This window comes from Pseudomonas sp. NPDC087185, from assembly GCF_044744955.1.
Classification (GTDB): domain Bacteria; phylum Pseudomonadota; class Gammaproteobacteria; order Pseudomonadales; family Pseudomonadaceae; genus Aquipseudomonas.
In genome coordinates, this window is the sequence record NZ_JBIUZK010000005.1 from 83002 (window position 1) to 193840 (window position 110839).

General features: G+C 63.6%; 109 protein-coding genes (2 of these 109 running past the window's edge). 69 read left to right on the forward strand and 40 right to left on the reverse strand.

The window, feature by feature from the left end; all coding sequences use genetic code 11:
* Nucleotides 1–1168, reverse strand: partial view of a glutamine synthetase family protein gene (locus ACIPIJ_RS17995; protein WP_401079116.1) — the 5' portion only. The gene continues 209 nt to the left of window position 1, outside the view; the window shows 1168 of its 1377 coding nt (coding positions 1–1168); its start codon is at nt 1166–1168; its stop codon lies off the left edge, out of view.
* Nucleotides 1169–1440: 272 nt separating this feature from the next.
* Nucleotides 1441–1701, reverse strand: coding sequence for a hypothetical protein (locus ACIPIJ_RS18000; RefSeq protein ID WP_401079117.1), 261 nt, complete (start codon nt 1699–1701; stop codon nt 1441–1443).
* A gap of 41 nt (nt 1702–1742) precedes the next feature.
* Here ACIPIJ_RS18000 and ACIPIJ_RS18005 point away from each other — a divergent pair, with 41 nt between their 5' ends.
* The 25 genes from ACIPIJ_RS18005 (at nt 1743) to ACIPIJ_RS18125 (ending at nt 27920) form a co-directional block, all read left to right on the forward strand.
* A complete protein-coding gene (locus tag ACIPIJ_RS18005) occupies nt 1743–3101 on the forward strand; it encodes a glutamine synthetase family protein (RefSeq protein ID WP_401079119.1) in 1359 nt (452 codons plus the stop codon).
* A 49-nt stretch (nt 3102–3150) separates the two neighbouring features.
* Nucleotides 3151–4512 (forward strand): aspartate aminotransferase family protein, encoded by a 1362-nt coding sequence (locus tag ACIPIJ_RS18010; protein WP_401079121.1) that lies wholly within the window; start codon nt 3151–3153, stop codon nt 4510–4512.
* Between the two features lie 169 nt (nt 4513–4681).
* On the forward strand, nt 4682–5779 hold the full coding sequence (locus ACIPIJ_RS18015) for a polyamine ABC transporter substrate-binding protein (protein ID WP_401079122.1): 1098 nt from the start codon (nt 4682–4684) through the stop codon (nt 5777–5779).
* A 160-nt stretch (nt 5780–5939) separates the two neighbouring features.
* Nucleotides 5940–7034, forward strand: coding sequence for a polyamine ABC transporter substrate-binding protein (locus ACIPIJ_RS18020; protein WP_401079124.1), 1095 nt, complete (start codon nt 5940–5942; stop codon nt 7032–7034).
* A gap of 60 nt (nt 7035–7094) precedes the next feature.
* Nucleotides 7095–8237 (forward strand): polyamine ABC transporter ATP-binding protein, encoded by a 1143-nt coding sequence (gene potA, locus ACIPIJ_RS18025; protein ID WP_401079126.1) that lies wholly within the window; start codon nt 7095–7097, stop codon nt 8235–8237.
* Entirely contained in the window at nt 8234–9154 is a 921-nt protein-coding gene (locus tag ACIPIJ_RS18030; protein ID WP_401079128.1) for an ABC transporter permease subunit, read from the forward strand. The genes potA and ACIPIJ_RS18030 overlap by 4 nt, the downstream gene beginning before the upstream one ends.
* Nucleotides 9151–10044 carry an ABC transporter permease subunit gene (locus ACIPIJ_RS18035; protein ID WP_401079130.1) on the forward strand — a complete coding sequence of 298 codons (894 nt, stop codon included), beginning with the start codon at nt 9151–9153 and terminating at the stop codon, nt 10042–10044. The genes ACIPIJ_RS18030 and ACIPIJ_RS18035 overlap by 4 nt, the downstream gene beginning before the upstream one ends.
* Before the next feature lie 204 nt (nt 10045–10248).
* A complete protein-coding gene (locus tag ACIPIJ_RS18040; RefSeq protein WP_401079132.1) occupies nt 10249–11337 on the forward strand; it encodes an efflux RND transporter periplasmic adaptor subunit in 1089 nt (362 codons plus the stop codon).
* On the forward strand, nt 11334–12401 hold the full coding sequence (locus ACIPIJ_RS18045; RefSeq protein WP_401079134.1) for an efflux RND transporter periplasmic adaptor subunit: 1068 nt from the start codon (nt 11334–11336) through the stop codon (nt 12399–12401). Before ACIPIJ_RS18040 ends, ACIPIJ_RS18045 begins: the two co-directional genes overlap by 4 nt.
* Nucleotides 12398–15463, forward strand: a complete 3066-nt coding sequence (locus ACIPIJ_RS18050) for an efflux RND transporter permease subunit (RefSeq protein ID WP_401079136.1) — start codon at nt 12398–12400, stop codon at nt 15461–15463. The genes ACIPIJ_RS18045 and ACIPIJ_RS18050 overlap by 4 nt, the downstream gene beginning before the upstream one ends.
* Nucleotides 15464–15623: 160 nt before the next feature.
* Nucleotides 15624–15806 (forward strand): sulfur starvation response protein OscA, encoded by a 183-nt coding sequence (gene oscA / locus ACIPIJ_RS18055; RefSeq protein WP_003248957.1) that lies wholly within the window; start codon nt 15624–15626, stop codon nt 15804–15806.
* Between the two features lie 48 nt (nt 15807–15854).
* Entirely contained in the window at nt 15855–16862 is a 1008-nt protein-coding gene (locus ACIPIJ_RS18060; protein WP_401079137.1) for a sulfate ABC transporter substrate-binding protein, read from the forward strand.
* Between the two features lie 101 nt (nt 16863–16963).
* On the forward strand, nt 16964–17782 hold the full coding sequence (gene cysT / locus ACIPIJ_RS18065) for a sulfate ABC transporter permease subunit CysT (protein ID WP_012274724.1): 819 nt from the start codon (nt 16964–16966) through the stop codon (nt 17780–17782).
* Between the two features lie 13 nt (nt 17783–17795).
* Complete coding sequence (cysW, locus tag ACIPIJ_RS18070; protein WP_401079139.1) at nt 17796–18668, forward strand: sulfate ABC transporter permease subunit CysW; 873 nt, start codon at nt 17796–17798, stop codon at nt 18666–18668.
* A gap of 3 nt (nt 18669–18671) precedes the next feature.
* Complete coding sequence (locus ACIPIJ_RS18075; RefSeq protein WP_008093195.1) at nt 18672–19661, forward strand: sulfate/molybdate ABC transporter ATP-binding protein; 990 nt, start codon at nt 18672–18674, stop codon at nt 19659–19661.
* A gap of 299 nt (nt 19662–19960) precedes the next feature.
* Nucleotides 19961–20755, forward strand: a complete 795-nt coding sequence (locus tag ACIPIJ_RS18080; protein WP_401079141.1) for an energy transducer TonB — start codon at nt 19961–19963, stop codon at nt 20753–20755.
* Nucleotides 20756–20798: 43 nt separating this feature from the next.
* Nucleotides 20799–21518: a MotA/TolQ/ExbB proton channel family protein gene (locus ACIPIJ_RS18085; RefSeq protein ID WP_401079143.1), complete on the forward strand. Its 720-nt coding sequence runs from the start codon at nt 20799–20801 to the stop codon at nt 21516–21518.
* A 1-nt stretch (nt 21519) separates the two neighbouring features.
* Complete coding sequence (locus tag ACIPIJ_RS18090) at nt 21520–21921, forward strand: ExbD/TolR family protein (RefSeq protein WP_401079145.1); 402 nt, start codon at nt 21520–21522, stop codon at nt 21919–21921.
* Nucleotides 21922–22110: 189 nt separating this feature from the next.
* Nucleotides 22111–22692, forward strand: coding sequence for an alpha/beta hydrolase (locus tag ACIPIJ_RS18095; RefSeq protein ID WP_401079147.1), 582 nt, complete (start codon nt 22111–22113; stop codon nt 22690–22692).
* A gap of 64 nt (nt 22693–22756) precedes the next feature.
* The gene (locus ACIPIJ_RS18100) at nt 22757–23587 is read left to right on the forward strand and encodes a sigma 54-interacting transcriptional regulator (RefSeq protein WP_401079149.1); all 831 of its coding nucleotides are present in this window, start codon (nt 22757–22759) and stop codon (nt 23585–23587) included.
* 175 nt (nt 23588–23762) lie between these two features.
* A complete protein-coding gene (locus ACIPIJ_RS18105; RefSeq protein ID WP_012312247.1) occupies nt 23763–24548 on the forward strand; it encodes a MetQ/NlpA family ABC transporter substrate-binding protein in 786 nt (261 codons plus the stop codon).
* A 427-nt stretch (nt 24549–24975) separates the two neighbouring features.
* Nucleotides 24976–25641 carry an amino acid ABC transporter permease gene (locus ACIPIJ_RS18110; RefSeq protein ID WP_401079151.1) on the forward strand — a complete coding sequence of 222 codons (666 nt, stop codon included), beginning with the start codon at nt 24976–24978 and terminating at the stop codon, nt 25639–25641.
* Nucleotides 25622–26281, forward strand: a complete 660-nt coding sequence (locus ACIPIJ_RS18115) for an amino acid ABC transporter permease (protein ID WP_401079153.1) — start codon at nt 25622–25624, stop codon at nt 26279–26281. The genes ACIPIJ_RS18110 and ACIPIJ_RS18115 overlap by 20 nt, the downstream gene beginning before the upstream one ends.
* A complete protein-coding gene (locus ACIPIJ_RS18120; protein WP_401079155.1) occupies nt 26278–27051 on the forward strand; it encodes an amino acid ABC transporter ATP-binding protein in 774 nt (257 codons plus the stop codon). Before ACIPIJ_RS18115 ends, ACIPIJ_RS18120 begins: the two co-directional genes overlap by 4 nt.
* Nucleotides 27048–27920: a transporter substrate-binding domain-containing protein gene (locus ACIPIJ_RS18125; RefSeq protein ID WP_401079157.1), complete on the forward strand. Its 873-nt coding sequence runs from the start codon at nt 27048–27050 to the stop codon at nt 27918–27920. The genes ACIPIJ_RS18120 and ACIPIJ_RS18125 overlap by 4 nt, the downstream gene beginning before the upstream one ends.
* A 36-nt stretch (nt 27921–27956) precedes the next feature.
* On the opposite strand, the gene ACIPIJ_RS18130 is transcribed toward ACIPIJ_RS18125, so the two are convergent.
* Both ACIPIJ_RS18130 and ACIPIJ_RS18135 read right to left on the reverse strand, forming a co-directional pair.
* A complete protein-coding gene (locus tag ACIPIJ_RS18130; protein ID WP_401079158.1) occupies nt 27957–28775 on the reverse strand; it encodes an alpha/beta fold hydrolase in 819 nt (272 codons plus the stop codon).
* A 29-nt stretch (nt 28776–28804) separates the two neighbouring features.
* Nucleotides 28805–31168, reverse strand: a complete 2364-nt coding sequence (locus tag ACIPIJ_RS18135) for a penicillin acylase family protein (protein WP_401079160.1) — start codon at nt 31166–31168, stop codon at nt 28805–28807.
* 86 nt (nt 31169–31254) lie between these two features.
* Between ACIPIJ_RS18135 and ACIPIJ_RS18140 the strand changes: the two genes are divergently transcribed.
* The gene (locus ACIPIJ_RS18140; protein WP_401079162.1) at nt 31255–31821 is read left to right on the forward strand and encodes a sugar O-acetyltransferase; all 567 of its coding nucleotides are present in this window, start codon (nt 31255–31257) and stop codon (nt 31819–31821) included.
* Here the strand turns inward: ACIPIJ_RS18140 and ACIPIJ_RS18145 are convergent.
* On the reverse strand, nt 31800–32366 hold the full coding sequence (locus tag ACIPIJ_RS18145; protein WP_401079164.1) for a DUF6436 domain-containing protein: 567 nt from the start codon (nt 32364–32366) through the stop codon (nt 31800–31802). The genes ACIPIJ_RS18140 and ACIPIJ_RS18145 overlap by 22 nt on opposite strands.
* An 81-nt stretch (nt 32367–32447) precedes the next feature.
* On the opposite strand from ACIPIJ_RS18145, the gene ACIPIJ_RS18150 reads away from it, so the two are divergent.
* Nucleotides 32448–33374, forward strand: coding sequence for an alpha/beta hydrolase (locus ACIPIJ_RS18150; protein WP_401079166.1), 927 nt, complete (start codon nt 32448–32450; stop codon nt 33372–33374).
* Here ACIPIJ_RS18150 and ACIPIJ_RS18155 read toward each other — a convergent pair whose 3' ends face one another.
* On the reverse strand, nt 33375–34127 hold the full coding sequence (locus tag ACIPIJ_RS18155) for a DUF2059 domain-containing protein (RefSeq protein ID WP_401079168.1): 753 nt from the start codon (nt 34125–34127) through the stop codon (nt 33375–33377).
* A 110-nt stretch (nt 34128–34237) separates the two neighbouring features.
* Between ACIPIJ_RS18155 and ACIPIJ_RS18160 the strand changes: the two genes are divergently transcribed.
* Nucleotides 34238–34873, forward strand: coding sequence for a 2OG-Fe(II) oxygenase (locus ACIPIJ_RS18160; protein WP_401079843.1), 636 nt, complete (start codon nt 34238–34240; stop codon nt 34871–34873).
* The gene (locus ACIPIJ_RS18165) at nt 34860–35363 is read left to right on the forward strand and encodes a DUF523 domain-containing protein (protein ID WP_401079170.1); all 504 of its coding nucleotides are present in this window, start codon (nt 34860–34862) and stop codon (nt 35361–35363) included. The genes ACIPIJ_RS18160 and ACIPIJ_RS18165 overlap by 14 nt, the downstream gene beginning before the upstream one ends.
* Before the next feature lie 60 nt (nt 35364–35423).
* Here the strand turns inward: ACIPIJ_RS18165 and ACIPIJ_RS18170 are convergent, their stop codons facing one another.
* Nucleotides 35424–35912, reverse strand: coding sequence for a substrate-binding periplasmic protein (locus ACIPIJ_RS18170; RefSeq protein ID WP_401079172.1), 489 nt, complete (start codon nt 35910–35912; stop codon nt 35424–35426).
* A 198-nt stretch (nt 35913–36110) separates the two neighbouring features.
* Here ACIPIJ_RS18170 and ACIPIJ_RS18175 point away from each other — a divergent pair, with 198 nt between their 5' ends.
* A complete protein-coding gene (locus ACIPIJ_RS18175) occupies nt 36111–36587 on the forward strand; it encodes a DUF4399 domain-containing protein (RefSeq protein ID WP_401079174.1) in 477 nt (158 codons plus the stop codon).
* Between the two features lie 65 nt (nt 36588–36652).
* Here the strand turns inward: ACIPIJ_RS18175 and serA are convergent, their stop codons facing one another.
* Nucleotides 36653–37882: a phosphoglycerate dehydrogenase gene (gene serA, locus ACIPIJ_RS18180; RefSeq protein ID WP_401079176.1), complete on the reverse strand. Its 1230-nt coding sequence runs from the start codon at nt 37880–37882 to the stop codon at nt 36653–36655.
* Nucleotides 37883–38053: 171 nt separating this feature from the next.
* Between serA and ACIPIJ_RS18185 the strand changes: the two genes are divergently transcribed.
* The 4 genes from ACIPIJ_RS18185 to ACIPIJ_RS18200 all read left to right on the forward strand — a co-directional run bounded on the left by ACIPIJ_RS18185 (nt 38054) and on the right by ACIPIJ_RS18200 (nt 42250).
* Nucleotides 38054–39451 carry an FAD-binding oxidoreductase gene (locus tag ACIPIJ_RS18185; RefSeq protein ID WP_401079178.1) on the forward strand — a complete coding sequence of 466 codons (1398 nt, stop codon included), beginning with the start codon at nt 38054–38056 and terminating at the stop codon, nt 39449–39451.
* A gap of 25 nt (nt 39452–39476) precedes the next feature.
* Nucleotides 39477–40142 carry a fumarylacetoacetate hydrolase family protein gene (locus ACIPIJ_RS18190; protein ID WP_401079180.1) on the forward strand — a complete coding sequence of 222 codons (666 nt, stop codon included), beginning with the start codon at nt 39477–39479 and terminating at the stop codon, nt 40140–40142.
* Between the two features lie 185 nt (nt 40143–40327).
* Nucleotides 40328–41248 carry an SdiA-regulated domain-containing protein gene (locus tag ACIPIJ_RS18195; RefSeq protein WP_401079182.1) on the forward strand — a complete coding sequence of 307 codons (921 nt, stop codon included), beginning with the start codon at nt 40328–40330 and terminating at the stop codon, nt 41246–41248.
* 90 nt (nt 41249–41338) lie between these two features.
* On the forward strand, nt 41339–42250 hold the full coding sequence (locus tag ACIPIJ_RS18200) for an SdiA-regulated domain-containing protein (RefSeq protein WP_401079183.1): 912 nt from the start codon (nt 41339–41341) through the stop codon (nt 42248–42250).
* A 101-nt stretch (nt 42251–42351) separates the two neighbouring features.
* Here the strand turns inward: ACIPIJ_RS18200 and rpiA are convergent, their stop codons facing one another.
* Nucleotides 42352–43026 (reverse strand): ribose-5-phosphate isomerase RpiA, encoded by a 675-nt coding sequence (gene rpiA, locus ACIPIJ_RS18205; RefSeq protein WP_401079185.1) that lies wholly within the window; start codon nt 43024–43026, stop codon nt 42352–42354.
* A 146-nt stretch (nt 43027–43172) separates the two neighbouring features.
* Between rpiA and ilvA the strand changes: the two genes are divergently transcribed.
* On the forward strand, nt 43173–44687 hold the full coding sequence (gene ilvA / locus ACIPIJ_RS18210; protein ID WP_401079187.1) for a threonine ammonia-lyase, biosynthetic: 1515 nt from the start codon (nt 43173–43175) through the stop codon (nt 44685–44687).
* A gap of 148 nt (nt 44688–44835) precedes the next feature.
* Nucleotides 44836–45261: a DUF2269 domain-containing protein gene (locus ACIPIJ_RS18215; protein ID WP_401079189.1), complete on the forward strand. Its 426-nt coding sequence runs from the start codon at nt 44836–44838 to the stop codon at nt 45259–45261.
* Between the two features lie 32 nt (nt 45262–45293).
* Here ACIPIJ_RS18215 and ACIPIJ_RS18220 read toward each other — a convergent pair whose 3' ends face one another.
* Complete coding sequence (locus ACIPIJ_RS18220) at nt 45294–45950, reverse strand: HAD family hydrolase (protein ID WP_401079191.1); 657 nt, start codon at nt 45948–45950, stop codon at nt 45294–45296.
* Nucleotides 45951–46091: 141 nt separating this feature from the next.
* Here ACIPIJ_RS18220 and ACIPIJ_RS18225 point away from each other — a divergent pair, with 141 nt between their 5' ends.
* Together ACIPIJ_RS18225 and ptsP are read left to right on the forward strand one after the other, a co-directional pair.
* Nucleotides 46092–46571 carry an RNA pyrophosphohydrolase gene (locus ACIPIJ_RS18225; RefSeq protein WP_003249017.1) on the forward strand — a complete coding sequence of 160 codons (480 nt, stop codon included), beginning with the start codon at nt 46092–46094 and terminating at the stop codon, nt 46569–46571.
* A 22-nt stretch (nt 46572–46593) separates the two neighbouring features.
* Nucleotides 46594–48873, forward strand: a complete 2280-nt coding sequence (ptsP, locus tag ACIPIJ_RS18230) for a phosphoenolpyruvate--protein phosphotransferase (RefSeq protein ID WP_401079193.1) — start codon at nt 46594–46596, stop codon at nt 48871–48873.
* A gap of 66 nt (nt 48874–48939) precedes the next feature.
* Here ptsP and ACIPIJ_RS18235 read toward each other — a convergent pair whose 3' ends face one another.
* On the reverse strand, nt 48940–49686 hold the full coding sequence (locus tag ACIPIJ_RS18235) for an NRDE family protein (protein ID WP_401079195.1): 747 nt from the start codon (nt 49684–49686) through the stop codon (nt 48940–48942).
* Nucleotides 49687–49816: 130 nt separating this feature from the next.
* Between ACIPIJ_RS18235 and ACIPIJ_RS18240 the strand changes: the two genes are divergently transcribed.
* The 8 genes from ACIPIJ_RS18240 to ACIPIJ_RS18275 all read left to right on the forward strand — a co-directional run bounded on the left by ACIPIJ_RS18240 (nt 49817) and on the right by ACIPIJ_RS18275 (nt 58786).
* The gene (locus ACIPIJ_RS18240) at nt 49817–50599 is read left to right on the forward strand and encodes a sulfite exporter TauE/SafE family protein (protein ID WP_401079197.1); all 783 of its coding nucleotides are present in this window, start codon (nt 49817–49819) and stop codon (nt 50597–50599) included.
* A gap of 16 nt (nt 50600–50615) precedes the next feature.
* The gene (lgt, locus tag ACIPIJ_RS18245; RefSeq protein WP_401079199.1) at nt 50616–51425 is read left to right on the forward strand and encodes a prolipoprotein diacylglyceryl transferase; all 810 of its coding nucleotides are present in this window, start codon (nt 50616–50618) and stop codon (nt 51423–51425) included.
* A 48-nt stretch (nt 51426–51473) separates the two neighbouring features.
* Nucleotides 51474–52445 carry a thymidylate synthase gene (locus tag ACIPIJ_RS18250; protein ID WP_401079201.1) on the forward strand — a complete coding sequence of 324 codons (972 nt, stop codon included), beginning with the start codon at nt 51474–51476 and terminating at the stop codon, nt 52443–52445.
* Nucleotides 52446–52759: 314 nt separating this feature from the next.
* Nucleotides 52760–52918 carry a hypothetical protein gene (locus ACIPIJ_RS18255; protein ID WP_401079203.1) on the forward strand — a complete coding sequence of 53 codons (159 nt, stop codon included), beginning with the start codon at nt 52760–52762 and terminating at the stop codon, nt 52916–52918.
* Between the two features lie 85 nt (nt 52919–53003).
* Entirely contained in the window at nt 53004–54254 is a 1251-nt protein-coding gene (locus tag ACIPIJ_RS18260; protein ID WP_401079205.1) for an HlyD family secretion protein, read from the forward strand.
* Nucleotides 54251–56407 (forward strand): peptidase domain-containing ABC transporter, encoded by a 2157-nt coding sequence (locus ACIPIJ_RS18265; protein WP_401079207.1) that lies wholly within the window; start codon nt 54251–54253, stop codon nt 56405–56407. The genes ACIPIJ_RS18260 and ACIPIJ_RS18265 overlap by 4 nt, the downstream gene beginning before the upstream one ends.
* Nucleotides 56400–57395, forward strand: a complete 996-nt coding sequence (locus ACIPIJ_RS18270; protein ID WP_401079209.1) for a hypothetical protein — start codon at nt 56400–56402, stop codon at nt 57393–57395. The genes ACIPIJ_RS18265 and ACIPIJ_RS18270 overlap by 8 nt, the downstream gene beginning before the upstream one ends.
* Nucleotides 57392–58786 carry an efflux transporter outer membrane subunit gene (locus ACIPIJ_RS18275; RefSeq protein ID WP_401079211.1) on the forward strand — a complete coding sequence of 465 codons (1395 nt, stop codon included), beginning with the start codon at nt 57392–57394 and terminating at the stop codon, nt 58784–58786. Before ACIPIJ_RS18270 ends, ACIPIJ_RS18275 begins: the two co-directional genes overlap by 4 nt.
* A gap of 39 nt (nt 58787–58825) precedes the next feature.
* Here ACIPIJ_RS18275 and cadR read toward each other — a convergent pair whose 3' ends face one another.
* Nucleotides 58826–59269 (reverse strand): cadmium resistance transcriptional regulator CadR, encoded by a 444-nt coding sequence (gene cadR, locus ACIPIJ_RS18280; RefSeq protein ID WP_401079213.1) that lies wholly within the window; start codon nt 59267–59269, stop codon nt 58826–58828.
* A gap of 83 nt (nt 59270–59352) precedes the next feature.
* Between cadR and ACIPIJ_RS18285 the strand changes: the two genes are divergently transcribed.
* The 6 genes from ACIPIJ_RS18285 (at nt 59353) to ACIPIJ_RS18310 (ending at nt 67039) form a co-directional block, all read left to right on the forward strand.
* On the forward strand, nt 59353–61605 hold the full coding sequence (locus tag ACIPIJ_RS18285; RefSeq protein ID WP_401079215.1) for a heavy metal translocating P-type ATPase: 2253 nt from the start codon (nt 59353–59355) through the stop codon (nt 61603–61605).
* 9 nt (nt 61606–61614) lie between these two features.
* On the forward strand, nt 61615–62484 hold the full coding sequence (locus ACIPIJ_RS18290) for a LysR family transcriptional regulator (RefSeq protein WP_401079217.1): 870 nt from the start codon (nt 61615–61617) through the stop codon (nt 62482–62484).
* Nucleotides 62485–62602: 118 nt separating this feature from the next.
* Nucleotides 62603–63661: a putative 2-aminoethylphosphonate ABC transporter ATP-binding protein gene (locus ACIPIJ_RS18295; RefSeq protein ID WP_401079219.1), complete on the forward strand. Its 1059-nt coding sequence runs from the start codon at nt 62603–62605 to the stop codon at nt 63659–63661.
* 1 nt (nt 63662) lies between these two features.
* Nucleotides 63663–65387, forward strand: coding sequence for a putative 2-aminoethylphosphonate ABC transporter permease subunit (locus ACIPIJ_RS18300; protein WP_401079221.1), 1725 nt, complete (start codon nt 63663–63665; stop codon nt 65385–65387).
* Nucleotides 65388–65417: 30 nt separating this feature from the next.
* A complete protein-coding gene (locus tag ACIPIJ_RS18305; RefSeq protein ID WP_401079223.1) occupies nt 65418–66443 on the forward strand; it encodes a putative 2-aminoethylphosphonate ABC transporter substrate-binding protein in 1026 nt (341 codons plus the stop codon).
* Between the two features lie 47 nt (nt 66444–66490).
* On the forward strand, nt 66491–67039 hold the full coding sequence (locus ACIPIJ_RS18310; protein WP_401079225.1) for a phosphonate degradation HD-domain oxygenase: 549 nt from the start codon (nt 66491–66493) through the stop codon (nt 67037–67039).
* A 64-nt stretch (nt 67040–67103) separates the two neighbouring features.
* Here the strand turns inward: ACIPIJ_RS18310 and ACIPIJ_RS18315 are convergent, their stop codons facing one another.
* Both ACIPIJ_RS18315 and ACIPIJ_RS18320 read right to left on the reverse strand, forming a co-directional pair.
* On the reverse strand, nt 67104–68468 hold the full coding sequence (locus tag ACIPIJ_RS18315; protein ID WP_401079227.1) for a GTPase/DUF3482 domain-containing protein: 1365 nt from the start codon (nt 68466–68468) through the stop codon (nt 67104–67106).
* Nucleotides 68461–69852 (reverse strand): DUF2868 domain-containing protein, encoded by a 1392-nt coding sequence (locus ACIPIJ_RS18320; RefSeq protein ID WP_401079229.1) that lies wholly within the window; start codon nt 69850–69852, stop codon nt 68461–68463. Before ACIPIJ_RS18320 ends, ACIPIJ_RS18315 begins: the two co-directional genes overlap by 8 nt.
* Before the next feature lie 54 nt (nt 69853–69906).
* Between ACIPIJ_RS18320 and ACIPIJ_RS18325 the strand changes: the two genes are divergently transcribed.
* Nucleotides 69907–70422, forward strand: a complete 516-nt coding sequence (locus ACIPIJ_RS18325; protein WP_401079231.1) for a dihydrofolate reductase — start codon at nt 69907–69909, stop codon at nt 70420–70422.
* 34 nt (nt 70423–70456) lie between these two features.
* Here the strand turns inward: ACIPIJ_RS18325 and ACIPIJ_RS18330 are convergent, their stop codons facing one another.
* Nucleotides 70457–71848: an L-cystine transporter gene (locus ACIPIJ_RS18330; RefSeq protein WP_401079233.1), complete on the reverse strand. Its 1392-nt coding sequence runs from the start codon at nt 71846–71848 to the stop codon at nt 70457–70459.
* Between the two features lie 240 nt (nt 71849–72088).
* On the opposite strand from ACIPIJ_RS18330, the gene ACIPIJ_RS18335 reads away from it, so the two are divergent.
* Nucleotides 72089–73144 (forward strand): haloacid dehalogenase-like hydrolase, encoded by a 1056-nt coding sequence (locus ACIPIJ_RS18335; RefSeq protein WP_401079235.1) that lies wholly within the window; start codon nt 72089–72091, stop codon nt 73142–73144.
* A gap of 112 nt (nt 73145–73256) precedes the next feature.
* Here ACIPIJ_RS18335 and ilvD read toward each other — a convergent pair whose 3' ends face one another.
* Nucleotides 73257–75098 (reverse strand): dihydroxy-acid dehydratase, encoded by a 1842-nt coding sequence (gene ilvD, locus ACIPIJ_RS18340; protein ID WP_401079236.1) that lies wholly within the window; start codon nt 75096–75098, stop codon nt 73257–73259.
* Nucleotides 75099–75576: 478 nt separating this feature from the next.
* Here ilvD and mgtE point away from each other — a divergent pair, with 478 nt between their 5' ends.
* Entirely contained in the window at nt 75577–76632 is a 1056-nt protein-coding gene (gene mgtE / locus ACIPIJ_RS18345; protein ID WP_401079238.1) for a magnesium transporter, read from the forward strand.
* Nucleotides 76633–76667: 35 nt separating this feature from the next.
* On the opposite strand, the gene ACIPIJ_RS18350 is transcribed toward mgtE, so the two are convergent.
* Nucleotides 76668–77864, reverse strand: coding sequence for a class I SAM-dependent rRNA methyltransferase (locus ACIPIJ_RS18350; protein ID WP_401079240.1), 1197 nt, complete (start codon nt 77862–77864; stop codon nt 76668–76670).
* Nucleotides 77865–78073: 209 nt separating this feature from the next.
* On the opposite strand from ACIPIJ_RS18350, the gene ACIPIJ_RS18355 reads away from it, so the two are divergent.
* Together ACIPIJ_RS18355 and mutM are read left to right on the forward strand one after the other, a co-directional pair.
* Nucleotides 78074–78892, forward strand: coding sequence for an HDOD domain-containing protein (locus tag ACIPIJ_RS18355; RefSeq protein ID WP_401079844.1), 819 nt, complete (start codon nt 78074–78076; stop codon nt 78890–78892).
* A gap of 3 nt (nt 78893–78895) precedes the next feature.
* Nucleotides 78896–79708 (forward strand): bifunctional DNA-formamidopyrimidine glycosylase/DNA-(apurinic or apyrimidinic site) lyase, encoded by an 813-nt coding sequence (gene mutM / locus ACIPIJ_RS18360; protein WP_401079242.1) that lies wholly within the window; start codon nt 78896–78898, stop codon nt 79706–79708.
* A 33-nt stretch (nt 79709–79741) separates the two neighbouring features.
* On the opposite strand, the gene ACIPIJ_RS18365 is transcribed toward mutM, so the two are convergent.
* The 5 genes from ACIPIJ_RS18365 to ACIPIJ_RS18385 form a co-directional block, all read right to left on the reverse strand.
* Entirely contained in the window at nt 79742–79993 is a 252-nt protein-coding gene (locus ACIPIJ_RS18365; protein ID WP_016502084.1) for a YfhL family 4Fe-4S dicluster ferredoxin, read from the reverse strand.
* A gap of 107 nt (nt 79994–80100) precedes the next feature.
* The gene (coaD, locus tag ACIPIJ_RS18370; RefSeq protein WP_119146559.1) at nt 80101–80580 is read right to left on the reverse strand and encodes a pantetheine-phosphate adenylyltransferase; all 480 of its coding nucleotides are present in this window, start codon (nt 80578–80580) and stop codon (nt 80101–80103) included.
* A gap of 111 nt (nt 80581–80691) precedes the next feature.
* Entirely contained in the window at nt 80692–82290 is a 1599-nt protein-coding gene (locus ACIPIJ_RS18375) for a GMC family oxidoreductase N-terminal domain-containing protein (RefSeq protein WP_401079244.1), read from the reverse strand.
* Nucleotides 82291–82314: 24 nt separating this feature from the next.
* A complete protein-coding gene (locus tag ACIPIJ_RS18380) occupies nt 82315–82800 on the reverse strand; it encodes a twin-arginine translocation pathway signal protein (RefSeq protein ID WP_401079246.1) in 486 nt (161 codons plus the stop codon).
* A gap of 9 nt (nt 82801–82809) precedes the next feature.
* Entirely contained in the window at nt 82810–84240 is a 1431-nt protein-coding gene (locus ACIPIJ_RS18385) for a coniferyl aldehyde dehydrogenase (protein ID WP_401079248.1), read from the reverse strand.
* 150 nt (nt 84241–84390) lie between these two features.
* On the opposite strand from ACIPIJ_RS18385, the gene ACIPIJ_RS18390 reads away from it, so the two are divergent.
* On the forward strand, nt 84391–85056 hold the full coding sequence (locus tag ACIPIJ_RS18390) for a TetR/AcrR family transcriptional regulator (protein ID WP_401079845.1): 666 nt from the start codon (nt 84391–84393) through the stop codon (nt 85054–85056).
* Between the two features lie 35 nt (nt 85057–85091).
* On the forward strand, nt 85092–85946 hold the full coding sequence (locus ACIPIJ_RS18395) for a sulfurtransferase (RefSeq protein ID WP_401079250.1): 855 nt from the start codon (nt 85092–85094) through the stop codon (nt 85944–85946).
* A 9-nt stretch (nt 85947–85955) separates the two neighbouring features.
* Here ACIPIJ_RS18395 and ACIPIJ_RS18400 read toward each other — a convergent pair whose 3' ends face one another.
* Genes ACIPIJ_RS18400 through ACIPIJ_RS18415 form a run of 4 tightly spaced genes read right to left on the reverse strand, consistent with a single transcriptional unit; the run spans nt 85956 to nt 90455 of the window.
* Nucleotides 85956–86948 (reverse strand): hydrolase, encoded by a 993-nt coding sequence (locus ACIPIJ_RS18400; RefSeq protein ID WP_401079252.1) that lies wholly within the window; start codon nt 86946–86948, stop codon nt 85956–85958.
* A 60-nt stretch (nt 86949–87008) separates the two neighbouring features.
* Nucleotides 87009–87623: a 16S rRNA (guanine(966)-N(2))-methyltransferase RsmD gene (gene rsmD / locus ACIPIJ_RS18405; protein ID WP_401079254.1), complete on the reverse strand. Its 615-nt coding sequence runs from the start codon at nt 87621–87623 to the stop codon at nt 87009–87011.
* Nucleotides 87623–89107 (reverse strand): M16 family metallopeptidase, encoded by a 1485-nt coding sequence (locus tag ACIPIJ_RS18410; RefSeq protein WP_401079256.1) that lies wholly within the window; start codon nt 89105–89107, stop codon nt 87623–87625. The genes rsmD and ACIPIJ_RS18410 overlap by 1 nt, the downstream gene beginning before the upstream one ends.
* On the reverse strand, nt 89100–90455 hold the full coding sequence (locus tag ACIPIJ_RS18415; protein WP_401079258.1) for a M16 family metallopeptidase: 1356 nt from the start codon (nt 90453–90455) through the stop codon (nt 89100–89102). The genes ACIPIJ_RS18410 and ACIPIJ_RS18415 overlap by 8 nt, the downstream gene beginning before the upstream one ends.
* A 232-nt stretch (nt 90456–90687) precedes the next feature.
* Between ACIPIJ_RS18415 and ftsY the strand changes: the two genes are divergently transcribed.
* From ftsY to rpoH, 4 genes are all read left to right on the forward strand, one after another.
* Nucleotides 90688–92343, forward strand: coding sequence for a signal recognition particle-docking protein FtsY (ftsY, locus tag ACIPIJ_RS18420; RefSeq protein ID WP_401079260.1), 1656 nt, complete (start codon nt 90688–90690; stop codon nt 92341–92343).
* Nucleotides 92340–93011: a cell division ATP-binding protein FtsE gene (gene ftsE, locus ACIPIJ_RS18425; protein WP_401079262.1), complete on the forward strand. Its 672-nt coding sequence runs from the start codon at nt 92340–92342 to the stop codon at nt 93009–93011. The genes ftsY and ftsE overlap by 4 nt, the downstream gene beginning before the upstream one ends.
* Nucleotides 93008–94033 (forward strand): permease-like cell division protein FtsX, encoded by a 1026-nt coding sequence (gene ftsX / locus ACIPIJ_RS18430; RefSeq protein ID WP_401079263.1) that lies wholly within the window; start codon nt 93008–93010, stop codon nt 94031–94033. The genes ftsE and ftsX overlap by 4 nt, the downstream gene beginning before the upstream one ends.
* Nucleotides 94034–94144: 111 nt before the next feature.
* Nucleotides 94145–94999: an RNA polymerase sigma factor RpoH gene (gene rpoH / locus ACIPIJ_RS18435; protein WP_401079265.1), complete on the forward strand. Its 855-nt coding sequence runs from the start codon at nt 94145–94147 to the stop codon at nt 94997–94999.
* Between the two features lie 51 nt (nt 95000–95050).
* Here the strand turns inward: rpoH and mtgA are convergent, their stop codons facing one another.
* Nucleotides 95051–95761 (reverse strand): monofunctional biosynthetic peptidoglycan transglycosylase, encoded by a 711-nt coding sequence (gene mtgA, locus ACIPIJ_RS18440; RefSeq protein WP_401079267.1) that lies wholly within the window; start codon nt 95759–95761, stop codon nt 95051–95053.
* A gap of 64 nt (nt 95762–95825) precedes the next feature.
* Between mtgA and ACIPIJ_RS18445 the strand changes: the two genes are divergently transcribed.
* The 4 genes from ACIPIJ_RS18445 (at nt 95826) to trmB (ending at nt 98100) form a co-directional block, all read left to right on the forward strand.
* A complete protein-coding gene (locus tag ACIPIJ_RS18445) occupies nt 95826–96197 on the forward strand; it encodes a DUF423 domain-containing protein (protein ID WP_401079269.1) in 372 nt (123 codons plus the stop codon).
* Nucleotides 96198–96300: 103 nt separating this feature from the next.
* Nucleotides 96301–96501, forward strand: a complete 201-nt coding sequence (gene thiS, locus ACIPIJ_RS18450) for a sulfur carrier protein ThiS (protein ID WP_401079271.1) — start codon at nt 96301–96303, stop codon at nt 96499–96501.
* Nucleotides 96502–96555: 54 nt separating this feature from the next.
* Complete coding sequence (locus ACIPIJ_RS18455) at nt 96556–97368, forward strand: thiazole synthase (protein ID WP_401079273.1); 813 nt, start codon at nt 96556–96558, stop codon at nt 97366–97368.
* 9 nt (nt 97369–97377) lie between these two features.
* On the forward strand, nt 97378–98100 hold the full coding sequence (trmB, locus tag ACIPIJ_RS18460; protein WP_401079275.1) for a tRNA (guanosine(46)-N7)-methyltransferase TrmB: 723 nt from the start codon (nt 97378–97380) through the stop codon (nt 98098–98100).
* Between the two features lie 161 nt (nt 98101–98261).
* Here the strand turns inward: trmB and ACIPIJ_RS18465 are convergent, their stop codons facing one another.
* The 9 genes from ACIPIJ_RS18465 to ACIPIJ_RS18505 all read right to left on the reverse strand — a co-directional run bounded on the left by ACIPIJ_RS18465 (nt 98262) and on the right by ACIPIJ_RS18505 (nt 104832).
* A complete protein-coding gene (locus ACIPIJ_RS18465) occupies nt 98262–98588 on the reverse strand; it encodes a DUF3392 family protein (RefSeq protein ID WP_054901878.1) in 327 nt (108 codons plus the stop codon).
* Nucleotides 98589–98597: 9 nt separating this feature from the next.
* On the reverse strand, nt 98598–99785 hold the full coding sequence (hemW, locus tag ACIPIJ_RS18470) for a radical SAM family heme chaperone HemW (protein WP_401079277.1): 1188 nt from the start codon (nt 99783–99785) through the stop codon (nt 98598–98600).
* On the reverse strand, nt 99782–100378 hold the full coding sequence (gene rdgB, locus ACIPIJ_RS18475; RefSeq protein ID WP_401079279.1) for an RdgB/HAM1 family non-canonical purine NTP pyrophosphatase: 597 nt from the start codon (nt 100376–100378) through the stop codon (nt 99782–99784). Before rdgB ends, hemW begins: the two co-directional genes overlap by 4 nt.
* Nucleotides 100375–100809 (reverse strand): DUF4426 domain-containing protein, encoded by a 435-nt coding sequence (locus ACIPIJ_RS18480; RefSeq protein WP_401079281.1) that lies wholly within the window; start codon nt 100807–100809, stop codon nt 100375–100377. Before ACIPIJ_RS18480 ends, rdgB begins: the two co-directional genes overlap by 4 nt.
* A gap of 22 nt (nt 100810–100831) precedes the next feature.
* Nucleotides 100832–101452, reverse strand: a complete 621-nt coding sequence (gene metW, locus ACIPIJ_RS18485; RefSeq protein ID WP_008092977.1) for a methionine biosynthesis protein MetW — start codon at nt 101450–101452, stop codon at nt 100832–100834.
* Between the two features lie 7 nt (nt 101453–101459).
* Nucleotides 101460–102599 (reverse strand): homoserine O-acetyltransferase, encoded by a 1140-nt coding sequence (locus tag ACIPIJ_RS18490; protein WP_401079283.1) that lies wholly within the window; start codon nt 102597–102599, stop codon nt 101460–101462.
* 88 nt (nt 102600–102687) lie between these two features.
* Nucleotides 102688–103278, reverse strand: coding sequence for a YggT family protein (locus ACIPIJ_RS18495; protein WP_401079285.1), 591 nt, complete (start codon nt 103276–103278; stop codon nt 102688–102690).
* A gap of 10 nt (nt 103279–103288) precedes the next feature.
* Nucleotides 103289–104107 carry a pyrroline-5-carboxylate reductase gene (proC, locus tag ACIPIJ_RS18500; protein WP_401079287.1) on the reverse strand — a complete coding sequence of 273 codons (819 nt, stop codon included), beginning with the start codon at nt 104105–104107 and terminating at the stop codon, nt 103289–103291.
* A gap of 38 nt (nt 104108–104145) precedes the next feature.
* Nucleotides 104146–104832: a YggS family pyridoxal phosphate-dependent enzyme gene (locus tag ACIPIJ_RS18505; protein ID WP_401079289.1), complete on the reverse strand. Its 687-nt coding sequence runs from the start codon at nt 104830–104832 to the stop codon at nt 104146–104148.
* A gap of 65 nt (nt 104833–104897) precedes the next feature.
* Here ACIPIJ_RS18505 and ACIPIJ_RS18510 point away from each other — a divergent pair, with 65 nt between their 5' ends.
* The gene (locus ACIPIJ_RS18510; protein WP_401079291.1) at nt 104898–105896 is read left to right on the forward strand and encodes a type IV pilus twitching motility protein PilT; all 999 of its coding nucleotides are present in this window, start codon (nt 104898–104900) and stop codon (nt 105894–105896) included.
* Nucleotides 105897–105945: 49 nt separating this feature from the next.
* On the opposite strand, the gene ACIPIJ_RS18515 is transcribed toward ACIPIJ_RS18510, so the two are convergent.
* Nucleotides 105946–106572 carry a C40 family peptidase gene (locus tag ACIPIJ_RS18515; protein WP_401079293.1) on the reverse strand — a complete coding sequence of 209 codons (627 nt, stop codon included), beginning with the start codon at nt 106570–106572 and terminating at the stop codon, nt 105946–105948.
* A 175-nt stretch (nt 106573–106747) separates the two neighbouring features.
* Here ACIPIJ_RS18515 and ACIPIJ_RS18520 point away from each other — a divergent pair, with 175 nt between their 5' ends.
* Complete coding sequence (locus ACIPIJ_RS18520) at nt 106748–107167, forward strand: TM2 domain-containing protein (RefSeq protein WP_401079295.1); 420 nt, start codon at nt 106748–106750, stop codon at nt 107165–107167.
* Nucleotides 107168–107212: 45 nt separating this feature from the next.
* On the opposite strand, the gene ACIPIJ_RS18525 is transcribed toward ACIPIJ_RS18520, so the two are convergent.
* The 3 genes from ACIPIJ_RS18525 to ACIPIJ_RS18535 form a co-directional block, all read right to left on the reverse strand.
* A complete protein-coding gene (locus ACIPIJ_RS18525) occupies nt 107213–107911 on the reverse strand; it encodes an SPOR domain-containing protein (RefSeq protein WP_401079297.1) in 699 nt (232 codons plus the stop codon).
* A 1-nt stretch (nt 107912) separates the two neighbouring features.
* Nucleotides 107913–109649, reverse strand: a complete 1737-nt coding sequence (argS, locus tag ACIPIJ_RS18530) for an arginine--tRNA ligase (RefSeq protein WP_401079299.1) — start codon at nt 109647–109649, stop codon at nt 107913–107915.
* Nucleotides 109650–109757: 108 nt separating this feature from the next.
* A protein-coding gene (locus tag ACIPIJ_RS18535; RefSeq protein WP_401079301.1) for a primosomal protein N' crosses the window boundary here: on the reverse strand, nt 109758–110839 show its 3' portion. It continues 1138 nt past the right edge of the window; only the last 1082 of its 2220 coding nucleotides appear in the window; its start codon lies beyond the right edge, outside the window; the stop codon is at nt 109758–109760.

A 110839-nucleotide genomic window follows, 5' to 3' on the forward strand; every position in this document is an offset into this window, starting at 1 on the left:
TCGGCGCGCCAGGCTCGACCTTGTTGGTCAGGCCATGGTGCACACCCGCCAGCACGGCGGCCATCATCAGGTACGGGTTGGCGTCGGCACCGGCTACGCGGTGTTCCAGGCGTACGGCGTCGGCCGAACCCGTCGGCACGCGCAGGGCCACGGTACGGTTGTCCAGGCCCCAGCTCGGCGCGTTGGGCACGTAGAACTGTGCGCCAAAGCGACGGTACGAGTTGACGTTCGGGCAGAGGAACGCCATGGACGCGGGCAGGGTCTCGAGCACACCGCCGACAGCGTGACGTAGCGCGGCGTTCTGCTCGGGATCCTCGCTGGTGAAGATGTTGTTGCCATCCTTGTCCAGCACGGAAATGTGTACATGCAGGCCGTTGCCTGCCTGGCCCGGGTAGGGCTTGGCCATGAAGGTGGTGTCCATTTCATGGTCGTAGGCGATGTTCTTGATCAGCCGCTTGAGCAGCACGGCATAGTCACAGGCCTTGAGCGGGTCGGCGACGTGGTGCAGGTTGACTTCGAACTGCGCCGGGGCGCTTTCCTTGACGATGGCGTCGGCGGGGATGCCTTGCTCCTTGGCACCTTCGAGGATGTCCTGGAGGCAATCGGCGTATTCGTCGAGGTCGTCGATCAGGTACACCTGGGTCGACTGCGGGCGCTTGCCCGAGATCGGCGAGCGGGGTGGCTGCGGGCGGCCGTTCACGTTCTCCTGGTCGATCAGGTAGAACTCCAGCTCGAACGCGGCGCAGATGGTCAGGCCCATGTCGTCGAACTTGCTGACGACCTGGCGCAGCACTTCACGCGGGTCGGCGAAGAACGGCTCGCCTTCGAGTTCGTGCATGGTCATCAGCAGCTGGGCGGTAGGGCGCTTCTGCCAGGGCTCGTTGCACAGCGTGTCAGGGATCGGGTAGCAGATGCGGTCAGCATCACCGATGTCCAGGCCAAGACCGGTGCTTTCGACGGTGGAACCGTTGATGTCGAGGGCGAAGAGGGAGGCCGGCAGGTTGATGCCTTTCTCGTAAACCTTGTGGAGGCTGGTGCGCTCAATGCGCTTGCCACGCACCACACCATTCATATCTGCAATCAGAAGGTCAACGTAGAGAACCTCAGGATGTTCCTTAAGGAACGCGTTCGCTTCGTTAAGCTGAACGGCACGCGGGGGTACCGACATGATGCAACACCTTTGTTGTTAAAAATATCAATCAAGGGGGGCTTGCAGGACCAGTCAATCGAAAAGACCTACTGATGTCAAGCCAACCCCATGATGCCCTGAAATGGCACATCTACGGCAGATTTGCTGCATATCGGGGCGTGCCATTATCCGCTATTTCCCTGCTGAAGGGCTATCTCCGACATGCCGTGTTTTATTTTTTACGGAGGTGTTGTGTAAAAAAATGAACAAGGCTAAGCTCGGTCACAACCCAAAACACAATAATACGAGGGTCACATGGTCCGCTTGTCGCGACCTGAAACCACTGCCTTTGCAGTGCGCTCGGGCATCCCTGTCGTTCCTGCAAGCATCAATCGCGCTGTGGCCGGCCTGGCCGCAATAATTGACGCTTTGCGCACCTGGACCACACCTCGTAGCGACATTTCGCTTCCTGTCTTGTCTTCCTGCCCTTCGAACTCATTACGGACACGCTTGTTTTCAGTGTATCCACTGTGCTCCTGCGTGGGTGTTTTTGCTTTAGCAATCCACTCCATCCAGAATCAATGCGCGGACCACATTACCTCCTGAGGTATCTATGAGTAACAACCTCGACCAGCTCACCGATTGGTTGAAAGAGCACAAGATCACCGAAGTCGAATGCCTGATCAGCGACTTGACCGGCATCACTCGCGGCAAGATCTCGCCGACCAACAAATTCATCGCCGAAAAAGGCATGCGCCTGCCCGAGAGCGTGTTGCTGCAGACCGTGACCGGCGATTACGTCGATGACGACATCTATTACGAACTGCTCGACCCGGCCGACATCGACATGATCTGCCGCCCTGACGAGAACGCCGTGTTCCTCGTGCCGTGGGCCATCGAGCCGACCGCGCAGGTCATCCACGACACCTACGACAAGCTGGGCAACCCGGTCGAGCTGTCGCCGCGCAACGTCCTGAAGAAAGTCCTCAAGCTCTACGCCGACAAGGGCTGGCAGCCGATTGTCGCGCCGGAGATGGAGTTCTACCTGACCAAGCGCAGCGAAGACCCGGACTTCCCGTTGCAACCGCCGGTAGGTCGTTCGGGCCGCCCGGAAACCGGCCGTCAGTCGTTCTCCATCGAGGCCGCCAACGAATTCGACCCGCTGTTCGAAGACGTCTATGACTGGTGCGAACTGCAGCAGCTGGACCTCGACACGCTGATCCACGAAGACGGCACGGCGCAGATGGAAATCAACTTCCGTCACGGCAATGCCCTGCACCTGGCCGACCAGATCCTGGTGTTCAAACGCACCATGCGTGAGGCGGCGCTCAAGCACAACGTGGCGGCCACCTTCATGGCCAAGCCGATGACCGGCGAGCCGGGCAGCGCCATGCACCTGCACCAGAGCGTGGTGGATGCGGTCACCGGCAAGAACATCTTCAGCAATGAAGACGGCAGCATGAGCGAACTGTTCCTCAACCACATTGGCGGCCTGCAGAAGTTCATCCCCGAAGCGCTGCCGCTGTTCGCGCCCAACGTCAACTCGTTCCGCCGCTTCCTGCCCGACACCTCGGCGCCAGTGAACGTGGAATGGGGCGAGGAGAACCGCACCGTCGGCCTGCGCGTGCCGGATGCCGGCCCGCAGAACCGCCGCGTCGAAAACCGCCTGCCGGGCGCCGATGCCAACCCGTACCTGGCCATCGCCGCCAGCCTGCTGTGCGGCTATATCGGCATGGTCGAAGGCATCGCCGCCAGCGCGCCGGTCCAGGGCCGTGGCTACGAACGGCGCAACCTGCGCCTGCCGCTGACCATCGAAGATGCCCTGGAACGCATGGAAGTCAGCCGCGCGCTGACCCAGTACCTGGGCAAGAAATTCATCGCCGGCTACGTCGCCACCAAACGCGCCGAGCATGAGAACTTCAAGCGAGTCATCAGCTCCTGGGAGCGTGAGTTCCTGCTGTTTGCTGTGTGATCAACCCCTGAGGCCGCCCACCGGCGGCCTGCGGACCCTGGAGAAGCACATGAGCGTCAAAAACCCGCAAACCCGTGAATGGCAAACCCTGAGCGGCGAGCACCACCTTGCACCTTTCAGTGACTACAAGCAGCTGAAGGAGAAGGGGCCGCGCATCATCACCAAGGCGCAGGGCGTGCATTTGTGGGACAGCGAGGGCAACAAGATCCTCGACGGCATGGCCGGCCTGTGGTGCGTGGCGGTCGGTTATGGCCGTGAAGAGCTGGTGCAGGCTGCCGAAAAGCAGATGCGCGAGCTGCCGTACTACAACCTGTTCTTCCAGACGGCCCACCCGCCTGCACTGGAGCTGGCCAAGGCCATCACCGATGTGGCGCCCGAGGGCATGACCCATGTGTTCTTCACCGGCTCCGGCTCCGAAGGCAACGACACTGTGCTTCGCATGGTTCGCCATTACTGGGCGCTCAAGGGTAAACCCCACAAGCAGACCATGATTGGCCGCATCAACGGCTACCACGGCTCCACCTTCGCGGGTGCGTGCCTGGGCGGCATGAGCGGCATGCACGAGCAGGGCGGCCTGCCGATCCCGGGCATCGTGCACATCCCGCAGCCGTACTGGTTCGGTGACGGCGGCGACATGAGCCCCGACGATTTCGGCGTGTGGGCGGCCGAACAGCTGGAGAAGAAGATCCTGGAGGTTGGCGAAGACAACGTCGCCGCCTTCATCGCCGAGCCGATCCAGGGTGCTGGCGGCGTGATCATCCCGCCGCAAACCTACTGGCCGAAGGTTAAAGAGGTCCTCGCCAAGTACGACATCCTGTTCGTCGCCGACGAAGTGATCTGCGGCTTCGGCCGTACCGGCGAGTGGTTCGGCTCCGACTACTACGACCTCAAGCCCGACCTGATGACCATCGCCAAGGGCCTTACCTCCGGTTACATCCCCATGGGCGGTGTGATCGTGCGTGACAAGGTGGCCCAGGTGCTCAGCGAAGGCGGCGACTTCAACCACGGCTTCACCTATTCCGGTCACCCGGTGGCGGCCGCTGTTGGCCTGGAAAACCTGCGCATCCTGCGCGACGAGAAGGTCGTCGAGAAGGCCCGCACGGAAGTGGCACCCTACTTGCAAAAACGTCTGCGTGAGCTGCAGGACCACCCGTTGGTGGGCGAGGTACGCGGCCTGGGCCTGCTTGGCGCGATCGAGCTGGTCAAGGACAAGGCCACCCGCAGCCGTTACGAAGGCAAAGGTGTGGGCATGGTGTGCCGCAACTTCTGCTTCGAAAACGGCCTGATCATGCGTGCGGTGGGCGACACCATGATCATCGCGCCGCCGCTGGTGATCAGCCATGCAGAGGTCGACGAGCTGGTGGAAAAGGCGCGCAAATGCCTGGACCTCACCTACGAAGCGATCAAGTGAGCACCTGCTAGGCTAGCGAAGTGACATTAAGTCGTTACAAGGGGCTGCTTTCCTTGAAACAGCGCCTTGTAACTTGCCAGACTAGCGGCTGTTCCAGTCGCCCGGCGCTCTGCACCGTAGGTCCTGGCTGCTGAACAGATGGCTAAATAAAAATTCTGGAGCATGACGCATGAAAAAAATGGGCAAGACGTTGCTGGCCGCCGCCCTGATGGGTGCCATGGCGACCGCTGTTCAGGCTGATGACAAGGTGCTGCACGTCTACAACTGGTCTGACTACATCGCCCCGGACACCGTGGCCAACTTCGAGAAAGAGACGGGCATCAAGGTGGTCTACGACGTCTTCGACAGCAACGAAACCCTCGAAGCCAAGCTGCTGGCAGGCAAGTCCGGCTATGACATCGTCGTGCCGTCCAACAACTTCCTGGCCAAGCAGATCAAGGCCGGCGTCTACCAAGAGCTGGACCGCTCCAAGCTGGCAAGCTGGAAGAACCTCGACCCTGCCCTGCTCAAGGCGGTGGGCGACGCCAGCGACCCCGGTAACAAATATGCCTTCCCCTACATGTGGGGCTCCATCGGCATCGGCTACAACCCTGAGAAGGTCAAGGCCGCGCTGGGCATCGACAAGATCGACTCGTGGGACGTCGTGTTCAAGCCTGAGAACATCGAAAAACTCAAAAGCTGCGGCGTGAGCTTCCTCGATGCACCGACCGAGATGATCCCGGCTGCGCTGCACTTCCTGGGCAAGCCGAGCGACAGCACCAAGAAAGAAGACCTGAAAGCTGCGGAAGATCTGTTCCTGAAGATTCGTCCGTCGATCACCTACTTCCACTCCTCCAAGTACATCTCCGACCTCGCCAACGGCAACATCTGTGTGGCGGTGGGTTACTCGGGTGACCTGGAGCAGTCCAAGGCCCGTGCCCACGAGGCTGGCGACAAGGTCAAGCTGAGCTATGTGATTCCGAAGGAAGGTGCCGGCACCTTCTATGACATGGTCGCCATTCCGAAAGACGCCGAGAACGTCGACGCGGCCTACAAGTTCATGGAATACCTGCTGCAGCCGAAAGTGATGGCCGGCATTACCAATGCCGTGCGTTTCCCGAACGGCAACAAGGCCGCCACCGAGTTCGTGGACAAGGACATCACCAGCGACCCGGCCATCTACCCATCTGACGAAGTGAAGGCGCAACTGTACGCCATCAAGGCGCCAGAGAAGGCCGCCCAGCGCGACATCACCCGCAGCTGGACCAAGATCAAGTCGGGCAAGTAAGCCTGTTGCAGCACCTCTGGGCCGGGGTTTTCCGGCCCAGAGCCAGTGAATGGCAATTGATGATTGCGGCATCGAGGCTGCGAAGGTAAGTTGCGCGCCGGTTTTGCCTGCGCGGCAGCGCTGCGCCGTTACCAAGGCACTGATTGTGAGGACCACCCACTTGTCTATTTCTGTATTACGCAAAGCCTTGATGGCTGGAGCGGGCCTGACGCTGGCATGCAGCGTCCAAGCGGCGCCTACGGTGCATTTGTACAACTGGTCCGACTACATCGGCCCGACCACATTGGCGGACTTCGAAAAGGCCACGGGGGTCAAACCCGTGCAGGACGTTTTCGACTCCAATGAAACCCTGGAAGGCAAGCTGCTGGCCGGCAACACCGGCTATGACGTGGTGGTGCCGTCCAACCATTTCCTCGGCAAGCAGATCAAGGCGGGCGCCTTCCAGAAGCTCGACAGAAACCTGCTGCCCAATTATTCCAACCTCGACCCGGCGCTGATGAAGCGCCTGGAAAAGAACGACCCGGGCAACCTTTACGCCGTGCCTTACCTATGGGGCACCAACGGCATCGGCTACAACGTTGACAAGGTCAAGGCAGCACTGGGCGTGGACGCCATCGACTCCTGGGCCGTGCTGTTCGAGCCCGAGAACATGAAGAAGCTCTCCAAGTGCGGTGTGGCCTTCCTCGACTCGGCTGACGAGATGCTGCCGGCGGTGCTCAACTATATGGGGCTGAACCCCAACAGCACCGACCCCAAGGACTATGCAAAGGCCGAGCAGAAGCTGCTGGCCGTGCGCCCGTACGTGACCTACTTCCACTCGTCCAAGTACATCACCGACCTGGCCAACGGCGACATTTGCGTCGCGGCAGGTTTCTCCGGCGATGTGTTCCAGGCCAAGGCCCGCGCTGAAGAAGCGAAGAAAGGCGTGAACCTGGCCTACGCGATTCCCAAGGAAGGCGGCAACCTCTGGTTCGACGTGCTGGCGATCCCCGCGGACGCCAAGAACGTCAAAGAGGCGCACGCTTTCATCAACTATTTGCTGAAGCCTGAGGTTATCGCCCAGGTCAGTGATTACGTCGGTTACGCCAACCCGAACCCCAAGGCTGGCGACCTGATGGACCAGGCCGTGAGGACTGACGCCGCGGTTTACCCACCGCAGGAAGTGCTGGACAAGATGTTCGTCAACAGTGAGTTGCCACCCAAGGTGCAACGTTTGATGACCCGCAGCTGGACCAAGGTCAAGTCGGGCAAGTAACAATCCAGGCCCGCCGCAAACGCCGCGGCGGGCACACAAATCTTGTTGGGAGTTTCACTCATGGCAGTTGCCTCCGGTGCCTATAAGAAAGCCCTCGAGGGTGGCCAGCAACCCAAGCAGGTGCTGGTCAAGATCGACCGGGTCACGAAAAAGTTCGACGAAACCATCGCCGTTGACGATGTCTCGCTGGAAATCCGCAAGGGCGAGATTTTCGCCCTGCTGGGTGGCTCCGGTTCTGGCAAGTCGACCTTGCTGCGCATGCTGGCCGGCTTCGAGCGCCCTACCGAAGGACGGATCCTGCTCGATGGCGTCGACATCACCGACATGCCGCCCTACGAACGGCCGATCAACATGATGTTCCAGTCCTACGCGCTGTTCCCGCACATGACCGTGGCGCAGAACATCGCTTTCGGCCTGCAGCAGGACAAGCTGCCCAAGGCCGATATCGACGCCCGCGTGGCCGAGATGCTCAAGCTGGTGCACATGACCCAGTACGCCAAGCGTAAGCCGCACCAGCTGTCCGGTGGCCAGCGCCAGCGCGTGGCCCTCGCCCGCTCATTGGCAAAGCGCCCCAAGCTGCTGTTGCTCGACGAGCCGATGGGCGCGCTGGACAAAAAACTGCGTTCGCAGATGCAGCTGGAGCTGGTCGAGATCATCGAGCGCGTGGGGGTAACCTGCGTAATGGTGACCCACGACCAGGAAGAGGCCATGACCATGGCCCAGCGCATCGCCATCATGCACCTGGGCTGGATTGCCCAGATCGGTTCGCCTGTGGATATCTACGAGACGCCGACCAGCCGCCTGGTGTGCGAGTTCATCGGCAACGTCAACCTGTTCGAGGGTGAAGTGGTCGACGACGCCGAAGGCCACGCGATCATTGCCAGCCCGGAGCTGGAGCGCAAGATCTACGTCGGCCATGGCATCACCACCTCGGTCGAAGACAAGCACATCACCTACGCCCTGCGCCCGGAGAAGTTGCTGGTGACCACCAAGCAGCCTGAGTTCGAGCACAACTGGTCGCGCGGCAAGGTCCACGACATCGCCTACCTGGGTGGCCACTCGGTGTTCTACGTCGAGCTGCCGAGCGGCAAGCTGGTGCAGTCGTTCGTCGCCAACGCCGAGCGCCAGGGCACACGCCCGACCTGGGGCGATGAAGTGTACGTGTGGTGGGAAGACGACAGCGGCGTGGTACTGCGGTCATGAAACTGCGCAAGCTCAAGCGAGCCTTCCAGCGCCTGGTCCCGGAGGGGCGGCACCTGGTGATCGGCGTGCCGTTCATCTGGCTGTTCCTGTTCTTCATGCTGCCGTTCTTCATCGTCTTGAAGATCAGCTTTGCCGAAGCCGACGTGGCGATCCCGCCGTATACCGAGATCTACACCTACGTCGAAGACAAGATCCAGTTGGTGCTCAACCTGGCCAACTACGGCCTGTTGACCGAGGATGAGCTGTACATCTCGGCCTACCTGGGGTCGTTGAAGATGGCCTTCTTCAGCACCTTGCTGTGCCTGCTGATCGGCTACCCGATGGCCTACGCCATCGCTAACGCCAAGAAGGAGTCCCAGACGGTCCTGCTGTTGCTGATCATGATGCCGACATGGACCGCGATCCTGATCCGCGTCTATGCCTGGATGGGCATTCTCAGCAACAACGGCCTGCTCAATGGCTTCCTGATGTGGACAGGGCTGATCGACCAGCCGCTGCAGATCCTCAACACCAACCTGGCGGTGTATATCGGCGTGGTCTATTCGTACCTGCCGTTCATGATCCTGCCGTTGTTCGCCAACCTGGTGAAGCATGACCAGAGCCTGCTGGAGGCTGCATCGGACCTGGGTTCAAGCACCTTCAACAGCTTCTGGAAAATCACCGTGCCGCTGTCGAAGAACGGCATCATCGCCGGCTGCATGCTGGTGTTCATCCCGGTGGTGGGCGAGTTCGTGATTCCTGAGCTGCTGGGCGGCCCGGAAACCCTCATGATCGGTAAAGTGCTGTGGCAGGAATTCTTCAACAACCGCGACTGGCCGGTGGCATCTGCCCTGGCGGTGGTGATGCTGGCGATCCTGATCGTGCCGATCCTGCTGTTCAACCGCAGCCAGGCCAAAGAAATGGAGGGCCGCGCATGAAACGCTTCAGTTTCTCCAAGCTGATGCTGGTGTTCGGCTTGCTGTTCATCTACCTGCCGATGCTGATCCTGGTGATCTACTCCTTCAACGCCTCCAAGCTGGTGACGGTGTGGGGTGGTTGGTCGATCAAGTGGTACGTCGGCCTGCTCGACAACACCCAGCTGATGGGTTCGGTGATGCGCTCGCTGGAGATCGCCTGCTACACGGCGGTGGCCGCAGTGGCGCTGGGTACCCTGGCGGCCTTCGTGCTGACCCGGGTCACTCGCTTCAAGGGCCGCACACTGTTCGGTGGCCTGGTCACCGCGCCGCTGGTGATGCCCGAGGTGATTACCGGCCTGTCGCTGTTGCTGCTGTTCGTGGCCATGGCGCAGATGATCGGCTGGCCGCAGGAGCGCGGCATCGTCACCATCTGGATCGCCCACACCACGTTCTGCGCGGCCTATGTGGCGGTAGTGGTGTCGGCGCGGTTGCGTGAGCTGGACCTGTCTATCGAAGAGGCGGCCATGGACCTGGGCGCCAAGCCGTGGAAGGTGTTCTTCCTGATCACCATCCCGATGATCGCGCCATCGCTGGCGGCGGGCGGCATGATGTCGTTCGCCTTGTCGCTCGATGACCTGGTACTCGCCAGCTTCGTCTCCGGCCCTGGCTCGACCACCTTGCCGATGGAAGTGTTCTCGGCGGTGCGCCTGGGCGTCAAGCCAGAGATCAACGCTGTGGCCAGCCTGATCCTGCTGTCGGTGTCGCTGGTGACCTTCTTCGTCTGGTTCTTCAGCCGCCGTGCCGAAGAGCGTCGCCGCAAGGCGATCCAGCAGGCGATCGAAGAGGGTGCGGCGGCCAACGTATCGCAGCCGCAGATCAAACGCCCGACGGCAGCTGCCGCGTCGGCCTGACGGGCCCTTTCGCGGGTAAACCCGCTCCCACAGGGACACCACGGTTCTCAACTGTGTCCAATCCTGTGGGAGCGGGCTTGCCCGCGAAGATGCCGCATGCACGTCATAACCGCCCAACTGACCCCTGTCAGTGTTTTTTCTGAACCCTGATCTACGCTAACAGTCGCATCCCACGAATCATTTGCGCGCAAGCTAGGAGCCTGCATGAGGGTGACGCGTCCACTGTTGGTCGTATGCCTGGGGCTGCTGGGCATGCTCACCGGCTGCAGCAAGGAAGAAACCCCCGAGGTCTTGCCCCGGGTCGGCGTGCTGAAGGTGCAACCCACCGATTTCGCGGCCAGGGTCACCCTGACCGGCGACGTGCAGGCGCGGGTACAGACCGACCTGTCGTTCCGCGTGGGCGGCAAGATCATCTCGCGGAGCGTCGATGTGGGCGACCACGTCAAGGCTAACCAGGTGCTCGCACGGCTGGACCCCAAAGATCTGCAGAACAACGTCGCCTCGGCCAGGGCCGAGGTGTTCGCCGCCCAGGCGCGGGTGACGCAGACTGCCGCGGCCTTCGTTCGCCAGCAGAAACTGTTGCCCAAGGGCTATACCAGCCAGAGCGAGTACGACTCCGCCGAGGCTGCGCTGCGCAGCAACCAGAGCGCGCTGAAAGCCGCCCAAGCGCAGTTGGCCAACGCCAATGAGCAGCTCAGTTATACCGCGCTGGTGTCCGAGGCCGACGGCGTGATCACCGAACGCCAGGCCGAGGTCGGCCAGGTGGTGCAGGCGACCATGCCGATCTTCAGCCTGGCCCGCGATGGCGACCGCGATGCGGTGTTCAACGTCTACGAGTCGCTGCTGGTGGCGCCGCCCAGCGATGCCGGGGTGATCGTCAGCCTGCTCGACAACCCCAAGGTCCAGGCCCAAGGCTTTGTCCGTGAAGTGACCCCGACGGTGTCGGCGCAGAGTGGCACGGTGCAGGTCAAGGTGGCCCTGCGCAATGTGCCGCCCGCCATGCAGTTGGGGTCGCCAGTGACCGCCACGGCCAATGCCCAGGGCCGGCCGAGCATCGAATTGCCTTGGGCAGCCCTGACCAAGGCCATGCACGAACCGGCAGTGTGGGTGGTGGGCGAGGGCGACAAGGTCGAGTTGCGCAAGGTCCAGGTCACTCGCTACCTCACCGGCAAAGTGGTCATCGCCCAGGGCATCAAGGGCGGGGAGACGGTGGTGGTCAGTGGTGGCCAGTTGTTGCATCCGGGCATGCAGGTCGAAAAAGTCGATGCCAAGGATGGAGGCGGCGCGCCATGAACCGATTACTGCTGATGTGCGCGGCCGGCCTGTTGTTGACCGCCTGTGGCGGTGAAGAGCAGCAGCCCGAGGCCGTGCGCCCGGTGCTCTCGACCTTGGTCGAAGCCCAGGCGCAATCGCAACTGGGCCGCTTCGCCGGCAGCATCCAGGCGCGCTTCGAAAGTACCTTGGGCTTCCGGGTATCCGGGCGCATTGCCCGGCGTTGGCTGGACGTCGGCGCCCAAGTGAAGCCCGGCGACACCCTGGCCACCCTCGACCCGACCGACCAGCAAAACCAACTGCGCGCCGCCGAAGGCGACCTGGCCAAGATCCAGGCGCAATGGATCAATGCCCAGGCCAACGCCCGCCGCCAGCAGCAGCTGTACGACCGCGGTGTCGGTGCCCAAGCCCAGCTGGACATCGCCCAGACCGACCTGAAAACCACCGGTGCCAGCCTGGAACAAGCCCGCTCGGCGGTCAGCCAGGCGCGCGACCAGCTCGACTACAGCACCCTGCGCAGCGACCATGCGGCGGTGATCACCGCCTGGCAGGCCGAAGCGGGGCAGACGGTCACCGCCGGCCAGGCCGTGGTCACACTCGCGCGCCCCGACGTCAAGGAAGCCGTGATCGACCTGCCCATCGGTATTGCCGAAGCGTTGGCCAAGAACCTCACGTTCACCGTCGCCTCGCAACTCGACAACAGCATCAACACCACCGCCACCCTGCGCGAACTGGAGCCCCAGGCCGACGCCACCACGCGCACCCGGCGCGCCCGCCTGACCCTGGCCAGCACCCCGGACGCTTTCCACCTGGGCACCGCCATCAGCGTGACCCTGACGTCGGCGGTTACCCCGCGCAGCGAATTGCCGTTGAGCGCATTGCTCGAGCGCGACGGCAAGACCCAGGTGTGGGTGATCGACCCGCAGCAGAAAACCGTCGCCACCCGTGACGTGGCGCTGCTAGAGCGCACCGCCGACAGCATCGTGCTGGCGTCCGGCGTGCAACCTGGCGAGCGGGTGGTCACTGCTGGCGTGAACAGCCTCAAGCCCGGCCAGAAAGTTACATTCGACGAGGACGCGCAATGAAAGGAAGCTTCAACCTCTCCGAATGGGCACTGCGCCATCAGTCGTTCGTCTGGTACCTGATGTTCGTCGGGTTGCTGATGGGGATTTTTTCCTACTTCAACCTGGGCCGTGAGGAAGACCCGTCCTTCACCATCAAGACCATGGTGATCCAGACCCGTTGGCCGGGCGCGACCCAGGACGAAACGCTGTACCAGGTCACCGACCGCATTGAGAAGAAGCTCGAAGAGCTCGACTCGCTCGACTACACCAAAAGCTACACCCGCCCTGGCGAGTCCACCGTCTACGTCTACCTGCGCGACACCACCAAGGCCGCGGACATCCCGCAAATCTGGTACCAGGTTCGCAAGAAGATCCAGGACATCCGCGGTGAATTTCCCCAAGGCATCCAGGGCCCAGGGTTCAACGACGAATTCGGTGACGTGTTCGGCTCCATCTATGCCTTCACCGCCGACGGCCTGACGCTGCGCCAGTTGCGTGACTATGTCGAGCAGGCCCGGGCCGAAGTGCGCGAAGTGCCCAATATTGGCAAGGTCGAGTTGATCGGCACCCAGGACGAGGTGCTTTACCTGAAGTTCTCCACCCGCAAACTGGCTGCCCTGGGCATCGACCAGCGCCAGGTCATGCAGGCCCTGCAACAACAGAACGCCGTGACCCCCGCCGGTGTGATCGAGGCAGGGCCCGAGCGCATTTCGGTCCGTACCACCGGGCAGTTCGCCTCGGAGAAGGACCTGCAGACCGTCAACCTGCGCATTAATGACCGCTTCTTCCGCCTGGCCGATATTGCCGATATCGAGCGCGGTTACGTCGACCCGCCTTCGCCAATGTTCCGTTACAACGGCCAGACTGCCATTGGCTTGGCCATCGGCATGAAAGCCGGCGGCAATATGCAGGTGTTCGGCGCGGCGCTGAAAAAGAAGATGGACAGCGTGATCAACGACCTCCCGGTGGGCGTGGGCGTGCACACGGTGTCCGACCAGGCCGTGGTGGTGAAGGAGGCGGTCGGCGGCTTCACCAGTGCACTGTTCGAGGCCGTGGTGATCGTGCTGGCGGTGAGTTTCGTCAGCCTGGGCGTACGGGCCGGGTTCGTGGTGGCCTGTTCGATCCCGCTGGTACTGGCGATGGTCTTCGTGTTCATGGAGTACAGCGGCATCACCATGCAGCGGATCTCGCTGGGCGCGCTGATCATCGCGCTGGGGCTGCTGGTGGATGATGCGATGATCACCGTGGAGGTGATGGTCACACGCCTGGAGATGGGCGAGAGCAAGGAGCAGGCGGCGACCTTCGCCTATACCTCGACCGCATTCCCCATGCTCACCGGCACCCTGGTGACCGTGGCCGGTTTCGTGCCCATCGGCCTCAACGCCAGCTCTGCCGGTGAGTACACCTACACCCTGTTCGCAGTCATCGCCGTGGCGCTGATCGTGTCGTGGGTGGTGGCGGTGTTCTTCGCACCGGTGCTCGGTGTGCACATCCTCAAAGCCGACAAGCTCAAGGCCCACGAGGCCGAACCGGGCCGGGTCGGGCGGGCGTTCGAAGGTGGGCTGCTGTGGTGCATGCGCAACCGCTGGCTGACCATCATCGGCACCATCCTGTTGTTCGCCTTGTCGCTGTTCAGCATGCGTTTCGTGCAGAACCAGTTCTTCCCGTCGTCCGACCGCCCGGAAATCCTCGTCGACCTCAACCTGCCGCAAAACGCCTCGATCGAGGAAACGCGCAAGGTGGTCGATCGCCTGGAGGCAAAGATCAAGGACGACCCGGACCTGGTGCGTTGGAGCACCTACATCGGCCAGGGTGCGGTCCGCTTCTACCTGCCCCTGGACCAGCAGCTGCAGAACCCGTACTACGCCCAGCTGGTGATCGTCAGCAAGGGCTTCGAGGAGCGCGCAGGCATGATGGCGCGCCTGCAAAAATTGCTGCACGAAGAGTTCGTCGGCATCGGCACCAACGTGCAGTCACTGGAAATGGGTCCCCCCGTGGGCAGGCCGATGCAGTACCGGGTCAGTGGCAAGGACATCGACCAGGTGCGCAAGCACGCAATCGACCTGGCCTCGCTGCTCGATGCCAACGAGCACATTGGCGAAATGATCTACGACTGGAACGAGCCCGGTAAGGTGTTGCGCATCGAAATAGCCCAGGACAAGGCGCGCCAGCTGGGGCTGTCGTCCGAAGACGTGGCCAACGTGATGAACAGCATCGTCAGCGGCGCGCCGGTGACCGAAGTCAACGACAACATCTACCTAGTGGATGTGATCGCCCGCGCCGTGGACAGTGAGCGGGGCTCGCCGGACACGCTGCAGAACCTGCAGATCGTCACCCCCAGCGGCACCTCGATACCGCTGCTGGCCTTCGCCACCGTGCGCTATGAGCTGGAACAGCCACTGGTGTGGCGCCGCGACCGCAAGCCGACCATCACCATCAAGGCCTCGGTGGTTGGCGAAATCCAGCCCACCGACCTGGTGGCGCAGCTCAAGCCGAAGATCGACGAATTCGCTAGCCAGTTGCCGGTCGGTTACGACGTGGCTACCGGCGGTACGGTGGAGGAGAGTGCGAAGGCGCAAGGCCCGATCGCGAAGGTTATTCCACTGATGCTGTTCCTCATGGCGACCTTCTTGATGATCCAGCTGCACAGCACGCAGAAGCTGTTCCTGGTGGTCAGCGTGGCGCCGTTGGGGCTGATTGGCGTGGTGCTGGCGCTGTTACCCACGGGCACCCCCATGGGTTTCGTGGCGATCCTCGGCATTCTCGCGCTGGCCGGTATCATCATTCGTAACTCGGTGATCCTGGTAACTCAGATCGACGAGTTCGAGGCCCAGGGGTACTCGCCGTGGAATGCCGTGGTGGAAGCCACCAACCACCGGCGCCGGCCGATCCTGCTGACGGCGGCGGCGGCCAGCCTGGGCATGATCCCGATTGCCCGCGAAGTGTTCTGGGGGCCGATGGCCTACGCCATGATCGGCGGCATCATCAGTGCAACGCTGCTGACGCTGTTGTTCCTGCCGGCGCTGTATGTGGCCTGGTACAAGATCCGCGAGCCAGAACACAGCGAAAAAACTGCACATTGATTCCTGAGAGGGCGGGCGTCATGCCCGCCTTTTAAAACGGTTATATAAACATTCTTAAACAGTATTTTTAAGAATATCCGCGCCTCACTACTATTGCTCTCAAGCCAGGCGCAAATCCCCTTCAAACTCTGCCCGGCACCTCACTCACAGGAGAACGAGCATGAGTGCATCTCTGCGTAGCATCGACGGTCAGGACGAAGCCACCATTCTGCGTGAGATCCAGAGCGCCCTGCGCGATCTGCGTTTCGGTGCGGTGGAGATTACCGTGCACAACGCTCAGGTCGTACAGATCGAGCGCAAGGAGAAGTTCCGCCTGCAACAGCCTGGCAACAAGCCCGGCTGATACCGCACCACCTTCAAAACTAGAAAAATGCCAATCGGGAGCTTCACCATGTCCATCCGCCGTTATGCGCTCGCCGCCCTGGCCAGTGCCGTTTTTGCCGGTTCCGCAATCGCCAAGGACTACGAACTGCTGAACGTGTCCTATGACCCGACCCGTGAGCTGTATCAACAGTACAACGCCGAATTCATCAAGCATTGGCAGCAGGCTCACCCGGATGACAAGGTGAAGATCCAGCAATCCCACGGTGGCTCGGGCAAGCAAGGCCGTGCCGTGATCGACGGCCTGCGCGCCGATGTGGTGACCCTGGCCCTGGCTGGCGACATCGACGAAATCGCCAAGCTCGGCAAGACCCTGCCGGACAACTGGCAGACACGCCTGCCGGACGCCAGCACCCCGTACACCTCGACCATCGTGTTCCTGGTGCGCAAAGGCAACCCGAAAGGCATCAAGGACTGGGGCGACCTGATCAAGAAGGACGTTTCGGTCATTACCCCGAACCCTAAAACCTCCGGCGGCGCCCGCTGGAACTTCCTCGCCGCCTGGGCCTACGGCCTGAAGCAAGGCGGCAGCGAAGACAAGGCCAAGGCTTACGTGCAAGAGCTGTTCAAGCACGTGCCGGTACTGGATACCGGTGCCCGTGGCTCGACCATCACCTTCGTCAACAACGGCCAGGGCGATGTGCTGCTGGCCTGGGAAAACGAAGCCTTCCTGGCATTGAAGGAAGACGGCGGCGCCGACAAGTTCGAAATCGTCGTGCCTTCGCTGTCGATCCTCGCCGAGCCGCCAGTGGCCGTGGTCGACAAGAACGCTCAGAAGAAGGGCAACGAGCAGATTGCCGAGGAATACCTCAAGCACCTGTACAGCCCGGCTGGCCAGAAAATCGCCGCCGAAAACTTCTACCGCCCACGTGACGCGAAGGTCGCTGCCGAATTCGGCAAGCAATTCCCGAAACTGGATTTGGTAACCATCGACAAGGACTTCGGTGGCTGGAAGACTGCACAACCCAAGTTCTTCAACGACGGCGGTGTGTTCGACCAGATCTACCAGGCACAGTAACTGGCCAAGGAAAAGCGGGGCTGCGCAGCAGCCCCGGGATTCAGAGACTTGCACCGGCCCGGGATTGATTCCGGGCTTCGTGCGTTCAACCAGGGATATTTATGTCACGTCGCATTTCCCCCGTCATACCCGGCTTCGGGCTGACGCTGGGCTACACCTTGGTGTACCTCAGCCTGATTGTGCTGATACCGCTGGCGGCCATGTTCATTCATGCATCGCAGCTCACCTGGGAGCAGTTCTGGAACATCATCAGCGCGCCGCGAGTGATCGCCGCGCTGAAGCTGAGTTTCGGCACCGCGCTGTTCGCCGCCATCATCAACGGCGTGATCGGCACCCTGCTGGCCTGGGTGCTGGTGCGCTATACCTTCCCCGGGCGCAAGATCATCGATGCGATGATTGACCTGCCTTTCGCCCTGCCGACGGCCGTTGCCGGTATCGCCCTGACGGCCCTGTATGCCCCGGCAGGTTGGGTGGGCCAGTTCGCCACCGACCTGGGCTTCAAGATCGCCTACACGCCGCTCGGTATCACCTTGGCACTGACGTTCGTCACCCTGCCGTTCGTGGTGCGTACGGTGCAGCCGGTGCTGGCGGACATCCCGCGTGAAGTCGAAGAGGCCGCCGCCTGCCTGGGCGCGAAACCGCTGCAGGTGTTCCGCCACATCCTGGCACCGGCCCTGCTGCCGGCCTGGCTCACCGGCTTCGCCCTGGCCTTTGCCCGTGGCGTCGGCGAGTATGGTTCGGTGATCTTCATCGCCGGCAACATGCCGATGAAGACCGAGATCCTGCCGCTGCTGATCATGGTCAAGCTCGATCAGTACGACTACACCGGCGCGACCGCCATCGGCGTGCTGATGCTGGTGGTTTCCTTCATCCTGCTGCTGCTGATCAACCTGCTGCAGCGCCGTATCGAAACCCCTTGAAGGAGGCCCGGTCATGTCCAGTTCAACCCTGAGCGCCACCGCTGCCGCCAATGCCGCACGGCGTGGCAGTGCCACCTCGCGGCGCATCCTGATCGGCCTTGGCTGGCTGGTGTTTGCGCTGTTCCTTTTGCTGCCGCTGGTGATCGTGGTGTCGCAAGCATTGAAGAACGGCTTCGGTACGTTCTTCGAGGCAATCTTCGAGCCTGATGCGCTGTCCGCGCTCAAGCTGACCTTGCTGGCGGTGGTCATTTCGGTACCGCTGAACCTGGTGTTCGGTGTCAGCGCCGCCTGGTGCGTGAGCAAGTACACCTTCCGTGGCAAGAGTGTGCTGGTCACCCTGATCGACCTGCCGTTCTCGGTGTCGCCGGTGATCGCCGGCCTGGTCTACGTGCTGATGTTCGGCGCCCAGGGTTTGTTCGGGCCTTGGCTGCAGGACCACGACATCCAGATCGTCTTCGCCCTGCCGGGTATCGTCCTGGCGACCATCTTCGTCACGGTGCCCTTCGTTGCCCGTGAACTGATCCCGCTGATGCAGGAGCAGGGCACCCAGGAAGAAGAAGCCGCGCGCCTGCTCGGTGCCAACGGCTGGCAGATGTTCTGGCATGTGACCCTGCCGAACATCAAGTGGGGTCTGATTTATGGCGTGGTGCTGTGTACCGCCCGGGCCATGGGCGAGTTCGGCGCGGTGTCGGTGGTGTCGGGCCATATCCGTGGCGTCACCAATACCTTGCCGCTGCACGTGGAGATCCTCTACAACGAGTACAACCATGTCGCGGCCTTCAGCGTGGCCAGCCTGTTGCTGATCCTGGCGCTCTTCATCCTGCTGCTCAAGCAGTGGAGCGAGAACCGTATTAACCGCCTGCGCCATAGCGCCGCGGAGGAATGATTCATGTCGATTGAAGTTCGTAACGTCAGCAAGCGCTTCAACAGCTTCCAGGCTCTGGACAACATCAACCTGGATATCCACAGCGGTGAGCTGGTAGCCCTGCTCGGCCCGTCCGGCTGTGGCAAGACCACGCTGCTGCGCATCATCGCCGGCCTGGAAACGCCGGATGACGGCAGTATCGTGTTCCATGGCGAGGATGTGTCTGGCCACGATGTGCGTGACCGTAACGTCGGGTTCGTGTTCCAGCACTATGCGTTGTTCCGCCACATGAGCGTGTTCGACAACGTCGCCTTCGGCCTGCGCATGAAACCCAAGGGCGAGCGCCCGAGCGAGAGCAAGATCGCCGAGAAGGTCCACGAGCTACTGAACATGGTGCAGCTGGACTGGCTGTCCGACCGCTACCCCGAGCAGCTTTCCGGTGGCCAGCGCCAGCGTATCGCCCTGGCCCGTGCCTTGGCGGTGGAGCCCAAGGTGCTGCTGCTCGACGAGCCGTTCGGTGCGCTGGATGCCAAGGTGCGCAAGGAGCTGCGCCGCTGGTTGGCGCGGCTGCACGAGGATATCAACCTGACCTCGGTGTTCGTCACCCACGACCAGGAAGAAGCCATGGAGGTGGCGGACCGCATCGTCGTGATGAACAAAGGCGTGATCGAGCAGATCGGCTCGCCCGGTGAGGTGTACGAGAAGCCGGCCAACGACTTCGTCTACCACTTCCTGGGCGACTCCAACCGCCTGGCGCTGAGCGAAGGCCACCACGTGCTGTTTCGTCCGCACGAGGTGTCGTTGTCTCGGCATGAAACCGAAGGGCACCATGCCGCCGAAGTGCGTGACATTCGCCCGCTGGGTGCGACGACCCGGGTGACCTTGAAGGTGGAAGGGCAGAGCGAGTTGATCGAGGCCGAGGTGGTCAAGGACCACGACAGCCTGACCGGGCTCGCGCGTGGCGAGACGCTGTTCTTCAGGCCGAAGGTGTGGCAGAAGGTGGCGGACATCTGATTCGCCTCACGTGTGAAAAGCCCGGGCCTCGTCCCGGGCTTTTTAGTACCTGCAAGATTGATGGGCTGCGCGGCCCTCGCATTTTTCCGATGCCTTGCACGAATATTTCATATGCCTGCAAAGCATCAGGCGGACACCCTAGAGCCAGACCCCGCGAACCTCGCGGGCTAGCGGGACCCCTTTAAAACTTATATTCCCAAAAGATCTAACTTTAATTTTAAACATTACTTTAAGGGATAAGCCTCTGGCCCCGATGATTCAGCCACACACCTGAATCAAGAACCCCAGGAGTTTGATCAATGGGTAATGTCCAGTCGGCCGTCAGGGCCTACGACCAGCCATGGCGCCCGGCACCGGGTGACCTGGTCGAGCTTGGACGGACGCTTCGCCTGCCACTGGGCCAGCTGCGCCTGCAACGCACCCCGGTCAGCGGCCTCAAGCGCCGCGACAAGCTGGCGTTGGCTTTGCTGGTGCTGGCCTTGCACGGCGCCGCCGCGTACTGGGTGAGCCAGGCGCCGACGCCTGAGCTGCCGGTGGTACCGCCACAGATTCCGCCCATGACCATCGAGTTCGCCGCCCCCGCGCCGCCTGTGGTCGAGCCGCCACCACCCGCCCCGGCACCGCCAGTGGTAGAGCCACCGCCACCGGTCGTCGATGAACTGGCCGCCAAGCCCAAGCCGAAGCCAAAACCAGTACCCAAGCCCGTGGCCAAGCAACCGCCCAAGCCACAGCCAAAACCGGTCGAGGCTCCACCGCCCGCGCCCGCGCCGGTGGCTGCCCCGGCCCCGCCTGCGCCACCCGCGCCGGCCCCGGTCACGCCGGCTTCGGCCAATGCCGCGTACCTGAAGAACCCGGCGCCGGAGTATCCGCAGATGGCCCAGCGCCGCGGCTGGGAAGGCACCGTGCTGCTTCGGGTGGAGGTCCTGCCCAACGGCAAGCCGGGCCAGATCCAGCTGCAAAAGAGCAGCGGCCGCGATGCCCTCGATGCCGCCGCGCTGGCGGCGGTCAAGCGCTGGAGCTTCGTGCCCGCCAAGCAGGGCGATGTGGCCCAGGCCGGCTGGGTCAGCGTGCCGATCGATTTCAAGCTTCGTTGATTTTCGCCAGACCATTATTCGCAGAACATAGGAAGACACCCTCATGAGCCTGTTGGCATCCCCCCTCGAGTCCGTTGAAAGCGCAGTCATCTGGCTGCTGGTCGGTTTTTCTGTCGTCACCTGGGGCCTGGCCCTGGTCAAGGTCGTGCAGTTCGTGCGGCTGAAGAACCAGGACAAACGCTTCCACCAGCAATTCTGGGCAGCTTCGAGCCTGGACTCGGCAGCGGAAATCAGCCATGAGTTGCCAGGCCCGGCGGCCCGTGTGGCCCAGTCCGGCTACGCCGCGATTGCCGTCGGCGACGCGCAGGCCAACGACCTGAGCCACGCGATCAACCACCAGGACCGCTTGGAGCGCGCCCTGCGCCAGCAGATCGTGCGTGAGCGCCGCTCGCTGGAAACCGGCCTGGCCGTGGTGGCCAGTATCGGCAGCACCTCGCCGTTCATCGGCCTGTTCGGCACCGTGTGGGGCATCATGGAAGCCCTCAAGGGCATCAGTGCGGCGGGCTCGGCCAGCCTGGAAACCGTGGCCGGCCCGATCGGCGCGGCGCTGGTCGCCACCGGTGTGGGTATCGCCGTCGCCGTGCCGGCGGTGCTGGTCTACAACTACTTCCTACGTCGTCTCAAACTGACCGCCGCCGACCTGGATGATTTCGCCCACGACTTCTACAGCCTGGCGCAGAAGAGTGCCTTCCGCGTACTGGTGCACCCTGCAGTGCAAAAGGCCCAGGCCGGTTTCACCCAGCCGGTGAAGGAGGCGTCCTGATATGGCCTTTTCGACCCAGGACAACGACGAAGTCCTCAGTGAAATCAACGTCACGCCCTTGGTGGACGTCATGCTGGTGCTGCTGGTGGTGTTCATCGTCACCGCGCCCCTGCTGACCAACGCCATCCCCATCAACCTGCCCAAGACCGAGGCTGTGGCCCCGGTGGAGCAGAAGGACCCGCTGGTGGTGAGCATCGATGGCGGCGGCAAGCTGTTCATCAACAAGGACGAGATCCAGCCGGACCTGCTGGAAACCAACCTCAAGGCCGCCAAGGCCAAGGACGCGCAAGTGCGTGTGCAACTGCAGGCCGACGATGGCGTGAACTACGGCGAAGTGGCACGCGCCATGGCCGCAATCGAACGTGCTGGCATCAGCAAACTGGCGGTGATCACCGCGCGCTGACCGGCGAATCTGCTTCAGGCAAGTGCTTATGGGCCGTATCTCTTGGCAGGGGTAGGCCCTTTTTTTTGCTGAAAAGCCAATCTCTAAGAAATAAATTTGGTTATTAATAAATAGCTTCTTATTCCTTTACGAATATAACTCCCTCCCTATACTTGTCTGCAAGCACGCAAACTTACCGGAGGCGTCCCCATGCGCAATGAGTCGATTCGTTACCTGATTGTGCCGGGCTGGCAAGGATCGCCAGACAACCATTGGCAGAGTCACTGGCAGCGCACCTTGCCCAACAGCGCCAGGGTCGAGCAGCTTGACTGGCTGACCCCGCTGCGTGAGGACTGGGTGCAGGCGTTGGAGCTGGCGATTGCCGCCCAACCGTCGCCGGTGATTCTCATTGCCCACAGCCTGGGCTGCATCACCGTCGCCCATTGGGCCGCACAGGCCAGCCCGACCCTGGTGCGCCGCGTGCGTGGCGCACTGCTGGTGGCCCCGGCGGACGTCGAGCGGCCAACCTGCTCGCCGGCCTTGCGCAACTTCGCGCCGATCCCGCTGCAGGCATTGCCGTTCCCCAGCCAGGTGGTCAGCTCCGACAACGACCCGGCGGTGAATGTGCCGCGGGCGCTGTACCTGGCTCAGGCCTGGGGGGCCGAAGCGGGGTTGCTGAGCAACGCCGGGCATATCAACGTCAAATCCGGGCATGAACGCTGGGAGCAGGGGTTCGCTTACCTGTACCGCCTGCAAAGCCGGGTCGAGCAGCGCGCGTTGCGCCGCGCCTGATCGGCCCTACTGTTTATCGTTAGCCTGACGCCCGGCCGCTGGAGGCCTGGGGCGGGAGTTCGTCATGACCTTTCAAAACCCATTTGGCCAGCCACTGCTGACCTTCCCTGAACTGGACAAGAGCCCGCTGAGCATTCGTGCCAAGGCGCTGGTGTTCATCGACCCACGCTCGCAGCAGTTGCGCCAGGCCCTGGAGCGCCTGGCGCCGCAACCGCTGCCGGTGCTGATCCGTGGGGAGACCGGCACCGGCAAGGAGCTGCTGGCCCGGCAGATCCACCGCGCCAGTGACCGTGGCGGGCTGTTCGTTTCGGTCAACTGCGCGGCCATCAGCCACACCTACGCCGACGCCGAACTGTTCGGCTACAGCGCCGGTACCCACGGCGGTACCGCCAGCAGCCGCGCCGGCTGGTTCGGCTCGGCCAACGGCGGCACGCTGTACCTGGATGAGATTGCCGACTTGCCACTGGAGATCCAGGGCAAGTTGCTCGCCGCCCTGGAAAACCGCGAAGTGACACGTGTCGGCGCGCAGCAGCCGCAGCCGGTGGACGTGCGCCTGGTCGCCGCCACCAGCATCGACCTGGCGCGGGTGGTGAAGGCCGGCAGGTTCAATGAGCGCTTGTACCAGTATCTGCGCGAGGGCGCGCTGGAGCTGCCGCCGTTGCGCGAGCGCCGCGGCGATATCCTGCCGCTGGCCGAGTATTTCGTGGGCATCTACACCGCCCGCCTGCAACGCCCGGTGCCGCTGATCAGCGAGGCGGCCCAGCAGCTGCTGGAGGCCCACGCCTGGCCGGGCAACACCCGCGAGCTTGAGAACATCATCCACTTCGCCCTGCTGGTGAATGACAGCGAAGAGATCCTGCCAGAGGACCTCGACCTGCCAAACCCCGCACGCTAGACGTGGCTAATAAGCAAAGTCGCTGATGGCAGTTTGTTTTTGGAATAAGCAGCTAATTAAAAGGTATTGTTGCGGAATAAAAAATCTCGGTATCTTCCGCCTCACGCCCACTGATGAAACGGTTGGGCACTCGACTTCGCCATCGCCGATGGCCAGAAACAGAACAAGGACCACCATGAAGAAGACCCTGCTGACCACCGCCCTGGCCGCCGCCCTGTCGTTCTCCGGCCTGGCTGCCGCCGCCGAGAAGCTGGTGGTTGCCGCCACTCCGGTACCCCACGCCGAAATCCTCGAGCTGATCAAACCGACCCTGGCCAAAGAGGGCGTGGACCTGCAGATCAAGGTCTTCACCGACTATGTACAGCCAAACGTGCAGGTCGACCAGAAGCGCCTGGACGCCAACTACTTCCAGACCCTGCCGTACCTGAAGAGCTTCAATGAAGGTAAAGGCACCCACCTGGAAACCGTGATCGGCGTGCACGTCGAACCGTTTGGTGGTTACTCGAAGAAGATCAAGAATTTGTCAGAGCTGAAGGACGGCGCCACTGTTGCCATTCCTAACGAAGGTAGCAACAGCGGCCGTGCCCTGATTCTGCTGCAGAAGGCTGGCCTGATCACCCTGAAAGACCCGAAGAACGCGCTGGCCACCCCGAAAGACATCGCCGAGAACCCGAAGAACCTGAAGTTCAAGGAGCTTGAATCGGCCATGCTGGCACGCGTCCTGGACCAGGTCGACCTGGACATGATCAACACCAACTATGCGCTGGAAGCCGGCCTGAACCCGGCCAAGGATGCACTGGTGATCGAGGGTAGCGACTCGCCGTACGTGAACTTCCTGGTTGCCCGCCCGGACAACAAGAACAGCGAAGCGATCCAGAAGCTGGCCAAGGCCCTGACCAGCCCTGAGGTGAAGGAATTCATCGCCAAGAAATACAGCGGTGCGGTACTGCCGGCGTTCTGATCCGGCCCAGTATGAAAAACGCCGACGCATTTGCGTCGGCGTTTTTGTTTGTGGCTGGGAGTGATTGAAGGGTCGGCTTTACCGGCCTTTTCGCGGGCAAGCCCGCGAAGGGGCCACTGCAGGTAACGGCTCAGGTACTAGCGACCCAAAGCGCGGCGCAGTGCCAGCAGCCACAAAAGTTGTTCGTTGGTATCAGTCGAGCAGGGGCTATTCATCGTTATCGTCCTTGTTAGGGTGATGGCCGTGCAAGTCGCGGTCTGAAGCTGTTTGAGAGGGCAGCGCGAAGAAAGTTTCAGTGATATCAATATGCAATAAAGGTATTTATGAAAAGTTTTTTATACCTTTAAAGTCTACTGATCGTGCTTTGGCGCACACCTCAGAATTCCCCCATGCCGCAGTCTCCAAACCCTGTGTCGAGGCGATATCCATGACCTTCGACACCGCCTTCATTCTCAGCACATTGCCAGCCTTCTTCAAGGCCGTGGGCGTGACCTTGCAGGTCGGCCTGATTGCCATTGCCACTTCAATGCTGGTGGCACTGCTTAACGCCACGATCCTGGTATTGCGTACCCCGTACCTGTGGCGCCTGGTCAAAGGCTATGTGGAACTTGCGCGCAACACGCCGCTGCTGATCCAGCTGTTCTTCATCTACTTCGCCTTGCCCAGCCTGGGCCTGAAGGTTTCCGGCTTCGCCGCCGCGATCATCACCATGACCTTCATGGGCGGTGCTTACCTCACCGAGGTGCTGCGTGCCGGCGTCGAGTCGGTGCCGCAGGCGCAGCTGGAGTCGGGGCGCTCCATCGGCCTGTCCGAGGGCCAGCTGCTGCGCCACGTGATCCTGCCCCAGGCCGGCATCCTCAGCCTGCCGGCACTGTTCGCCAACTTCATCTTCCTGCTCAAGGAAACCACTGTGGTGTCGGCGGTGGCGGTGCCCGAGATCCTTTACACGACCAAGAACTACATCGCCCTGTACTACAAGACCTACGAGATGCTCGCTGTGCTGACACTGCTTTGCGTGCTGCTGTTCCTGCCGCTGTCGCTGCTGCTGCGCTACCTGGAAAGGAGGCTGCAACATGGCCAGTTCGGCTCCTGAACTGCTGCTGGTGTCGCTGCCGCAACTGGCCAAGGGCGCGGCGCAGACGCTGGCGATTTCGGCACTGGGTATTGTCTTTGCCACGCTGGGTGGCGTGCTCTACGGCGTATTGGCGACACTCGGCCATCGCTTCTTGAACATCGTCTTGCAGGTTTACCTTGAGCTGTTTCGGGCGATCCCGGTGCTGGTCTGGCTGTACCTGGTGTTCTTCGGCCTGCCGATCTTCTTTGCCTTGAGCATCCCCAGCTTCTGGTGCGCGGTGCTGGTACTCGGCCTGTGGGGCGCGAGCGAGGTCGGCGAGGTGGTGCGAGGGGCGCTGCAGTCATTGCCGCGGGGCCAGCGCGAAGCGGGGCTGTCGATTGGCCTGTCCAGTGGACAACTGTACGGCTACGTGCTGCTGCCGCAGGCGCTCAAGCGCATGACCCCGCCGACCATCAACATCTACACGCGGATCATCAAGACCAGTTCGCTGGCGGTGTTGATCGGTGTGGTCGAAGTCATCAAGGCCGGCCAGCAGATCATCGAACGCACCTACGAATCGGTGCTGATCTACGGTGTGCTGTTCCTGTTTTTCTTCATCGTCTGCTATCCGCTTTCCGCCGCCTCGCGCGTGCTCGAACGGCGCTGGGCCACCTCATGACTGCACTGATCGAATTCCAGGGTTTCAACAAGTATTACGGCGAGCACCAGGTGCTCGATCACGTCGACCTCACGGTCCGTGCCGGCGAAGTGGTGGTGATCCTCGGCCCCAGCGGCTGCGGCAAGAGCACCTTGCTGCGTTGCCTGAATGGCCTGGAGCAGGCCCACAGCGGCCACTTGCGCCTGGAGGGCGAAGAGCTGCTGGCGCCCGGCACCGACTGGCGCCAGGTGCGCCAGCGGGTGGGCATGGTGTTCCAGAGCTATCACTTGTTCGGCCACATGAGCGTGATCGACAACCTGCTGCTCGGCCCGCTCAAGGTGCAGAAGCGCGAGCGCGCCGAAGCCCAGGCACAAGCCGAAGCGTTGCTGGCCAGGGTCGGGTTGCTGGACAAGCGTGACGCGTTCCCGCGGCAGTTGTCCGGCGGCCAGCAGCAACGTATCGCCATTGTCCGTTCACTGTGCATGAACCCGCAGGTGATGCTGTTCGACGAAGTCACCGCCGCCCTCGACCCCGAGTTGGTCAAGGAAGTGCTGCAGGTGATCCAGGGCCTGGCCCGCGACGGCATGACCTTGCTCATCGTTACCCACGAAATGGCCTTCGCCCGCGCGGTGGCCGACCGCATCGTGTTCATGGAGGCCGGCAGGATCCTTGAACAGAGCGACCCCGAGAGCTTCTTCAGCCAGCCGCGGACCGCACGAGCGCAGCAGTTTCTGGACAAATTCTCCTTCGTCGAAAGCCTGCCGAAGACACTGCATAAGGAAGTCTCATGAAAACTGCCCCGCTTACTAAACTGCTGGCGCCGCTGTTTGGCCTGGCCCTGCTGGCTGGCTGCAACAAGGCTGAGGAGCCGGCCAAGCCCGCCGCTGCTTCGCCGGCCACCAGCTACCTGGAAACCATCAAGGCGCGTGACAAGTTGATCGTCGGGGTGTTTACCGACAAACCGCCGTTCGGCTTCGTCGACGAAAGCGGCCGCTATGTTGGTTTCGACACCGACATCGGCCGCCGCCTGGCCCGTGACCTGCTGGGCGACGAGAACAAGGTGGAGTTCGTCGCCGTCGAACCGGCCAGCCGCATTCCGTTCCTGCAGAGCGACAAGGTCGACCTGATCCTCGCCAACATGACCGTCACCCCAGAGCGCAAGGAAGCGGTGGACTTCACCAACCCCAACCTGCGCGTGGCGGTACAGGCCATCGTTGCCGATGGCAGCGCGGTGCAGAAGCTCGATGACCTGGCCGACAAGACCATCATCGTCACCACAGGCACCACGGCCGACATCTGGCTGACCAAGAACCACCCGGACTGGAAACTGCTCAAGTTCGAGAAGAACAGCGAGTCGCTGCAAGCCCTGGCCAACGGCCGTGGCGATGCTTACGCCCAGGACAACCTGATCCTGTTCAGCTGGGCCAAGCAGAACCCAGGCTACCGCGTATTGCCGCAGTTGCTGGGCGAAGAGGCGCCGATCGCGCCGGCGGTGAAGAAGGGCAATACCGAACTGCGTGACTGGGTGAATGCCGAGCTGGCCAAGCTGGGTGAGGAGAAGTTCCTGCTCAAGCTGTATGACCAGTATGTGCGCAAGGAACTGAGCGACGACACCAAGCCTGAGAGCGTGATTGTCGAAGGCGGCAAGTGGCAGGGTTGATGATGTAAATGGGGCTGCAGAGCAGCCCCAATCACATCAAGCGTTACGCGGTAGCCAGTTCAACAGGAAATCATTGACCACCTGCGGGTTCTCCAGACTGGAGATATGCCCCGCCGCCGGAATCAGCGCCGCCAGGCAGCCGATGATTCGCGACATCTCGACAGACTCTGCAGGCGGCCGCGGAATATCCTGATCCCCACACATGACAATCGTCCTATCACCGGCCAGTTCAGCCAGACATGACAATTTGTCAGACCTGCCGAAAATCACCCGGCCCATCGGCTCAAGGCTCTGGAGAATGGTTTCGGCACTGCTGGCCTTGAGGTCGGCGCGAAATTGTTCGCGAACTTCCGGTACCGTCTGCCCTCCGGCATGGAAAAAGATCGGCACGATGATATCCAGCAGCGCATCGCTGAAGCAGCCCGCAGCGCTGGCCGCATCCAGCAGGGCAAAGTACTTGAGGCGGGTCGCTTCCGGTTCGGCGCCCACGTAGGTATCCATCAATACCACGCGGTCGACCCGCGACGGGTGATCAGCAGCCAACTCGGCGCCCCACATACCGCCAACTGAGAGGCCGACCAGATGGCATCGGGGGATGTCCAACGCATCCAGCAATGCCAAGTGTTGCCGTGCCAGGGCGGTCATGTCGGTGGTTGTGTCCGGCGGTGCATCGGAGTCGCCGTGCCCCCACAGCTCGGGCACGATGACCCGAAAGTGCTGTGACAGGGCCTCGATCTGCTGCTGCCACATCGCGGCTGACCACAGGTAGCTGTGACCGAGCAGCACGGGAAAGCCCTGGCCTTGGTCGACGTAGCTCATGCGCGCGCCGTCAATTTCGATGAAATTCTTCTGCATTGTGTTTTCCATCAAAGGGAGGAACAGCTTTAACGTAACGGGCTCAAGCGTAACGTGCTCTGCGCTGGGACAATCCCCATTTGTGCCCTGGAATAGCGCCCGTTGATGTAGTCCTCTGCCTGGTCGGCGTAATGGCGATCAAACGGCACGCCGCTTTGCCCGACCGGGTTACTGGTCAGCGCCTGCCCGGCATCGGCAAAGTCGATCAGTCGCCGTGTCGACGGACCATAGGTCACCGGCCACGGTGCCGGCCCAATCTTCGCCGATAAGTTGTTGGGCACTTCATGAGTGCCGGGCGCCGCAAACGGCCCCACATTGAAAACCAGGTTCAGCGGCTTCTTCACCCCCAGCGGATGGTTGTGCGTCAGGGTGTGAGCCTTGCCCCACTGCCAGCTGGCCGGGTCGTTGCCGAAAGTGTCGCGCAAGTGTTTGAGCGTCTGCTGCCAGGCGATGCGCACGACGGCGGTGCGGTCGGTACGCTCGTTCGCCCCCTGCGTGTTCCACCACGGCGACTCGGCATCGGCGGCCAGGCGTGGCAGGGCGGCATCGATGGCGCGGGTGCTGATCAGCACCGGGAACCAGGTGTCGCCCAATTCGTCATGCAGGGCGGTGTACGCCAGTTGGTACAGGAACTGGTTGAACAGCGTGGCGCTGGTCGATTCCAGTGGGTAATCGCCACGCCAGGCCGCCAGTTGCTCGACCAGTTCCTTTTCCTCATCGCCCTGGGCGACGCTGCGCAAGGTCGCCAGCAACGGCGCCAGGGTACGTGGGCCATAGTCGTTGGCGGTGTCCAGTTGCAGCGCCTGGCTGTTCTCGATGTCCCATTTCACCTCGGGGTTGGCCAGGTGGCGCTCCAGCTGTCGGCCCCGGTCCGCCAGGTTGTAGTAGCCCGGTACCGGCACCACGGCGGGCGGCTGGTAGTTGGCCGACACGATGTAGCCGCTGGCCGGGTTTTCCTGTTGTGGGTTGACGCTGAACGGGTAGAAGCCCGGCTTGTCGGCCTGTGGGCTGGCGCCATCGAGGATGAAGGTCGGGTTGACGCCCTCCGGTCGGATCGGCAGTTGCGCCGCAGCCCACCAACCAATGTCGCCCCGCGCATTGGCCCAGACGAAGTTCAGCCCCGGCGCCTGAACCTTGGCCGCTGCCTCGCGCATCTTGGCCAGGGTGTCGGCGCGGTTGAGCTGGTAGAAGCCTTCGAGTATCGGATTCTGGGTTTCGAGGAATGCCCACCACATGGCAATTGGCGTTGTGCCTGCAGTCGCACCCAGAACCTCGTTGACGATTGGCCCGTGAGGTGAGCGCCGCAGGTTGACGGTCACCGGCTGCTCACCTTTCACGGCGATCTTTTGTTCGGTCTTTTCCAGTGTTCGCCATTGGCCATCGACCATGACCTGATCGCTATCGGCCGGGTTGACCTTTTCCGCAATCAGGTCGACATCGTCGTTCTGGAACATGGTCAGGCTCCAGCCGAAGTCGCGGTTGTGCCCGAGCAGTGCAAACGGGTTTAGCGCCTGGAAGTAGCCGTACAAGTTGAACCCTGGCGCCGACAGTTCGGCCTCGTACCAGACCGCCGGCACCGCGAAACTGATGTGCGGGTCACCGGCCAGCAGTGGTTTGCCGCTGCGGGTGCGGCTGCCAGCCACGGCCCAGGCGTTGCTGCCCTCGAACTGCGGGATGCCGGCATCGCCAAGGGCTTCGTGGCTGAGCCGCGCCAGGGCTTCAAGGCTCTGCCAGTCGGCCGCCGCCAGCGGTGTACCCAGTGCACCGTCAGGCCGCCAGTCGAGGTCGAAAATGTGCAGATACTGCGCACCGAGCTGGTCGCGGATGTAGGTGAGCGCGGGTTCGGTGCGGAACGCGGCGGCGAAGCTGTAGGCCAGGTAGCCGGCGATGCTCAAGGTGTCTTCAGCGGTAAACGGCCTGGGCGTGATACCGATCAGGTCGAACTCCATCGGCTTGGGGTGGCTGGCCTGCCAGGTATTGATCCCATCGAGATAGGCTTGCAAGGCCTGCCAGGCGGGCGACTGGCGGTCCAGGCGCTGAACCATCAGCGCCGCCTGGTCGCGGATGCGCAGGCTGCGGAACAGGGTATCGGTTGGCAGCAGCTTTTCGCCCAGTACCTCGGCCAGCTCACCCCGCGCCAGGCGGCGCATGATTTCCATCTGGAACAAGCGGTCCTGGGCATGCACGTAGCCCAGGGCGCGGTACAGGTCCGCTTCGTTTTGCGCCTGCAGGTGCGGTACACCGCGGGCGTCATAGCGCACGCTGACCGGGGCCTGCAGGCCGGCCATTGCCACTTCGCCTTCACGCTGCGGCAATTTGCCGTGCGCGTACCAGTAACCGGCGCCGGCGGCCATGGCCACGACCACGGCCAGCAGGGTCAGGCTGCGTTTCATCGAGACTCCTTGTGCATACGAGCGGAAACTGTGGTCCGATCATCGACGGTTTCGCGAACACAGCATAGCCCCCGACAGGAGTATCCATGTCCCTCAGCGAAAAACAGAAAATGCTCAGTGGTCAGCTCTACCACCCCAGTTGCCCCGAGCTGCAGGCCGAGCAGATCGCCAACAAGCACTGGATGCAGCGCTACAACACCAGCCATGAATTACTCAACGAAGCGCGCAACGGCCTGCTCGCCGAGCACTTCGCCCATGTGGGTGAAGGCACGGTGATTCGCCCGCCATTCTTCTGCGACTATGGCTACAACATCCGCGTTGGCACAAACACCTTCATGAACTTCAACTGCGTGATTCTCGACGTGCTGCCGGTGCGCATTGGCGATGACTGCCAGATCGGCCCGGCGGTACAGATCTACACCGCCGACCACCCACTCGACCCCGAGCAGCGGCGCAGCGGGCTGGAAAGCGGGCGGCCGGTGACCATCGGCAACAATGTGTGGATTGGCGGCGCGGCGATCATCCTGCCCGGGGTGAACATTGGCGACAACGCGGTGGTCGGCGCCGGCAGCGTGGTAACCCGCGATGTGCCGGCGGGCGCGGTGGTGGTGGGTAACCCGGCGCGTGTGCGTCAGCCGGCCCAAGGGCAGTAACAGCCGACCGCCAGGGTATTCGACGCAGTGACCTGGCGGCCATCGAGCAGTGCCTTGAGGATCGGCTCGATGAAGCTGTTGCTGGCGTTGCACACCGCGCCTTCGCTGTAGGGGCCGAAGTAGGCGAGGTGGCCCTGGCGGTCCCAGATTGCCACGGCGGGGGAGGCGGGCAGCTGTGCGCTGCCGGGCAGGTTGGCGATGGGCTGCAGGCCAGCCAGGTTGGCGGGCAGCTGGCCGTGGCTGCCGGGCTTCTGCACGACATGGAAGGTTACGTCATTACCGGCAAAGTGGCTGACCAGCTCGCCCAGGTGCTGCTGGTTGCCGACGTTGCACGGGCAGGCCGGGTCCCAGAAGTGCACCACGCGGATCGGCCCAGGACCTGCTAATTCGGCGGGAAGGCGCAGCTGGGCGCCGTCGAACAGGGTGGCCTGGTTGTCGAACGGGCGCAGGTAGCGCGACTGGAAGTTGTCATAGGCCCACCACAGCACGGCGGTGCACAGCAGGAGTGCAAGGGCGGTCAAAATGGATTTCATGGTGTTGCTCATTTGAAGGTAGCCAAGCTTGCCACGACGAGGCCAAGAGCTGAATATCCCAGGTCAATACTCGCTTCGCTGTGGATGTACCCGATGCCCGCTGCTTTTCACCCCGACCTTTTGCGCCCCAGCCTCGCGCCACTGAGCGCGCGCGAGCCGCTGTCTGCCCTGGCGCAGGACTACCAGCGCTTCTATGGCCTGGACCTGCAGGCGCAGAGCTGGCTGGGCGGCTTCCAGGCGGCGGGGTTCGAGCTGGTCGGGCAGGTCTGGCTGCCGCCGCAACCTGTGGCGACGCTGTTTCTGCTGCATGGTTACTACGATCACATGGGGCTGTATCGGCACGTGATCGAGTGGGCGTTGAAGCAGGGTTATGCGGTCATCAGCTGTGACCTGCCCGGGCATGGGCTGTCTAGCGGCGCGCGCGCCAGCATCACCGATTTCGCGCTGTATCAGCAGGTGCTGGAGGCCTTGTTCGAACAAGCGTGCGGCCTTGAACTCCCGCGCCCGTGGCACTTGTGCGGGCAAAGCACGGGTGGGGCGATAGCGGTGGACCACTTGCTGCACAAGGGCGCGCAGAGCCCGATCGATGGCCAGGTGATCCTCTTGGCACCGCTGGTTCGGCCCCGTGCCTGGCTGTGGTCGAAAGTCAGTTATCGGGTGCTGCGCCACTTCGTCAATGGCATCGAGCGGCGTTTCAGCGAAAACACCAACGACCCGGCCTTCCTGCCTTTCCTGGAAGCCGACCCGCTCCAGCCGCGACGCTTGCCGACCGCCTGGGTCGGCGCGCTGATGGCCTGGGTCAAGCGCATCGAGGCGGCCCCGTGCAGCACGCGGCGGCCGTTGATCGTGCAGGGCGAGGCGGACGGCACGGTGGATTGGCCGTACAACCTCAAAGTGCTCAAGGCCAAGTTCAGCGAACCGCAGATCCTCATGCTGCCCGATGCCCGCCACCATCTGGCCAACGAGCTGCCGGGCATCCGCCAGCGCTATTTCGACTTCATCGGCCAGCGCCTGGGCTGATCACTTGAGGTTGGCGCCGTTCTGGCCGACCGCCAGCCCTGCGCGCACGGCCGCCACGGCGGCCTGGTAGTACGCCTTGCCTTCCGGCGATTCGGCGAAGGTGGCAAATTCTTCGAGCTCGGCGTCGGACAGGCCGCGGTACACGTACAGCAGGGTGTTATTAAGGTCTTCGCCAATCTGGCTCATCAACCGCTGGCGCTGGCCATCGAGCAACCCTTGGGCCTGGCCGCCGCCGAACAGGCCGGGGATCATCGAACTGAGGCTGTCGGCCGCCACCCCGGCAATTGCCAGGCTGACTTCGGCACCGGCCTCACGGGCCGGCAAGGCCTGGGCCAGATGGCCGATGATCAGCAGGCGGTTGTCGCTGGCCTGGATTTTCGGCAAGCCCTTGGCATTCTTGGCCAGCTGGTCCTTGCGCGTGGCCAGCAGTTCGGCGGCGACGATCTTGCGCCCCAGCGGCGACTGGAAAAACGCCAGCGCCGGCGCAGGGTTGGGCAAGGCGCTGCGCAGCTGCGCCTGGGCACGGCGGTCCATGCCTTCAGCCTGAAAGCGCTGATTGCTGTTGTTGACCAGCGCCTGGTAAACCGCAGGCGGCAGGCTGTTGCGATAGCGCTGCTGGGCGGCGCTCACCGCATCGTTGAAATGGGCGCGCTGGTCGGGCCAGCCGGCGGCCTTGTACAGCTGATCGAGGCTGTCTGCCCAGACAGGCATGGTGCAGATCATCAGCAGAAGCAGGGAAAACAGACGGCGCATTCAGGACTCCTGTCGGCAGGTGGCTATTGTCCTTGGCTGGGCGCCGGTTTGTCGAGACAGGCGCGTGATTCTCAGCCAAGTGGCGCTGTGCGAGGGCAGGGACAATGGATATGATGCGCGCCATGCACATCTCCCCTGAACACCCGATGCTTGCGGCCGTCGTCGACGATCTGGCCACCCATGGCTGGTCGCAGCAGGCGCTTTTTCTGCCTGGCGAACTGGTGCGCGCGCTGGCGACCGAATGTCGGCGCCGTGATGCCGAAGGCCAGCTCAACCCGGCCGGGGTGGGGCGCGGCGTTTCCCAGGAAGTGCGCGAGGCGATCCGGGGCGACCAGATCCAGTGGATCGACCCCGGCCAGGCCGAGGCCTGCGACCAGTACCTGGAGGCCATGGACCAGCTGCGCCTGGCCATCAACCAGGGCTTGTTCCTGGGCCTGGAAGACTTCGAATGCCATTTCGCCCTGTACCCGCCAGGGGCGTTCTACCGCCGGCACCTGGACCGCTTCCGTGACGACGACCGGCGCATGGTTTCCGCCGTGTTCTACCTCAATGACGATTGGCAGCCGCAGGATGGCGGCCAGTTACGCATGTTCCTGGCTGACGATGTGGTTCATGACGTGCAGCCCGTGGCCGGCAATCTAGTGATTTTCCTCTCGGGCGAGGTGCCGCACGAAGTCTTGCCCGCCGGGCGTGAGCGGTTGTCATTGACCGGTTGGTTCAGGCGCCGTGGCAATGACCCGTTCTGACCTGCCCAAGGTGCTGGTGAGTGCCTGCCTGCTGGGGCAACCAGTGCGTTATGACGGGCGAGCCAGTGGCCATCCTGACCTGTTGCAGCGCTGGCAGGCCGAAGGGCGAGTGGTGCCGCTGTGCCCGGAAGTGGCTGGCGGTTTGCCAACACCGCGCCCGCCGGCGGAGATTCCGGGGGGCCAGGGTAGCGAGGTGCTCGACGGTGGCGCGCAGGTGATTACCGTGCAGGGCGAGGATGTCAGCGCTGCGTTTCTGGCCGGTGCGCAACAGGCGCTGACGCGGGTGCGCCGGCATAACATTCGGGTGGCGGTGCTGAAGTCGGGCAGCCCTTCGTGCGGCAATCGCCTGACCTACGATGGCACGTTTGCCGGGGTGAAGGTGCCGGGGGAAGGGGTGACCACCGCGCTGCTGCGTCGCGAGGGGGTGCTGGTGTTCAGCGAGCTGGAGCTGGAAGAGGCGGAGCGAGCGTTGGCTGGGCTTTCGGTCTAGTTCTGTACCGGCCCCGTCGCGGGTGAACCCGCGAAGGGGCCGGTACAGGCAATAAATCATCTACTGCCCGGCAGCAGTCTCCTGCACACCCTTGAACCATTTCTGCTCAAGCTCCGCAGTTCGCCCGCTGTCCTTGAGCCGCTGCAGCGCGTTGTTCACCGCGCTCTCGAACGCCGGGTTGCCCTTCTGGAACGGAATCACCAGTTTCTTCTCGCCGAACGGCTGGCTCACATCGAACGGTGTGTCGGCCTTGGGCGCGCTGTCCGACGGGGTCAACGTGATGTCGTAGGTGCCACTTTGTACCCCCGGCAGTGCTTCAGCGGGAGGGGTTTCGATGAACTCGGCGCGCAGGTCAAGCTGCTTGGCCAGCTCCTGCCCGAACTCGATCTCGAAGCCGGTCAGGTGGTCGTTTTCCTTGAAGGCATAGGGTGAGTTGTCGGCCTGCACGGCAATGCGCAGTTCGCCCCGGTCGGCGATTTCGTCTATCAGCTCGGCCTGAGCCAATGGAGTGATCAGTACTGCCAGCAGTACGCCTATGGTCGAACGCATGTAATGCCCCTTTCTTTGGCAAATGAATTACTTTCGCCACGGCTTTCTTCCTCGCCGTGGTCGAGCGCAGCCTATGACCTTGAAGCCTTGGCGAGGTTTAACCCTAACTGAAATATTTGTCTTTGTGGGCTATGGTGAACTACCGCCGCCGTAGGAATTTTCTGGCTGCGGCTTTCAAGTGAATCACAGGAGAAGTGAATGAACAGCCTATTTTCGCGTGCTGCCGTTGCCGGTCTGCTGATGGGGGCCTCGGTATTGGCCAGCGCTGCGGATGCGCTGAAGAGCCAGGAGCCGCCCAAGGATGCCAAGGTCTTCATCGTTTCCCCCGCCGATGGTGCAACGGTCGACAAGACCTTCACCGTCAAGTTCGGTATCGAGGGCATGGGCCTCAAGCCTGCGGGTGACCAGACCCCGCACACTGGCCATCACCACCTGCTGGTGGATGTCGACAAGGAGCCTGTGGCCGACCAGCCCCTGCCAACCAGCCTGATGCCGGAGAGCGGTGTCGCGCTGCCGGCGGGCCCGCAGGTGCTGCATTTCGGCAAGGCGCAGACCGAGGCCACCCTTACCCTCACGCCAGGCAAGCACACGCTGCAGCTGGTGTTGGGCGACCAGTATCACGTGCCGTTCAAGCCGAGCGTCGAATCGAAGAAGATCACCGTTGAGGTGAAATAACCCGACGTCGGCAGACAAAAAAAGGGAGGCCACGAGGGCCTCCCTTTTTCATCCAGCGATCACGCTCAGAACAGAACGCGCGAGCGGATGGTGCCCTTGACGTGCTGCAGCTTCTCTTGCGCCAGGTCGGAGTACTCGGCATCGACGTCGATGACCACGTAGCCCACTTTCTCGTTGGTCTGCAGGAACTGACCGGAGATGTTGATACCGTTTTCGGCGAAGACTTTGTTGATCTCGCTGAGCACGCCTGGGATGTTTTCGTGGATGTGCAGCAGGCGGTGCTTGCCTGGGTGCGCCGGCAGGGCCACTTCCGGGAAGTTGACCGAGGATACCGAGGTACCGTTGTCGCTGTACTTGACCAGCTTCTCGGCCACTTCCAGGCCGATGTTGGCCTGGGCCTCGGCGGTGGAACCACCGATGTGCGGGGTCAGGATCACGTTGTCCAAGCCGCGCAGCGGGCTTTCGAACTCTTCGTCGTTGGAGCGCGGCTCGATCGGGAACACGTCGATGGCGGCGCCGATCAGGTGCTTGTCCTTGATCGCTGCGGCCAGGTGGTCCAGCTCGACCACGGTGCCACGGGCAGCGTTGATCAGGATCGCGCCCTTCTTCATTGCACGGATTTCCTTCTCGCCGATCATCCACTGGGTGGATGGCAGCTCAGGCACGTGCAGCGAAACGATGTCGGCCAAGCCCAACAGTTCGTTCAGGCTGGTGACCTGCACGGCGTTGCCCAGTGGCAGCTTGGTCAGCGGGTCGTAGAAGTAGACCTGCATGCCGAGGTTCTCGGCCAGCACCGACAGTTGGGTACCGATCGAGCCGTAGCCGACGATGCCCAGCTTCTTGCCACGGATTTCGAACGAGTTGGCCGCGCTCTTGATCCAGCCGCCACGGTGGCAGGAGGCGTTTTTCTCAGGGATGCCGCGCAGCAGCAGGATGGCTTCGGCCAGCACCAACTCGGCCACCGAACGGGTGTTCGAGTAAGGCGCGTTGAATACGGCGATACCGCGCTCGCGAGCCGCTTCCAGGTCGACCTGGTTGGTGCCGATGCAGAAGCAACCGACGGCAACCAGTTTTTTGGCGCAGTCGAAGATCTCTTCGGTCAGCTGGGTACGCGAACGGATGCCGATGAAGTGGGCATCAGCGATCTTTTCCTTCAGCTCGGCTTCCGGCAGCGAACCCGTGTGGTATTCGATGTTGGTGTAGCCGGCAGCCTTGAGGGTATCGACCGCGTTCTGGTGCACACCTTCAAGAAGAAGGAACTTGATCTTGCTCTTGTCGAGAGAAGTCTTGCTCATCTGCGTAAACCTGTATCCCGGAGAAAAAATGGCGAGGAGTGATGCTAGGCGCGGCGTCGGCCTTAGCATGAACAGCGGGAGGGCTATGCTAGCATACGCGACACAATCTGAGCTTATCCCGACAGGTGAAGAGTGCTCAGGGTGACTATGAATAAGTCGAGAGTTCCAGCGATGACCTTCCCCGCTGTAATTGATGAACTGATGACCCTTGTCGACCCTGGCAAGGTCCTGACTGACGCGGCTTCCCTGGAGGCCTATGGCAAGGACTGGACCAAGCATTACCCGCCCGCGCCAAGCGCCATCGTGTTCCCCAAGAGCGTAGAACAGGTGCAGGCGATCGTTCGCTGGGCCAACCGCCATCAAGTAGCGCTGGTGCCCTCCGGCGGCCGTACCGGGCTTTCCGGCGGTGCCGTGGCGGCCAATGGCGAGGTGGTGGTCGCCTTCGACTACATGAACCGGATTCTCGACTTCAACGCCTTCGACCGCACCGTGGTCTGCCAGCCAGGTGTCATCACCCGCCAGTTGCAGACCTTCGCTGAAGAGCAGGGCCTTTATTACCCGGTGGATTTCGCTTCCAGCGGCTCCAGCCAGATCGGCGGCAACATCGGCACCAATGCCGGCGGTATCAAGGTGATCCGCTACGGCATGACCCGCAACTGGGTGGCCGGCCTGAAAGTTGTCACCGGCAAGGGCGAACTGCTCGAGCTGAACAAGGACCTGATCAAGAACGCCACCGGGTACGACCTGCGCCAATTGTTCATCGGCGCCGAAGGTACCCTGGGCTTCGTGGTCGAGGCGACCATGCGCCTCGACCGCGCGCCGCGCAACCTCACCGCGATGGTGCTGGGCACGCCGGACTTCGACTCGATCATGCCGGTGCTGCATGCCTTCCAGGGCAAGCTCGACCTGACCGCGTTCGAATTCTTCTCCGACAAGGGCCTGGCCAAGATCATGGCCCGTGGCGACGTGCCCGCGCCGTTCGCCACCGACTGCCCGTTCTATGCCTTGCTGGAGTTCGAGGCCAGTACCGAAGACGTGGCCAATGAAGCGCTGGCTACCTTCGAGCATTGCGTCGAACAGGGCTGGGTGCTGGACGGGGTGATGAGCCAAAGCGAAACCCAGCTGAAAAACCTGTGGAAGCTGCGCGAGTACCTGTCGGAAACCATCTCGCACTGGACACCGTACAAGAACGACATCTCGGTCACGGTTTCCAAGGTGCCGGCCTTCCTGCGCGACATCGATGCCATTGTCAGCCAGCACTACCCCGATTACGAAGTGGTCTGGTACGGGCATATCGGCGATGGCAACCTGCACCTGAACATCCTCAAGCCCGAGCACATGAGCAAAGACGACTTCTTCGCCTCGTGCACCAAGGTCAACAAGTGGGTGTTCGAGATCGTCCAGCGCTACAACGGTTCGATCTCGGCCGAGCATGGCGTGGGCATGACCAAGCGCGACTACCTGGGCTACAGCCGTTCCCCGGATGAAATTGCCTGCATGAAGGCAATTAAGGCCGTCTTCGACCCTAACGGCATCATGAATCCGGGTAAGATCTTCGCTCCTGAATAAAAAGCAGTCAGCAAAGGAGTCGGCCATGAGTTACCAGCACCAGTACGTAGACGGCACGCGCATCCATTACCCGTTGGGCAAGGTGGTGTGCGTCGGCCGTAACTATGCCGAGCATGCCAAGGAACTGGGCAACCCCATTCCGACCGAGCCACTGCTGTTCATCAAGCCGGGCAGTTGCGTGGTGCCGCTGGAAGGCGGCTTCAAGATCCCGACCGACCGGGGGTCGGTGCACTATGAAGCCGAGATTGCGGTGCTGCTGGGCAAGCCGCTGTCCGCGCACCCGTCCGAAGAGGAAGTGCGCGATGCCATCTCCGGCTTCGCCCCGGCGCTGGACCTGACCCTGCGTGATGTACAGGCCAAGCTCAAGGAAAAGGGCATGCCGTGGGAGACCTGCAAGAGCTTCGACGGCGCCTGTGTGCTACCGCCTTTCGTAGCTGCTGGCACCTTCGAAGATCTGGCCGACATCCCGGTGCGCCTGACCATCAATGGCGAAGTGCGCCAGGACGGCAACAGCGCGCTGATGCTCAACCCGATCGTACCGATCATCCAGCACATGGCCTCGCACTTCTCGCTGCAGCCGGGTGATGTGATCCTCACCGGTACGCCGGCGGGCGTTGGGCCGTTTGAAGTGGGTGATGAACTGGTGCTGGAACTGCCGGGTGTGAGCCGCTTCGAAAGCCGCGTGCTCTGATCTGATACCGCGCCGCGCCCTTCGCGGGTAAACCCGTTCCCATCGGCACAGTGCCGCTCTAGAGCGCACCGCGGTAGCTGTGGGAGCGGGCCTGCCCGCGAAGAAGGCGATGCGGTTTAGCGTTTTTTTCACAACCTATCCGGATAATGCGCGGATCTTCAGCCATTTTCTCAGGAATCCCCTGCATGCCATCGCCCTCCACCGCCCCCGCTTCCCCCAAGCGCCGCTTCTACCTGCGCTGGCCATTCGGCCTGGCCGTGGCCGCGGTGATCGGTTATGGCGTGGCCGTGGCGATGCATTGGGATGACCGTGGCCTGCTGTGGGTCAAGGAAGGCCTGGAGACCAGCGCCGAGCGCAGTGAAAGCGTCTGGCTGCCAGACTACCAGGTCGATATCGATGCCAAGCATTTGCCGGGCATGGACGACGACGAAGCCTCGGACATCGCGTTCAACCCGCATACCCGTACGCTGTTCGTGGTGATGGGCAAAAACCCGTTTTTGGTCGAGTTGAGCCTTGATGGCGACGTGCTACGGCAAATCCCCTTGGTCGGCTGGAACAACCCGGAAGGGGTTGCAGTCCTGGAAGATGGCCAGTTGGCCATTACCGATGAGCGCTTGCATGACCTGACCGTGGTCAAGGTGGATGCGCAGACCACTTCGCTGAACCATGCCGACTTCCAAAGCCATGACCTGGGCGAGTCGGTAAAGAGCAACAAGGGCTTCGAGGCCGTTGCCTGGGACCCGATGCGTCAGCGCCTGGTGATCGGTGAGGAGCGCCCGCCAACGTTGTACACCTGGAGCACCGATGGCCGCAGCCCGCTCAAGGGTGACAAGCAGCTGCTGGCCAGCGACGAACTCGACCTGCGCAACCTGTCGGCCCTGGGTGTCGACCCGCGCACGGGGCACCTGTTGGTGCTGTCGGCCGACTCCAACATGCTGCTGGAGCTCGACGAGCAAGGCCAGCAAGTCAGCTTCATGACCCTGCTGGGTGGTTTCAACGGCCTCAAAGACACCATCCCGCGCGCCGAAGGGGTGGCCATGGATGATAAAGGCAACCTGTACATGGTCAGCGAACCGGCGCTGTTCTATCGCTTCAAGAAAAACTGACAGCAACATCAGATCATCCCGATGCTGGCATTAAGCTTTACTTCAGTTGTCCGTGGTTAGATTCGCCGTCCTCAAACCGAGTCTGCCCCTATGCGTCGCTATGTTCGTCTGCCCCTGGTCCTGGCTGTCCTTGGCCTGCTTGCCGTGCTCGTACTGGGCATGGCCGAGCAGCAGTTCCGCTTCGCCGAACGCGGCTGGTTCAACCTCAAGACCTGGTGGCAGCCTGCGGAGCAAAGCATGGGCCTGGACCGCTATCGGGTGGTGATCGAGGCGCAGCCGGTGGAGGGGCTGGACGATGATATTTCCGCGCTGACCTACGACCCCGACCGCAAGACCTTGTTCACGGTGACCAACAAGCGTTCCGAGCTGATAGAGCTGTCCCTCGACGGGCGCATCCTGCGACGCGTGCCGCTGACCGGCTTCGGCGACCCGGAGGCTGTGGAGTACGTGGGGCCCAACAGCTATGTGATCACCGACGAACGCACGCAGCGCCTGATCCGGGTACGCCTGGATGACGACACGCTGTTTCTCGATGCCCACGATGCCGAGCAGTTGAGCCTGGGCATCGGCCTGAACGGGAACAAAGGCTTCGAGGGCCTGGCCTACGATTCGACGGGCAAGCGCCTGTTCGTGGCCAAGGAGCGCGACCCGATGGTGATCTACGAAATCCACGGCTTTCCCCATGCCAACCCGGAGCAGCCTTATGCGGTGCATGTAGTGCAGGACCGCAAGCGCGACGCGCGGCTGTTCGTGAGGGACCTGTCGAGCCTGCAGTTCGACGAGCGCAGTGGGCACCTGCTGGCGTTATCGGATGAATCGCGCCTGGTGCTGGAGCTGGATGTGAAGGGCAAGCCGCTGAGTACCTTGTCGTTGCGCAAGGGGTATCAGGGGTTGAAGCGGACGGTGCCGCAGGCGGAGGGGATCGCGATGGACGAGGCGGGGACCATCTACCTGGTCAGTGAGCCAAACCTCTTCTATGTGTTCAAGCAGCCGGCGGATTGATTGCTGTTTGGCCCAAGCGCCGGCAAGCCGGCCCCCACAGGGTTCTCCACAGTTTCAAGGCCTGTGGTGTGCCAGTGGGAGCCGGCATGCCGGCAATGACATCACTCGGCCTTGAGGCTCTTCACGCCTTCCGAGGTGCCCAGCAGCAGCAGGTCTGCCGGGCGGGCGGCGAACAGGCCATTGGTGACCACGCCGACGATCGCGTTGATCTGCGCTTCCAGCTCAACCGGGTTGGTGATCTGCAGGTTGTACACGTCAAGGATCACGTTGCCGTTATCGGTGACCACACCCTCGCGGTAGACCGGGTCGCCGCCCAGCTTGACCAGCTGGCGCGCCACGTGGCTGCGGGCCATCGGGATGACCTCGACCGGCAGCGGGAAGGCGCCCAGCACCGGCACCAGTTTGCTGGCATCGGCGATGCAGATGAAGGTCTTGGCCACCGCCGCGACGATCTTCTCGCGGGTCAGCGCCGCGCCACCGCCCTTGATCAGGTTCAGCCGCGCGTCGCTTTCGTCGGCGCCGTCGACGTAGAACTCCAGTTCGCTGACACTGTTCAGCTCGTAGACCGGGATGCCATGGCCCTTCAGACGCTGGGCAGTAGCCTCGGAGCTGGCGACTGCGCCGTCGAAGGCGGTCTTGTGCTGGGCCAGGGCGTCAATGAAGAAGTTGGCGGTCGAACCGGTGCCGACGCCGACGACGCTCTTTACATCCAGCTGCGGCAGAATGAAGTCGACAGCGGCCTGGGCGACGGCCTGTTTGAGTTGGTCCTGGGTCATGCGGGCTCCGAAATGGGGCAGGGCGGTTTGCAAAGTTGCCTAGTATAACGGCTCGCAGAAAGGCCCGGGCGGCTTTGCTGTGGTCGCCCGACGTAGCGCTGGGGTAGACTCGCAGCCCTTGTCCCGCGGCCAGTGATGCTTTCCCGATGCTCGAACAGTACGTCAAGAAGATCCTCACCTCGCGCGTCTACGACGTTGCGGTCGAAACCCCGCTGCAGAGCGCCGGGCAGTTGAGCAAGCGCCTGGGCAACCAGATTCTGCTCAAGCGCGAAGACCTGCAGCCGGTGTTTTCCTTCAAGATCCGTGGGGCGTACAACAAGCTGGCGCAGCTGAGCCCGGAAGAACTGGCGCGTGGCGTGGTTACCGCTTCGGCCGGCAACCATGCCCAAGGCCTGGCCCTGGCCGCGCGTGAAATGGGCATCAAGGCCACCATCGTGATGCCCAAGACCACCCCGGAGATCAAGATCGAAGGTGTGCGTTCGCGCGGCGGCAAGGTGGTACTGCATGGGGATTCGTTCCCCGAGGCGCTGGCGTACTCGCTCAAGCTGGTCGACGAAAAGGGCCTGGTCTACGTCCACCCCTATGATGACCCGCACACCATTGCCGGTCAGGGCACCGTTGCGATGGAAATCCTGCGCCAGCACCCGGGCCAGCTGGACGCGATCTTCGTGCCGGTCGGCGGCGGCGGCCTGATTGCCGGCATCGCCGCCTACGTGAAATACCTGCGTCCGGAAATCAAGGTGATCGGCGTCGAACCGGATGATTCCAACTGCCTGCAGGCGGCCATGGCGGCCGGCGAACGCGTGGTGCTGCCGCAGGTCGGGCTGTTTGCCGATGGCGTGGCGGTGGCGCAGATTGGCCAGCACACCTTCGATATCTGCCGCTTGCACGTGGATGAGGTAGTGACGGTCAGCACAGACGAGATTTGCGCGGCAATCAAGGATATCTACGACGATACCCGCTCGATCACCGAACCTGCCGGTGCGTTGGGCGTGGCCGGGATCAAGAAGTATGTTGAACTCAATGGCGTGACGGGGCAAACCCTGGTCGCCATCGACTCGGGCGCCAACGTCAATTTCGACCGCCTGCGCCACGTTGCCGAGCGCGCCGAGCTGGGCGAGAAGCGCGAAGCGATCATCGCCGTGACCATCCCCGAGCGGCCAGGCAGCTTCAAGGCCTTCTGCGAGGCCATCGGCAAGCGGCAGATCACCGAATTCAACTACCGCAAGCACACCTCCGACGAAGCCCACATCTTCGTGGGGGTGCAGACGCACCCGGAGAACGACCCGCGGGCTGCGTTGGTGCAACAGTTGACCGAGCAAGGCTTCCCGGTCACCGACCTGACCGATAACGAACTGGCCAAACTGCACATTCGCCATATGGTCGGCGGCCATTCGGCCGGTGCCAGCGATGAGATGGTGCTGCGTTTCGAGTTCCCCGAGCGGCCGGGTGCACTGTTCAACTTCCTCAACAAACTGGGCGGGCGCTGGAATATCTCGATGTTCCACTACCGCAACCATGGCGCGGCCGACGGGCGTGTGGTGGCGGGGTTGCAGGTACCGGAAGACGAGCGCCATCTGGTGCCATCGGCACTGGCCAAGATCGGTTACCCGTACTGGGACGAAACTGACAACCCGGCATACCGCCTATTCCTGGGTTGAGCGGCTAAGCTTGGGCTGATGGCCCTTTCGCGGGCAAGCCCGCTCCCACAGGATTAGCGCCGTATAGCAAGGCGGCGTTGTACTTGTGGGAGCGGGCTTGCCCGCAAAAGCGGCGACGCGAAATAGGCTGCTGAAGGACAATTTGAAGATGGAACATCTGACCACCCTCAAGACGCTGCACATCATCGCCACCGCGCTGCTGCTTCTGGGCGCGCTAGGCCTGGCGATCTGGACCGTCCGCGCGCGTCGCCGGGGCGATGCCGAGGCCTACGCCAAGCTGCTGCGCCGACCGCTGGTGTTCGTTTGGCTGTTGATGGGCGTGTGCCTGGTGAGCATGCCGTTCACCGGCTGGTGGCTGGTGCACCAGGTGGGCTGGCCGTTGGGGCAGACCTGGCTGTTGGCTTCCAGCGTCATCTATACCGTCGGCGCATTTGCCGTCTGGTGGTTGCTGGTGCGGCTCAATCGGCTGCGCAAGGCTGAGGGGGTGGGCTTGCGGTTAACCCTTGCCCTGGCGGTGTTCAGCGGTGTTTGCTTCCTGTCCATCGCCGGGTTGATGGGGGCCAAACCGGTCTAGGGTGCTGGGGCTGCGCTGCAGCCCCCAAAAATTCAGTCCCTGAGCGAAACCACCGGCCAGCCGCGCCGCTCGGCTTCAGCCTGCAGGTTAGGGTCCGGGTCCACTGCCACCGCGTGCGTGACCCGCTCCAGCAACGGCAAATCATTCATCGAATCGCTGTAGAAATAGCTGTCCTCCAGGTCGAAGCCGTTCTCCAGCATCCAGCGCTCCAGCCTCGTCACCTTGCCTTCACGGAAACACGGTATATCGGTACTGCGCCCGGTGTAGCGGCCGTCGTGCATTTCGCACTCGGTCGCCAGCAGCACGCGCACGCCCAGGCGGCGGGCAATCGGCGCGGTGACGAAGCGGTTGGTGGCGGTGATGATCACCAGCTGGTCGCCGGCATCGCGGTGCTGCTGCAGCAAGGCCATGGCCTTGGGCAGAATGATCGGCTCGATGCAGTCGCGCATGAAGTCGCGGTGCCATTGGTCGAGCTGGGCCGGTTCAGTGGCTGCGAAGATTTCCATGGAAAAGGCCAGGTAGGCCTGCAGGTCCAGGGTGCCGTTCAGGTAATCCTGATAGAAGGCATCGTTGCGTTCTTTGTAGGCGACCGGGTCAAGAATGCCCCGTTCGCACAAATAATCACCCCAGGCGTGGTCACTGTCGCCACCGAGGAGGGTATTGTCCAGGTCGAATAAAGCCAGGCGCATCGGGGTCACTCGCATCAGCCACTGGGTAGGCCCGCAGAATACGGAGTTTTCACCTCGCTGCACATAAGCTTGGCGGGCGCGTTGCTGCGCTCGCAGGCTTTGTGGAACAATGCGGTGACATGCGTTTGCGAGGTTGCTGCCGTGATCGACCCGGATGGTTTTCGCCCAAATGTCGGCATCATTCTCACCAATGATGCCGGGCAGGTGCTATGGGCTCGGCGGATCAACCAGGATGCCTGGCAATTCCCGCAGGGAGGTATCAACCCTGACGAGACGCCAGAAGATGCCCTGTACCGCGAGCTGAACGAAGAAGTTGGCCTTGAACGCGATGATGTGGAAATTCTTGCCTGCACCCGCGGCTGGTTGCGTTATCGTTTACCCCAGCGACTGGTCCGTACCCATAGCCAACCGCTGTGCATCGGCCAGAAGCAGAAATGGTTTTTGCTGCGCCTGGTGAGCAATGAGCAACGGGTGCGGATGGACCTGACCGGCAAGCCCGAATTCGACGGCTGGCGCTGGGTCAGCTATTGGTATCCGCTGGGCCAGGTGGTGACCTTCAAGCGTGAAGTGTACCGCCGTGCCCTGAAAGAGCTTGCACCGCGTCTATTGACGCGCGACTGACGACGGAGTTCGACCCCGAGCCATGCTCAATACGCTGCGCAAGATCGTCCAGGAAGTGAACTCCGCCAAAGATCTCAAGACGGCGTTGGGTATCATCGTCTTGCGCGTGAAGGAAGCGATGGGCAGCCAGGTCTGCTCGGTGTACCTGCTCGACCCAGAATCCAACCGCTTCGTGCTGATGGCCAGCGAAGGCTTGAACAAGCGCTCCATCGGCAAGGTCAGCATGGCCCCCAACGAGGGCCTGGTCGGCCTGGTCGGTACCCGGGAAGAGCCGCTGAACCTGGAAAACGCCGCCGATCACCCGCGTTACCGTTACTTTGCCGAAACCGGTGAAGAGAAGTTCGCCTCCTTCCTCGGCGCCCCGATCATTCACCACCGTCGCGTCGTCGGCGTGCTGGTCATTCAGCAGAAAGAACGCCGTCAGTTCGACGAGGGTGAAGAAGCTTTCCTGGTCACCATGAGCGCCCAGCTCGCCGGGGTTATTGCCCACGCCGAGGCCACCGGCTCGATTCGTGGCCTGGGCCGTCAGGGCAAGGGCATCCAGGAGGCGCGCTTCGTCGGTGTGCCGGGCTCGCCGGGGGCGGCTGTCGGGCGTGCCGTGGTCATGCTGCCGCCAGCTGACCTTGAGGTGGTGCCGGACAAGACTGTCGAAGACATCGACGCCGAACTGAAACTGTTCAACAACGCCCTCGAAGGCGTGCGCGCCGACATGCGCAAGCTGTCGGCCAAGTTGGCGACCCAGCTGCGCCCAGAAGAGCGCGCGCTGTTCGACGTGTACTTGATGATGCTCGAAGACGCAGCTTTGGGCGGTGAGGTGACCGAAGTCATCAAGACCGGCCAGTGGGCACAGGGCGCGCTACGCCAGGTGGTCGGCGAGCACGTCAACCGTTTCGAACTGATGGACGACGACTACCTGCGCGAGCGCGCCTCGGACGTCAAGGACCTTGGCCGTCGGCTGCTGGCGTATCTGCAGGAAGCCCGTTCGCAGTCGCTGGTGTATGCCGACAACACCATCCTGGTCAGCGAAGAGCTGACCCCGGCGATGCTTGGCGAAGTGCCTGAAGGCAAGCTGGTCGGCCTGGTCTCGGTGCTGGGCTCGGGCAACTCCCACGTCGCCATCCTGGCCCGGGCCATGGGTATTCCGACGGTGATGGGCCTGGTCGACCTGCCTTATTCCAAGGTCGATGGCATCGAGCTGATTGTCGACGGCTACAAGGGCGAGGTGTTCACCAACCCCAGCGACGTGCTGCGCAAACAGTACAGCGAAGTGGTCGAGGAAGAACGCCAGCTGGCCCAAGGCCTCGATGCGTTGCGCGAGCTGCCTTGCGTGACCCCGGATGGCCATCGCATGCCACTGTGGGTCAACACCGGCCTGCTGGCCGACGTGGCCCGCGCGCAGCAGCGCGGTGCTGAAGGCGTGGGGCTGTATCGCACCGAAGTGCCGTTCATGATCCAGCAGCGCTTCCCCAGCGAGAAGGAGCAGCTGGCGATCTATCGTGAGCAACTGGCGTCGTTCCACCCGCTGCCGGTGACCATGCGCACCCTCGACATTGGTGGTGACAAGTCACTGTCTTACTTCCCGATCAAGGAGGAAAACCCGTTCCTCGGTTGGCGCGGCATCCGCGTGACCCTCGATCACCCGGAAATATTCCTGGTCCAGACCCGCGCCATGCTCAAGGCCAGCGAGGGCCTGAACAACCTGCGCATCCTGCTGCCGATGATCTCGGGGGTCCATGAGCTGGAAGAGGCGCTGCACCTGATCCACCGCGCCTGGGGCGAGGTGCGCGACGAGGGCACCGACGTTCCGATGCCGCCGGTGGGGGTGATGGTCGAGATCCCGGCAGCGGTGTACCAGACCAAGGAACTGGCGCGGCAGGTGGACTTCCTGTCGGTCGGCTCCAACGACCTGACCCAGTACCTGCTGGCGGTCGACCGCAACAACCCGCGCGTCGCCGACCTCTACGACTACCTGCACCCGGCCGTGTTGCAGGCTTTGAACACCGTGGTGCGCGATGCCCACGGCGAAGGCAAGCCGGTGAGTATCTGCGGTGAGATGGCCGGTGACCCGGCGGCGGCGATCCTGTTGATGGCCATGGGCTTCGACAGCTTGTCGATGAACGCCACCAACCTGCCTAAGGTGAAGTGGATGCTGCGCCAGATCAACATGAGCAAGGCCAAGGAACTGCTCGCCGACGCCCTGAGCCATGACAACCCGCAGGTTATCCACAGCTCGCTGCAGCTGGCGCTGAAAAACCTCGGCTTGGCGCGCATGATCGGCCCTGGAGCCAACAAGACCCTTTGAGGTCAGCACCGGCCCCTTCGCGGTACGAGCCCCGCGAAGGGGCCGGTAGTGTTGAAAACAATTGTATCAGACCACCTGTTCAACTTCCCCCAAATGCCCGCCAAACGGCCCGAAACTGCGCTCGATCAGCCGCCTTCTCCCCTGATCATCCACAATCAGCACTGTACTGGCCCGCGTCCCGTAGTTCTGGCTGGCAATAAACACACTGGACAACAGCGTCTCGGTCGCCAGCCCCACGCCGGTATCGGGCAGTTGGCTCTCAGCCGCCGGTTCGCCATCAGACAGCAACGCCAACAACTGCTGCGGGTTCACTGAATCCAGCATTCCCTCAAGCGTATTGCGTGCCTTGACCAGCTTCGGCCACGGCGTATCGAGCCCGGCGTTGGACAGCCCGTATACCCCAGGCTCCAGCAGGCGCGGCGCCGCTTCACGGGCATGCAGATACCCCAGCTGGCGCCCATCGCCGACCAGCAGGTTGAACCCCGAATATTGTGTGCTGCGGCTCGCGACCTGGTCCAGGTACGCCTCAACCCCAAGCTCACCGCGCAGATACGCTGCTACCAACTCACCGCGGCTGCGTGGCCCTGGCGGCTGCCCGGGATCGCGAATATTGGTCAGCGCAGCAAACCGCCCCTGCGGCCCCACGCCCAGCCACGTGCCGCCGGCTTCCAGGTCGCGCCCGGCGTGTACCCCGGGCGCATCTTCCCAGGCCGCCAGGGCCTGGGTGGGGCGGGCATAGAACTCGTCGCGGTTGGCCGCGACGATCAGCGGCAGGGTATGCCCCGGCCGCCAGGCGAAGACGATCAGGCACATCGGTTAGGCCTCTGTGTTTTTCGCCACTGTACCCACTGCGGCGGCGGTGATCCATCCTGTCACAGACTTCACTAGAGGCCCGTGCCCGGCTTCCGTTACCATGCCGGATTGTTTTTCTCGGGGACGACGAATGGAGTTCGCACTCTATCTGCTCTTGGGCGCCTGTGCCGGCGTGCTGGCCGGGCTGTTCGGCGTGGGCGGCGGCATCATCATCGTGCCGGTGCTGGTGTACAGCTTTACCTTGCAGGGCTTCGACGCGTCGGTGCTGACCCACCTGGCGGTCGGCACGTCGCTGGCAACCATCGTCTTCACCTCGATCAACGCCGTGCTAGAGCACCATCGCAGAGGTGCGGTGCAATGGCCGGTCTTCGCCTGGATGACTGTCGGCATCCTGCTTGGCGCCGGGGTTGGCGCCAAGACCGCCTCGCTGATTCAGGGCCCGCAGTTGCAGAAGATCATCGGCGTGTTCGCCCTGATCATCGCTGCGCAGATGGCCCTGGACCTCAAACCCAAGGCCAGCCGTGGCATCCCCGGCAAGCCCGCGCTGATCGGCGCCGGTGGGGTGATCGGCTGGGCGTCGGCAATCTTCGGCATCGGTGGCGGCTCGCTGACCGTGCCGTTCCTGACCTGGCGCAGCCTGCCGATGCAGCAGGCCGTGGCCACGTCCTCGGCCTGTGGCCTGCCGATTGCCGTGGCCAGCGCGCTGAGCTTCATGTGGCTGGGCTGGCACGAACAACACCTGCCCGCCCACAGCGTCGGCTATGTGTACCTGCCCGCGCTGGTCGGCATCGCCGTGACCAGCATGTTCTTCGCCCGCTTCGGCGCGCGCCTGGCGCACAGGTTGTCGCCGCGCCTGCTCAAGCGTCTGTTCGCCGCGCTGTTGTTCTGCGTCGGCCTGAGCTTCCTGATTTGAAACGAGAGGAATATCCATGCTGCCTTACCCGCAGATAGACCCCGTGGCCGTGGCCCTGGGCCCGCTGAAAATACACTGGTACGGCCTGATGTACCTGATCGGCATCGGCGGCGCCTGGCTGCTCGCCTCGCGCCGGCTCAACCGCTTCGACCCCACCTGGTCGCGTGAGAAGCTCTCCGACCTGGTGTTCTGGTTGTCGATGGGCGTGATCGTCGGTGGGCGCCTGGGCTACGTGCTGTTCTACGACTTGCACGCCTACCTGGCCAACCCGACGCTGATCTTCGAGGTGTGGAAAGGCGGCATGTCGTTCCATGGCGGCTTCATCGGCGTGATGCTGGCCGCGTTGTGGTTCGGCAAGCGCAACAACAAGTCGTTCTTCGAACTGATGGACTTCGTCGCGCCGCTGGTACCGATCGGCCTGGGTGCCGGGCGCATTGGCAACTTCATCAATGCCGAACTGTGGGGCAAGCCGACCGATGTGCCGTGGGCGATGATCTTCCCGCCGTTCAGCGACCCGGCACAGCTGCCACGCCACCCGTCGCAGCTGTATCAGTTCGCCCTGGAGGGCGTGGCGCTGTTCCTGATCCTCTGGCTGTTCTCGCGCAAGCCGCGGCCAACCATGGCGGTATCGGGCATGTTCGCGCTGTTCTACGGCATCTTCCGCTTCATCGTCGAGTTCGTCCGTGTACCGGATGCCCAGCTGGGCTACATCGCCTGGGGCTGGCTGACCATGGGTCAGATACTCTGCCTGCCGATGATTGTCGCCGGCCTCGGATTGATCTGGTGGGCTTATAATCGCAAACCCACGGCGACACCCGCCATCTGATTCCCAACGGCAGGGGCGATCCCCTGCCGCTTTTGCTACAGGTAAGCCATGAAACAGTATCTGGACCTGGTCCGTGACGTCATCGAAAACGGCACCCTGCAGGAAAACCGTACCGGCATCCGCACCATCAGCCTGCCGGGCGCCATGCTGCGTTTCGACCTGCAGAAAGGTTTCCCGGCCATTACCACGCGCAGGCTGGCGTTCAAGTCGGCAATCGGCGAAATGGTCGGTTTCCTGCGGGGGGTGAAGAACGCGGGTGAGTTCCGCGAGTTGGGCTGCAAGGTCTGGGACCAGAACGCCAACGAGAACGCCCAGTGGCTGGCCAATCCGTTCCGCCAGGGCCATGACGACCTTGGCGAGATCTACGGCGTGCAATGGCGCCAGTGGCCCGGCTACAAGCGTGTGCCGCTGAGCAACCCGGCGGCGATCGAGATGGCCGAAAAGGCTGGCTTCCGCCAGATTGCCCAGGACGAGGAAGATGGCCAGGCGTTCGTCATCCTGTACAAGGCCATCGACCAGGTGCGCCAGTGCCTGGACACCATCGCCAACGACCCGGGCAGCCGGCGCATCCTTTTCCACGGCTGGAACTGCGCCCAGCTGGACGAGATGGCGCTGCCGCCGTGCCACCTGCTGTATCAGTTCCACCCGAATGTCGAGACCCGGGAAATTTCCCTGACCCTCTACATCCGCTCCAACGACCTGGGCCTGGGCACACCGTTCAACCTGACCGAGGGGGCGGCGCTGCTGTCGCTGTTCGGTCGACTGACCGGCTACACCCCGCGCTGGTTCACCTACTTCATCGGCGATGCCCATGTGTACGAAAACCATCTGGACATGCTCAACGAGCAGCTCACACGCGAGCCGCTGGAAGCACCGAGGCTGGTGATCAGCGACCGCGTGCCGGCGTTTGCCGAGACCGGCAAGTATGAGCCGGAGTGGCTGGAGAAGATCGAACCGAGCGACTTCAGCCTGGAAGGGTATGAGCACCATGCGCCGATGACGGCGCCGATGGCGGTCTGACCTCAAGCGCCCCCTCTCCGGTTCGTCGGTGGTGGGGGCAGCAGCCTTTATCAGAATGGGGGGATGGCCCCCTCTGCCCGTTGTTCCTACAGCCTACGGCTGCCCCTCCGCATTTTCCTACGTCATCAATCTTTGCGCTCCCACAGTCAGGTCGGAGCCAGATGCTATTGCCGCCTTGCCAGCATGGGGACAATGACCAGGCTGCCCAGCAAGCGCCACGCCGCCTGCTGACAGCGGTGATGGCTAGGGTTGCTACATACAGCAACCACTCAGCGTCGCCTTCCCTTCAATAAAATAAGAAATGAGGTATCGACATGTATCCGCAAGCATTGCTGGAAGCTACCCACGCTCCATTGGAGATGGCCCTGGAAGAGACCCTCGACGTACGAGGGGCTGGCACATGGGCCGACGTCGGTCAGGCAATCGGCCAGGTAATCGATACAGCCATTGCCGTGGTCGACACCGTCAGCTGAGGCCTGGGCACCGTCTGGTGCCATGCCGGTAACCGGGGGGGGCGGCGCCGCTCCCTTCTTCAAGCTGCCTCAAGGTGCAATTGCCATGTTGGAACTGGGAAGGGTAGCCCAGCGTGCGCCGGTTCGGAGCCTGGTCTTCGGTTGGCTGCTGTGCCTGTTTTTTTTCATGCTCGTCACCCTGTTGTTGGCAGGCGAGTATGCGCGTAAGGAAGAAGTCCAGGGCCGTGTCCTTACCCGCGATGTGGTACGCATTGCCAGCGAGGGCAATGTACATGTCCAGGAAGTGCTGGTGACGGCTGGGCAAGCGGTGCACAAGGATCAACCGCTGTTACGGATTCGCCCGCAGGAACCTGAGAATCTCAACGACGCCAGTGGCCAGACCGCTACCGCGCAGAGCGCCGAGCGTCTGGGCAGTTTGCTGGCCGACACCCACAGCGACGAGCTGCGTGCCCGTGAGCTGTATCAGTCTCAGAGCCAGTCCCTGGCCCTGCAGATCGAACAATTGCAGGCCGATCTCGTGCTCAACGAGCAGATCGAGCAGTCGATCCGCCGTCGCGTCAGCATCGCGGCCGGCCTGCAGCGGCGTCACGAGCGCCTGGCGCGTGAGGGGGCGGTGTCCGAAGCCGCGCTGAACGAAGCCATCGTGCGTCACGAAACCGCCCAGCAGAACCTGGCCGGTAATCAGCAGGCCAATGTGGCGGCACGGCAACGCCTGCTGGAGCTGCAGCAACGCACCCGCGACGCCGGCCACCAGCTGACGTTGCGCCTCAGCGACATCGCCCGCCAGCGGCACGAACTGCTGGAGCGCCGTGAGGCCCTGAACAAGCGCCAGCACTATGTGCTGCTGTCTCCGGTGGAGGGCATCGTCGATGGCGTTTCGGTGTTCCCTGGCGGCCGTGCCCAGGCCGGCCAACCGATGATGCTGTTGCGCATCGAGCAGCCTGAACGGCCGGCGCCTACGGTGATGCTCGATATCAGTCCATCGAGCATCGGTTTCGCAAGCCCCGGAACACCGGTGATCGTGCGGGTCGACGCATTTCCGTACGAGCGCTATGGCGTGGTCAAGGGGCACATCGTGCACAGTACCGCCAGCACCTACCGCGACCCGCAACTCGGGGCTGCGGCCGACGCACAGGGCGAAGGCATGTACGTGGTGGAGGTTGCCCTGGATTTCAGCGACCCGCGCACGCGCATCCGCGAAGCCTGGCTCAAGGACGGCATGACCCTGCGCGGTTCGCTGCGCCTGGAATCCCTGAGCCTTATCGAGTGGCTGTTCCTTCCACTGCTCAAGGGCAGCCAGCGTAACCCCGACTTTCTCCAGGGGATGGCGACATGAGCCTGTTCGGTGATGCGTTGGGCCGCGCCAGGCGCTTGCTGCACCCGCGCGTACCCGTGATTCTTCAGGACGAAATGGCCGAATGCGGCATGGCAGCCATTGCCATGATCGCCAGCTACCACGGTCAGGCCACCACCTTGCGGCAGATGCGCCAGCGCTGCACGGTTGCCCGCGATGGCATGTCGCTGTTCCAGATCATCAAGGTGTGCGAAGCCTCCGGGTTTGCCTGCCGGCCGCTGCGGGTGATGCTCGACGGCCTGCGCCAGGTGCGCGCGCCGTCCATCCTGTTCTGGAACAAGATGCACTTCGTGGTGCTGGAAGCGGTGGATGGGGGCGGCCTGCATATCGTCGATCCGGCCTTGGGCCGGCGCTTCTACACCTGGGAAGAAGCGCTGCCGTTGTTCAGCGGCGTAGCCCTGGAGTTGGTGCCGGGTTTGCAGTTTACCTTGCGCCGCGCCAGCCCCTCACACCAGGCCCTGGGCTTCGGCAGTGTGCTCGCCGGCAACCCCTGGCTGCTGCGTTACCTCATTCCCATGGGCCTCTTGGCCATCGTCATGTACCTGGGGGCCATCGCAGCGCCGAAGCTGTTTTCGCTGACCATCGATGAAGTCGTGGCGAAAAACGACGCGGATTTTCTATTCCTGATTCTCTACGTCTTCGGCGCCGTCTTTCTGCTCAAGTCTGCCGCCGCCTGGGTGCGCAGCTGGCTCGACGCGCAACTGCGCATCGCCCTCAGCCAGGACCTGGGCATCGGGGTGGTGGCCTGGCTGTTACGCCTGCCTGTGGGCTATTTCGAGCGTCGGGCGCCGGGGGATATCCTGCGGCGCACCCAGGTCAGCGACCGCGCCTACATCCAGTTCACCGCCGGCTGGATGGACATGGTCATAGACACCGTCTTCGGCCTGGCCTTCCTCGGTCTGATGGCGCTGATCAACCTGCAACTGGCGGCGCTGTCCCTGGGGCTGTGCTTGCTGTTTTTCCTGTTTCGTCTGCTGACCCTGCCGATGATGGAGCGCACCCACAAAGCCTCGATCGAAGCCGAGACGGCCCGAAACGTGACCCTGCTTGGCACCCTGGGCGCGGTGGAGTCGATGAAACTTTACCGCTACGAAGCAACCAAGCTGGCACGCTGGAGCAACCAGCACGTCGAGACCGAGGCCGCCCGCGCCCGGGTGCAGCGCCTCCAGGCCATGAATGGTGTGGTGCATGATGGTCTGTCCCACGGCCACTCGCTGCTGGTCAGTGCACTGGGGGCTTTCGCTGTGCTGCAGGGCGAAAACAGCATCGGTGACCTGTTCGCCTTCGTGCTCTACAAGGACATGTTCATGGGCTGCACCCTCAAGGTGCTCGACCGTTATGCCAACTTGCGCCTGCTAAGGGTCGAGCTGGGGCGGGTGGAGGACATCGTCGACGAACAACCTGAGGCATCGGAAGACAACCTCTACCAGGCGCGCGCCGACGAGCCGGTGCCCGTACTGCAAAGCCTGCAGGTACGCGGCGGCGTGTTCCGCTACAGCAGTTTCGAGCGGCCGGTGTTCGCCGATGTCGACCTGCAATTGGTGGCCGGCAGCAAGGTCGCCATCTTCGGGCCGTCCGGGTGCGGCAAAAGCACCCTGCTCAAGGTATTGGCCGGGTTCTATCGGCTCGATGCCGGGCAGTTCGAGGTCAATGGCATCGAACTGCAGCGGTTCGGTCTGCAGCGCTTTCGCCAGCAGTTGGCGTATGTCACGGCCCATGACGAAATCATCACGGGTAGCGTGATCGACAACATTACCCTGGACAGCGACCGTGTCGACGGGGCCTGGCTGCAAGCCTGCGTAGAGCAGGCGGGCCTGCTGGAGGCGATACAGGGTCTGGCCAATGGCTTCAATACCACCTTGGGGCCCACAGGGGTGCAGCTTTCCACCGGCCAGACGCAACGCCTGCTCATCGCCCGTGCGTTGTACCGGCGCCCGCAAATGTTGCTGCTGGACGAACCTACCTCACACCTGGATGCCGGGGCTCGTGATCGGATCATCGCCACCATCGGGCAGTTGCCCACACTGTGCGTGGTCGTCACCCATGACCCGGAAGTCGCCAAGGCCTGTGATCAAGTGTTGCGCATGCAGGGTGGGCAGTTGATGACGATGCCCGAGGGTGGGTTGAATGGCTGAAACCGCTCATGTTGGCTGGCGCATGCGTTACTGGTTGTTACGCATGAGCGCCAGAGCCCGCCTGGCCCAGGCTTTCGCGCAATGCCTTGCCTGGGTGGCCCGCGTGCTGCCGCTGGGTGGGTTGTTCCGCTGGCTACCCGCGTTGCTGCAGCGCTCGCCGGCTGCCTGGCGCGGCAAGGACTACAGTCTGTGCCGGCAAAACCTCGAAGCCCTGGGCCATGCACCGGCGCAGGCCGAGGCCTTGGCCTGCCGCTACGGTGTGCTCCAGTGGCAACGGGCCGTGCACGAGCGGCTTTACCCCCGCCGCCAACCACAAGCGCTCAGAACCTGGGTGAACAGCATCCCAGAGGTCGACCCGCATGGTTGGGCCGCAGCGAGCCGGCCGGCCTTGTATCTGCTGCTGCATACGGGCGAATACTGGATGGCCGTGGCCAGTGTGATGGCCAGGGAAGCTGTGCCGACGCGCTTCGTGATTCCTATCTGGAATTTTGCTGACGCCTTCACCCAGGCTTCTCTTCGCCAACTCGAAGGGCTGGGGCATGGCGTAGAAGTGCTGGACGCTGCTCATCCCGGTGCGGCGCTGGCCATGGCTCGTGCGCTGAAGCGAGGCGAGCGGGTGATTGTGTTTTGCGATCTCCCGGTCAGCCTGGGGGCCTTGCGCTTTGGTGAGCCGCTGCCGGGCAAGTTGTTCAATCGGGCCGCACAGTTCGTCAAAGGGCCGCTGTTTCTGGCGGCGAAACTGCAGTGCGATGCCTTGTTGGTCGGGCATCACGCGGTATTGGGCGGCAAGGGTGAGCTACGAATACTGACGCGCATCCCAGCCGCCTCACTGGAGGTCATGCAAGCGCCGTGGATGGCGGCGCTCGAGTGCTTTCTGGCGGCGGCACCGGAGCAGTGGTTGTATTTGCCACGGATCGAGGCGTTCTACCATCGCCAGTGTTCGACGGCGCAACAGCGCAGCGCTGCGGCCTTCGGAGGCAGGCGATGAGCTGGCTGAACGTGTGGGGGCTGGCCATGGGCCTGGCGCTGGCGGGGTGTTCCTTCGTTCCGACCTATGTTCGGCCTCAGCCCCCCGTCGCGGCGCAGTGGCGTGATCAACCCGTGGCGCCAGCTGCCGCGCCACTTCCCGGCTGGCAACGGATGTTCAACGACCCGCAGCTGCGCGAGCTGATTGCCCAGGCGCTGGAGCATAACCGCGGCTTGCGTATTGCCGTGCAGCGTATCGACGAGGCCCGGGCACTGTTCGGCGTGGCCAGTGCCGATCTGTGGCCGACTTTGGGCGTGCAGGGTACAACCCAGCGGCAGCAGCTGTCAGCGCTGGACTCGCCAACGGGTGAGCGGGTGATCAATGAGCAGGGGCGCTTCCGCCTGGGCATCGGTATTACTGCCTATGAGCTGGACATCTGGGGGCGTGTGAGGGCCCTGCACGAGAGCGCCGGGCAGCAGTTGCTGGCGACCGAGGAGGATGCCCGGGCGGTGCAGATCGGCCTGGTGGCCGAGGTGGCCGCAGCGTATTACGAGGCGTTGGCTTACTTGAGTTTGCGCGAACGCCACGGCCAGCTGCTGGACGCCAGCGAGCGTTCGCTGGCATTGATCGAGCGGCGCCGTGGGCAGGGGTTGGCCAGCGAGCTGGAAGTGCGCCAGGCCCAGGCACTGGTGCTCGGGTTGGCGGGCGAGCAGGCGAGCGCCGAGCGGGGGTACGTGCTGGCGCTCAACCGCCTGGAGTTGTTGAGTGGGGCAGCGGTGGTGCCATCCCAGTTGCAGCCTGTGGCACTGGAAGGCGAGCAGGTGCTGGCCCCTGTTGCGGCCGGCTTGCCCTCGGGCTTGCTGACTCAGCGCCCGGACATTCGTGCGGCCGAGGCCCGGCTCAAATCCCACAACGCCAATATCGGCGCTGCGCGAGCGGCCTACTTTCCGCGTATTTCCCTGACCGGGTTGCTGGGGTTCAGTAGCCCGGAGCTCAACCAGTTGTTTCGCGGCGGGGCAAAGGCCTGGTCGTTCATGCCCGAGGTGACGTTGCCCGTGTTCGACTTCGGCCGCCGAGGGTCGCAATTGGCACTGGCCAAGGCCCAGCGCGATATTGCCGTCTCCGAATACGAACGGGCGATCCAGCAGGCGTTTCGCGAAGTCGCCGATGCGCTGGGGGCCACTGAACCGTTACGGCGCGAGCTGGAGTCGCAGCGTTTGTTGGTCGCGAATGAACGGCGGCGGGTAGAGCTGGCGACCTTGCTGTATGAAGACGGCTTGAACAGCTACCTGGAGGTGCTGGATGCGCAACGCAGCTTGAGCGCCGCACAGCAAGGGTTCATTCGGGCGCGCTTGGCCGGGCTGGGTAACAGCTTGTCACTGTACAAGGCGTTGGGAGGCGGCTGGGGCTAGGAGCGCATAGGCACTTCGCAAATGGCACGTGGTTCGTGCCTAGTGTCCGTGGCTACGCCCTACATGTGAATGTTCGGTTTCCGGCACCGACACCGCCCCATTCACTTCCAGTTGCTGCAGGATCGCGCACTCGGCTCCTTGCGCATTGCAGCGCTGGCGAAGCTCCACCAACTGCGCCTGCAGCGCCACCAAACCATCAATCCGCGCCTGCACATGCTCGATATGCTCATCAATCAGCGCGTTGACACTGCCGCAGGAGCCATCAGGGCTGTCGCGAAGGCGTAGCAAACTGCGGATTTCATCCAGGGTCATGTCCAGTGTGCGGCAGTTGCGGATGAAGGTCAGGCGTTCGACATGGGCCTGTGTGTACAGCCGATAGTTGCCTTCGGTGCGCGAAGGCTCCGGCAGCAGCTGCTCGCGCTCGTAATAGCGGATGGTTTCCACGGCGCAGTCGGTGGCTTTGGCCAGTTCTCCGATTTTCATGGCGAAATCTCCAGCAGGTGGCTTGACCCTATAGTGGCTACAGGGTGTTCACTTGGCAACAGGCGCACACTAAGGATGACCCCATGAACCAGCCTGTCAGCCCCCAACACCCGCACGACCATGACCACGCACACGGCGGCAAAAGCCATTGCCACGATGCGCACGCCCACAGCTGCTGCGGCACCAGTGCCGCACCGGCGCTCGTGCAATTGAGTGAAAAGGCAAGTGACACGGCGCAGCTAAGCCGCTTCCGCATCCAGGCCATGGACTGCCCCACCGAGCAGACCCTGATCCAGGACAAACTGGGCAAGCTGGCCGGCATCGAGCAGCTGGAATTCAACCTGATCAACCGTGTGCTAGGCGTGCGCCATACCCTGGCCGGTACTGCCGAGATCGAGCGGTCTATCGAAAGCCTGGGCATGAAGGCCGAACCCCTGGCCGATGATGGTGAAGGTGGCGCCGCTGCGCCCCAGCCGGTCAAAACCCGTTGGTGGCCACTGGCAATGTCCGGCGTTGCGGCGATTGCCGCGGAAATCGTCCATTTCAGCGGGCTGGCGCCCGAGTGGGTGGTGGCTGCCCTTGCGCTGGGGGCGATCCTCGGTTGCGGGCTGGGCACCTACAAGAAGGGCTGGATTGCCCTCAGGAACCGCAACCTGAACATCAATGCCTTGATGAGCATCGCCGTGACCGGCGCGGTATTGATCGGCCAGTGGCCGGAGGCGGCGATGGTCATGGTGCTGTTCACCGTCGCCGAGCTGATCGAGGCGCGCTCCCTGGACCGCGCCCGTAATGCCATCAGCGGCTTGATGCAGCTCACGCCGGACATGGCCACGGTGCAACAGGCCGACGGCGAGTGGCGCGAGGTCGAAGTGCGTCACGTGGCTATTGGCGCGCAGGTGCGGGTGCGCCCCGGTGAGCGGATCGGCCTGGACGGCGAAGTGCTCAGTGGGCAATCCAGCGTCGATCAGGCACCGATCACCGGTGAAAGCCTGCCGGTGGAGAAGGCCGTTGGCGACAAGCTGTTCGCCGGCACCATCAACCAGGCCGGCGCCCTGGAATACCGCGTCACTGCAGCAGCGGGGCATTCCACCCTGGCGCGCATCATCAAGGCCGTAGAAGAAGCGCAGGGCGCTCGTGCACCCACCCAGCGTTTCGTCGACACCTTCTCGCGCATCTACACCCCGGTGGTATTCGCCCTGGCCCTGGCCGTAGCGCTCATCCCGCCACTGTTCATGGCCGGCGCCTGGTTTGACTGGTTCTACCGCGCGCTGGTGCTGCTGGTGGTGGCGTGCCCGTGTGCGCTGGTGATCTCCACCCCGGTGACCATCGTCAGTGGCCTGGCGGCTGCAGCGCGCAAGGGCATCCTGATCAAGGGCGGCGTCTACCTGGAAGGGGGCCGCAAGCTGGACTTCCTGGCCCTGGACAAGACTGGCACCCTCACCCACGGCAAACCGGTGCAGACCGATGCCAAGGTCCTCGATCCGCGGTTCGATGGCCGCGCCCAGGCGCTGGCCGCCAGCCTGGCCGAGCGTTCCGACCATCCGGTTTCAGGTGCCATCGCCCAGTTCGGCAAGGCGCAGGGGTTGGCCCTGAGTGAGGTCACCGGCTTCGTCGCCCTTCCCGGGCGTGGCGTGCGCGGCGACATCGACGGCCAGACCTATCACCTGGGCAACCATCGCCTGGTCGAGGAGCTGGGCCTGTGCTCGCCGCAGCTTGAAGCGCAACTGGACGAGCTCGAGCGCCAGGGCAAGACCGTGGTGCTGTTGCTCGACCACAATGGCCCGCTGGCCCTGTTCGCCGTGGCCGATACGGTCAAGGACAGCAGCCGCGAGGCGATCGCCGAGCTGCACGCGCTGGGTATCAAGACCGTCATGCTCACCGGCGATAATCCGCATACTGCCCAGGCCATCGCAGCCCAGGTAGGTATCGACCGCGCTGAAGGCAACTTGTTGCCGGCCGACAAGCTGACCATCATCGAGCAGCTGTATGCCCAGGGCCACCGTGTCGGCATGGTCGGTGACGGTATCAACGATGCGCCGGCCCTGGCCCGCGCCGAGATCGGCTTCGCCATGGCTGCTGCCGGTACCGATACGGCCATCGAGACCGCCGACGTGGCGCTGATGGATGACGACTTGCGCAAAATCCCGGCGTTCGTCAGGCTGTCGCGCCAAAGTGCGGCGATCCTGACGCAGAATATCGTTCTGGCGTTGGGCATCAAGGCGATATTCCTGGCGATCACTTTTGCCGGCATGGCCACCCTGTGGATGGCGGTGTTCGCCGACATGGGTGTGAGCCTGCTGGTGGTGTTCAACGGGCTGCGCCTGCTGCGCAAATGAGGTCATGCAATGCTCAGTGCCGAGCTCAAAGCCTTTTACATGGTGGCCCGCCTGGGCAGCATCACCCTGGCGGCGAAGAAACTAGGGCTCAGCCAGCCGACGGTGACCACGCAGATCCGTAACCTGGAGAGCCAGTACGCGGTGGAGCTGTTCTACCGCGGGGGGCGGCGCCTGGTGCTGAGCGAGGAGGGCGTGCGCCTGCTGCCGATGGTCAAGGCGCTGCTGCAGCAGGAAGCCGACATCGAATTCGAGCTGCGCAACAGCGGGCAGCAGCAGGGCCGCCTGCGCATCGCGGCGACTGCGCCTTACTACATCCTCGACCTGGTGAAGATCTTCCGCGAACGGCTGCCGCAGGTGGACGTGGCCGTGGAGATCGGCAACTCGCAGCAGGTGCTGGAGATGCTTGAGGACTACCGCGTCGATATCGCCGCCTCGTCACAGTTGCTCGAGGACGCCCGCCTGGTGCGGCGCGTGCTGGGCACCGACCCGCTGGTGGTGGCGGTGCACCGCAATCATCCATTGGCACACCGCCAGACGGTGTCCATCGATGGGCTCGCGGGGCATTGCCTGCTGATGCGCGAACAGGGCTCGACCACCCGCAAGCTGACCGAGCAGATGATGCAGGATGCGGGCGTAAAAGCAGGAGCCCTGCTGGAGATCGGCAGCCGCGAGTCGATCCGCGAAGCGGTGCTGCGCAATATCGGCATCAGCGTGATTGCCCGGCACGAGGTGCCGCACAACCCCGAATTGCGGGTGCTCGCGCTGGAGAATGCGCCGGTGATGCATGAGTACCTGTACTGCCTGAAGGAGCGGCGCCAGGCCCGGTTGCCGGCGGCCTTCCTTGGGGTGGCGCAGGAAGTGGTGGGGTCACAGTTCTAGTCCTGGGGTGGCCACTACAAAATCTGCCTATACCACTATCACCCGCTTTTGCCTTGACGCCACAGAACCTTCGCACAGCCTTCCTAGCATGGCCCCATCTGTTCGATGAGGCCTTGCCATGAACCACGCCACCCCGGGCGCACAGATGAAAGTGCGCGGTATCCACAAGCGTTTCGGTGCCTTCACGGCACTGAACGATGTCTCCCTGGACATCGCCGCCGGCGAACTGGTCTGCCTGCTCGGCCCTTCGGGCTGCGGCAAGACCACCCTGCTGCGCTGCATTGCCGGCCTTGAGCGTCAGGACCGTGGTGAGCTGTACATCGGCGAACGCGATATTTCCGAGCTGCCGCCCCAGGCCCGGGACTACGGCATCCTGTTCCAGTCCTACGCGCTGTTCCCCAACCTCACCGTCGAAGCCAACATCGCCTACGGCCTGACCGGCAGCGGCCGTGATGAAAGCCGCCAGCGTGTGGCCGAAATGCTTGAACTGGTGGGCCTGACCGGCAGCGAAAAGAAATACCCCGGCCAGCTCTCCGGCGGCCAGCAGCAACGTGTGGCCCTGGCCCGTGCGCTGGCGCCGTCACCGTCGTTGCTGCTGCTCGATGAACCCATGTCGGCGCTGGATGCGCGCGTGCGAGAGCACCTGTGCACCGAGCTGCGCCAGCTGCAGCGACAACTGGGTATCACCACGCTGATGGTCACCCACAACCAGGATGAAGCCATGCTCATGGCCGACCGTATCGCGGTGATGAACAACGGCCAGGTCGAGCAGTACGCCACCCCGCAAGAAATTTACGATCAGCCCGCCACACCGTTCGTCGCCGAGTTCGTCGGCCAGGGCAACTGGCTGCCGTTCCAGCGCAATGGCGACAGCCACGCCCAGGTCGGCGCCATGAGCATGCGCCTGGCACCCGGAGCGCCGCGGGCCAGCAGCGGCCGTTTGTTCTGCCGACCGGAGGCGATCACCGTCAACCCGGTGGTGCATGAAGAGAACCTGTTCCCGGCCAAGGTTCGCGAAATCACCTTCCTGGGCAACCGCTGCCGCATGAGCTTCGAGCTCAAGGCCCTGCCGGGGCATTCCCTGCTTGCCGAGCTGGCACCAGAAGCGATGCCGAGCCTGGGTTCCCAGGACATCTGGGTGGCGCTGCCGCCTCAGAGCCTGCAGGTGTTTGCCTGAGATGGCCGCGCCAATGACCCTGCCACTGCCCCAGGCCAAGCGCGCGACGCGGGGTGACGTCGCCCTCGGGGACCGGCTGTTCGTCGTCGGTGGCAAGAGCCTGCTGCTGATCCTGCTGCTGCTGGCGGTGCTGATGCCGTTGCTGGCAATCTTCTGGCGTGGCTTCAGTGGCGACGCTGGCCAGGGTGGCGGCCTGGCGGCGGCCCGTGAACTGTTCGCCAGCAGCAACTTCCACTGGCTGCTCGGCAACAGCCTGTCGGTGGCCTTCACCGTTGCCGCGATCGTGGTCCCGCTGGCGTACCTGTTCGCCTATGCCCTGCAACGCACGCTGATCCTGGCCAAGGGCGTGTGGCGGGGGATCTCGCTGCTGCCGCTGCTGGCGCCGTCGATGTTGCCGGCCATTGCCCTGGTCTACCTGTTCGGGAACCAAGGCCTGCTGCGCGGGCTACTCAGCGACAACATCTATGGCTTCTGGGGCATTGTCCTGGGCGAGGCCATCTACACCTTCCCGCACGCGCTGATGATCTTGCTCTCGGCCCTGTCATTGGCCGATGCGCGGCTGTTCGACGCTGCGTCCAGCATGGGCGCCGGGCCGTGGCGGGCGTTTCGCAGCATCACCTGGCCGGCTACCCGCCAAGCGGTGTTCGCAGCGCTCTGCCTGGTGTTCACCCTGACCATCACCGATTTCGGCGTGCCGGTGGTCGTCGGTGGTGATTACCAGGTGCTGGCGCTGGAGGCCTACAAAGCGGTTGTCGGCCAGCAGCAGTTCGGCCGCGGCGCGCTGATCGGCATGGTGCTGCTGGTACCGGCGCTGCTCAGCTTTGCGGTCGACGCCTGGCTGCGGCGCCGCCAGGGTGAGGCCATGAGCGGCCGTGCCCAGGTGTTCGAGCCCAAGCCGTCGCGCCGCCGTGATGCCTGCTACCTGGCCCTCGTGCTGCTGGTGTGCGCTGTGCTGGTGGGGGTGATCGGCATGGCCGTGTACTCGTCGCTGGTGACCTTCTGGCCTTACAACATGACCTTGTCGTTCAAGCACTACCTGTTCGACGACACTGCAGGCGGTGGCTGGCTGGCGTATCGCAACAGCGTGACCATGGCCATCGGCACGGCGCTGATCGGCAGCATCGTGATTTTCGCCGGTGCCTACCTGATGGAGAAAACCCAGGGCCAGCGCCTGCTCAATCAGGCACTGCGCCTGCTCAGCTTCATCCCCATGGCAGTGCCGGGGCTGGTGCTGGGCCTGGGTTATGTCTTCTTCTTCAACCTTAATGGCAACCCGCTGCACGTGTTCTACGGCGGCATGGGCTTGCTGGTGGTGTGCACCATCGCCCACTACCTGACCACCGCGCAGATGACCGCCACCACCGCGCTGCGTCAGCTCGATGGCGAGTTCGAGGCCGCCGCGCTGTCGCTCAAGGCGCCGCTGTACAAGCACTTCGTGCGGGTTACCGTGCCGATCTGCCTGCCCGCGCTGCTGGACATTATCCGCTACCTGTTCGTCTCGGCCATGACCACCGTCTCGGCGGCGATCTTCCTCTACAGCCCCGACACCCTCCTCGCCGCCGTCGCCGTGCTGAACATGGACGATGCCGGCAACGTCGGCGGCGCTGCCGCGATGTCGACCTTGATCCTGCTGACCAGTGCCGCCGCTTCGCTGTTGCTGGCCGGTGCTTCCCGCGGCCTGCTGCGCCGCTCCCAGGCCTGGCGCCAGCGCGCGCCAGGCCATTGACCGACTGCCCACTCTGACAGGAACCGCATCATGTTCAAGCCACTTGCACTTGCCGCTGCCGTATCTGCCGTATTCAGCCTGCAGGCCTCGGCCGCCAGCACGCAGCTGACCGTCTACACCGCCCTGGAAGCCGAGCAGCTCAAAAGCTACAAGCAGGCCTTCGAAAAGGCCAACCCGGACATCGAGATCAAGTGGGTGCGCGACTCCACCGGCATTATCACCGCCAAGCTGCTGGCCGAGAAAGACCGCCCGCAAGCCGACGCGGTGTGGGGCCTGGCGGCTTCCAGCCTGGCCATCCTCGACCAGAACGGCATGCTCGACGCCTATGCACCGAAAGACCTGGGCACCATCTCCCCCAACTATCGCGACGCTGCCAACCCGCCGGCCTGGGTGGGTATGGACGTGTGGGCCGCGACGATCTGCTTCAACACCATCGAGGCCGAGAAGCAAGGCCTGAGCAAGCCGGTAAGCTGGCAGGACCTGACCAAGCCGGAGTACAAGGGCAAGATCGTCATGCCGAACCCGGCCTCGTCCGGTACCGGCTTCCTCGATGTGAGTGCCTGGCTGCAGACCTTTGGCGAGCCGCAGGGCTGGGCCTACATGGACGCCCTGCACCAGAACATCGGCCAGTACGTCCATTCCGGTTCCAAACCGTGCAAGCTGGCGGCAGCGGGCGAATTCCCGATCGGCATTTCGTTCGAGTACCCGGCCGTGCAGCTCAAGCGCCAGGGCGCGCCGCTGGACATCGTATTGCCGAAGGAAGGGCTAGGCTGGGAGATCGAGGCGACTGCGCTGATCAAAGGCTCACCGAAGGCGGATGCCGCCAAGCGCCTGGCCGACTTCTCGGCAAGCCCGGCGGCCATGGAACTGTACAAGGAAAACTTCGCCGTGCTCGCCGCACCGGGCATTGCCAAGCCGCAGACCGAATTGCCGGCCGACTATGAGCAGCGCCTGATCAAGAACGACTTTGCCTGGTCCTCGAAAAACCGTGACCCGATCCTGGCCGAGTGGCGTAAGCGCTACGACGGCAAGTCGGAGAAGGTCGCGCAGCAGTAAGGCAGGCCTGAACTGAATCCTCCACCATCCAGGACCGAGACCAACCGATGCTCACTCCAGACCAGATCATCGACAGAACCTTCGCCCTTTACCAGGAACATGGCACCGACGATTACATCGGCGAGGCCATCACCCAGCTGGAGCACATGTCCCAGGCCGCGCAACTGGCGATGGCCGAGGGCTTCGATGACGAAGTGGTACTGGCTGCATTCTTCCACGACATCGGCCACCTGTGTGGCGGCGACGGCAACATGGCCGGTTATGGCGTGGTCAGCCATGAGCGCATCGGTGCCGAGTACCTGCGCCGCTGCGGTTTCGGCGAGCGAATGGCGCGGCTGGTGCAGTACCACGTGGCGGCCAAGCGTTACCTGACGTTGCGCCAACCTGGGTATTACGCGCGGTTGAGCGAAGCCAGCCGACGGACGTTGGCCTATCAGGGTGGGGTGATGACCGACGAGGAGGCGGATGCTTTCGAGCGGGACCCACTGTTCAGCGTGAGCCTGCGCATGCGCGAATGGGATGAACGGGCCAAGGAGATTGGGGTGCCGGTGGTTGAGCTGGCGGTGTTGAAGCACAAGGCATTGGCGTTGCTTTGATGGCGTGGTTGGCATTGCCGGCCTCTTCGCGGGCTTGCCCGCGAAGAGGCCTGTGAGCACACCCTTAAATCTGTAGCACCAGCGCCTCCAGCTGCTCTTGCCGCTCAGCCTGATTGACCCGGGCCCCAGGGTTGAGCGTCGACCATTGCGGGTGTGCCCGCGCCTTGCTCAACGCTTCGGGCAGTTTGCCTTCACGCCAGGCCTTCTCATCCAGTTCACCCAGGCGAATGCTGCTCTGCGCCGCATGCCCACGGCTATCCAGCGCTGCCATCAACTGTTGCTGGCGCAACGCCAACAGTCGCAATACGGTGTCGTCCACGGTCAGCTCGCGCTGCCCCTTCAGTTTGCCCATCAGCCGTGAACCATAGTTGCGCGCCGTCTGCAGCGCGCCCCCGGCAATGGCGCCGGCCAGCGCGGCAGCGCCAAGGGTAAGGCCACCGACCAGCAAGTCGACCCCTGCGCCGGCAGCGGCACCTGCGGCCACGCCGCTGCCCAGGCGCACGCCAAGCAACTTCAACGTCTCGGGGTTGAACAAGTCATCGCCCCAGCGCCCATCGAGCAGCGGCAGGTCACCGGCGTTGGCGTCCTCACGGCGGAAGGCATAGAGCTTGAGCAGTGCCTCGACGCAGCGCTGCTCGCGCTGGCGCACGTCCTGGCGCAGCGCCTCGATGGCCTTGGCTTCGGCGGCAGGCTCGGCTTCGACACTGCGCCGGCAGGCGGCGCAGTCGAGCAGCAGTTCGGCGATCAGCCGCTTGCCGCTGTGCTGGCGGGCCAGGCGCTGCGCCTGCTGGTCATCGATCAGCCGTTGCAGGGCCGGGCGGGCGTCTTCCAGCAGCAGGGCCAGGCTTTCGTACAGGCGGCGCTCGCCATCTTCGGGCGGCGCCACGCTGTCGAACCGTACCAGCGCATGCAGGCCCAGGCGGGCCAGGGCGTCGCGCCATTCGGGTTCGCGGTGCTGGCTGCTGGCGACGAAGTTGAGTACGGGCAGCAACGGCTTGCCGCAACTGGCCAGCACTTCCAGCTCGTCACGGTACTTGGCCAGCACCGGTTCACGGGCGTCGATCACATACAGGCCGGCATTGCTGGCCAGCAATTGGCGCAGCACCTTGGCCTCCTGTTCGAAGCGCTGGCGCGCCTCGCTGCCCTGTAGAAAGCGCTCCAGGCGGGCCGGGCCGTCGAGCCGCTCGCCCGGGCGCTCCAGGCGCTCCAGGTAGTCGAGCAGGGCGATGGCATCTTCCAGGCCGGGTGTGTCATAGAGCTCGAGCAGCGCTTCGCCGTCCACCGACAGGCGAGCGCCCTCCACGTGGCGGGTGGTGCTCGGGCGATGGGACACCTCGCCGAAGCCGACATCACGCGTGAGTGTGCGCAGCAGCGAGGTCTTGCCGACATTGGTGTGGCCGACCACGGCCAGTTTCAGCGGCTCAGTCATGGCCATGCTCCAGCCAGGTCAGCGGTGAGGTATCGGCGTGGGGCAGGCCGAGGCGGTCCAGCGCCTCGTGCCAGTCGCCCAGTCGCTCGGCATCCAGGGCCTGGCCGGGGGCCGCCTGCAGCAACCAGATGCGCGTGGCCCCGGCATTGCGCGCCAGCTCGGCCAACAGCGCGAGGCTGCCGCGGTCGGGCGAGCGGCGGGGGTCGCAGGCAATGGCCAGGCGCGCCGGGGGGAAGCGACTGAGTTGTTCCAGCAGGCGGTTGCGTGACTCGCGGCTGTCGAGCACCCCGGCATCGGTCACGCCCTTGCTCAGCGCCGGGGGCCACGGCCGCTGGTCGTCCAGCTCCAGCCCGACCAGCAGCGCGCCGCTGCTGCCGGTTTCCAGTTGGCCGGCCTGGAACTGCGGTAGCGATTCGGGGGCTACATCCTGCACACCGATGCGCTCGCTGCGTGGCATGAGGGCTTCGCGCAGGTGTGCGTAGCCTGGCAGGCTGAGGTCCAGGGCCAGGCGTTGGCGGCCCTGGCGCCAGCGCCACAGGCACAGGCCGGCCAACAGCAGACGCGGCAGCAGGCCGTACACCAGCACCACGCCGAGCAGCCAGCTGGCCCAGGCCTGGCGGGCGATGTCGAGGGCCGGCAGGGTGTCACCGCTGGTGCGGATCATGCTTTCGTCCGGCACGGCAAAGCCGAGCAGCGAGGGCAGGGCGCCCAGGGCCTGGGTCAGGTGCACGAAAGGTTCGGCAGCGAGCAGGGTGGTCTCCCAGACGAAGCCGTAGCGGCGGGTGGCGAGCAGCGTCAGCAGCAGCGCGAGCGCACTGAGCATGGCCAGCACCCACAAACTGTGGACCAGCAGGCCCAGCAGCCAGCGGTTCAGGCGCTGGCGTTGCAGCAGCACCAGCAATGCCGGCGCCAGGTGCCCGGCCTTGGCGTCGCGGGCGAAGCGTTCGCTCAGCCACAGCCACAGGCGCCCGAGGTTGGCGCCGTGTTCACCGCTGAGGATCAGGCCTGCGGCCCAGCCCAGCAGCATCAGCAGGTTCAGCCCAAGCAGGCTGCCCAGCGCCCAGAACACATTGACCGGGCGCTGCCCATCGCCGAGGGCGGCAAAGGCCAGGCCCACGCCGCTGACCACGGCCAGCAGCACCAGCGCCAGCAGCGCCAGGCGTGCGCCTTGCTTCCAGTGCTGCAGGGCGGTGGTGATGCCGTCGCGTTCGGCCAGGAACAGTGCGCGCGCTTCAATGCGCGCGGGCAGGTCACCGCCCCGTTGGCGAGCGTGGCGGTTGGCTTCCTGGTCTTCCAGGGGGCCGGCGTGTTCCTCGCGCAGGCGTACCGCTTCGGTGAGCCAGCGCGTGTCCAGTGGAGTCGGTCCAGTCACAAGGTCTTCCATTGCACGGTTCAGGGCAGAAGCATAACCCACCACGGGTTTGCTATCCTCGCCGGCATGACTACCTCACTCCCCCTCAGCCTGATTGCGGCGCTCGCCGAGAACCGCGTGATCGGCATCGACAACTCCATGCCCTGGCACTTGCCGGGGGACTTCAAGTATTTCAAGGCCACTACCCTGGGCAAGCCGATCATCATGGGCCGCAAGACCTGGGATTCGCTCGGCCGGCCGCTACCAGGGCGCCTGAACATCGTGGTCAGCCGCCAGCAGGGCCTGCAATTGGCCGGCGCCGAAGTGTTCACTTCGCTGGACGATGCCCGGGAGCGCGCCGAGCAGTGGGCGCGGGAGCAGGGCGTGGACGAGCTGATGCTGATCGGCGGCGCGCAGCTGTATGCGCAGGCGCTGGAGAAGGGCTTGGTGAGCCGCATGTACCTGACCCGGGTCGAACTGCAGCCGGAAGGCGATGCGTGGTTCCCCGCGTTCGACAAGGGGCAGTGGCAGCTGGCGTCGAGTGAAGCGCAGGCAGAGGCGGACAAGCCTGTGTATCACTTCGAGGTGTGGAACAAGCTGTGATGAATCTGGGGCCGCATTAGCGGCCCCAGTCGTTTCAGGCGTGGCTCAGCTCGGCATGCTCGTCGCCGGCCAGCACATCCTTGTCGGTCTCTTTCAGCAACTGGCTGGTCACCACGCCCGCCGTCATCGAGCCATTCACGTTCAGTGCCGTGCGGCCCATGTCGATCAGCGGCTCCACCGAAATCAGCAGCGCCACCAGCTCGACCGGCAGGCCCATGGCTGGCAGCACGATCAGTGCCGCGAAGGTGGCACCACCACCCACGCCGGCCACGCCTGCCGAACTCAGGGTGACGATGGCCACCAGGGTGGCGATCCACAGCGGGTCGAAGGTGTCGATGCCCACGGCAGGGGCCACCATCACCGCCAACATCGCAGGGTACAGGCCGGCGCAGCCGTTCTGGCCGATGGTGGTGCCGAACGATGCGCTGAAGCTGGCGATCGATTGCGGTACGCCCAGGCGGCGCGTCTGCGCCTCGATGTTCAGCGGGATGCTGGCCGCACTGGAACGGCTGGTGAAGGCGAAGGTCAGCACCGGCCAGACCTTGCGGAAGAAGCGCAGCGGGCTGACGCCGGTGGCAGCGAGGATGATGCCGTGCACCACGAACATCAGGCCCAGGCCGAGGTACGACACCAGCACGAAGCTGCCCAGCTTGAGAATATCGTCCAGGTTGGAACTGGCCACGACCTTGGTCATCAGTGCCAGCACCCCGTAAGGGGTGAGCTTCATCACCACGCGCACCAGGCGCATCACCCAGGCTTGCAGGGTGTCGATGGCCGACAGGGCGCGTTGGCCTTTCTCGGCATCGTCCTTGATCAGCTGCAACGCGGCCAGGCCGACGAACACGGCGAAGATCACCACGCTGATGATTGATGTCGGCTTGGCCCGTGCCAGGTCGCCCACCGGGTTGCTCGGGATGAACGACAGCAGCAATTGCGGGATGTTGAGGTCGGCGACCTTGCCCGCGTAATCGCTGTGGATAACTTGCATGCGTGCGCTTTCCTGGACGCCGGCCACCAGGCCTTCAGCGCTCAGGCCGAACAGGTTGGTCAGGACGATGCCGATCAGCGCGGCGATGGCGGTGGTCAGCAGCAGCGTGCCGATGCTCAGCACACTGATGCGGCCCAGCGAGGAGGCGTTGTGCAGGCGCGCCACGGCGCTGAGGATCGAGGCGAAGATCAGCGGCATGACGATCATTTGCAGCAGGCCGACGTAGCCGTTACCGACCAGGTCAAGCCAGCCGATGGTGGCTTTCAGTACCGGGTGGCCTGCACCGTAGACGGTATGCAGCACCAGGCCGAAACCTACGCCCAGTGCCAGGCCGAGCAGAACCTTCTTGGCCAGGCTCCAGTCGGTACGGCGGGTTTGCGCCAGGCCCAGCAGCAGGGCCAGGAACGCCAGCAGGTTGAGAGACAGCGGCAGGTTCATTGAAGCTCCAGGAAAAAGCAGAAGAGGCATCGCCTCTGTGAGCGATTGCGAACGGAAATGCTAACAGCCTGAAAAGAAACGAATTTATACCCAAAAGTAATTTGCTTAGTCGTTAATGGAATAACAGGCTGTCGCGGATAGCAATGAACGCGACGTTTACAGTGTTGTGAAGGTCGCTGTGGACCCCGCCTGCCGGGAATGATGGTCTAGTTTTTCCCGATCATTTCAGGAGATTCGTCCATGAAGTTCGCTCCAAAAGCCTTCGCCATCGGGTTGTCGCTGTTGTTCAGTGTCGAAACCTTGGCCACCGAACTCACGCACTGGCCCGCCGAGGCGGCCAGGCAACTCGATGCGATGATTGCCGCCAATGCCAACAAAGGTAACTACGCGGTGTTCGACATGGACAACACCAGTTACCGCTACGACCTTGAAGAAGCGCTGCTGCCCTTCATGGAAAACAAGGGCCTGCTGACCCGCGACAAACTCGACCCGTCGCTCAAACTGATCCCGTTCAAAGACAGTGCCGGGCACAAGGAAAGCTTGTTCAGCTACTACTACCGCCTGTGCGAGATCGACGACATGGTCTGCTACCCGTGGGTGGCGCAGGTGTTTTCAGGCTTCACGCTCAAAGAGTTGAAGGTGCAGGTCGATGAGCTGATGGCTTCTACCAAGCCGATCCCCAGCACCTATTTCGAGGGGGACCAGGTCAAATCCATCGAGGTACAGCCACCCAAGGTGTTCACCGGCCAGGCCGAGCTCTACAACAAACTGATGGAGAACGGCATCGAGGTCTATGTGATCTCGGCAGCCTCCGAAGAACTGGTGCGCATGGTCGCCTCGGACCCCAAATATGGCTACAACGTGAAGCCTGAGCATGTGATTGGCGTCAGCCTGCTACTCAAGGACCGCGTCAACGGCCAGCTGACTACTGCGCGCAAGCAGATCACGGCGGGGCACTACGATGCCAAGGCTAATGAAGGCCTGGAGCTCACCCCTTACCTGTGGACCCCGGCAACCTGGATGGCGGGCAAGCAGGCGGCGATCCTCACGTATATCGATGAATGGAAGAAGCCGGTGCTGGTGGGCGGCGACACCCCGACCAGTGACGGGTACATGCAGTTTCATGGCGTGGATGTGAGCAAGGGCGGCATCCACCTGTGGATAAACCGCAAGGCCAAGTACATGGACCAGTTGAACGGAATGATCGCCAAGCATGCAGCGGCCCAGGCCAAGGAAGGGTTGCCGGTGACGGCGGACAAGAACTGGGTGATCGTGACGCCGGAGCAGATTCAGTAGGTTTTGTCGTATCAGAGCGGGCCTCTTCACGGGCTTGTCCCGCGAAGAGGCCCGCACAGGCATAAAAAAACCGGCGCTCAGGGCGCCGGTTTTCATTCACAGCTTCAAGGCCTCACAGGCCGTCCAGCAGTGCCTTGTCACGCACAGCACCCTTGTCGGCACTGGTCGCCAGCAGGGCGTAGGCTTTCAGCGCGGTGGTCACCTTGCGTGGGCGCACTTCGACCGGCTTCCAGCCTTTTTTGTCCTGCTCGACACGGCGTGCGGCCAGCTCTTCGTCGCTGACCAGCAGGTTGATCGAACGGTTGGGGATGTCGATCAGCACCTTGTCGCCGTCGCGCACCAGGCCGATGGCGCCGCCCGCAGCGGCTTCCGGCGAGGCGTGGCCGATCGACAGGCCCGAGGTACCGCCCGAGAAGCGGCCGTCGGTGAGCAGGGCGCAAGCTTTGCCCAGGCCTTTGGACTTCAGGTACGACGTCGGGTAGAGCATCTCTTGCATGCCCGGGCCGCCTTTCGGGCCTTCGTAACGGATGATGACGATGTCGCCAGCTTTGACTTCGTCAGCGAGGATGCCGCGCACGGCGCTGTCCTGGCTTTCGAAGATCTTCGCGTTGCCTTCGAACACGTGGATCGACTCATCGACACCGGCGGTCTTCACCACGCAACCGTCGAGGGCGATGTTGCCGTACAGCACGGCCAGGCCGCCTTCTTGCGAATAAGCGTGTTCGAAGCTGCGGATGCAGCCGTTTTCACGGTCGTCGTCGAGGGTTTCCCAACGGGTCGACTGGCTGAACGCCGTCTGCGTCGGGATGCCCGCTGGGCCGGCCTTGAAGAAGGTGTGCACGGCTTCGTCATCGGTCTGGGTGATGTCCCACTTGGCGATGGCTTCTTCCATGCTGGCGCTGTGCACGGTCGGCAGGTCGGTGTGCAGCAGGCCGCCACGGGCCAGCGAGCCGAGGATGCTGAAGATGCCGCCGGCGCGGTGGACGTCTTCCATGTGGTACTTCTGGATGTTTGGCGCCACCTTGCACAGCTGAGGCACCTTGCGCGACAGGCGGTCGATGTCACGCAGGTCGAACGCCACCTCGCCTTCCTGGGCTGCGGCCAGCAGGTGCAGGATGGTGTTGGTCGAACCGCCCATGGCGATGTCGAGCATCATGGCGTTCTCGAACGCCTTGAAGTTGGCGATGCTGCGCGGCAGTACCGACGTGTCGTTGTCGCCGTAGTAACGCTTGCACAGCTCGACGATGGTGCGGCCGGCGGTGAGGAACAGCTGTTCGCGGTCCGAGTGGGTAGCCAGGGTCGAACCGTTGCCCGGCAGGGCCAGGCCCAGCGCTTCGGTCAGGCAGTTCATCGAGTTGGCGGTGAACATGCCGGAGCACGAACCGCAGGTCGGGCAGGCGCTGCGCTCGTACTCGGCGACCTTCTCGTCGGAGGCCGAGGAGTCGGCGGCGATCACCATCGCGTCGACCAGGTCCAGGCCGTGGCTGGCCAGCTTGGTCTTGCCGGCTTCCATAGGGCCGCCAGAGACGAAGATCACCGGGATGTTCAGGCGCAGGGCGGCCATCAGCATGCCGGGGGTGATCTTGTCGCAGTTGGAAATGCACACGATGGCGTCGGCGCAGTGGGCGTTGACCATATATTCCACGGCGTCGGCGATGATCTCGCGGCTCGGCAGGGAATACAGCATGCCGTCATGGCCCATGGCGATGCCGTCATCGACCGCGATGGTATTGAATTCTTTGGCCACGCCACCGGCGCGTTCGATCTCGCGGGCGACCAGCTGGCCCAGGTCCTTCAGGTGCACATGCCCTGGGACGAACTGGGTGAACGAGTTGGCAATGGCGATGATCGGTTTCTTGAAATCGTCGTCCTTCATGCCGGTGGCGCGCCAAAGGGCACGGGCGCCGGCCATGTTGCGGCCGTGGGTGGAAGTCTTGGAACGATAATCAGGCATGAAGCACTCCTGGCGGCTAAATCAGGTCACAAAAAGGGGAGTGAGCTTCTCTTGTCCTTTGCGCCTTAGGCCGGTTGCCACTGGCACGGATGGGGCCGAAGACAGCACGGGATCGCCGCGTGCTCGACCAGAGCTCATAAACCCGCCGGGGGATGACTGGCGATGAATAGCCCGATTCTACACCGCTGGCGCGGCGAGGGAATGGCGATGTGTCTGGGCGGTGGCTTTGGCCGAGTGATCGGTGGTGTGTAGGACGTTTCCCAAATGCTGATTAAGGGGCTGACCCGCTGGCCCTGGCTGACTATGATCCGCCCGCCGCATGTGCGGCTTCACGAGACACACCTCAATGGACCTTCCCAGTTTCAGTTCATACCGAACTTGTAAATTGGCACTGAGCGCGCCGTCGCCAGGGCTTGCGAAGGCTTGAGCCCGCGTGGCTGAGGTTTGCAGGTGCCTGCGTCGGCGCCTGGAGAACCTCATGCAACACACGTCCGACACCCTTGTTTCCCCGCTCGACCTGCGTCAGGCCGCCCAGGCGCGCCGCGATGACCTGCTGCACCCGCAAGGCTACCCAGAAGGGACCGCCGGCTACCTGATGACCAGCGAGTACTCGTGCCTCGATGCCGGTCTCAGTGCCAGCCAGGCCATCGACAGGCTGCGCCGCGAGGCCGCCGATGCCGAAACCATCTACCAGTCCTATGTGCTCGACGGGCAGCGCAACCTGCTGGGTACGCTGTCCCTGCGGGAGTTGATCCTGGCTGCGCCAGATGAGCTCATCGAGCGAATCATGGTGCACAAGGTCATCTGCGTCTGTACCTCGACCCGCCAGGAAGAAGTGGCCCGCTTGATCCGTGAGCACGACCTGCTGGCCGTGCCGGTGCTGGACGAAGTCGGGCGGTTGGTGGGCCTGGTGACCTGCGACGATGCACTCGACGTGGTGGTCGAAGAGGCCACCGAGGACTTCCATAAAGGCGCATCCATCACCAACCATGTTGGCAACCTCAGGGATGCCACCGTCAGCCTGCTGTACCGCAAGCGAGTCCTGTGGCTGGTGTTGCTGGTGTTTGGCAACCTGTTCTCGGGGGCAGGGATCGCCGCGTTCGAAGAGACCATTGCCGCGCACATCGTGCTGGTGTTCTTCCTGCCGCTGCTGGTAGATAGCGGCGGTAACGCTGGGGCGCAGTCGGCGACCCTGATGGTACGGGGCCTGGCGACGGGCGAGGTGGTCATGCGCGACTGGCTGCGCATGCTGGGACGTGAGTGCGGGGTGGCGTTGGCGTTGGGCGCCACCATGGCGGTCGCGGTGGCATCGCTGGGAGCACTGCGCGGTGGGGCGGACATTGCCCTGATCGTCGCCAGCAGCATGCTGGTGATCGTGTTGCTGGGCAGCCTGATCGGCATGAGCCTGCCGTTCATGTTCACCAGGCTCAAGCTCGACCCGGCGACGGCCAGTGGCCCGCTGGTGACCTCGATTGCCGACGCGGCGGGGGTGTTGGTGTACTTCGGGATTGCTGCGTACGTGCTGGATATCTGAAGCGCAGGGGGCCGCAAAGCGGCCCCCTGGCTGGATCAGCTGTTGGGCAGCAACCGGCAGGTAATGCTCTTGATGTAGCGGGTTTCGGCGATGGCCGGGTGCACCGGGTGGTCCGGGCCCTGGCCGCCGCGTTCGAGCAGCTGCAGGTTGCGGTCCAGGTGGCGGGCGCTGGTCAGCAGGATGTTGTTCAGGTCGTCCTCGGGCAGGTGCATCGAGCACGAGGCGCTGACCAGAATGCCGTCCTTGGTCAGCATGCGCATGGCCTGTTCGTTGAGGCGACGGTAGGCCGCTTCACCGTTTTTCAGGTCTTTCTTGCGCTTGATGAACGCGGGCGGGTCGGCAATGATCACGTCGAAGCGCTCTTCGGCGGCTTTCAGCTCGCGCAGCGCCTCGAACACATCGCCTTCGATGCAGGTCAGTTTTTCGCTGATGCCGTTGAGTGTGGCGTTGCGCTCCACGCCATCCAGGGCAAAGCCCGAGGCATCGACACAGAACACTTCACTGGCGCCGAATGCGCCGGCCTGCACGCCCCAGCCACCGATGTAGCTGAACAGGTCGAGCACGCGCTTGCCTTTGACGTAGGGTGCCAGGCGCGCACGGTTCATGCGGTGGTCATAGAACCAGCCGGTCTTCTGGCCTTCGCGCACCGGGGCTTCGAACTTGACGCCGTTTTCTTCCAGCGCGACCCAGTCCGGCACTTCGCCGTAGACGGTTTCGACGTAGCGCGGCAGGCCTTCGGCATCACGCGCGGCGGAGTCGTTCTTGAACAAGATGCCGCTCGGCTTGAGGACCTGGACCAGGGCGGCGATCACGTCGTCCTTGTGCAATTCCATGGTGGCCGAGGCCAGCTGGACCACGAGGATGTCGAAGAAACGGTCGACCACCAGGCCCGGCAGCAGGTCGGAGTCGCCATAGACCAGGCGGTAGCACGGCTTGTCGAACAGGCGCTCACGCAGCGAGAGGGCAACGTTGAGGCGGTGCACCAGCAGCGACTTGTCCAGCGGCAGCTTGATGTCGCGCGACAGCAGGCGGGCGCAGATCAGGTTGTTCGGGCTCAGTGCCACGATCCCCAGCGGCTTGCCGTTGGCGGCCTCGAGAACCGCCTGTTGGCCGGCCTGGAAGCCTTGCAGCGGGGTCGCGGTGACATCGACTTCGTTGCTGTAGACCCACAGGTGGCCGGCGCGCAGGCGGCGGTCGGCATTGGCTTTGAGGCGAAGGCTGGGCAGGGACATGACGTCGCTCCGGGAAAAAAGAGCGGGAGTATACCGTGTTGGCCCCTGGGCCGCTGCAGGGCACGACAAAGTGCTGGCCCCTTCGCGGCGGACCGGCGCTACAAGTCGACCGCCTTACGGGGTTAGAATCCCCCGTCCTCAACGAGTGTGTACGCATGTCCCAAGAACTCAGCGCCGAACAGATCCAGCAAGCCTTGCAAGGCATCACCATTCCGCCGCAACCGCAGATCATGGTCGACCTGCAGTTCGAGCAGTACATGCCCGACCCGGACCTGGAAACCATCGCCAAGCTGATTTCCCAGGACCCAGGCTTGTCGGGTGCCTTGCTCAAGCTGGTCAACTCGCCACACTTCGGCCTGTCCAACAAGATCGGCTCGATCCAGCGTGCGGTAAACCTGCTGGGCAGCCGCTCGATCATCAACCTGATCAACGCCCAGTCGATCAAGGGCGAGATGAGCGACGAAACCATCGTTACCCTCAACCGCTTCTGGGACACCGCCCAGGACGTGGCCATGACCTGCCTGACGCTGGCCAAGCGCACCGGCATCCAGGCCGCGGACGAGGCCTACACCCTCGGGTTGTTCCATGACTGCGGCGTGCCGCTGATGCTCAAGCGCTTCCCCGACTACATGCAGGTGCTGGAACAGGCCTATGCCAAGGCCGATGCCGAAACCCGAGTGGTCGACACCGAGAACCGGGCCTTCAACACCAATCATTCGGTGGTCGGCTACTTCACCGCCAAATCCTGGCGCCTGCCCGAACACATCAGTGCGGCCATCGCCAACCACCACAATGCCCTGGCGGTGTTCCGCGATGAGTCGTCGGGCAACGCCCAGAGCCAGCTGAAAAACCTGCTGGCGGTACTGAAGATGGCTGAACACATCTGCGCGTCTTACCGGGTGCTGGGCAATCAGAGCGTCGACCACGAGTGGCACGTGGTCGGCCCGCTGGTACTGGACTACATCGGGTTGTCGGAGTACGACTTCGAGAACCTCAAACAGAACATTCGCGAGCTGGGCGGGCACTGATTCATGCCGGAACTACCCGAAGTCGAGACGACCCGGCGCGGTATCGCGCCGCATCTGGAAGGCCAACGCGTCAGCCGCGTGGTGGTGCGTGACCGGCGCCTGCGCTGGCCGATCCCCGAGGACCTGGACGTGCGTTTGTCCGGCCAGCGCATCGTCAGCGTCGAGCGGCGGGCCAAGTACCTGTTGATCAACGCTGAAGTCGGCACCTTGATCAGCCACCTGGGCATGTCGGGCAACCTGCGCCTGGTAGAGCTGGGGCTGCCGGCGGCCAAGCATGAGCATGTGGACATCGAGCTGGAGTCGGGGCTGATGCTGCGCTACACCGACCCGCGCCGCTTCGGTGCCATGCTCTGGAGCCTGGACCCGCTCAACCACGAACTGCTGCTGCGCCTGGGGCCTGAACCGCTGACCGACCTGTTCGATGGCGAGCGGCTGTTCCAGCTGTCGCGTGGGCGGTCGATGGCGGTCAAACCGTTCATCATGGACAACGCCGTGGTGGTGGGTGTGGGCAACATCTACGCGACCGAGGCCTTGTTTGCCGCCGGTATCGACCCGCGCCGGGAAGCGGGCGGTATTTCCCGGGCCCGTTACCTGAAGCTGGCCATCGAGATCAAACGCGTGCTGGCAGCGGCCATCGAGCAGGGCGGCACGACGTTGCGCGACTTTATTGGCGGCGACGGGCAGCCGGGGTATTTCCAGCAGGAACTGTTCGTCTACGGCCGTGGGGGCATGCCGTGCAAACTGTGCGGGACGACCTTGCGCGAAGTGAAGCTTGGGCAGCGCGCCAGCGTGTATTGCCCACGCTGCCAGCGCTGATGTACAGGGCCGCAGCGCGGCCCTGCGCGGGCGTCAGTCCTTGCCGGTGATCCGGCGGTACTTGGCCATCAGCTGTTCTTCGCTTTCGGGGTGCGCTTCATCCAGCGGGATGCAGTCGACCGGGCAAACCTGCTGGCACTGCGGCTCGTCGTAGTGGCCGACGCACTGGGTGCACAGGTTCGGGTCGATCACGTAGATCTCTTCGCCTTGGGAGATGGCCTCGTTCGGGCACTCGGGTTCGCAGACGTCGCAGTTGATGCAATCGTCGGTGATGATCAGGGACATGGGGGCTCCGGCCGGGGCTCACAGCCCAGGCATGTTCAACGCAATGGGCACAATTGTGCCGCATTCGCGCCCGCAGTGCACGCGGGCGCGATAATCAGCGCTATGGCTTACTTCTTGAAACGTTCGGTCAGCGCCTCGGCCACCACGGGGTGGACGAACTTGGTGATGTCGCCGCCCAGGGCAGCGATTTCCCGCACCAGGGTCGAGGAAATGAACGAATAACGCTCCGACGGTGTGAGGAACAAGCTTTCGACGTCGGGCGCCAGTTGCCGGTTCATGTTCGCCAACTGGAACTCGTATTCGAAGTCGGACACCGCGCGCAGGCCACGCAGGAAGACGTTGGCACCCTGTTCTTTGGCGAAGTGCGCCAATAGCGAGGAGAAGCCGATGACTTCGACATTGGGCAGGTGCTTGGTGACCTCACGGGCCAGCGCTACCCTTTGTTCCAGCGGGAACAGGGGGTTTTTCTTCGGGCTGGCCGCCACCGCGATGATCACGTGGTCGAACAGCCGCGAGGCGCGCTCTACCAAATCGCCATGGCCTTTGGTAATGGGGTCGAAAGTACCCGGGTACAACACTCGGTTCATCGCGTCATCCTGGCTGGAGTGCGTTGGGGAGTCGGATGTTAGCGCAGCGCTAGCGCCCGGCCAAGTCATGCGGCCGGCTGATGGCACTATAGACAGCGGGGGCATTTGTTGTCATGCACTGTGTGCCAGGCGGCCGAGCAGGGCGTCGGTGAGCTTGGAGCTGAGGGCATACACCGACAATTGCGGGTTGGCGCCGATACTGGTGGGGAACAGCGAACCGTCGTGGATCGACAGGTTTTCCAGCTGGTGATGGCGGCCCAGGCTGTCGCACACTGCCTGGCGCGGGTCTTCGCCCATGGCGCAGCCACCCATCACATGGGCGCTGCCCAGGCGTGTGCGGAACGGCTCCAGGTGCAGACCGTCGATCATGCGTTGGGCCTGCGCCAGGCTGGCGGCGGCGCTGGCATCGCTGTGCACAGGGGTCACCTGCGTGGCGCCTGCGGCGAACTGGATCTGCGCCATGCTGTGATAGGCCCGGCGCAGGCCGTCGCGCAGGTAGTCGGTTACCGGGTAATCGAGTACGGGTGAGCCATCGCTACGTAGTTCCACCGTGCCCCCCAGGCTTTGCGGGTGGAAGCCGTCGCGCAGCAGCGCCAGCATCACGTGGGTATGTGGCAGTTCGGCCATGCGCCGAGCGTTGTCGACGCCCACGCCACCGAGCAAGGTGCTGGCCAGGGCCGGGTGCAGCGGTGGCACCTCCAGCTTGTAGCCTACCGGCCCATCGACGCCTTCCTGCCACTGGAAGTGGTCGCTGTAGATGGACTGCGGGGCGCCGTAGTACGGGTCGATGCGCGCCTCGAACCGTGCCGCGCTGAAGTTGACCAGGTGCAGGAAGGTTCGCGCACCCAGGCGCCCATGCGGGTCGGGCGCGTTGGACCGTAACAGCAAGGCTGGGCTATTGATGCCGCCGCCCGCGAGGATGTAGTGGCGGGCACGCACGCTGATGCTGCGACCGGTGGGCTGTATGCCATGGGCATCGAGTGCCTGGCAGTGCAGGTGCTCGATGCGTTCGCCGTTGTGCGCGAAACGTTCGGCCCGCGCCAGGTAGAGCAGCTCACCGTCCTTGTCGAGGGTGGCGGGGATGCGCGTTACCAGCATCGATTGCTTGGCGTTGACCGGGCAGCCCATGCCGCAATAGCCAAGGTTCCGACAGCCCCGCACATTGCGCGGAATCACTGCCCAGCGGTAACCGAGCTGCTCACAGCCGCGGCGCAGCACGTCATTGTTGGCGTTCGGCGGCACGGCCCACGGGGTGATGCCAAGGTCGTGCTCGATGCGCTCGAACCAAGGGCGCAATGTCTCCTCTCCCAGGCCCTTCACGCCGTGGGCTATGGCCCAGTGGGCCAAGGTTTGAGCTGGCGTGCGGAAACTCGACGTCCAGTTGACCAGGGTGGTGCCGCCCACCGCGCGGCCCTGGAGAATGGTGATGGCGCCGTCCTTGCTCATACGGCCGAGGCCTTCCTGATACAAGTTGGCGTAGGCCTCGTTCTCCAGCAGGTGGAAGTCACTGCTGGTCTTTAGCGGGCCTTCTTCGATCAGCAGCACCTTGTAGCCCGCGGCACTGAGCATCTGCGCGCTGGTGGCACCGCCGGCGCCGCTGCCGATCACGGCGATATCGGCCTGCAGGGTGAGGTCCTGCTCCAGGCGTGAGCCGTCGTGGGTGATCCAGCCGCGTTCGAGGCCTTGGCGAAACGGGTCGATGACAGGCATTGAAAATGCTCTTGTTGTGGGCGGTCAGGTTTTCGGTGGCCCCGGATAGCCACAGGCGGCCCAGCTTTCCGGGCGTTCGTACCAGGCCATCAGCAGCAGTTGCAGCAGTGAGGCGTGGCCCATGCGCAGCAGGTTCAGCGAGCTGTCCTGCCAGCGCTGCAGAAAGGCTGTTACCTGCTTGGCATCAGCTTGTTCCCAGGCGCCCCAAACCCCGGTCAGTGGGCCGCGGGTCAGCGGTAGGCTGAGCACATCGAAGAGTTGCCGGGTGAGTTTGAGCATTTCAGGGGACAGCGCTGCCAACTTGTCGTCGAGGCTGTGCAGCACCAGCGCTTCGCTGGCCGAAGTTCCGGCGAGGACCACCGGGATCAATGCGCGCAGCAGCGGCAGGTCGTCGTCACGAAGCGTTCGGTAACCGGTTGCGGGGGCTTGGGGGCTACAGCCGACCAGGCTGGCGCTGGCCAGGAACACGCTGGCACCCAGGCTGAATCGCAGCAGATCGCGGCGCTGCATGGCCCGGCCTCAGCGGATGAACAGTTTGTAGACCAGGCGCTGCAAGGTCTTGCCATAGGGAGGGTAGATGAGCCGCGCGGCATTTAGGCGCTGCTTGGCCAACACGGCCTTGGCCTTGCTGAAGGTCAGGAAACCGTCGTGGCCGTGGTAGTGGCCCATCCCCGACGGGCCGATACCGCCGAATGGAAGGTCGTCCTGGGCCACCTGCAGCAGGGTGTCGTTCAGGCAGACGCCGCCCGAGTGGCTGTGTTGCAGCACTCGCGCTTGCTCGGCACGGTCGTAGCCGAAGTAATAGAGGGCTAGGGGGCGTGGGCGCTGATTGATGTAGGCCAGGGCACTATCGAGGCTGTCGTAGGGCACCACGGGCAGCAGCGGGCCGAAAATTTCGTCCTGCATCACCTGCATATCATCGTTCACCTCCAACAGCAGCTGCGGCGGCAGGCGCCGGCCTTGTCGGGGTTCGTCCGGGTACAGGTCGATAACCTGCGCGCCCTTGTCGCGGGCGTCATCCAGCAAGTGCTGCAGGCGCTGCAGCTGCCGCGGGTTGATGATGGCGCTGTAGTCAGGGTTGTCGGCGATGCGTGGATACAGCCGGCGGACGGCGCTGCGGTAGGCATCGCTGAATTTATTCAGGCGTTCGCGGGGTACCAGCACGTAGTCGGGGGCGACGCAGGTCTGGCCGGCGTTGAGGGTCTTGCCGAAGGCAATGCGCTCGGCGGCGGTGTCCAGGGGTACGTTGGCCGAAACGATGGCGGGCGACTTGCCGCCCAGCTCCAGAGTGACGGGTGTCAGGTTTTGCGCGGCGGCCAGCATGACCTGACGGCCAATGCTGGTGGCGCCGGTGAACAGCAGGTGATCGAACGGCAGCCTGGCGAACGCCTGGCCGACCTCAACTTCGCCTAGCACCACACTGACCAGGTCATCGGGGAATACCCGCTCAAGCAGGGCTTTGAGCGCCAAGCCAGTGGCAGGTGTGGCCTCGCTGAGCTTGAGCATGACCCGGTTGCCAGCGGCCAGGGCGCAGGTCAGCGGGCCGATGGCGAGAAACAGCGGGTAGTTCCACGGCACGATGATGCCCACCACACCCAGCGGCTGATACAGCACGCGCGCGCTGGCGGGCTGGAAGGCCAGGCCGACGGTGCGCCTGGCCGGGCGCATCCAGCGTCGCAGATGGCGCTCGGCGTGGCGAATGCCTTGCACCGAAGGCAGCAGTTCGGCCAGCAGGGTTTCGTCGGCACTGCGGCCGGCGAAATCCGCGTCGATCGCCTCGATCAACCCCTGCTGATCCCCCAGCAAGGCCTCGCGCAGGCTTTTCAGCCATTGTCGGCGTTGCGCTGCGGGCGGCATGGGGTTTGCGGCAAACGCCTTGCGCTGGGTGGCGAACATGGCCGCCAGTTCGGTGTCGGAATTCACGAGAGGCAAGGCGATGGGCGAGGTCACGGTGGCTCCCTGGGTGGGCTGAGATGCCTAGAGCCTATACTCTAATCTGCACGATGGTACGACTTTTTTCACATAGGCAAACGGTGCATCCCGGCCGCGTTACACCGTAAGATGAGCCATTACCGTAAGCCTGCAGACTGGGAGCTGAGCATGGCCCCGCGCATGAAAACCCGAGAGCGCATCGTGCAGAACAGCCTGGAACTGTTCAACCAGCAGGGCGAACGCAGCGTCAGTACCAACCACATTGCCGCGCACATGGAAATTTCGCCCGGCAACCTGTACTACCACTTCCCCAACAAGCAGGCGATCATCGCCGTGTTGTTCAGCCAGTACGAAGAACTGGTGGACAGCTTCCTGCGACCGCCGCAAGGGCGCGCGGCCACGGTCGAAGACAAGCGTTTCTACCTCAAGGCGCTGCTTGCCGCGATGTGGAACTACCGCTTCCTGCACCGCGACCTCGAGCACCTGCTCGACAGCGACGCGGAGCTGGCCGCCCGTTATCGGCGTTTTTCCCAACGTTGCCTGGGCCAGGGGCAGGCGATCTACCGCGGCTTCATCGATGCTGGGATCCTGGCCATGGCGCCTGCGCAGATCGAATCGCTGACCATCAACGCCTGGATCGTTCTTACGTCGTGGGTGCGTTTTCTCAGCACCACGCGCGAGCATTGCGCTCATCTGGGTGAAGAAGCCTTCAAGCGCGGCGTCTATCAGGTACTGGTGCTGGAGCTCGGCTTCGTCACCACCAATGCCCGCAGCGCCGTGGATGCCCTGTGCCAGGAATTCCATGTCCCGTTCAACCAGGCCCTGGAGCACTAGCCCAGAGCCTTTGTACCTTCGATCAGGAGAGAGTCATGCCCCTTGCGCAATTGATCACCCCGCAGCAGCTGGCCGAGCGTCTGGACTCGCCCAAGTTGGTGATCCTCGATTGTCGTTTTGCCCTGGAAGATGTGGATTACGGCCAACGCAGCTACGCCGAGGGGCATATCGCCGGGGCTCATTTTGCCGACCTGGAGCGTGACCTCAGTGGACCAGTCAGCAAAGGCAGGACAGGGCGCCACCCGCTGCCTGATCCGCACGACCTGGTCGAGCGCCTGCGCGAATGGGGGATGGATAACGACAGCGAGGTGGTGCTGTATGACGACGGCCCCGGTGCCTTTGCCGCGCGGGCCTGGTGGCTGCTGGCCTGGCTGGGCAAGCGCAGTGATGTGGCCATCCTCGATGGTGGCCTCAAGGCGTGGCACGCCGCGCACTTGCCGTTGAGCCTGGACGCGCCGGCTCGGCGTGAAGGTACGTTCAGCGGCGCGCCTGACGCCAAGCTGCTGATCGATGCCGAACACTTGGCCAAGCAGTTGGGTAAAGCGGACATGACGCTGATCGATGCGCGCGCCTTGCCGCGGTTCCGGGGTGAGGTGGAGCCGATCGACCCGGTGGCGGGGCACATTCCGGGTGCCCTGTGTTCTGCATTCACCGATAACCTGGGCGCCGATGGGCGTTTTCTGCCCCCGGAGCAGCTCAAACAGCGTTTCGCCGAGCAGCTGGCCGGGCGTGCGCCGGAGCAATTGGTGGCTTATTGCGGTTCAGGGGTGACGGCTTGCCATAACCTGTTCGCCCTGGCGCTGGCCGGCTACCCGCTGGGCAGGCTGTATGCCGGCTCGTGGAGCGAGTGGATCAACGATCCGCGTCATCAGGTTGCCACCGGCGACTGAGTGGTTGAGTCAAACGCCATCTACCAGCCACTGCGGAATCCGTCGCTCCAGGTAATACCCCGGATTTCGCAGGCTGCCCTCGACAAACCCCACATGGCCGCCCCGCTCATGCAGTTCGAGATGGGTCTGCGCCGCCAGTTCGCTGGCGGCGGGCAGGCTGTGGCCGAACACGAACGGGTCATCGGTGGCGTGGATGATCAGCGTCGGCGTGCGGTTTTCGCCAAGGTAGTAGCGGCTCGATGCGCGGCGGTAGTAGTCGTGGGCATCGTTGAAGCCGTTGAGCGGTGCCGTCACCTTGCCATCGAAATCCCAGAACGTGCGCAGCTTGCGTAGCGGCCCCAGGCGGTCGAGCGCGGCCAGGCCCTCATGGTGGCCCTGGGAACGGAAATGGCGTTGTTTCAATTGCACGTACGCCATCATTTCGCGCATGAAATGTGCCTGGTAGACCTTGGAAAAGCCCTGGCCTATGCCGTCGGCGCACTGGTCCAGGCGAAACGGCACGGACACCGCCACCGCCGCCTGCAGCTGGCTGGCGCTACCGCTTTCACCCAGGTACTTGAGCAGCACATTGCCGCCCAATGAATAGCCGACGGCGTACAGCGGTGCCAACGGGCGCAGGGCACGCAGGTGAGCGACAACCTCGGCCAGGTCTTCGCTGGCGCCGGAATGGTAACTGCGGGCCAGCAGGTTCGGTTCGCCCGAGCAGCCGCGCCAGTTCAGTGCGACGCTGGCCCAGCCACGGGCCTGTAGCGCCTGCTGCAGGCCTTTGACGTAGGGCGAATGGGACGATCCGGTCAGGCCGTGCAGCACCAGCACCAGCGGTGCATCGGCCTGGTGGGGCCCATGCCAGTCGAGGTCGAGGAAGTCGCCATCGGCCAGCCACAGCCGTTCGCGGTTGCGCTCAAGCGCGGGCAGTTTGCGCCACAGCGGGCCCCACAGGGTTTGCAGGTGGGGGTTGGACAGGCCGGTGGCTGGGCGGAACGTGGCGGTGAGGCTGTGCATGCTGGGCGGCTCGTGATGTGCCAGCCTAGAGTGCCATGAAACGCCGCCACTGTACCTGCGCTATTGGTCGATTACGCTGCGTTGCCAGAGGGCGTAATGCACCTGGCCGGTCTTCTTCTCGCGGTGTAGGCGCCAGTTGCCAGGCAATTGCAGGGTGGACGGCGCTGCTTCGCTTTCGGTGTAGATCCAGGCCTGGTCGCGCAGCCACTGGTTCTGTTCCAGCAGGGCGCAGGTGTTGGCCAGCAGGTCCTGGTGGAACGGCGGGTCGAGGAACACCACGTCGAACTGTTGCTTGGCCGGGCCCTGCAGGTAGCGCAGGGCGTCGGTCTGGAGGATCTGCCCGCGCGGGCAGCGGAGGATTTCCAGGTTGTTCTTCAGGTTGCCGATCGCCGCCGCGTTGTTGTCCAGCGCCACGGCATCTTCGGCGCCGCGGGACAACGCCTCCAGCACCAGGGCACCGCTGCCCGTGAAGGCATCGAGCACCCGGGCGCCCTCGATATAGGGCGCCAGCCAGTTGAACAGGGTTTCGCGCACGCGGTCGGTGGTCGGCCGCAGGCCTTCGCCCTCAGGCACCGCCAGGCGGCGGCTGCGCCACTCGCCGGCGATGATGCGCAGGTGACCCTGGCCCTTGCTTTGGCCCTGCTGGGGGCGGGCGGGAGGGGTGGATCTAGGCATTAATGCTCCGGTACGCCGAGCGGCTGCTCGGCGGGTTTGTCAGTGGGTGCTGGCAGCGGCTTCTGCGGCACGCTCGGGCCGACGGTGACGATCACCAGTTTGTCGGCTGCCAGGTGCTTGTTCATGGCGGCCTTGACCTGCTCGACGGTCAGCGCCTGGGATTGCTGCATGAAGTCTTCCAGCCAGGTCAATGGCAGATTGTAGAAGCCGATGGCGCCCAGTTGGCCGACGATGCTCGCGTTGCTGGCGTTGGACAGCGGGAAGCTACCGGCCAGTTCGCGTTTCGCATCGTCCAGCTCTTGCTGGGTCGGGCCGCTTTTCAGGTAGTCGGCCAGGATACCCTGAACCAGCTGCAGCGTGCCTTCGCTGAGTTCGGCGCGGGTCTGCAGGTTGATCATGAACGGGCCGCGTACCTGCATCGGGCTGAAGACTGAGTATACGCCGTAGGTCAGGCCGCGTTTTTCGCGGACTTCACTCATCAGGCGGGTGCCGAAGGCGCCGCCGCCGAGGATCTGGTTGCCCAGCGACAGGGCAGGCCAGTCCGGGTCCTGGCGGTCGATACCGAGCTCGGCCAGCATCAGGTGAGTCTGTTTGGACGGGAAGTCGATGTGGGTGGCGCCGGCTTTGGGTTCGACCGGCTGGGCTGGCTTGGCCAGCGCCGGGCCTTTGGGCAGCGCGGCGGAAACCTGGGCGGCGACGCCCTCGGCCTCTTCGCGGCTGAGGTCGCCGACCAGGGCGATTACCGCGTTGCCGGCTGTGTAGGCCTTGGCGTGGAAGGCGCGCAGCTGGTCGAGGGTGATGCCCGGGATGCTTTCGGCGCTGCCGTCGCTTGGCTGGCCGTAAGGGTGATCACCATAGAGCTTGGCGAACAGGGCCTTGCCGCCGATCTTGCCAGGGTTTTGCTTCTCATATTCGAAACCGGCCAGCAGCTGGTTCTTGATGCGCTTCAGCGCGTCTTCCGGGAAGGTCGGCTTGCCGGCCACTTCAGCGAATAGCTTGAGCGCCGGTTCGCGTTTGTCCTTTACGCTCAGGCTGCGCAGTGAGGCCACGGCCATGTCACGGTACGAACCGTTGCCAAAGTCTGCGCCCAGGCCCTCGAAGCCTTCGGCAATGGCGGTCACGTCCTTGCCGGCCACACCCTCATTGAGCATGGCGTTGGTCAGCGTGGCCAGGCCCGGCGTGTTGCCGTCCTGGCTGCTGCCGGCGGCGAAGGTCACGCGCAGGTCGAACATCGGCAGCTCGCGGGCTTCGACGAACAATACCCGAGCACCCTCGGCGGTGGTCCAGTTCTGGATGTTCAGCTGGCGTCGGCTAGGGGCCTTGCCGTCCAGGTCGGCCAGCGATTGCAGGGTATTGGCAGGGCGTGCGGCAGTGCTGTCGGCCTCGGAGTGAGCGGGGCGCGCCAGGACGGCGGCCACCGCCACCACCAGCGCGATGAGGCCCGCGCCGATCAGGGTATAGCGGGGTGCGCTGCGGTTACTCATGAGCGGACTCCTCAGGCAGTACGTGGGCAACGCTCAGGCGTTCGCGGGTGAAATAGGTGCGCGCGGCGTTCTGGATGTCCTCGGGGGTCACGCGCTTGAGTTCATCCAGTTCGCTGTCGATCAGCTTCCAGGACAGGCCGACCGTTTCCAGCTGGCCGATGGTGGTGGCCTGGCTGCTGATGGAGTCGCGGTCGTAGACCAGGCCGGCGATCACCTGGGCGCGGACACGCTCCAGTTCTTCAGCGCTGGGCGGGGTGGTCTTGAGTTCGTCGAGCAGTTGCCAGACGCCTTTTTCGACATCGGCGAGGGTTTTCTGCTTCTGCACGTTCGGCGTGGCCGAGATGAGGAACAGGCTGTCACCGCGGGTGAAAGCGTTGTAATCGGACGAGGCACCGGCGACCAGCTCCTGGCCACGCTCCAGGCGTGCCGGCAAGCGGGCGCTGTAGCCGCCGTCGAGCAGGGCCGAGATCAGCCGTAAAGCGTGCACGGGGCGTGGGTCCTTCGCGGTGGCCAGTCCAGGCACGTTGAAACCGTAGATCAGGCTGGGCAGCTGGGTGCGCACATGCAGGGTCAGCTGGCGCAGGCCTGGCTCGGCCAGCTCCAGTGGCAACTTGGCGGGCGGCACGGCGCGCTTGGGGATGCTGGCAAAGTACTTCTGCGCCAGGCCCTTGACCTCGTCTGCGGTGACATCGCCGACCACCACGAGGGTGGCGTTGTTCGGCGCGTACCAGGATTCGTACCAGTGGCGCAGTTCCTCGACCTTCATACGTTCCAGGTCGGCCATCCAGCCGATGGTCGGCGTGTGGTAGCCGCTGGCAGGGTAGGCCATGGCACGGAACAGCTCGAAGGCTTTCGAACCCGGCTGATCGTCGGTGCGCAGGCGGCGCTCTTCCTTGATGACCTCGATTTCGCGGCTGAACTCGTCGGCCGGCAGGCGCAGGCTGGCCAGGCGGTCGGCCTCAAGCTCGAAGGCCACCGGCAGGCGGTCGCGGGCCAGCACCTGGTAATAGGCGGTGTAGTCGTCGCTGGTGAAGGCGTTTTCTTCTGCGCCCAGGTCGCGCAGGATGCGCGAGGCTTCGCCGGGGCCGAGCTTGGCGCTGCCCTTGAACATCATGTGCTCCAAGGCGTGGGACAAGCCGGTTTGGCCCGGGGTCTCGTAGCTGGAGCCAACCTTGTACCAGATCTGCGAAACCACCACCGGCGCCCGGTGGTCCTCACGCACAACCACCTTCAGGCCATTGTCGAGGATGAATTCGTGGGTGGGTTGCACATCGGCGGCAAAGGCCGCGAGCGGCAGGCAGAGCGTGCTGAGCAACAGGCCAGCGGCGCGGCGGGCTAGAGCATTCATAAGGTGTTTAACCTGTTCGGCGGCCCGCTGGGTTTAGCGTCGGCGGGCCAGGAGGTGCTAGGATACTGATCCGGTTGCCTGGCGACCATGCCTGTCGCCGTTCTGGCCCGCAGGCCCATTAAGACAAAACATTGCGCATGAACCAGCCGGATTCAAAATAGTCTGTTCTGCGTTTAGAGAATTCCCGATGTGCCGCTGCTGGCCCATCGCTACCCTGAGATAGCCGTCTTCCATGTTTGGTTCCAACGACGACAAAAAAGCGCCGGCAGAGGCTGGCGAGAAAAAAGGCCTGTTCAGCTGGTTTCGCAAGAAGCCGCAGCAACCTGTCGCCGAACAGCCACAAGCCCCCGATGCGCAGGCTGCAGAGCCGGTAGCGTCGCAGCCCGCCGTCGAGCAACCTGAAGCTGCTCCGGTCGAGCCGGTGGTCGCCGAGGCCACTGCACCTGTCGCTGAGGCCCCTCTGCATGCTGAGCCTTTGCGCGCTCCTGAGCCCGCACCCGTGCTTGATCGTGCCCCGGCCCCTGAGGTTGTATCGGTTCCTGAGCCTGTTCCAGCCCCTGAGGTTGCACCCGTTCCTGAGCCCGCCCCGGCGTCAGAAGCAGCACCGATCGCTGAACCTGCACCGGCCCCTGTGGCAGCGGGCTTGCGCGCGCATGCGGCGCCTGCCGCCACGCAGCCCGAGAGCCCTGCTCCAGTCGCCGTAGCCCCTCAGGCCCCGGCAATCGAAGCCATCGAGCCCCCCGTCAGCAACCTGGTCCTGCCTGTTGCCGAGGAGCCCGTCGCCCTGGTCCCGGACCTTGAGCCCAAGGCCCCGCCAGCGATCCCCGAGCGCCCGGCGCCAGAACCGGTCGCGCCGGTGGTCGAAGCCCCCGCCACAGTGCCCGCACCTGTAGAGCCAGAAGCTGAAACCGAGCCGACCCCTGTCGCCGCTGCTCCAGCCATCGCCGAGCCGTCCAAGCCTGGCTTCTTCGCCCGCCTCAAGCAGGGCCTGTCGAAGACCAGCGCCAGCATTGGCGAGGGCATGGCGAGCCTGTTCCTGGGCAAGAAGGTCATCGACGATGACCTGCTCGACGAGATCGAAACTCGCCTGCTGACCGCGGACGTCGGCGTGGAAGCTACCTCGACCATTGTCCAGAACCTGACCCAGAAGGTCGCCCGCAAACAGCTGGCCGACGCCGATGCCCTGTACAAGTCGCTGCAGGATGAGCTGGCCGCGCTGCTGCGCCCGGTCGAGCAACCGCTGAAAATCGAGTCGCAGAACAAGCCCTACGTGATCCTCGTGGTCGGCGTGAACGGTGCTGGCAAGACCACCACCATCGGCAAGCTGGCCAAGAAGCTGCAGCTCGAAGGCAAGAAGGTCATGCTGGCCGCGGGCGACACCTTCCGTGCCGCCGCGGTCGAGCAATTGCAGGTCTGGGGCGAGCGTAACCAGATCCCGGTGATCGCCCAGCACACCGGTGCCGACTCGGCGTCGGTGATCTTCGATGCCGTGCAGGCCGCCAAGGCCCGTGGTGCCGATGTGCTGATCGCCGATACCGCCGGTCGCCTCCACACCAAAGACAACCTGATGGAAGAACTGAAGAAAGTTCGCCGGGTGATGGGCAAACTCGACGCCGAGGCGCCGCACGAGGTGCTGCTGGTGCTCGATGCCGGTACCGGCCAGAACGCCATCAGTCAGGCCAAGTATTTCAACCAGAGCGTCGAGCTGACCGGCCTGGCCCTGACCAAGCTGGACGGCACCGCCAAGGGTGGGGTCATCTTCGCCCTGGCCAAGCAGTTCAACATCCCGATCCGCTTCATCGGCGTCGGTGAAGGCATCGACGACCTGCGTACCTTCGAAGCCGAGCCGTTCGTCAAGGCTCTGTTCGCCGAGCGAGAGCACCCATGATCCGATTCGAACAGGTTGCCAAGCGCTACCCCAACGGCCATGTCGGCTTGCATGAGCTGAGTTTCCGGGCGCGCCGGGGCGAATTCCTGTTCGTCACCGGCCATTCAGGCGCCGGCAAGAGCACCTTGCTGCGCCTGCTGCTGGCCATGGAGCGCCCAACCAGCGGCAAATTGCTGCTGGCAGGGCAGGACCTCGGCCAGATCAGCAACGCGCAAATCCCGTTCCTGCGTCGGCAGATAGGTGTGGTGTTCCAGAACCACCAGTTGTTGTTCGACCGTACCGTGTTCAACAACATCGCCCTGCCGCTGCAGATACTCGGCTTGTCCAAGGCCGAAATCGCCAAACGGGTGGACTCGGCGCTGGAGCGCGTGTCGCTGGTCGACAAGGGCGACCTGTTCCCGGCCGACCTTTCCACTGGCCAGCAACAGCGCGTCGGCATTGCCCGTGCCATCGTTCACCAGCCCGCCTTGCTGCTGGCCGACGAACCGACCGGTAACCTCGACCCACGCCTGGCCGCGGAGATCATGGGCGTGTTCGAGGACATCAACCGCCTGGGCACCACGGTATTGATCGCCAGCCACGACCTGGCACTGATCGCGCGCATGCGCCACCGCATGCTGACCCTGCAGCGCGGCCGATTGATCGGCGATGGGGAGGCCGGGCAATGAGCACTACACGTACACCCAAGGTTTCTGAACGGGTCGCGCCCAAAGCGGCCGACGCGGATCTCAAGAAAAAGCCCGGTGGGCATGACGATGACGGCCCGGATTTCCGCACGCTGTTCAATGCCTGGCTGGAAAGCCACCGCGCGAGCCTGGCCGACAGCCTGCGCCGCCTGGGCAAACAGCCGATCGGCAGCTTCTTCACCTGCCTGGTCATGGCCGTGGCGTTGAGCATGCCCATGGGCCTGTCGCTGCTGCTGAAGAACGTCGAGATACTCGGCGGCTCCTGGCAGCGCGCCGCGCAGATTTCGCTGTACCTGAAGCTCGACGCGGGCAGCCAGGCAGGCGAGGCCCTGCGCGAAGAGATCAAGGGCATGCCCGGCGTGGCTGATGCCCTGTATGTCAGCCCAGGGCAGGCGCTTGAGGAGTTCCAGCAGCAGTCAGGCCTGGGCGAAGCGCTGCGCGAACTGCCCGACAACCCGCTGCCTGGCGTGGTGGTGGTGACCCCGACCGAAGTCGACAAGCCTGCGCTTGAGGCCTTGCGTCAGCGCCTGGCCGAGTTGCCGCGGGTGGAGAACGCACAGCTTGACCTGGTGTGGGTGGAGCGCTTGGCGGCCATCCTGAAACTGGGTGACCGTTTCGTCTTCGGCCTGGCGGTCATGCTTATTTCTGCCTTGCTGTTAGTAATCGGTAACACAATTCGTCTACACATTGAAAACCGCCGCACCGAGATCGAAGTGATCAAGCTGGTTGGCGGCACCGACAGCTATGTACGCCGGCCTTTCCTGTACATGGGCGCGTTGTATGGCCTGGGTGCTGGCCTGTTGGCCTGGGGTATCCTGGCATTCGGCCTGAACTGGCTGAACGAGGCCGTGGTAGGGCTGTCTGGGCTGTATGGCAGTGACTTCGCCCTGGGCGGGGTGCCAGCAGCCGATGGTCTGTCGCTCTTGATCGGGGCGGTACTGTTAGGGTATATCGGTGCATGGATCGCGGTCGCTCGCCACTTGAACGAGCTGGCGCCTCGATAGTTTTTCTGTGCCAGCATTGACAATTTTTCATTTTTGGAACTTGTACCTGGGTTCCAGGTCAATGTTGGCAGTGCCCACAAGGCACGAGTCTGGTAAGTCGGAGGTTCTTGAATGACCACATCGTTGCAACCTGCCTATGCCCTGGTACCCGGTGCGAACCTGGAAGCCTATGTGCACACGGTCAACAGCATCCCGCTGCTGACGGTCGAGCAGGAGCGTGATCTGGCCGAGCGTCTCTATTATGAGCAGGATCTTGAGGCCGCTCGGCAAATGGTGATGGCCCACCTGCGTTTCGTCGTGCATATCGCCCGTAGCTATGCAGGCTACGGCCTGGCCCAGGCCGACCTGATCCAGGAAGGCAACGTCGGCTTGATGAAGGCGGTCAAGCGCTTCAACCCGGAAATGGGTGTGCGCCTGGTGTCCTTTGCCGTGCACTGGATCAAGGCTGAAATCCACGAATTCATCCTGCGCAACTGGCGCATCGTCAAAGTGGCGACCACCAAGGCCCAGCGCAAGCTGTTCTTCAACCTGCGCAGCCAGAAGAAACGCCTGGCCTGGTTGAACAACGATGAAGTGCATCGTGTGGCGGAGAGCCTGGGCGTCGAGCCGCGTGAAGTGCGCGAGATGGAAAGCCGTCTGAGTGGCCAGGACATGGCCTTCGACCCGGCCGCCGAAGCTGACGACGACAGCGCCTTCCAGTCGCCTGCACATTACCTGGAAGACCACCGTTACGACCCTGCGGTGCAGCTTGAAGACGCCGATTGGAGCGACAACTCCACCAGCAACCTGCATGAAGCACTGCAGGGGTTGGACGACCGTAGCCGCGACATCCTCTACCAGCGCTGGTTGGCTGAAGAGAAAGCGACGTTGCATGAGCTGGCGGACAAGTACAGCGTTTCGGCTGAGCGTATTCGTCAGCTGGAGAAGAATGCGATGAACAAGGTCAAAGCACTGATTACCATCTGATTGGCGCCTGGCTGGAGATGAAAAGCCGTGCCCTGTGAAGGGCGCGGCTTTTTATTGCCTGCGCGAAGCGTCCAGCTGCATCAGGTAACTCGGCCCACCCAGCTGGCTCATCTGCCGCCGGATCCAACCCGCCCGGCTGGCCACATAGGCACTCGGACGGCTGGCACTCCACTTGATCGGGCTGGGCAACACGGCAGCCAATTGGGCTGCTTGCTGGCGGCTCAGGCGGCTGGCATCGATGCCGTAGTGATAGCGCGCCGCAGCCTGGGCGCCAAACACCCCCTCGCCCCATTCGGCGCTGTTCAGGTAGACCTCAAGGATCCGCTCCTTGGACCAGAACAACTCGATCAGTGCCGTGAACCAGGCCTCGAGCCCCTTGCGGAACCAGCTGCGGCCCGACCACAGGAACAGGTTCTTGGCCACCTGCTGGGTCAGGGTGCTGGCACCGCGGATGCTGCCGCCACGCTCGTTATAGGCCAGCGCCGCCTGAATGGCTGGGATGTCGAAGCCCCAATGGTTGGCGAACTTCTGGTCCTCGCCGGCGATGACCGCCACCTTGAGCTCGTCAGAGATGTTTTCCCACGGTTCCCAGTCGCGCTGCAGGTCGATCGGCTCGCCGCTGAACCACGACTGCACCTTGCGCTCGGCCATCAATGCCGTGCCGGGCGGCGGCACCCAGCGGAACACCAGCACGACGACGATGCTGCCGGCAGCGAACCACAGCAGGGCGCGGGCGAGGCGACGGATAAGGGATGACAGCATGGCGATGGCTTGGCCGGACCGTTGGAACGGGCCATTATACAGACCCGATACAAGGAGTCGTCCCATGCTTCGCAGCTTCCTGATGCTCGCTGCCTTTTTCGGCTTCACCGGTGTCGCCCTGGGTGCGTTCGCCGCCCACGGGCTGAAAAACCGCCTGACAGCCGACTACCTGGCGATCTTTCACACCGGTGTGACCTACCAACTGGTGCATGCCCTGGCGATCTTCGGCGTCGCGCTGCTGGCCACGCACTTGCCGGGGCGGCTGGTGGGCTGGGCCGGCGGTCTGTTCGCCCTAGGCATCGTATTGTTCTCCGGTAGCCTGTACCTGCTGACCCTGAGCGGGCTGGGCAAGCTCGGCATCATCACCCCCATCGGCGGCCTGTGCTTCCTCGCGGGCTGGCTGTGCCTGGGCCTGGCAGCCTGGCGCCTGGGCTGACCAACCGGTCCACAATCGCGACTAATGGCGTGCACCGCCCTTGGGTTCACGCGTTGATCGGCGCTAGAATGCGGGCCCGAAAAGCACAATGGTGGCCGTGCGCATGCGCATTCAACTGAACGGTGAACCTTACGAATTGCCCGCTGGCGAAAGCGTCGCGGCCCTGCTGACCCGCCTGGAACTGGCCGGGCGCCGGGTGGCGGTGGAACTCAACCTGGATATCGTGCCGCGCAGCCAGCACGGCAGCACACTGTTGAATGATGGCGACCAGGTCGAAGTGGTCCACGCCATCGGTGGCGGCTGATTGCGGCCCGGCGATTCACCTGCAAGCCCAGCACACTTTTCCCGAGGAACAACGATGAGCAACGTTCGTAGCGACAAGCCCTTTACCCTGGCCGGGCGTACTTTCCAGTCGCGCCTGCTGGTCGGTACCGGCAAGTACCGTGACATGGAAGAAACCCGTCTGGCCACTGAGGCCTCGGGTGCCGAAATCGTTACCGTCGCCGTGCGCCGCACCAACCTTGGCCAGAATGCGGGCGAACCGAACCTGCTCGACGTGCTGTCGCCCGACAAGTACACCATCCTGCCAAACACCGCTGGCTGCTTTGACGCAGTGGAAGCAGTCCGCACCTGCCGCCTGGCCCGCGAGCTGCTCGATGGTCGCAAGTCCCATGAAGAGCGGACCCTGGTGAAGCTGGAAGTCCTGGCCGACCAGAAAACCCTGTTCCCGAACGTGATCGAAACCCTCAAGGCCGCCGAAGTGCTGGTCAAGGACGGTTTCGACGTGATGGTCTATACCAGCGACGACCCGATCATTGCCCGTCAGCTGGCCGAAGTCGGCTGCATCGCGGTCATGCCGCTGGCAGGCCTGATCGGTACCGGCCTGGGTATCTGCAACCCGTACAACCTGCAGATCATCCTCGAAGAATCCAAAGTGCCGGTGCTGGTCGATGCTGGCGTGGGTACCGCCTCCGACGCCACCATCGCCATGGAAATGGGCTGTGAAGCCGTGCTGATGAACTCGGCCATCGCCCACGCCCAACAACCTGTGCTGATGGCCGAAGCCATGAAGCACGCAATCCTCGCCGGGCGCATGGCTTACCTCGCCGGGCGCATGCCGAAGAAACTCTATGCCAGCGCCTCTTCGCCGCTGGATGGCCTGATCAAGTAAGAGCCCCTGATGACTGAATCGCAAGATACGCCGACCACCACCGACGGCGAAGCGCGCCCACACCGCCGCATCAAGAGTTTCGTGATGCGCGCCGGGCGCATGACCGAAGGCCAGCAACGCGGCCTGGACCAGGGTGGCCCGCTGTACATCCTGCCGCTGGCCGACAGTGTGGTGGACTACGACCAGGTGTTCGGGCGTTCGGCGCCACGCACACTGGAGATCGGCTTCGGTATGGGCCATTCCCTGCTGGAAATGGCCGCTGCCGCGCCGGAGCAGGATTTCATCGGCGTCGAAGTGCACCGCCCGGGTGTCGGTGCGCTGCTCAACGGCGTGCTGACTGAGGGCCTGAAGAACCTGCGGGTGTACGATTGCGACGCCATCGAGGTGCTCAACCGCTGCGTGGCCGACAACAGCCTCGACCGCTTGATGCTGTTCTTCCCCGACCCATGGCACAAGGCGCGCCACCACAAGCGCCGCATCGTGCAGCTGGAGTTCGCCGAGCTGGTACGCCGCAAGCTCAAGCCGGGTGGTGTGTTCCACATGGCGACCGACTGGGAGCCGTATGCCGAGTACATGCTGGAAGTCATGAGTGCTGCGCCGGGTTACCGTAACCAGGCGGCGGATGGGGCTTATGTGCCGCGCCCGGAAGAACGTCCGATCACCAAGTTCGAGCGCCGTGGTGAGCGCTTGGGGCATGGGGTTTGGGATTTGAAGTTCGAGAAGGTGGATTGATTGGCTGTTTGAGCCCTTTGATGCACTGACGTCTGCGGTTATGCAGGCGAAAAAAACCGCCTTGAGAAGGGCGGTTTTTTGTTGAGGCGAAAAGGCTGAGAACCCAGTGATAGCCGGAGCGATAGGGCTGCCTTGGTTCGCCGCGGCAGCTTTTAGCAATCTTACCCCCGCCGATCAGCCACCACGCCAATCAACACCAGCACCACCAACAGCACCGGTGCCAGCGCATAGTTGTTGAACTGGCTCAGCCCCTTCACTACCCAAGGCGTCGCATAGATCAGCGCCGCGCCACTGCCGATCATCACCAGCGCCGCCATGAACGGAACGCGAAGGGCACCGGCCAGGCCGCCCAGTCGTTGCTCCACCCAGGCCTTGATATCAGTGCCAAACAGCACCAGCAGGCAGCCTACCAGGGCCAGAGAAATCTCAGACAGGTTGCTACGGCTCCAGCGGGAAACCGTCGCCAGCAGATCGAGTACCAGATCCATGGGTCATCCTTAGGTCAAGAAATACTGCAGCAGGTCATTGAGGAACAATTGTCCGCGCGGCGTGGCCGCCAATCGATCCGGTTCGACCTGCAAAAGGCCCTTTTGTTCGGCAGCGCGACGCGCCTCGGCCAGTTGCGCCAGCGGCAGGCCGGTACGTTGGCTGAACAGTTCGGCTTCCACGCCATCGGTGAGGCGCAGTGCGTTCATCAGGAACTCGAACGGCAGCTCGTCGACCGGCAGCCGCTTTTCGCCGGCCTTGAACGGTTTGGCCAGGTTCAGGTAGTCCTTGGGCAGGCGGGTTTTCCAGGTACGCAGGATGCGACCGTCGGCAAAGGTCAGTTTGCCGTGGGCCCCGGCACCGATGCCGATGAAGTCGCCGAAGCGCCAGTAGTTGAGGTTATGCCGGGCAGGGCGGCCAGGCTGGGCATAGGCCGAGACTTCGTACTGCTTGAAGCCGTTCGCGGCCATCAGCGCCTGGCCGGCTTCCTGGATGTCCCAGAGTATGTCGTCCTCCGGCAGCTCCGGTGGCTGGTTCCAGAACACGGTGTTCGGTTCGACGGTCAGCTGGTACCAGGACAGGTGCGTCGGCCCCAGGTCGATGGCCTGGCGCAGGTCGCCCAGCGCATCATCCAGCGACTGATCGGGCAGGCCATGCATCAGGTCCATGTTGAAGTTGTCGAAGCCCGCGGCGCGTGCCATGCCGGCTGCGCGGACCGCCTCGTCGCCATTGTGGATGCGGCCCAGTGCTTCGAGCTTGGCCGGCTGGAAGCTCTGCACGCCGATCGACAGGCGATTGATGCCCGTTTGCCGGTAGGCCTTGAACTTGTCCTGCTCGAACGTCCCGGGGTTGGCTTCGAGAGTAATCTCGATATCCGGCGCAAACGGGATGCGTTGCTCTACGCCGCGCAGCAGCCTGCCAAGTGCGTTGGCGCTGAACAGGCTAGGCGTGCCGCCGCCGAAGAAGATCGACGAGATGGGCCGGCCCTGCACCGCAGGCAGCTCCTGGTCGAGGTCGGTCAGCAGCGCATCGACATAGGCTTCTTCCGGCAGCTCAGGCCCGGCGGCGTGGGAGTTGAAGTCGCAATAGGGGCATTTGCGCACGCACCACGGAATGTGGATGTACAGCGACAACGGTGGCAGCGTGGCGAAACCCGCCACGCCGGGCTGGCGCGGCTGGGTGGACAGCATTTCGATCATGCCAGGCCCAGACGTTGGCGCAGCAGGGCCATGGCGCGGGCGCGGTGGCTTAGCTGGTTCTTGTCGGCAGGGGCGAGGTCGGCGCTCGAGCAACTGCGCTCCGGCACCCAGAACAACGGGTCGTAGCCGAAGCCATGTTCGCCACTGGCCTCGGTCATGATGCGCCCGTGCCACAAGCCTTCGCAGAGGATCGGCAACGGGTCGTCGGCATGGCGGACCAGCGCCAGCACACAGACGAACTGGGCGCCGCGCTGATCTTCGGGTACGTCGCTCAGTGCTTCGAGCAACTTGGCGTTGTTTGCCGCGTCGCCCTTGCCATCGGCATAACGCGCCGAGTAGATGCCGGGCGCGCCGCCGAGGAAGTCCACCGCCAGGCCCGAATCGTCTGCCAGCGCCGGCAAGCCGGAGATGCGTGCGGCGTTGCGCGCCTTGAGGATGGCGTTCTCGACGAACGACAGGCCGGTTTCTTCAGGCTCGACCTGGCTGAACTCGCCGATCGAGCGCAGTTGCACCGTCTGGCCGAGCATGGCCTGAAGTTCCTTGAGTTTGCCGGCATTGTGGCTGGCCAATACGAGTTGCTGGAGATTCATCATTCGCCTGGGAACACTTCCTGGTTGAAGCTGAGTTTATGGCTGACCCCGCCGGTTTCGACGTTCAGGTCGAAGGTCAGCGTCTCGGCCTGTTCAATCTTGAACTGGGCGATGTAGTACACCGCGCCTTGATCGGTAATTTGCTTGAACGACAGCGGGTTGCTGCGCCCGGTGAGGTCCTGCACCGTGCCGCTGACCACCGCCATGGCAGGCTTGCTGGCCTTGAACACGGCAACGTTGAGCACCCCCTGGTTCTTGCTGCGGGTAAGCCCCGTGGCGGCGGCAATATCCGGCTGCAGCATGCTCGAGGTGAAGGCGCTGTAATGCACCGTCACGTCACCGAAGACTTCCTTGCGCTCGGGTTTGGCGGCATCGGCAGCCAGTACCGGCAGGGCCAGGCACAGGCTGATCAGGAACAGGGCTAGGCGACGCATGGTGCGATTCCTCTGCTGGGCGTCAGACCGCCAGTTGGTGCTCCTGCAAGCCTGGGCTGCTGACGCGATAAATGCCGATTTCACCTAGAAGATTAGGCCAAAGCCGGCCGCCCCACCCATTGCGGTGCAAGTGGTCGACCGCCAGGCGGTCCAGCACCTTGGCGTGACGCTCGTGGCACAGCTCTTCAAAGTCGGCGAAGGTGCAGAAGTGGATGTTCGGCGTGTTGTACCAGGTATATGGCATGAAGTCCGATACCGGCATGCGGCCTTTGGTCGCCAGGTACCAACGGCAGCGCCAGTGGCCGAAATTCGGGAAGGTGATGATGCACTGGCGGCCCACCCGCAACATTTCGTCGAGGATGCGGTCCGGGTACTCCACGGCCTGCAGGGCCTGGGTCATGATCACCACGTCGAAGCTGTTGCTGGCGAAGTTGCCCAGGCCCTTGTCGAGGTCCTGTTCGATGACGTTGACGCCTTTGGCCACGCAGGCGGCGATGTTGTCAGCGTCGATCTCCAGGCCGTAGCCGGTGACCTGCTTGCGATCACGCAGCGAAGCCAGCAGCTCGCCACTGCCGCAGCCCAGGTCGAGTACCCGGCTGCCGGCGGGAATCCAGTCGTGGATGATTTCCAGATCGGCTCTCATGCTGTCCTCAGATGGCGATGCGGTTCATGTAGTTCGCGAAACCCTGCATGTAGCGAGGCGTGGGGATCAGGAAGGCATCGTGCCCGTAAGGCGAGTCGATCTCCAGGTAGCAGACGTTCTTGCGCGCTGCCATCAGGGCGTCGACGATCTCGCGCGAGCGGGCCGGCGAGAAGCGCCAGTCGGTGGTGAACGACATGATGCAGTAATCCGCCGTGACATTGGCCAGGGTGGCAGCCAGGTCACCGCCATTGGCCGCGGCCGGGTCGAAGTAGTCCAGCGCCTTGGTCATCAACAGGTAGGTGTTGGCGTCGAAGCGGCCGGAGAACTCTTCGCCCTGATAGCGCAGGTAGCTCTCGACCTGGAATTCGACGCTGTGGAAGTCGTAGTTGAGCTTGTCGCTCTTGAGTTCGCGGCCGAATTTCTCACCCATCGAATCGTCGGACAGGTAGGTGATATGCCCGACCATGCGCGCCAGCATCAGGCCGCGCTTGGGGATCACGCCCTGGTCCTGGAACGAGCCACCGTGGAACTCGGGGTCGGTGAGGATGGCCTGGCGCGCCACTTCGTTGAAGGCGATGTTCTGCGCCGACAGCTTGGGCGCCGAGGCGATATCGACGCAATGGCGCACACGGTCGGGGTAGGTCATGGTCCATTGCAGGGCCTGCATGCCGCCGAGGCTGCCGCCGACGATGGCAGCCCATTGCTGGATGCCCAAACGGTCTGCAAGGCGCGCCTGGCTGTGCACCCAGTCTTCCACCGTCAGCACCGGGAAATCGGCGCCATAGGGCTTGCCGGTGGCCGGGTTGACGCTGCTCGGGCCGGTGCTGCCGTTGCAGCCGCCGAGGTTGTTCAGGCTGACCACGAAGAAACGGTTGGTGTCGATCGGTTTGCCAGGGCCGATGCAGCTGTCCCACCAGCCCGGCTTGCGGTCGGTGGCGGCATGGTAGCCGGCAGCATGGTGATGGCCAGACAGGGCATGGCAGATCAGCACGGCATTGCTGGCGCTGGCGTTCAGGGTGCCATAGGTCTCGTAAACCAGCGCGTAGCTGGCCAGCGAGCGGCCACAGGCAAGGGCCAGCGGTTCATCGAATTGGGCTGTTTGCGGTGTAACCAGACCGACGGAATCTTCGGGAAGGACAGTGGACATCGACCCTGCTCACGCTTGACGGAGGCGTAAGTCTAAAGAGCGCTACCCCCAGCGGCAAGCAAAGGCTTGCCGCCAGGAACAACAGGGGTCAGATCATCCGCCACAGTTCTTGTGGCATGCCGGCGTAGGCCGCCAGCGGTGGCATGACGAACGACTGGATCACCTGGATCGCCAGGAAGGCAAAGATCGGCGAAATGTCCATGCCGCCCAGGTTCGGCACGAGGCGGCGGAACGGCGCCAGCACCGGCTCGCTGATCTGGTAGGCCAGTTCTGCCGCCGGGTTGTGGCTCCCGGGCGCGACCCAGGAAACGATCACCATGACGATCATCGCCACCCAGAAAATTTTCAGGAACAGCGAGGTGATCCCGATGATTGCCCACATCAGCAGGTGCAGGGCGTCGCCGAAGGTGCCATAGGTGACCATCAGCACGAAGCCCATCAGCAGCGCCTGAATGACCACCGCCAGCAGCAGCGACGAAGTGTCCAGGCCGCCGACGCTAGGGATGATGCGGCGGATAGGCTTTAGCAGCGGCTGGGTGGCGCGAACGGCGAACTGGCACAGCGGGTTGTAGAAGTTGGCTTTTACCAGCTGCAACACAAAGCGCAGCAGGACGATCACCAGGTACAGGCTGACCAGGGTTTGCACCACGAAGATCGCGGCGCCGGACAGTGCATTCATCTGAAGCTCCTTATTTGCCCAATTGCTCGGCCAGCTCGGCGGAACGCGTCGCCGCCGCGGCCAGTGCCTGCTCGACAATGGCTTCGAAACCGTTGGCCTGGAAAGACTTGATTGCCGCCTCGGTGGTGCCGGCCGGCGATGTGACGCGGCGGCGCAGCTCGGCCGCGTCGACATCACTGGCCACCGCCATGTGCGCGGCGCCCAGCGCGGTCTGCAGGGTCAGCTGAGAGGCGGTTTCGCGTGGCAGGCCGAGTTTCTCGCCAGCGGCGGTCATCGCTTCGATCAGCAAGAAGAAATACGCCGGGCCGCTGCCGGAGACAGCGGTAACGGCATCGAGCTGTTGTTCCTGCTCCAGCCACAGGGCGGTGCCGACAGCCGACAGCAGCTGCTCGGCCTGCTCGCGCTGGGCCCCGGATACCTCGGCAGTGGCATACAGGCCACTGACGCCCTGGCGCAGCAGTGCCGGGGTGTTGGGCATGCAGCGCACCACAGGGCGGGCGCCGAGCCAGGCCTGCAGGCTGGCACAGGTAATGCCGGCGGCGATGGAGACGATCAGCTGGCCTTCTTGCAGGTTTGCCTGCAGAGCCTCGCAGACGGCCTTCATCACCTGCGGCTTGACCGCCAGGACGATCACGTCGGCCCCGGCGATGGCCTGGGCATTGTCTTCGAACACCTCGATACCGTGTTCGCCCTGGACGCGGGTGCGGGTCTCGGCGCCTGGGTCGCTGGCGCGGATCTGCGTGGCGTCCACGCCTTGCGCGCGCAGGCCGCCGATCAGGCTGGCAGCCATGTTGCCGGCGCCGATGAAGGCAATACGTGTCTTGCTCATGTCAGGTCCTTGAGGGAAAGAGTGAGTAAAGCATGGAATCAGACGGGCCCGTAGTTGCGCGCACCGAACAGGGCGGTGCCGATGCGTACCCAGGTCGCGCCCTGTGCAATGGCGGCTTCCAGGTCGTGGCTCATGCCCATGGACAGGGTGTCCAGGCCAAGATCCAGGCCCTCCTGCAACTGGCGCAGGGTGGCAAAGGCGGCCTCTTGTTCGGCGCGGTCTTCGCTGGGTTCGGGAATTGCCATCAGCCCGCGCAGGCGCAGGTTGGGCAATGCGGCCACGGCATGGGCCAGTGCTGGCAGGTCGGCCGGGGCACAGCCTGACTTGCTGTCTTCACCGCTGACGTTCACCTGCAGGCAGATGTTCAGCGGCGCCAGGCCCTGAGGGCGCTGTTCGGACAGGCGTTGGGCGATCTTCAGGCGGTCCACGGAATGTACCCAGTCGAAATGCTCGGCAATGGCTTTGGTCTTGTTCGACTGAATGGGGCCGATGAAGTGCCAGATCAAGGGCAGGTCGCGCAGTTCGTCCTGTTTGCCCAGGGCTTCCTGCAGGTAGTTCTCGCCGACATCGCGCACGCCTGCAGCATGGATTTCGCGGATGGCACTGGCCGGCTTGGTCTTGCTCACCGCCAGCAGCTGAACGCTGGCCGGGTCGCGCCCGACGGCCTGGGCGGCGCTGTCGATGCGGGCGGCGAGGGCGGAAAGGTTGTCTGCTATGGTGGACATGGATCGATGCCGTCGGCTTTGGGGTCTGCGGCATTCTACCTGCTTGATGGCCGTTGGGGAGTCTCATGGACGTGACCGACCTGTTGGCCCGGGCTGGCGATGCAGGGGCAAGTGACCTGCACCTAGCCGCGGGCGAAATACCGATGCTGCGCGTGGATGGCGAGCTGTGTCGCCTGGACCTGCCGCGCCTGATGCCGGCCTCGTTGTTCGATAGCCTGGCGCCGCTGCTCGATGACAGCCAGCGCCAGCAATGGGCGCGAGGTGATGAGCAGGACCTGGCCTTGGCGTTACCCTCCCTTGGCCGCTTTCGCCTTAACCTGTTCCGCCAGTTGAATGGCCCGGCGGCAAGCTTCCGCCTGATTCCGAACCGCATCGCGACGCTCGATGAACTCGACCTTGAAGAAGTGTTTCGAGCTGTTGCGCAGTGCACCGATGGCCTGATTCTGGTTGGCGGCCCCACAGGCAGCGGCAAATCCAGCACGCTGGCGACGCTGATCGATCAACTCAATTGTCAGCGTTGCGCGCACATCGTCACGCTTGAGGACCCTGTCGAAGTTATCCACAGCAGCCAGCGTAGCCTCGTCAACCAACGTGAGATCGGTCGGCATTGTCGCGATTTTTCCCAGGGGCTGCGCAGTGCGCTGCGCCAGGACCCGGACGTGATCATGATTGGCGAATTACGCGACCTGGAGACGATTCGCCTGGCACTGCGCGCGGCGGAAACCGGGCATCTGGTGCTGGCCACGGTGCATACGCGCTCGGCGGCGGGCAGTATCGACCGTTTGGTGGAAGTGTTTGCCGCTGAAGAGAAGCCGCTGGTGCGGGCGATGTTGGCGGAGTCGCTGCGCATGGTGGTGGCGCAGGTGCTGGTCAAGCGTGTGGGCGGTGGGCGAGTGGCTGCCAGGGAGGTGCTGGTAGCGACGCCTGCTGTGCGTAACCTGATCCGCGAGGGGCGGATGGCGCAGCTGTGCTCGGTCATGCAGACGGGCGCGGCGGAGGGGATGCGGACGATGGAGGGGGCGCTGCGGGAGCTACAAGACAGGGGTGTGATCAGGGCTTTGTAGCACCTGTGCTGGCCTCTTCGCGGGCTTGCCCGCGAAGAGGCCCGAATTATCAGCGCTTGGCCAGGGCCAACTGCTGCTGTTCTTTCGGCAACACCCGCTTGGCCACCACATAGTGCTTCTGCCAGTAAGGCTTGCTCAGGTTGTCGATGCTCACCCGCTTGCCGCGGCGCGGTGCGTGGATGAAGCGGTCGTTGCCCAAGTAGATGGCAACGTGGTTGACCCGGCGGCTCTTGATATTGAAGAAGATCAGGTCGCCCGGCTTGAGGTCGCCTTTGGCCACTTTCACGCCGTGGCCCTGGGCCATCGCATTGGAGGTGCGGGGCAGGTCGACATCGGCTACGTCGTTGAAGGCGTATTTGACCAGCCCGCTGCAGTCGAAGCCTTTTTTCGGGCTGCTACCGCCCCAAACATAAGGTGTGCCGAGCACATTGACGGCGCGGCTGAGCACATCGCTGCTCTGCTTCGGCGACATGGCCGCGACAGGCAGGTTGTGGCCCTTGGCAGCATGGCTCGGGCGTGCGCGCAGCGTGTTGTGCTTGCTGGGCGCGTGTTTCACCGAGGCATTGGTGGTATAGCCGGTGAAACCGTTGGGTAGACGTTGCTCACGGTTGGTGGCGTGGGCGGCCAGGGGCAATAATAGGCAGAGGGTCAGCCATGTCTTGAACAAAGGCGGCATAGATGAAGCTCTTGTGAAGTTTTGATTTTGGTTTTGGTGTTGGCGCGCAACTTTATAACAGCTTTTTGATCAATTTTTGATCCGTTGGTCGATTGTCATGCTGCCGTACGTCGGCCTTCGCCACAAAAGTCACATTTTTTTTAGAAAATTTTTGGATAACCCACAGGGGCTACGAATGAACAGTTATGAACATGGGGTGCCGCTTCACGATACCCACAGCAAGGTCATCGGCTATCTGCTGTGGATTTTCGGCTTCACCGGTTCGCACCGTTTCTACTACGGCAAACCGATTACCGGGACCATCTGGTTCTTCACCCTGGGCCTGCTCGGTATCGGCTGGCTGATCGACCTGTTCTTGATCCCGGCAATGGATCGGGAGGCCGACATGCGGTTCCATTCCGGGCGCATCGATTACAACATCGCCTGGATCCTGCTGACCTTCCTCGGCATCTTTGGCGCGCACCGCCTGTACCAGGGCAAATGGATCACCGCGATCATTTACTTCTTCACCGGCGGGTTGTTCCTGGTGGGTGTGCTGTACGATTTCTGGACGCTGAACGGTCAGGTTTCCCAGGCCAACGCCGAGCGCCGCTAAGGTACAAAAAAGGCCTTGTCGCGCTGGGCGGCAAGGCCTTTCTGGTTATTGGCGGGTCTGTCGCTGCTGCAACAGCAGGTTGCTGAACCCTGCCCCTGCCAGCTGCTTCTGCGCCCCGGTCAGCTGTTCACGGTTGCTGAACGGGCCGACCAGCACGCGGTACCAGGTTTCATCCTTGACCGTGCCCGACTCCACCTTCACCGCCTGGCCGAGCAGGATGATCTGCGCGCGTACCTTGTCGGCATCGGCTTGCTTGCGGAACGAGCCGGCCTGCAGGAAGAACTGCGTGGTCGCCGCCGGTTTGAGCACCGGTGGCGCCGGTGGTGGCGTCTGCCCCAGCAGCGCGGCCTGGGCGCGCGCCGTGTCGATCTTCGCCGCTTCGGCTGGCGTCACCGGGGTCACCGGTTGCGCAGGCACAGGTGGCGTCTTCTCAGGCACGGCCTCAGGCGGCACGATCACTTCCGACTCCGGCAGCAAGGTATAGAAGTCGTACTTCGGCTTCACCGGTTGCTGTGTGGTGGCAGGCGTCGACTTGCTGGCCTCGGCCACCTTCTCCGGCTTCTGCTGTTCGGGCTTGGTGCGCTTGATGTCGCCACCACCGGGTTCGAGCTTCATCAGGAAGACGATGAACGCGCCGACGGTCAGCCCGACCGCCAACCACACCCAGCCGGGGATCGGCTGTTTGGCCGGTGCCTGGGTGCGGCTGGCGCCGCGCTTGGGTGCGGGTTTTTTCTTGGCGGCCAACTTACATGCGCTCCAGGGTTTCCAGGCCGAGCAGTTCCAGACCTTGTTTGAGGGTGCGACCGGTCAGGGCAGCCAGGCGTAGACGGCTCTGCTGCTGTTCCGGCGTTTCGGCGGCGAGGATCGGGCAGTTCTCGTAGAAGCTGGAGAACAGGCCGGCCAGGTCGTACAGGTAGCTGCACAGCACGTGCGGCGTACCCTTTTCCGCGACGCTGTTGAGCGTTTCACCGAACTGCGCCAGGCGTGCCGCCAGGTCCTGTTCGTGGGCGGCCTGCAGGACGATGTTGCCTTCAACCTCGTCGAAGCCCTTGCCCAGCTTGCGGAACACGCCGGCCACACGGGTGTAGGCGTACAGCAGGTACGGCGCGGTGTTGCCTTCGAAGTTGAGCATCAGCTCGAAGTTGAAGCTGTAGTCGCTGGTGCGGTGCTTGGACAGGTCGGCGTACTTCACCGCGCCGATGCCCACCACTTCACCGATCTTGCGCAGTTCGTCTTCGGCCAGGCTCGGGTTCTTCTCCTTGACCAGCGCGTAGGCGCGCTCCTTGGCCTCGGTGAGCAGGTCGATCAGCTTCACGGTGCCGCCGTCACGGGTCTTGAACGGGCGGCCATCGGCGCCGTTCATGGTGCCGAAGCCCATGTGTTCCATCTGCATCGGGTGGCCGACGAAGCCAGCGCGGCGCGCCACTTCAAACACTTGGTTGAAGTGCAGGGCCTGGCGCTGGTCGACGAAGTACAGCGCACGGTCGGCCTTCAGCACGTTGCTGCGGTAGCGTACGGCCGCCAGGTCGGTGGTGGCGTACAAGTAGCCGCCGTCGGCCTTCTGCACGATCACCGGCAGCGGCTCGCCTTCACTGTTCTTGAATTCGTCGAGGAACACGCACTGCGCGCCCTGGTCCTCGACCAGCAGGCCCTTGGCCTTGAGGTCGGCTACCACGTTGGCGAGGTCGGCGTTGTAGGCGCTTTCGCCCATCACGTCGGCCATGGTCAGTTTGACGTTGAGCAGTTCGTAGGTCTTCTGGCAGTGCGACAGCGAGATGTCCTTGAAGCGCGTCCACAGCGCCAGGCACTCAGGGTCGCCGGCCTGCAGCTTGACCACCAGGCCACGGGCGCGGGTGGCGAATTCTTCGGATTCGTCGAAGCGCTTCTTCGCCGCGCGGTAGAAGTTCTCCAGGTCCGACAGTTCGTCGCTGGTGATCGGGTTTTCCTGCAGGTAGGCCATCAACATGCCGAACTGGGTGCCCCAGTCGCCGACGTGGTTCTGGCGGATGACGTTGTCACCCAGGAACTCCAGCACGCGCGCGACGCTGTCACCGATGATGGTCGAGCGCAGATGGCCGACGTGCATCTCCTTGGCCAGGTTCGGCGCCGACATGTCGATCACCACCTTTTCGCTCGGGCCGGCCTTGCGCACACCCAGGTGACCGTCGGCCAGGGCGGCGTCCAGGCGGCTGGCCAGGGCGTCGGTGTTCTGGAAGAAGTTCAGGAAGCCGGGCCCGGCGATCTCGACCTTGCTGATGTCGGCGCTGGCCGGCAGGGCATCGATCAGCTTTTCGGCCAGGTCGCGCGGCTTCATGCCGGCCGGCTTGGCCAGCATCATGGCGATGTTGCTGGCGAAGTCGCCGTGGGTCTTGTCCCGGGCGTTTTCCACCTGGATCGCCGGCGCCAGCCCTTCAGGCAGCACACCTTCGGTGACGAGTTGGGTGAGGGCTTGTTGGATCAGCTGGCGAATGGTGTCTTTCATGGGGATCTCTTTTCGACCGCTAGCGCGGTGGGGCGCCTGGGTGCGCAGGTGGAAAAACTGGGCATTATCCGTTGCCGAGGCCGGGTTGCCAACCTTTGGGCGGCATGCTCAATAAAGGTCGACGGGGTCGACATCCAGCGACCAACGAACTTGCCGCCCGCTTGGCAGTTGCTCCAACACTAGCAACCAGGCACTGATCAGTCGATGCAACGGTGCCCGGGTGTTGGCCTGGATCAACAGTTGTGCGCGGAAGCGCCCGGCCTTGCGCTCCATCGGAGCGGGCACCGGGCCCAACAGTTCAATCCCGGGCAAGCGCTGCTCGGCCACCAGCCGTTCCGCCGCGCTGCAGGCCTCGTCGAGGAAGCCTTCGGCCTGGCCTGGCTTGTGCGCTTCGGCACGCAGCAGGGCGAGGTGCGAATAGGGCGGCAGGCCGGCGGCGCGGCGCTCGTCCAGCGCCTGCTCGGCGAACGCAAAGTAGCCTTGCTCGGTCAGTTGCACCAGCAGCGGGTGGTCAGCCAGGTGGGTCTGGATCACCACCTTGCCGGGCTCTTCGGCCCGCCCGGCGCGCCCAGCCACTTGCACGATGAGTTGCGCCATGCGCTCGGTGGCGCGGAAATCGCCGGAAAACAGCCCGCCGTCGGCATCCAGGATGGCGACCAGGGTGACCCGCGGGAAGTGGTGCCCCTTTGCCAGCATTTGGGTGCCGACCAGGATGCTCGGCTGGCCGCGCTGGATGGTGCTGAAGAGGTTGTGCATGGCGTCTTTGCGCGCTGTGCTGTCGCGGTCCACGCGCAGGATCGGGTAATCGGGGAACAGCACCTTCAGGCGCTCCTCAGCGCGTTCGGTGCCCGCCCCTACCGGGCGCAGGTCGACGTGGTTGCACTTGGGGCACTGGTGCGGCAGGCGCTCGTCGTAACCGCAGTGGTGGCAGCGCAGCACGCCAGAGCGCTGGTGCACGGTCATGCGCGCATCGCAGCGCGGGCATTCCGAGAGCCAGCCGCAGTCGTGGCACAGCAAGGTCGGCGCAAAACCGCGACGGTTGAGGAATACCAGCACCTGCTGGCCGGCTTCCAAGGTCTGGCGGATGGCCTGCTGCAGCGGGCCGCTGATGCCGCTGTCCAGCGGCAGGCTTTTCACATCCAGGCGCATCATGCGCGGCGGGCGTGCGCCACCGGCGCGCTGGTTCATGC

Coding starts and splice junctions, on each gene's coding strand:
- ACIPIJ_RS18095 (WP_401079147.1), top strand. CDS start 22,111: ATGCGCAATGAGTCGATTCGTTACCTGATTGTGCCGGGCTGGCAAGGA.
- ACIPIJ_RS18080 (WP_401079141.1), top strand. CDS start 19,961: ATGGGTAATGTCCAGTCGGCCGTCAGGGCCTACGACCAGCCATGGCGC.
- ilvD (WP_401079236.1), bottom strand. CDS start 75,098: ATGCCTGATTATCGTTCCAAGACTTCCACCCACGGCCGCAACATGGCC.
- ACIPIJ_RS18365 (WP_016502084.1), bottom strand. CDS start 79,993: ATGTCCCTGATCATCACCGACGATTGCATCAACTGCGACGTCTGCGAA.
- thiS (WP_401079271.1), top strand. CDS start 96,301: ATGCGCATTCAACTGAACGGTGAACCTTACGAATTGCCCGCTGGCGAA.
- ACIPIJ_RS18315 (WP_401079227.1), bottom strand. CDS start 68,468: ATGACTGAGCCGCTGAAACTGGCCGTGGTCGGCCACACCAATGTCGGC.
- ACIPIJ_RS18455 (WP_401079273.1), top strand. CDS start 96,556: ATGAGCAACGTTCGTAGCGACAAGCCCTTTACCCTGGCCGGGCGTACT.
- ACIPIJ_RS18390 (WP_401079845.1), top strand. CDS start 84,391: ATGGCCCCGCGCATGAAAACCCGAGAGCGCATCGTGCAGAACAGCCTG.
- ACIPIJ_RS18110 (WP_401079151.1), top strand. CDS start 24,976: ATGACCTTCGACACCGCCTTCATTCTCAGCACATTGCCAGCCTTCTTC.
- ACIPIJ_RS18300 (WP_401079221.1), top strand. CDS start 63,663: ATGGCCGCGCCAATGACCCTGCCACTGCCCCAGGCCAAGCGCGCGACG.
- ACIPIJ_RS18175 (WP_401079174.1), top strand. CDS start 36,111: ATGAACAGCCTATTTTCGCGTGCTGCCGTTGCCGGTCTGCTGATGGGG.
- ACIPIJ_RS18125 (WP_401079157.1), top strand. CDS start 27,048: ATGAAAACTGCCCCGCTTACTAAACTGCTGGCGCCGCTGTTTGGCCTG.
- oscA (WP_003248957.1), top strand. CDS start 15,624: ATGAGTGCATCTCTGCGTAGCATCGACGGTCAGGACGAAGCCACCATT.
- ACIPIJ_RS18320 (WP_401079229.1), bottom strand. CDS start 69,852: ATGGAAGACCTTGTGACTGGACCGACTCCACTGGACACGCGCTGGCTC.
- ACIPIJ_RS18185 (WP_401079178.1), top strand. CDS start 38,054: ATGACCTTCCCCGCTGTAATTGATGAACTGATGACCCTTGTCGACCCT.
- ACIPIJ_RS18285 (WP_401079215.1), top strand. CDS start 59,353: ATGAACCAGCCTGTCAGCCCCCAACACCCGCACGACCATGACCACGCA.
- ACIPIJ_RS18350 (WP_401079240.1), bottom strand. CDS start 77,864: ATGTCCCTGCCCAGCCTTCGCCTCAAAGCCAATGCCGACCGCCGCCTG.
- ACIPIJ_RS18305 (WP_401079223.1), top strand. CDS start 65,418: ATGTTCAAGCCACTTGCACTTGCCGCTGCCGTATCTGCCGTATTCAGC.
- ACIPIJ_RS18235 (WP_401079195.1), bottom strand. CDS start 49,686: ATGTGCCTGATCGTCTTCGCCTGGCGGCCGGGGCATACCCTGCCGCTG.
- cysW (WP_401079139.1), top strand. CDS start 17,796: ATGTCCAGTTCAACCCTGAGCGCCACCGCTGCCGCCAATGCCGCACGG.
- ACIPIJ_RS18170 (WP_401079172.1), bottom strand. CDS start 35,912: ATGCGTTCGACCATAGGCGTACTGCTGGCAGTACTGATCACTCCATTG.
- rsmD (WP_401079254.1), bottom strand. CDS start 87,623: ATGCCTAGATCCACCCCTCCCGCCCGCCCCCAGCAGGGCCAAAGCAAG.
- ACIPIJ_RS18215 (WP_401079189.1), top strand. CDS start 44,836: ATGGAACATCTGACCACCCTCAAGACGCTGCACATCATCGCCACCGCG.
- ACIPIJ_RS18155 (WP_401079168.1), bottom strand. CDS start 34,127: ATGCGCCGTCTGTTTTCCCTGCTTCTGCTGATGATCTGCACCATGCCT.
- ACIPIJ_RS18135 (WP_401079160.1), bottom strand. CDS start 31,168: ATGAAACGCAGCCTGACCCTGCTGGCCGTGGTCGTGGCCATGGCCGCC.
- ACIPIJ_RS18040 (WP_401079132.1), top strand. CDS start 10,249: ATGAGGGTGACGCGTCCACTGTTGGTCGTATGCCTGGGGCTGCTGGGC.
- argS (WP_401079299.1), bottom strand. CDS start 109,649: ATGAAAGACACCATTCGCCAGCTGATCCAACAAGCCCTCACCCAACTC.
- ACIPIJ_RS18190 (WP_401079180.1), top strand. CDS start 39,477: ATGAGTTACCAGCACCAGTACGTAGACGGCACGCGCATCCATTACCCG.
- ACIPIJ_RS18310 (WP_401079225.1), top strand. CDS start 66,491: ATGCTCACTCCAGACCAGATCATCGACAGAACCTTCGCCCTTTACCAG.
- ACIPIJ_RS18035 (WP_401079130.1), top strand. CDS start 9,151: ATGAAACGCTTCAGTTTCTCCAAGCTGATGCTGGTGTTCGGCTTGCTG.
- ACIPIJ_RS18075 (WP_008093195.1), top strand. CDS start 18,672: ATGTCGATTGAAGTTCGTAACGTCAGCAAGCGCTTCAACAGCTTCCAG.
- lgt (WP_401079199.1), top strand. CDS start 50,616: ATGCTGCCTTACCCGCAGATAGACCCCGTGGCCGTGGCCCTGGGCCCG.
- metW (WP_008092977.1), bottom strand. CDS start 101,452: ATGAGAGCCGATCTGGAAATCATCCACGACTGGATTCCCGCCGGCAGC.
- ACIPIJ_RS18400 (WP_401079252.1), bottom strand. CDS start 86,948: ATGCACAGCCTCACCGCCACGTTCCGCCCAGCCACCGGCCTGTCCAAC.
- ACIPIJ_RS18030 (WP_401079128.1), top strand. CDS start 8,234: ATGAAACTGCGCAAGCTCAAGCGAGCCTTCCAGCGCCTGGTCCCGGAG.
- ilvA (WP_401079187.1), top strand. CDS start 43,173: ATGCTCGAACAGTACGTCAAGAAGATCCTCACCTCGCGCGTCTACGAC.
- mtgA (WP_401079267.1), bottom strand. CDS start 95,761: ATGCTGTCATCCCTTATCCGTCGCCTCGCCCGCGCCCTGCTGTGGTTC.
- ACIPIJ_RS18250 (WP_401079201.1), top strand. CDS start 51,474: ATGAAACAGTATCTGGACCTGGTCCGTGACGTCATCGAAAACGGCACC.
- ACIPIJ_RS18145 (WP_401079164.1), bottom strand. CDS start 32,366: ATGAGCAACACCATGAAATCCATTTTGACCGCCCTTGCACTCCTGCTG.
- ACIPIJ_RS18255 (WP_401079203.1), top strand. CDS start 52,760: ATGTATCCGCAAGCATTGCTGGAAGCTACCCACGCTCCATTGGAGATG.
- ftsX (WP_401079263.1), top strand. CDS start 93,008: ATGAGCACTACACGTACACCCAAGGTTTCTGAACGGGTCGCGCCCAAA.
- ACIPIJ_RS18490 (WP_401079283.1), bottom strand. CDS start 102,599: ATGTCCACTGTCCTTCCCGAAGATTCCGTCGGTCTGGTTACACCGCAA.
- potA (WP_401079126.1), top strand. CDS start 7,095: ATGGCAGTTGCCTCCGGTGCCTATAAGAAAGCCCTCGAGGGTGGCCAG.
- ACIPIJ_RS18495 (WP_401079285.1), bottom strand. CDS start 103,278: ATGAATGCACTGTCCGGCGCCGCGATCTTCGTGGTGCAAACCCTGGTC.
- ACIPIJ_RS18220 (WP_401079191.1), bottom strand. CDS start 45,950: ATGCGCCTGGCTTTATTCGACCTGGACAATACCCTCCTCGGTGGCGAC.
- rpiA (WP_401079185.1), bottom strand. CDS start 43,026: ATGACCCAGGACCAACTCAAACAGGCCGTCGCCCAGGCCGCTGTCGAC.
- ACIPIJ_RS18510 (WP_401079291.1), top strand. CDS start 104,898: ATGGACGTGACCGACCTGTTGGCCCGGGCTGGCGATGCAGGGGCAAGT.
- ACIPIJ_RS18410 (WP_401079256.1), bottom strand. CDS start 89,107: ATGAGTAACCGCAGCGCACCCCGCTATACCCTGATCGGCGCGGGCCTC.
- ACIPIJ_RS18100 (WP_401079149.1), top strand. CDS start 22,757: ATGACCTTTCAAAACCCATTTGGCCAGCCACTGCTGACCTTCCCTGAA.
- ACIPIJ_RS18265 (WP_401079207.1), top strand. CDS start 54,251: ATGAGCCTGTTCGGTGATGCGTTGGGCCGCGCCAGGCGCTTGCTGCAC.
- ACIPIJ_RS18140 (WP_401079162.1), top strand. CDS start 31,255: ATGTCCCTCAGCGAAAAACAGAAAATGCTCAGTGGTCAGCTCTACCAC.
- ftsY (WP_401079260.1), top strand. CDS start 90,688: ATGTTTGGTTCCAACGACGACAAAAAAGCGCCGGCAGAGGCTGGCGAG.
- ACIPIJ_RS18195 (WP_401079182.1), top strand. CDS start 40,328: ATGCCATCGCCCTCCACCGCCCCCGCTTCCCCCAAGCGCCGCTTCTAC.
- trmB (WP_401079275.1), top strand. CDS start 97,378: ATGACTGAATCGCAAGATACGCCGACCACCACCGACGGCGAAGCGCGC.
- ACIPIJ_RS18275 (WP_401079211.1), top strand. CDS start 57,392: ATGAGCTGGCTGAACGTGTGGGGGCTGGCCATGGGCCTGGCGCTGGCG.
- ACIPIJ_RS18120 (WP_401079155.1), top strand. CDS start 26,278: ATGACTGCACTGATCGAATTCCAGGGTTTCAACAAGTATTACGGCGAG.
- cysT (WP_012274724.1), top strand. CDS start 16,964: ATGTCACGTCGCATTTCCCCCGTCATACCCGGCTTCGGGCTGACGCTG.
- ACIPIJ_RS18395 (WP_401079250.1), top strand. CDS start 85,092: ATGCCCCTTGCGCAATTGATCACCCCGCAGCAGCTGGCCGAGCGTCTG.
- ACIPIJ_RS18270 (WP_401079209.1), top strand. CDS start 56,400: ATGGCTGAAACCGCTCATGTTGGCTGGCGCATGCGTTACTGGTTGTTA.
- ACIPIJ_RS18260 (WP_401079205.1), top strand. CDS start 53,004: ATGTTGGAACTGGGAAGGGTAGCCCAGCGTGCGCCGGTTCGGAGCCTG.
- hemW (WP_401079277.1), bottom strand. CDS start 99,785: ATGATCGAAATGCTGTCCACCCAGCCGCGCCAGCCCGGCGTGGCGGGT.
- ACIPIJ_RS18160 (WP_401079843.1), top strand. CDS start 34,238: ATGATGCGCGCCATGCACATCTCCCCTGAACACCCGATGCTTGCGGCC.
- ACIPIJ_RS18290 (WP_401079217.1), top strand. CDS start 61,615: ATGCTCAGTGCCGAGCTCAAAGCCTTTTACATGGTGGCCCGCCTGGGC.
- ACIPIJ_RS18295 (WP_401079219.1), top strand. CDS start 62,603: ATGAACCACGCCACCCCGGGCGCACAGATGAAAGTGCGCGGTATCCAC.
- ACIPIJ_RS18465 (WP_054901878.1), bottom strand. CDS start 98,588: ATGGATCTGGTACTCGATCTGCTGGCGACGGTTTCCCGCTGGAGCCGT.
- mutM (WP_401079242.1), top strand. CDS start 78,896: ATGCCGGAACTACCCGAAGTCGAGACGACCCGGCGCGGTATCGCGCCG.
- ACIPIJ_RS18085 (WP_401079143.1), top strand. CDS start 20,799: ATGAGCCTGTTGGCATCCCCCCTCGAGTCCGTTGAAAGCGCAGTCATC.
- ACIPIJ_RS18010 (WP_401079121.1), top strand. CDS start 3,151: ATGAGCGTCAAAAACCCGCAAACCCGTGAATGGCAAACCCTGAGCGGC.
- ACIPIJ_RS18505 (WP_401079289.1), bottom strand. CDS start 104,832: ATGTCCACCATAGCAGACAACCTTTCCGCCCTCGCCGCCCGCATCGAC.
- coaD (WP_119146559.1), bottom strand. CDS start 80,580: ATGAACCGAGTGTTGTACCCGGGTACTTTCGACCCCATTACCAAAGGC.
- ACIPIJ_RS18520 (WP_401079295.1), top strand. CDS start 106,748: ATGAACAGTTATGAACATGGGGTGCCGCTTCACGATACCCACAGCAAG.
- ACIPIJ_RS18200 (WP_401079183.1), top strand. CDS start 41,339: ATGCGTCGCTATGTTCGTCTGCCCCTGGTCCTGGCTGTCCTTGGCCTG.
- ACIPIJ_RS18165 (WP_401079170.1), top strand. CDS start 34,860: ATGACCCGTTCTGACCTGCCCAAGGTGCTGGTGAGTGCCTGCCTGCTG.
- ACIPIJ_RS18325 (WP_401079231.1), top strand. CDS start 69,907: ATGACTACCTCACTCCCCCTCAGCCTGATTGCGGCGCTCGCCGAGAAC.
- mgtE (WP_401079238.1), top strand. CDS start 75,577: ATGCAACACACGTCCGACACCCTTGTTTCCCCGCTCGACCTGCGTCAG.
- rpoH (WP_401079265.1), top strand. CDS start 94,145: ATGACCACATCGTTGCAACCTGCCTATGCCCTGGTACCCGGTGCGAAC.
- ftsE (WP_401079262.1), top strand. CDS start 92,340: ATGATCCGATTCGAACAGGTTGCCAAGCGCTACCCCAACGGCCATGTC.
- ACIPIJ_RS18045 (WP_401079134.1), top strand. CDS start 11,334: ATGAACCGATTACTGCTGATGTGCGCGGCCGGCCTGTTGTTGACCGCC.
- ACIPIJ_RS18240 (WP_401079197.1), top strand. CDS start 49,817: ATGGAGTTCGCACTCTATCTGCTCTTGGGCGCCTGTGCCGGCGTGCTG.
- ACIPIJ_RS18005 (WP_401079119.1), top strand. CDS start 1,743: ATGAGTAACAACCTCGACCAGCTCACCGATTGGTTGAAAGAGCACAAG.
- cadR (WP_401079213.1), bottom strand. CDS start 59,269: ATGAAAATCGGAGAACTGGCCAAAGCCACCGACTGCGCCGTGGAAACC.
- ACIPIJ_RS18445 (WP_401079269.1), top strand. CDS start 95,826: ATGCTTCGCAGCTTCCTGATGCTCGCTGCCTTTTTCGGCTTCACCGGT.
- ACIPIJ_RS18515 (WP_401079293.1), bottom strand. CDS start 106,572: ATGCCGCCTTTGTTCAAGACATGGCTGACCCTCTGCCTATTATTGCCC.
- ACIPIJ_RS18335 (WP_401079235.1), top strand. CDS start 72,089: ATGAAGTTCGCTCCAAAAGCCTTCGCCATCGGGTTGTCGCTGTTGTTC.
- ACIPIJ_RS18060 (WP_401079137.1), top strand. CDS start 15,855: ATGTCCATCCGCCGTTATGCGCTCGCCGCCCTGGCCAGTGCCGTTTTT.
- ACIPIJ_RS18415 (WP_401079258.1), bottom strand. CDS start 90,455: ATGAATGCTCTAGCCCGCCGCGCCGCTGGCCTGTTGCTCAGCACGCTC.
- ptsP (WP_401079193.1), top strand. CDS start 46,594: ATGCTCAATACGCTGCGCAAGATCGTCCAGGAAGTGAACTCCGCCAAA.
- serA (WP_401079176.1), bottom strand. CDS start 37,882: ATGAGCAAGACTTCTCTCGACAAGAGCAAGATCAAGTTCCTTCTTCTT.
- ACIPIJ_RS18480 (WP_401079281.1), bottom strand. CDS start 100,809: ATGCGTCGCCTAGCCCTGTTCCTGATCAGCCTGTGCCTGGCCCTGCCG.
- ACIPIJ_RS18130 (WP_401079158.1), bottom strand. CDS start 28,775: ATGCAGAAGAATTTCATCGAAATTGACGGCGCGCGCATGAGCTACGTC.
- ACIPIJ_RS18150 (WP_401079166.1), top strand. CDS start 32,448: ATGCCCGCTGCTTTTCACCCCGACCTTTTGCGCCCCAGCCTCGCGCCA.
- proC (WP_401079287.1), bottom strand. CDS start 104,107: ATGAGCAAGACACGTATTGCCTTCATCGGCGCCGGCAACATGGCTGCC.
- rdgB (WP_401079279.1), bottom strand. CDS start 100,378: ATGATGAATCTCCAGCAACTCGTATTGGCCAGCCACAATGCCGGCAAA.
- ACIPIJ_RS18375 (WP_401079244.1), bottom strand. CDS start 82,290: ATGCCTGTCATCGACCCGTTTCGCCAAGGCCTCGAACGCGGCTGGATC.
- ACIPIJ_RS18330 (WP_401079233.1), bottom strand. CDS start 71,848: ATGAACCTGCCGCTGTCTCTCAACCTGCTGGCGTTCCTGGCCCTGCTG.
- ACIPIJ_RS18050 (WP_401079136.1), top strand. CDS start 12,398: ATGAAAGGAAGCTTCAACCTCTCCGAATGGGCACTGCGCCATCAGTCG.
- ACIPIJ_RS18090 (WP_401079145.1), top strand. CDS start 21,520: ATGGCCTTTTCGACCCAGGACAACGACGAAGTCCTCAGTGAAATCAAC.
- ACIPIJ_RS18105 (WP_012312247.1), top strand. CDS start 23,763: ATGAAGAAGACCCTGCTGACCACCGCCCTGGCCGCCGCCCTGTCGTTC.
- ACIPIJ_RS18015 (WP_401079122.1), top strand. CDS start 4,682: ATGAAAAAAATGGGCAAGACGTTGCTGGCCGCCGCCCTGATGGGTGCC.
- ACIPIJ_RS18380 (WP_401079246.1), bottom strand. CDS start 82,800: ATGCAGCGCCGCGATCTGCTGCGATTCAGCCTGGGTGCCAGCGTGTTC.
- ACIPIJ_RS18115 (WP_401079153.1), top strand. CDS start 25,622: ATGGCCAGTTCGGCTCCTGAACTGCTGCTGGTGTCGCTGCCGCAACTG.
- ACIPIJ_RS18000 (WP_401079117.1), bottom strand. CDS start 1,701: ATGGAGTGGATTGCTAAAGCAAAAACACCCACGCAGGAGCACAGTGGA.